Origin of the sequence: Streptomyces sp. NPDC051738, from assembly GCF_044453205.1 — a bacterium.
Classification (GTDB): Bacteria; Actinomycetota; Actinomycetes; order Streptomycetales; family Streptomycetaceae; genus Streptomyces.
Genome location: NZ_JBITCM010000023.1, coordinates 1 through 111,767 on the forward strand (window position 1 = coordinate 1; position 111,767 = coordinate 111,767).

105 protein-coding genes and 2 pseudogenes (1 of these 107 running past the window's edge) are annotated in these 111,767 nt (G+C 71.3%); 55 read left to right on the forward strand and 52 right to left on the reverse strand.

Annotated features, from left to right (window positions below; genetic code table 11):
* Positions 1-689: 689 nt before the first annotated feature.
* The 3 genes from ACIA8X_RS38435 (at position 690) to ACIA8X_RS38445 (ending at position 6,948) form a co-directional block, all read left to right on the forward strand.
* Positions 690-4,715 (forward strand): AAA family ATPase, encoded by a 4,026-nt coding sequence (locus ACIA8X_RS38435; RefSeq protein ID WP_399460250.1) that lies wholly within the window; start codon positions 690-692, stop codon positions 4,713-4,715.
* A 320-nt stretch (positions 4,716-5,035) separates the two neighbouring features.
* Entirely contained in the window at positions 5,036-5,224 is a 189-nt protein-coding gene (locus tag ACIA8X_RS38440) for a hypothetical protein (RefSeq protein WP_393459732.1), read from the forward strand.
* 134 nt (positions 5,225-5,358) lie between these two features.
* A complete protein-coding gene (locus ACIA8X_RS38445; RefSeq protein ID WP_399460251.1) occupies positions 5,359-6,948 on the forward strand; it encodes a hypothetical protein in 1,590 nt (529 codons plus the stop codon).
* Between the two features lie 574 nt (positions 6,949-7,522).
* Here ACIA8X_RS38445 and ACIA8X_RS38450 read toward each other — a convergent pair.
* On the reverse strand, positions 7,523-8,488 hold the full coding sequence (locus ACIA8X_RS38450; RefSeq protein WP_393459738.1) for a pirin family protein: 966 nt from the start codon (positions 8,486-8,488) through the stop codon (positions 7,523-7,525).
* 113 nt (positions 8,489-8,601) lie between these two features.
* Between ACIA8X_RS38450 and ACIA8X_RS38455 the strand changes: the two genes are divergently transcribed.
* From ACIA8X_RS38455 to ACIA8X_RS38465, 3 genes are all read left to right on the forward strand, one after another.
* A complete protein-coding gene (locus ACIA8X_RS38455; RefSeq protein WP_393459741.1) occupies positions 8,602-9,093 on the forward strand; it encodes a MarR family winged helix-turn-helix transcriptional regulator in 492 nt (163 codons plus the stop codon).
* Positions 9,090-9,554 carry a MarR family transcriptional regulator gene (locus tag ACIA8X_RS38460; protein ID WP_393459744.1) on the forward strand — a complete coding sequence of 155 codons (465 nt, stop codon included), beginning with the start codon at positions 9,090-9,092 and terminating at the stop codon, positions 9,552-9,554. Before ACIA8X_RS38455 ends, ACIA8X_RS38460 begins: the two co-directional genes overlap by 4 nt.
* A gap of 67 nt (positions 9,555-9,621) precedes the next feature.
* A complete protein-coding gene (locus ACIA8X_RS38465) occupies positions 9,622-9,969 on the forward strand; it encodes a tetratricopeptide repeat protein (protein WP_393459746.1) in 348 nt (115 codons plus the stop codon).
* Between the two features lie 92 nt (positions 9,970-10,061).
* Here the strand turns inward: ACIA8X_RS38465 and ACIA8X_RS38470 are convergent, their stop codons facing one another.
* Positions 10,062-11,489, reverse strand: coding sequence for a PepSY-associated TM helix domain-containing protein (locus tag ACIA8X_RS38470; RefSeq protein WP_393459749.1), 1,428 nt, complete (start codon positions 11,487-11,489; stop codon positions 10,062-10,064).
* Between the two features lie 163 nt (positions 11,490-11,652).
* Between ACIA8X_RS38470 and ACIA8X_RS38475 the strand changes: the two genes are divergently transcribed.
* The gene (locus tag ACIA8X_RS38475; RefSeq protein ID WP_393459752.1) at positions 11,653-12,300 is read left to right on the forward strand and encodes a peptide deformylase; all 648 of its coding nucleotides are present in this window, start codon (positions 11,653-11,655) and stop codon (positions 12,298-12,300) included.
* A gap of 45 nt (positions 12,301-12,345) precedes the next feature.
* Here the strand turns inward: ACIA8X_RS38475 and ACIA8X_RS38480 are convergent, their stop codons facing one another.
* Complete coding sequence (locus ACIA8X_RS38480; protein ID WP_393459755.1) at positions 12,346-13,779, reverse strand: dihydrolipoyl dehydrogenase family protein; 1,434 nt, start codon at positions 13,777-13,779, stop codon at positions 12,346-12,348.
* A gap of 131 nt (positions 13,780-13,910) precedes the next feature.
* On the opposite strand from ACIA8X_RS38480, the gene trxA reads away from it, so the two are divergent.
* On the forward strand, positions 13,911-14,297 hold the full coding sequence (trxA, locus tag ACIA8X_RS38485) for a thioredoxin (RefSeq protein WP_393459758.1): 387 nt from the start codon (positions 13,911-13,913) through the stop codon (positions 14,295-14,297).
* Positions 14,298-14,355: 58 nt separating this feature from the next.
* Here the strand turns inward: trxA and ACIA8X_RS38490 are convergent, their stop codons facing one another.
* Genes ACIA8X_RS38490 through ACIA8X_RS38505 form a run of 4 tightly spaced genes read right to left on the reverse strand, consistent with a single transcriptional unit; the run spans position 14,356 to position 18,824 of the window.
* Positions 14,356-15,792 carry an aldehyde dehydrogenase family protein gene (locus tag ACIA8X_RS38490; RefSeq protein ID WP_393459761.1) on the reverse strand — a complete coding sequence of 479 codons (1,437 nt, stop codon included), beginning with the start codon at positions 15,790-15,792 and terminating at the stop codon, positions 14,356-14,358.
* Positions 15,793-15,822: 30 nt separating this feature from the next.
* On the reverse strand, positions 15,823-17,001 hold the full coding sequence (locus ACIA8X_RS38495; RefSeq protein WP_393459764.1) for a 4-hydroxybenzoate 3-monooxygenase: 1,179 nt from the start codon (positions 16,999-17,001) through the stop codon (positions 15,823-15,825).
* A gap of 55 nt (positions 17,002-17,056) precedes the next feature.
* Entirely contained in the window at positions 17,057-18,103 is a 1,047-nt protein-coding gene (locus ACIA8X_RS38500) for a LacI family DNA-binding transcriptional regulator (protein ID WP_393459767.1), read from the reverse strand.
* Between the two features lie 46 nt (positions 18,104-18,149).
* The gene (locus ACIA8X_RS38505) at positions 18,150-18,824 is read right to left on the reverse strand and encodes a TetR/AcrR family transcriptional regulator (RefSeq protein ID WP_393459770.1); all 675 of its coding nucleotides are present in this window, start codon (positions 18,822-18,824) and stop codon (positions 18,150-18,152) included.
* Between the two features lie 100 nt (positions 18,825-18,924).
* Here ACIA8X_RS38505 and ACIA8X_RS38510 point away from each other — a divergent pair, with 100 nt between their 5' ends.
* Complete coding sequence (locus tag ACIA8X_RS38510; RefSeq protein ID WP_393459773.1) at positions 18,925-19,488, forward strand: NADPH-dependent FMN reductase; 564 nt, start codon at positions 18,925-18,927, stop codon at positions 19,486-19,488.
* Positions 19,489-19,582: 94 nt separating this feature from the next.
* Here ACIA8X_RS38510 and ACIA8X_RS38515 read toward each other — a convergent pair whose 3' ends face one another.
* On the reverse strand, positions 19,583-20,488 hold the full coding sequence (locus tag ACIA8X_RS38515) for a LysR family transcriptional regulator (protein ID WP_393460130.1): 906 nt from the start codon (positions 20,486-20,488) through the stop codon (positions 19,583-19,585).
* Positions 20,489-20,602: 114 nt separating this feature from the next.
* On the opposite strand from ACIA8X_RS38515, the gene ACIA8X_RS38520 reads away from it, so the two are divergent.
* Entirely contained in the window at positions 20,603-20,821 is a 219-nt protein-coding gene (locus ACIA8X_RS38520) for a hypothetical protein (protein ID WP_393459776.1), read from the forward strand.
* On the opposite strand, the gene ACIA8X_RS38525 is transcribed toward ACIA8X_RS38520, so the two are convergent.
* Both ACIA8X_RS38525 and ACIA8X_RS38530 read right to left on the reverse strand, forming a co-directional pair.
* Entirely contained in the window at positions 20,797-21,678 is an 882-nt protein-coding gene (locus ACIA8X_RS38525) for an LLM class F420-dependent oxidoreductase (RefSeq protein WP_393459779.1), read from the reverse strand. The two genes, ACIA8X_RS38520 and ACIA8X_RS38525, sit on opposite strands and share 25 nt — an antisense overlap.
* Positions 21,679-22,172: 494 nt before the next feature.
* Positions 22,173-23,183, reverse strand: coding sequence for a TerC family protein (locus ACIA8X_RS38530; RefSeq protein WP_393459782.1), 1,011 nt, complete (start codon positions 23,181-23,183; stop codon positions 22,173-22,175).
* A 284-nt stretch (positions 23,184-23,467) separates the two neighbouring features.
* Between ACIA8X_RS38530 and ACIA8X_RS38535 the strand changes: the two genes are divergently transcribed.
* Both ACIA8X_RS38535 and ACIA8X_RS38540 read left to right on the forward strand, forming a co-directional pair.
* A complete protein-coding gene (locus ACIA8X_RS38535) occupies positions 23,468-24,442 on the forward strand; it encodes an alpha/beta hydrolase (protein ID WP_393459783.1) in 975 nt (324 codons plus the stop codon).
* Positions 24,443-24,628: 186 nt separating this feature from the next.
* Positions 24,629-25,621, forward strand: a complete 993-nt coding sequence (locus tag ACIA8X_RS38540) for a helix-turn-helix domain-containing protein (protein WP_393459785.1) — start codon at positions 24,629-24,631, stop codon at positions 25,619-25,621.
* Between the two features lie 24 nt (positions 25,622-25,645).
* Here the strand turns inward: ACIA8X_RS38540 and ACIA8X_RS38545 are convergent.
* A pseudogene (locus ACIA8X_RS38545) lies at positions 25,646-25,853 on the reverse strand (hypothetical protein); the annotation flags it as partial.
* Positions 25,854-26,045: 192 nt separating this feature from the next.
* Here ACIA8X_RS38545 and ACIA8X_RS38550 point away from each other — a divergent pair.
* Complete coding sequence (locus ACIA8X_RS38550; RefSeq protein ID WP_393459788.1) at positions 26,046-26,504, forward strand: MarR family winged helix-turn-helix transcriptional regulator; 459 nt, start codon at positions 26,046-26,048, stop codon at positions 26,502-26,504.
* Between the two features lie 68 nt (positions 26,505-26,572).
* Entirely contained in the window at positions 26,573-27,766 is a 1,194-nt protein-coding gene (locus tag ACIA8X_RS38555; protein WP_399460252.1) for a CaiB/BaiF CoA transferase family protein, read from the forward strand.
* Between the two features lie 22 nt (positions 27,767-27,788).
* Here ACIA8X_RS38555 and ACIA8X_RS38560 read toward each other — a convergent pair whose 3' ends face one another.
* Positions 27,789-28,496, reverse strand: a complete 708-nt coding sequence (locus ACIA8X_RS38560) for an SDR family oxidoreductase (RefSeq protein WP_399460254.1) — start codon at positions 28,494-28,496, stop codon at positions 27,789-27,791.
* 102 nt (positions 28,497-28,598) lie between these two features.
* Between ACIA8X_RS38560 and ACIA8X_RS38565 the strand changes: the two genes are divergently transcribed.
* Together ACIA8X_RS38565 and ACIA8X_RS38570 are read left to right on the forward strand one after the other, a co-directional pair.
* Positions 28,599-29,435 carry a helix-turn-helix transcriptional regulator gene (locus ACIA8X_RS38565; RefSeq protein ID WP_399460255.1) on the forward strand — a complete coding sequence of 279 codons (837 nt, stop codon included), beginning with the start codon at positions 28,599-28,601 and terminating at the stop codon, positions 29,433-29,435.
* A gap of 93 nt (positions 29,436-29,528) precedes the next feature.
* Positions 29,529-30,407: a hypothetical protein gene (locus ACIA8X_RS38570; protein WP_399460256.1), complete on the forward strand. Its 879-nt coding sequence runs from the start codon at positions 29,529-29,531 to the stop codon at positions 30,405-30,407.
* 13 nt (positions 30,408-30,420) lie between these two features.
* On the opposite strand, the gene ACIA8X_RS38575 is transcribed toward ACIA8X_RS38570, so the two are convergent.
* The 9 genes from ACIA8X_RS38575 to ACIA8X_RS38615 form a co-directional block, all read right to left on the reverse strand.
* Entirely contained in the window at positions 30,421-32,478 is a 2,058-nt protein-coding gene (locus tag ACIA8X_RS38575; protein ID WP_399460258.1) for a beta-galactosidase, read from the reverse strand.
* Between the two features lie 53 nt (positions 32,479-32,531).
* Complete coding sequence (locus ACIA8X_RS38580) at positions 32,532-33,347, reverse strand: carbohydrate ABC transporter permease (protein WP_399460259.1); 816 nt, start codon at positions 33,345-33,347, stop codon at positions 32,532-32,534.
* Positions 33,347-34,234: a carbohydrate ABC transporter permease gene (locus ACIA8X_RS38585; RefSeq protein WP_393459809.1), complete on the reverse strand. Its 888-nt coding sequence runs from the start codon at positions 34,232-34,234 to the stop codon at positions 33,347-33,349. The genes ACIA8X_RS38580 and ACIA8X_RS38585 overlap by 1 nt, the downstream gene beginning before the upstream one ends.
* Positions 34,235-34,249: 15 nt before the next feature.
* Complete coding sequence (locus ACIA8X_RS38590) at positions 34,250-35,590, reverse strand: ABC transporter substrate-binding protein (protein ID WP_393459812.1); 1,341 nt, start codon at positions 35,588-35,590, stop codon at positions 34,250-34,252.
* Positions 35,591-35,692: 102 nt separating this feature from the next.
* Positions 35,693-36,691 carry a LacI family DNA-binding transcriptional regulator gene (locus ACIA8X_RS38595; protein ID WP_393459815.1) on the reverse strand — a complete coding sequence of 333 codons (999 nt, stop codon included), beginning with the start codon at positions 36,689-36,691 and terminating at the stop codon, positions 35,693-35,695.
* A 113-nt stretch (positions 36,692-36,804) separates the two neighbouring features.
* Positions 36,805-37,671 (reverse strand): fructosamine kinase family protein, encoded by an 867-nt coding sequence (locus tag ACIA8X_RS38600; protein ID WP_393459818.1) that lies wholly within the window; start codon positions 37,669-37,671, stop codon positions 36,805-36,807.
* A gap of 68 nt (positions 37,672-37,739) precedes the next feature.
* Positions 37,740-38,195, reverse strand: a complete 456-nt coding sequence (locus tag ACIA8X_RS38605; RefSeq protein WP_393459821.1) for a (2Fe-2S)-binding protein — start codon at positions 38,193-38,195, stop codon at positions 37,740-37,742.
* Positions 38,196-38,216: 21 nt separating this feature from the next.
* On the reverse strand, positions 38,217-40,313 hold the full coding sequence (locus ACIA8X_RS38610) for a molybdopterin cofactor-binding domain-containing protein (protein WP_393460133.1): 2,097 nt from the start codon (positions 40,311-40,313) through the stop codon (positions 38,217-38,219).
* Positions 40,314-40,433: 120 nt separating this feature from the next.
* Entirely contained in the window at positions 40,434-41,651 is a 1,218-nt protein-coding gene (locus ACIA8X_RS38615; RefSeq protein WP_393459824.1) for an FAD-dependent oxidoreductase, read from the reverse strand.
* Positions 41,652-41,796: 145 nt separating this feature from the next.
* Here ACIA8X_RS38615 and ACIA8X_RS38620 point away from each other — a divergent pair, with 145 nt between their 5' ends.
* The gene (locus ACIA8X_RS38620) at positions 41,797-42,381 is read left to right on the forward strand and encodes a hypothetical protein (RefSeq protein WP_393459827.1); all 585 of its coding nucleotides are present in this window, start codon (positions 41,797-41,799) and stop codon (positions 42,379-42,381) included.
* 49 nt (positions 42,382-42,430) lie between these two features.
* Here the strand turns inward: ACIA8X_RS38620 and ACIA8X_RS38625 are convergent, their stop codons facing one another.
* On the reverse strand, positions 42,431-43,078 hold the full coding sequence (locus ACIA8X_RS38625) for a GNAT family N-acetyltransferase (protein WP_393459830.1): 648 nt from the start codon (positions 43,076-43,078) through the stop codon (positions 42,431-42,433).
* Between the two features lie 66 nt (positions 43,079-43,144).
* Positions 43,145-44,863, reverse strand: a complete 1,719-nt coding sequence (locus tag ACIA8X_RS38630; protein ID WP_393459833.1) for a helix-turn-helix domain-containing protein — start codon at positions 44,861-44,863, stop codon at positions 43,145-43,147.
* 136 nt (positions 44,864-44,999) lie between these two features.
* Between ACIA8X_RS38630 and ACIA8X_RS38635 the strand changes: the two genes are divergently transcribed.
* The 5 genes from ACIA8X_RS38635 (at position 45,000) to ACIA8X_RS38655 (ending at position 50,195) form a co-directional block, all read left to right on the forward strand.
* Positions 45,000-46,748 carry an FAD-dependent oxidoreductase gene (locus ACIA8X_RS38635; protein ID WP_393459836.1) on the forward strand — a complete coding sequence of 583 codons (1,749 nt, stop codon included), beginning with the start codon at positions 45,000-45,002 and terminating at the stop codon, positions 46,746-46,748.
* Positions 46,749-46,799: 51 nt separating this feature from the next.
* Positions 46,800-47,657 carry an intradiol ring-cleavage dioxygenase gene (locus tag ACIA8X_RS38640; RefSeq protein ID WP_393459839.1) on the forward strand — a complete coding sequence of 286 codons (858 nt, stop codon included), beginning with the start codon at positions 46,800-46,802 and terminating at the stop codon, positions 47,655-47,657.
* Entirely contained in the window at positions 47,654-48,736 is a 1,083-nt protein-coding gene (locus ACIA8X_RS38645) for a maleylacetate reductase (RefSeq protein WP_393459841.1), read from the forward strand. The genes ACIA8X_RS38640 and ACIA8X_RS38645 overlap by 4 nt, the downstream gene beginning before the upstream one ends.
* Positions 48,737-48,791: 55 nt before the next feature.
* Entirely contained in the window at positions 48,792-49,694 is a 903-nt protein-coding gene (locus tag ACIA8X_RS38650) for a YceI family protein (RefSeq protein ID WP_393459844.1), read from the forward strand.
* A 102-nt stretch (positions 49,695-49,796) separates the two neighbouring features.
* Positions 49,797-50,195, forward strand: coding sequence for a luciferase family protein (locus tag ACIA8X_RS38655; RefSeq protein ID WP_393459847.1), 399 nt, complete (start codon positions 49,797-49,799; stop codon positions 50,193-50,195).
* 3 nt (positions 50,196-50,198) lie between these two features.
* On the opposite strand, the gene ppk2 is transcribed toward ACIA8X_RS38655, so the two are convergent.
* The 3 genes from ppk2 to ACIA8X_RS38670 all read right to left on the reverse strand — a co-directional run bounded on the left by ppk2 (position 50,199) and on the right by ACIA8X_RS38670 (position 52,759).
* A complete protein-coding gene (ppk2, locus tag ACIA8X_RS38660; RefSeq protein WP_393459850.1) occupies positions 50,199-51,092 on the reverse strand; it encodes a polyphosphate kinase 2 in 894 nt (297 codons plus the stop codon).
* 51 nt (positions 51,093-51,143) lie between these two features.
* Positions 51,144-52,166, reverse strand: a complete 1,023-nt coding sequence (locus tag ACIA8X_RS38665) for a pectate lyase (RefSeq protein ID WP_393459853.1) — start codon at positions 52,164-52,166, stop codon at positions 51,144-51,146.
* Positions 52,167-52,294: 128 nt separating this feature from the next.
* On the reverse strand, positions 52,295-52,759 hold the full coding sequence (locus ACIA8X_RS38670; RefSeq protein ID WP_393459856.1) for an SRPBCC domain-containing protein: 465 nt from the start codon (positions 52,757-52,759) through the stop codon (positions 52,295-52,297).
* Positions 52,760-52,859: 100 nt separating this feature from the next.
* Here ACIA8X_RS38670 and ACIA8X_RS38675 point away from each other — a divergent pair, with 100 nt between their 5' ends.
* Positions 52,860-53,672, forward strand: a complete 813-nt coding sequence (locus ACIA8X_RS38675) for an amidohydrolase family protein (RefSeq protein ID WP_393459859.1) — start codon at positions 52,860-52,862, stop codon at positions 53,670-53,672.
* Positions 53,673-53,692: 20 nt separating this feature from the next.
* Here the strand turns inward: ACIA8X_RS38675 and ACIA8X_RS38680 are convergent, their stop codons facing one another.
* The 3 genes from ACIA8X_RS38680 to ACIA8X_RS38690 form a co-directional block, all read right to left on the reverse strand.
* On the reverse strand, positions 53,693-55,021 hold the full coding sequence (locus tag ACIA8X_RS38680; protein WP_399460260.1) for an enolase C-terminal domain-like protein: 1,329 nt from the start codon (positions 55,019-55,021) through the stop codon (positions 53,693-53,695).
* A gap of 41 nt (positions 55,022-55,062) precedes the next feature.
* On the reverse strand, positions 55,063-56,460 hold the full coding sequence (locus ACIA8X_RS38685; protein WP_393459865.1) for a gluconate:H+ symporter: 1,398 nt from the start codon (positions 56,458-56,460) through the stop codon (positions 55,063-55,065).
* A gap of 77 nt (positions 56,461-56,537) precedes the next feature.
* Entirely contained in the window at positions 56,538-57,041 is a 504-nt protein-coding gene (locus ACIA8X_RS38690) for a TIGR03668 family PPOX class F420-dependent oxidoreductase (RefSeq protein ID WP_393459868.1), read from the reverse strand.
* 101 nt (positions 57,042-57,142) lie between these two features.
* Here ACIA8X_RS38690 and ACIA8X_RS38695 point away from each other — a divergent pair, with 101 nt between their 5' ends.
* Positions 57,143-57,598: an archease gene (locus tag ACIA8X_RS38695; RefSeq protein WP_393459871.1), complete on the forward strand. Its 456-nt coding sequence runs from the start codon at positions 57,143-57,145 to the stop codon at positions 57,596-57,598.
* A gap of 96 nt (positions 57,599-57,694) precedes the next feature.
* Here ACIA8X_RS38695 and ACIA8X_RS38700 read toward each other — a convergent pair whose 3' ends face one another.
* The gene (locus ACIA8X_RS38700) at positions 57,695-59,107 is read right to left on the reverse strand and encodes an RtcB family protein (protein ID WP_399460261.1); all 1,413 of its coding nucleotides are present in this window, start codon (positions 59,105-59,107) and stop codon (positions 57,695-57,697) included.
* A gap of 482 nt (positions 59,108-59,589) precedes the next feature.
* Here ACIA8X_RS38700 and ACIA8X_RS38705 point away from each other — a divergent pair, with 482 nt between their 5' ends.
* Complete coding sequence (locus ACIA8X_RS38705; RefSeq protein ID WP_393459877.1) at positions 59,590-60,714, forward strand: CapA family protein; 1,125 nt, start codon at positions 59,590-59,592, stop codon at positions 60,712-60,714.
* A 31-nt stretch (positions 60,715-60,745) separates the two neighbouring features.
* On the opposite strand, the gene ACIA8X_RS38710 is transcribed toward ACIA8X_RS38705, so the two are convergent.
* A complete protein-coding gene (locus ACIA8X_RS38710; RefSeq protein WP_393459880.1) occupies positions 60,746-61,387 on the reverse strand; it encodes a phosphoribosyltransferase in 642 nt (213 codons plus the stop codon).
* A gap of 326 nt (positions 61,388-61,713) precedes the next feature.
* Between ACIA8X_RS38710 and ACIA8X_RS38715 the strand changes: the two genes are divergently transcribed.
* Entirely contained in the window at positions 61,714-64,614 is a 2,901-nt protein-coding gene (locus tag ACIA8X_RS38715; protein WP_399460306.1) for a glycosyl hydrolase 115 family protein, read from the forward strand.
* 23 nt (positions 64,615-64,637) lie between these two features.
* Here the strand turns inward: ACIA8X_RS38715 and ACIA8X_RS38720 are convergent, their stop codons facing one another.
* From ACIA8X_RS38720 to ACIA8X_RS38730, 3 genes are all read right to left on the reverse strand, one after another.
* The gene (locus tag ACIA8X_RS38720) at positions 64,638-64,997 is read right to left on the reverse strand and encodes a hypothetical protein (RefSeq protein WP_393459883.1); all 360 of its coding nucleotides are present in this window, start codon (positions 64,995-64,997) and stop codon (positions 64,638-64,640) included.
* Positions 64,998-65,099: 102 nt separating this feature from the next.
* The gene (locus tag ACIA8X_RS38725; RefSeq protein WP_393459886.1) at positions 65,100-65,339 is read right to left on the reverse strand and encodes a hypothetical protein; all 240 of its coding nucleotides are present in this window, start codon (positions 65,337-65,339) and stop codon (positions 65,100-65,102) included.
* 91 nt (positions 65,340-65,430) lie between these two features.
* Entirely contained in the window at positions 65,431-65,883 is a 453-nt protein-coding gene (locus ACIA8X_RS38730; protein ID WP_399460262.1) for a YbhB/YbcL family Raf kinase inhibitor-like protein, read from the reverse strand.
* A gap of 173 nt (positions 65,884-66,056) precedes the next feature.
* On the opposite strand from ACIA8X_RS38730, the gene ACIA8X_RS38735 reads away from it, so the two are divergent.
* A complete protein-coding gene (locus ACIA8X_RS38735; protein WP_399460264.1) occupies positions 66,057-66,710 on the forward strand; it encodes a phosphoribosyltransferase in 654 nt (217 codons plus the stop codon).
* A 37-nt stretch (positions 66,711-66,747) separates the two neighbouring features.
* On the forward strand, positions 66,748-67,320 hold the full coding sequence (locus tag ACIA8X_RS38740; RefSeq protein ID WP_399460265.1) for a GNAT family N-acetyltransferase: 573 nt from the start codon (positions 66,748-66,750) through the stop codon (positions 67,318-67,320).
* Between the two features lie 40 nt (positions 67,321-67,360).
* On the opposite strand, the gene ACIA8X_RS38745 is transcribed toward ACIA8X_RS38740, so the two are convergent.
* Entirely contained in the window at positions 67,361-68,140 is a 780-nt protein-coding gene (locus tag ACIA8X_RS38745) for an SDR family NAD(P)-dependent oxidoreductase (RefSeq protein ID WP_399460266.1), read from the reverse strand.
* Positions 68,141-68,588: 448 nt separating this feature from the next.
* Here ACIA8X_RS38745 and ACIA8X_RS38750 point away from each other — a divergent pair, with 448 nt between their 5' ends.
* Together ACIA8X_RS38750 and ACIA8X_RS38755 are read left to right on the forward strand one after the other, a co-directional pair.
* Entirely contained in the window at positions 68,589-68,765 is a 177-nt protein-coding gene (locus ACIA8X_RS38750) for a hypothetical protein (protein ID WP_393460153.1), read from the forward strand.
* Between the two features lie 183 nt (positions 68,766-68,948).
* Positions 68,949-69,512 (forward strand): hemerythrin domain-containing protein, encoded by a 564-nt coding sequence (locus ACIA8X_RS38755; RefSeq protein ID WP_393459900.1) that lies wholly within the window; start codon positions 68,949-68,951, stop codon positions 69,510-69,512.
* An 84-nt stretch (positions 69,513-69,596) separates the two neighbouring features.
* Here ACIA8X_RS38755 and ACIA8X_RS38760 read toward each other — a convergent pair whose 3' ends face one another.
* The 7 genes from ACIA8X_RS38760 to ACIA8X_RS38790 form a co-directional block, all read right to left on the reverse strand.
* A complete protein-coding gene (locus ACIA8X_RS38760) occupies positions 69,597-70,112 on the reverse strand; it encodes a hypothetical protein (RefSeq protein ID WP_399460267.1) in 516 nt (171 codons plus the stop codon).
* A 180-nt stretch (positions 70,113-70,292) separates the two neighbouring features.
* Positions 70,293-71,060, reverse strand: a complete 768-nt coding sequence (locus tag ACIA8X_RS38765; protein ID WP_399460268.1) for a metallophosphoesterase — start codon at positions 71,058-71,060, stop codon at positions 70,293-70,295.
* A complete protein-coding gene (locus ACIA8X_RS38770) occupies positions 71,057-71,344 on the reverse strand; it encodes a hypothetical protein (protein WP_393459909.1) in 288 nt (95 codons plus the stop codon). The genes ACIA8X_RS38765 and ACIA8X_RS38770 overlap by 4 nt, the downstream gene beginning before the upstream one ends.
* Positions 71,341-71,964, reverse strand: a complete 624-nt coding sequence (locus ACIA8X_RS38775) for a hypothetical protein (RefSeq protein WP_393459912.1) — start codon at positions 71,962-71,964, stop codon at positions 71,341-71,343. The genes ACIA8X_RS38770 and ACIA8X_RS38775 overlap by 4 nt, the downstream gene beginning before the upstream one ends.
* A gap of 178 nt (positions 71,965-72,142) precedes the next feature.
* On the reverse strand, positions 72,143-73,249 hold the full coding sequence (locus tag ACIA8X_RS38780) for an NAD(P)/FAD-dependent oxidoreductase (protein ID WP_399460269.1): 1,107 nt from the start codon (positions 73,247-73,249) through the stop codon (positions 72,143-72,145).
* 230 nt (positions 73,250-73,479) lie between these two features.
* A complete protein-coding gene (gene katG / locus ACIA8X_RS38785; RefSeq protein WP_399460270.1) occupies positions 73,480-75,690 on the reverse strand; it encodes a catalase/peroxidase HPI in 2,211 nt (736 codons plus the stop codon).
* 24 nt (positions 75,691-75,714) lie between these two features.
* On the reverse strand, positions 75,715-76,164 hold the full coding sequence (locus ACIA8X_RS38790) for a Fur family transcriptional regulator (RefSeq protein ID WP_393459921.1): 450 nt from the start codon (positions 76,162-76,164) through the stop codon (positions 75,715-75,717).
* Positions 76,165-76,507: 343 nt separating this feature from the next.
* Between ACIA8X_RS38790 and ACIA8X_RS38795 the strand changes: the two genes are divergently transcribed.
* The gene (locus ACIA8X_RS38795; protein WP_399460272.1) at positions 76,508-77,875 is read left to right on the forward strand and encodes an alpha-lytic protease prodomain-containing protein; all 1,368 of its coding nucleotides are present in this window, start codon (positions 76,508-76,510) and stop codon (positions 77,873-77,875) included.
* 100 nt (positions 77,876-77,975) lie between these two features.
* Here ACIA8X_RS38795 and ACIA8X_RS38800 read toward each other — a convergent pair whose 3' ends face one another.
* Genes ACIA8X_RS38800 through ACIA8X_RS38820 form a run of 5 tightly spaced genes read right to left on the reverse strand, consistent with a single transcriptional unit; the run spans position 77,976 to position 81,906 of the window.
* Complete coding sequence (locus ACIA8X_RS38800; protein ID WP_399460307.1) at positions 77,976-79,055, reverse strand: serine hydrolase domain-containing protein; 1,080 nt, start codon at positions 79,053-79,055, stop codon at positions 77,976-77,978.
* Positions 79,056-79,081: 26 nt separating this feature from the next.
* Positions 79,082-80,002 (reverse strand): DUF6895 family protein, encoded by a 921-nt coding sequence (locus ACIA8X_RS38805; RefSeq protein ID WP_399460273.1) that lies wholly within the window; start codon positions 80,000-80,002, stop codon positions 79,082-79,084.
* On the reverse strand, positions 79,999-80,964 hold the full coding sequence (locus tag ACIA8X_RS38810; RefSeq protein ID WP_393459930.1) for a DUF6895 family protein: 966 nt from the start codon (positions 80,962-80,964) through the stop codon (positions 79,999-80,001). Before ACIA8X_RS38810 ends, ACIA8X_RS38805 begins: the two co-directional genes overlap by 4 nt.
* Positions 80,961-81,698 carry a hypothetical protein gene (locus ACIA8X_RS38815; protein ID WP_393459933.1) on the reverse strand — a complete coding sequence of 246 codons (738 nt, stop codon included), beginning with the start codon at positions 81,696-81,698 and terminating at the stop codon, positions 80,961-80,963. The genes ACIA8X_RS38810 and ACIA8X_RS38815 overlap by 4 nt, the downstream gene beginning before the upstream one ends.
* 22 nt (positions 81,699-81,720) lie before the next feature.
* Positions 81,721-81,906 (reverse strand): hypothetical protein, encoded by a 186-nt coding sequence (locus ACIA8X_RS38820; RefSeq protein ID WP_393459936.1) that lies wholly within the window; start codon positions 81,904-81,906, stop codon positions 81,721-81,723.
* A 331-nt stretch (positions 81,907-82,237) separates the two neighbouring features.
* Between ACIA8X_RS38820 and ACIA8X_RS38825 the strand changes: the two genes are divergently transcribed.
* The 5 genes from ACIA8X_RS38825 to ACIA8X_RS38845 all read left to right on the forward strand — a co-directional run bounded on the left by ACIA8X_RS38825 (position 82,238) and on the right by ACIA8X_RS38845 (position 86,456).
* Positions 82,238-82,711: a carboxymuconolactone decarboxylase family protein gene (locus tag ACIA8X_RS38825; RefSeq protein ID WP_393459939.1), complete on the forward strand. Its 474-nt coding sequence runs from the start codon at positions 82,238-82,240 to the stop codon at positions 82,709-82,711.
* Between the two features lie 135 nt (positions 82,712-82,846).
* Positions 82,847-83,812: a patatin-like phospholipase family protein gene (locus tag ACIA8X_RS38830; RefSeq protein WP_399460274.1), complete on the forward strand. Its 966-nt coding sequence runs from the start codon at positions 82,847-82,849 to the stop codon at positions 83,810-83,812.
* Entirely contained in the window at positions 83,809-85,032 is a 1,224-nt protein-coding gene (locus ACIA8X_RS38835; RefSeq protein WP_393459945.1) for a macrolide family glycosyltransferase, read from the forward strand. Before ACIA8X_RS38830 ends, ACIA8X_RS38835 begins: the two co-directional genes overlap by 4 nt.
* Positions 85,033-85,035: 3 nt before the next feature.
* Positions 85,036-85,518, forward strand: coding sequence for a hypothetical protein (locus tag ACIA8X_RS38840; protein WP_393459948.1), 483 nt, complete (start codon positions 85,036-85,038; stop codon positions 85,516-85,518).
* The gene (locus ACIA8X_RS38845; protein WP_393459951.1) at positions 85,515-86,456 is read left to right on the forward strand and encodes a hypothetical protein; all 942 of its coding nucleotides are present in this window, start codon (positions 85,515-85,517) and stop codon (positions 86,454-86,456) included. Before ACIA8X_RS38840 ends, ACIA8X_RS38845 begins: the two co-directional genes overlap by 4 nt.
* An 8-nt stretch (positions 86,457-86,464) precedes the next feature.
* Here ACIA8X_RS38845 and ACIA8X_RS38850 read toward each other — a convergent pair whose 3' ends face one another.
* Together ACIA8X_RS38850 and ACIA8X_RS38855 are read right to left on the reverse strand one after the other, a co-directional pair.
* On the reverse strand, positions 86,465-87,376 hold the full coding sequence (locus ACIA8X_RS38850; RefSeq protein ID WP_393459954.1) for a UTP--glucose-1-phosphate uridylyltransferase: 912 nt from the start codon (positions 87,374-87,376) through the stop codon (positions 86,465-86,467).
* Between the two features lie 77 nt (positions 87,377-87,453).
* The gene (locus ACIA8X_RS38855) at positions 87,454-87,894 is read right to left on the reverse strand and encodes a cupin domain-containing protein (protein ID WP_393459957.1); all 441 of its coding nucleotides are present in this window, start codon (positions 87,892-87,894) and stop codon (positions 87,454-87,456) included.
* A 145-nt stretch (positions 87,895-88,039) separates the two neighbouring features.
* Between ACIA8X_RS38855 and ACIA8X_RS38860 the strand changes: the two genes are divergently transcribed.
* The 7 genes from ACIA8X_RS38860 (at position 88,040) to ACIA8X_RS38890 (ending at position 95,585) form a co-directional block, all read left to right on the forward strand.
* Positions 88,040-88,798 carry a class I SAM-dependent methyltransferase gene (locus ACIA8X_RS38860; protein WP_393459960.1) on the forward strand — a complete coding sequence of 253 codons (759 nt, stop codon included), beginning with the start codon at positions 88,040-88,042 and terminating at the stop codon, positions 88,796-88,798.
* An 83-nt stretch (positions 88,799-88,881) separates the two neighbouring features.
* The gene (locus tag ACIA8X_RS38865; RefSeq protein WP_393459963.1) at positions 88,882-89,778 is read left to right on the forward strand and encodes an RNA polymerase sigma-70 factor; all 897 of its coding nucleotides are present in this window, start codon (positions 88,882-88,884) and stop codon (positions 89,776-89,778) included.
* 126 nt (positions 89,779-89,904) lie between these two features.
* Entirely contained in the window at positions 89,905-90,402 is a 498-nt protein-coding gene (locus tag ACIA8X_RS38870) for an Ohr family peroxiredoxin (protein ID WP_393459966.1), read from the forward strand.
* 142 nt (positions 90,403-90,544) lie between these two features.
* Positions 90,545-92,245 carry an FAD-binding protein gene (locus tag ACIA8X_RS38875; RefSeq protein ID WP_393460142.1) on the forward strand — a complete coding sequence of 567 codons (1,701 nt, stop codon included), beginning with the start codon at positions 90,545-90,547 and terminating at the stop codon, positions 92,243-92,245.
* Positions 92,246-92,337: 92 nt separating this feature from the next.
* Positions 92,338-93,084: an SDR family oxidoreductase gene (locus ACIA8X_RS38880; protein WP_393459969.1), complete on the forward strand. Its 747-nt coding sequence runs from the start codon at positions 92,338-92,340 to the stop codon at positions 93,082-93,084.
* A gap of 30 nt (positions 93,085-93,114) precedes the next feature.
* The gene (locus tag ACIA8X_RS38885) at positions 93,115-94,638 is read left to right on the forward strand and encodes a LuxR C-terminal-related transcriptional regulator (protein WP_399460275.1); all 1,524 of its coding nucleotides are present in this window, start codon (positions 93,115-93,117) and stop codon (positions 94,636-94,638) included.
* Between the two features lie 68 nt (positions 94,639-94,706).
* Entirely contained in the window at positions 94,707-95,585 is an 879-nt protein-coding gene (locus ACIA8X_RS38890; protein WP_399460276.1) for an RNA polymerase subunit sigma, read from the forward strand.
* Here the strand turns inward: ACIA8X_RS38890 and ACIA8X_RS38895 are convergent.
* Positions 95,545-96,462, reverse strand: a complete 918-nt coding sequence (locus ACIA8X_RS38895; RefSeq protein WP_393459978.1) for an RNA polymerase sigma-70 factor — start codon at positions 96,460-96,462, stop codon at positions 95,545-95,547. The two genes, ACIA8X_RS38890 and ACIA8X_RS38895, sit on opposite strands and share 41 nt — an antisense overlap.
* A 366-nt stretch (positions 96,463-96,828) precedes the next feature.
* Between ACIA8X_RS38895 and ACIA8X_RS38900 the strand changes: the two genes are divergently transcribed.
* The 5 genes from ACIA8X_RS38900 (at position 96,829) to ACIA8X_RS38920 (ending at position 101,690) form a co-directional block, all read left to right on the forward strand.
* Positions 96,829-97,704 carry an ABC transporter permease gene (locus ACIA8X_RS38900; protein WP_393459981.1) on the forward strand — a complete coding sequence of 292 codons (876 nt, stop codon included), beginning with the start codon at positions 96,829-96,831 and terminating at the stop codon, positions 97,702-97,704.
* A gap of 53 nt (positions 97,705-97,757) precedes the next feature.
* Positions 97,758-98,810 carry an ABC transporter substrate-binding protein gene (locus ACIA8X_RS38905; RefSeq protein WP_399460277.1) on the forward strand — a complete coding sequence of 351 codons (1,053 nt, stop codon included), beginning with the start codon at positions 97,758-97,760 and terminating at the stop codon, positions 98,808-98,810.
* The gene (locus ACIA8X_RS38910; RefSeq protein ID WP_399460278.1) at positions 98,797-99,615 is read left to right on the forward strand and encodes an ABC transporter ATP-binding protein; all 819 of its coding nucleotides are present in this window, start codon (positions 98,797-98,799) and stop codon (positions 99,613-99,615) included. Before ACIA8X_RS38905 ends, ACIA8X_RS38910 begins: the two co-directional genes overlap by 14 nt.
* Positions 99,616-99,645: 30 nt before the next feature.
* Positions 99,646-100,524, forward strand: a complete 879-nt coding sequence (locus ACIA8X_RS38915; protein WP_399460279.1) for a TauD/TfdA dioxygenase family protein — start codon at positions 99,646-99,648, stop codon at positions 100,522-100,524.
* Between the two features lie 245 nt (positions 100,525-100,769).
* Entirely contained in the window at positions 100,770-101,690 is a 921-nt protein-coding gene (locus tag ACIA8X_RS38920; protein ID WP_399460280.1) for a carbohydrate kinase family protein, read from the forward strand.
* A gap of 75 nt (positions 101,691-101,765) precedes the next feature.
* Here ACIA8X_RS38920 and ACIA8X_RS38925 read toward each other — a convergent pair.
* Positions 101,766-102,604: pseudogene (locus ACIA8X_RS38925) on the reverse strand (helix-turn-helix transcriptional regulator).
* Positions 102,605-102,690: 86 nt separating this feature from the next.
* Here ACIA8X_RS38925 and ACIA8X_RS38930 point away from each other — a divergent pair.
* Positions 102,691-103,473 (forward strand): SDR family NAD(P)-dependent oxidoreductase, encoded by a 783-nt coding sequence (locus tag ACIA8X_RS38930; protein WP_399460281.1) that lies wholly within the window; start codon positions 102,691-102,693, stop codon positions 103,471-103,473.
* A gap of 121 nt (positions 103,474-103,594) precedes the next feature.
* Here ACIA8X_RS38930 and ACIA8X_RS38935 read toward each other — a convergent pair whose 3' ends face one another.
* Complete coding sequence (locus ACIA8X_RS38935; protein WP_399460282.1) at positions 103,595-104,926, reverse strand: hypothetical protein; 1,332 nt, start codon at positions 104,924-104,926, stop codon at positions 103,595-103,597.
* A 182-nt stretch (positions 104,927-105,108) separates the two neighbouring features.
* Here ACIA8X_RS38935 and ACIA8X_RS38940 point away from each other — a divergent pair, with 182 nt between their 5' ends.
* The 6 genes from ACIA8X_RS38940 to ACIA8X_RS38965 all read left to right on the forward strand — a co-directional run.
* Entirely contained in the window at positions 105,109-106,011 is a 903-nt protein-coding gene (locus ACIA8X_RS38940) for a PfkB family carbohydrate kinase (protein ID WP_399460283.1), read from the forward strand.
* Between the two features lie 180 nt (positions 106,012-106,191).
* Positions 106,192-107,673: a chloride channel protein gene (locus tag ACIA8X_RS38945; protein WP_399460284.1), complete on the forward strand. Its 1,482-nt coding sequence runs from the start codon at positions 106,192-106,194 to the stop codon at positions 107,671-107,673.
* A 352-nt stretch (positions 107,674-108,025) separates the two neighbouring features.
* Entirely contained in the window at positions 108,026-108,940 is a 915-nt protein-coding gene (locus tag ACIA8X_RS38950) for a cyclase family protein (RefSeq protein WP_399460285.1), read from the forward strand.
* A gap of 136 nt (positions 108,941-109,076) precedes the next feature.
* Entirely contained in the window at positions 109,077-110,657 is a 1,581-nt protein-coding gene (locus ACIA8X_RS38955) for a GMC oxidoreductase (protein ID WP_399460286.1), read from the forward strand.
* 170 nt (positions 110,658-110,827) lie between these two features.
* A complete protein-coding gene (locus ACIA8X_RS38960) occupies positions 110,828-111,667 on the forward strand; it encodes an SDR family oxidoreductase (RefSeq protein WP_399460287.1) in 840 nt (279 codons plus the stop codon).
* Positions 111,668-111,701: 34 nt separating this feature from the next.
* Positions 111,702-111,767, forward strand: the 5' end (the start) of a protein-coding gene (locus tag ACIA8X_RS38965; RefSeq protein ID WP_399460288.1) for a cytochrome ubiquinol oxidase subunit I. 1,431 nt of this gene lie beyond the right edge of the window; the window shows 66 of its 1,497 coding nt (coding positions 1-66); it begins with the start codon at positions 111,702-111,704; its stop codon lies beyond the right edge, outside the window.

Genomic DNA, 111,767 nt, shown 5'->3' on the forward strand with positions numbered 1-111,767 from the left:
ACGGCTCGATCCACTTCGGATCATCCGCTGAGATCACCCCACCCATGCCCAGCCAACGCACCAACCGCCCCACCGGTTACGGGACAACCTCTAGCCAAGGCGCCTCCCGGCGACATGCATCCAGTAGCCCGCCCACGGTCACGGCCTTGGCGGACGACCGCCCGGTTGACGGCGTAGCCAACAGCTGCTGAAGGAGGTACCCGACCGACGCCCATCTGTGCCGGGTTCCGGGACTGGCGCCCGCTGCCGTGAGCAGGGCCTGCATGCTCGCCATGTCCATACCTGCGAGTCGTCGATCCAACCTTTGAGGAGGGGTCCGTCCCGGCGTCTTCCGTCCCTTGCCCACCTTGCCCCCCGTTCTCCGAGTACGCCAGGATAGAAAACGGGTGTCCGAAAACCCACTCCATATCGCCGTTGCAGGATCACTGGGCGTCGAGTCTTCATGCACGTACAGCGGCACGGGCCGACAACTGGCCGAGCAGTTCCGTCTCCAGGCCGTGGCCGGTCCTGCACCACCCACAAGTACGTTGCCCGCCGCTTCGTCGGCCACGGCAAGGTTGTTGCACACCGTTGATGTCTCGAGGCCCCCGCCGGGTTCACCCGTTCGCGGATCGTCAGGGCGCGCTGGGGACCTGATCGGGAGCCCTCGTCGCGGTGTGGCCACTTCTGCCCAAGCAGGGTGTTTGACGGTGGAGAATGCTGCCGACATGAGTGATCTAACTGCCGCGCACCGCGGGTACGAGTACCAGGACTTGATGGAGGCAGGCCGCGTCGTTGACCTGCTGCTCGGTGGGATCGCCAGAGTCCACGTCGACGAGAAGCTGGTGACGGACGACCGCTTCGACGACCTCACAGTGATCAACGCGGACGGATCCCGTGAGCGGACGCAGTTCAAGCACTCGGACGAGGAAGACCCCCTCGGCTACACCACGTTCACGACCGACGACCGCGGACTGAGGCTGGACCGCCTTGTGGCGGCTGCCGTCGCCGACCGGGATGGACCGGGTGCGGGCGCCACCGCCCACCGGCTGCGCATCGTGATGCGCAATGCACCTCCGGGCGACGACGCACTCAACACGGTGATGGTGCCCGCCCGCTCCTCCGAGGCGCCGTTCCTGCCGGGGATGAACACCACACTCCTGCGGTTCGACGCGGAGGCCCTCTGGCGAGGGTTCGACCTGCCCGCGCGGGGCCGACGCAAGGCGGGTAACGTCTTCGGGTTTCTGACCAGCGGTGACAAGGCCGTGTCCAAACAGGACCTGGAATGGCTGTGCGAGAACCTGGTGGTGGAAGTCGGCGCACCGGCCATGACGACGGACCTCCTGCAGCCGGGGCTGGCCGAACAGCTTCTTCTCCAACGGGTACGCGGCGAGCTCGGCGCGGGGATCTACCCCAACGAGGGACGCTCACCGGTGGACGTCGCCGAGGCGCTGATCCGCACGGTTCGCTCCGCCCGGCAGCGCGGTGTCGAGGTGACACCCCGCGAGCTACTGCGCCAGGCCCAGTTGCGCAGCGACCTCGGCGCCGTCGTGCGCGCAAACCCTGTCGACCGCGCCCTGGAAGTGGCCAGGCCCGCCACGGTCGGCGTCCTGGCAGAGGCGGCCGGGACAGCGGCAGCCAACGGAGGAGTTCTGCTAGTCACGGGCCCACCGGGACAGGGCAAGTCTTGGGCGTGCCAGCAGCTGGTCGACCAACTTACCGGCGATGGATGGCTGGTTGCCGAGCACTACTGCTACCTCGGCGATGCCGACGGCGATCAGCTGACCCGGGTGGTCACCGAAACGGTCTTCGGCAGCCTGCTGGGCCGGCTGGCCGAGGCGGAACCCGTCCTCGTCCAGGAGCAGCGCCCGCGTTTCGCCGCCGATGCGCAAGCGCTGACCACGGCGGTAGACACCGCTCTGCGCAAGGACCCCACCCGGCGCGTGGCGCTCGTCGTAGACGGACTGGATCACGTCACCCGCGTACAAGGAGGAAGGACCCGGAGAGCCGATCCGTCCATGGCCCTCGCCGCGGTCCTCGGCTCGCTGCCCCTTCCGCCCGGCAGCGTCCTCATCGTCCTCAGCCAGCCCGGAAACCACCTCGTCCCCCTCCAGGACGCCGAGGCGGCTTCCGTCGCCGTGCCTCCACTGACCGCGCACGAGTGCCGCGCCGTCGCGGAGCGGCTCGGACTCGTCCCTACGGCGGACGACGAGCGCGCCGAAGCCCTCCTGACCGACGACCGCGACGTGACCCACTTCCTGGACGCGCTGCAGGAACGCTCGGGCGGCAACGCCCTGTACGCGACGTACCTCTGCCGCGAGGTTGCCCTCCGGCCGGAGACGATCACGAAGGCCGCGGCGGTGGTGCGGGCGCTCCCGGCTTACCAGGGCTCGTTGGAGGGCTACTACGCCCACCTCTACGACACCCTCGGCGCAGAAGCCGATGTCGTCGCGGACATCATCGCCCTGCTCGGCATGTCCGTCACCCGCGAGGAACTCGGGCAGATCATCCCGGATCGGGCGCACAGGATCGATGGCGCGCTGAAGGTGCTGGCCCCGGTGCTGTCCGGAACGGCCGGGCCCAGCGAAATCCGCGTCTACCACGAGTCATTCGCCCGCTACCTGCGCTTGGGCTACGACAACGATCCCGCAGCCCTGGAATCGACGCTGGCGCTGATCTCCACCTGGCTGACCGGGAAGGGACTGTTCAACGACCCGCGGGCCTTCCGCCGCCTCCTGCAGATACTCGCCGAAGCGGGGCGCGACACAGAGGTGCTCGAACACATCGGGCGGGACTTCGTCACCCGAGCCGTCGCCACCGCCCACCCGGCCTCGGCGATCAGGGACAACCTGGCCACCGGCCTGCGATGCGCCGCCAGGACGGCGAACTGGCCGGTCGTCGCTCGCTGCGTCGAACTCGCCAGGGCCGCACAGACGTACGAGTTCGAGCGCTTCGACTCGGACCTGGTGGAATTCGCCGACGTGCCGATCGCCTTGATGGGGGCTCAGACGCTAGCGGACCGACTCCTGCACGACGGGCGGACTGTCATGCCTGCCCGGGCAGGTCTGCAGATGTGCGCCGTCCTCGACGCGGCAGGCGCCGTAGCACCCTGGCACGCGTATATGGCGGCACACGACCACGAGGCCGAATCGGATAACACCTCCTACGGGGCGGAGTCCGACCGAGCCGTCGAACTTGCGTACCTGCGTGGCCGACTGCGTCTGTCGGCGACCGATCAGGGGGCAGGTGAGGAGCCGCGCGAGGACGGGCCCGACCGGCCGGTGCCGCTGGACCGCATCGCCGAGTGGCTCAAGGAACGGGGTGATCAGGCAGCGGCCGACGCCGTCGTGAAGACGCTCCTCGACACCGTCGGAATCGAGGCCGTCACCGACCTGGTGCCGCGCCTTGCCGCGGGCGGGCCGGTATGCCTCGTACTCGCCGAGCAGATCGCCGCAGGCGCGGTGGTTGGGGAGGCGGGCAGCGCCGCAGACTGGGCGCAGAAGGCTGCCGAACTGGGATACCTGTCGGGAACGGCGCACCGGCTGCTCGCGCTGGGGGTCGCCGCCGCCGATCTCGCTGAAGGCCTTGCGACAGACGCGACTTCGAATGCCCGCGACGCCCTTTTCGCCCTCACCCGTGACGTACAAAACGAACAGGTCCGGTGGAGCCCCGCGACTGTGGCTAGGTGGCTTGACGCCCTGGCGATCACCGCACAGACCGACCCCATCGCTCTGGACGCGATGCCGGTTCTCGTCCAGGGGCCCGGCTGGTATCCCTGCTGGCTGCGGTTCGCGATCGCCCTCGCACGTGCCGAAGCCGCCGCAGCGCCCACCCGGTCAAGCCTTGTCATTGAAGCCCTCGAGCTTTTGACCGCAGACCTCAGCCGCTTCACCGGCAAACCGCGCGCCTGCGACCTCTACCCGATCCATCCGCTCATCGAAGAGTCGGTACGCCGGGCGGCCGCCCTCGTGTCTGACCAGGATTGGCCGCAGGCGTGGAAGACTCTCATCCACGTCAGCCGGGAAATCAGCGTCAGCCTGCGCGGCGAGATGGGCGGACCGCTGCCAGCCGACACGCTCCTGACGATCGCCGTCGAGCACACCACGCCCGCACGGCAGGCCGGCGTCGACCCAGCCGTCCGCAACGAGTTCCTCCAGCAGGCCGGCGGACGCTTCTACAGCGACCTCGCCCGCTACCTCCTCATCCACGCGCGCCTCTCCCTCACCGCCGATGACCTCGCCGAGGCCGAGGAACGCTGGCTGGCGGCCTGCCACTTCCTGGTGGCCTACGGCTGGCGCAAGGACATCACCGTGTACGAAGTCCTGGATCCGAGCCTGCCCTGGTCACCGCGGACCCGGCCCGAGGGCGGGCGCGGGTGGCGCGCATCCAGCCCCTATGCGAACGCCTTGTCCATCACACCGACGGCAAGGAGACCAACGCCGCCCGCCCGCGGTGGTGGAACGTTCTGGCCGAGGCAGACCCCTCGGCCCTCGCCGATCTCGCAGCCACCGGCCTGCTCAGCGACTGCAACGGCCCGAACACCATCCTCAACGGCGCCCGAGAAGACCTCTGGCGCGCGTGGAACGACACCGCCGACCCGGTCGTGGCAACCGCCCTGCGCATCACCCTGGACACCCCGCTCCTCCAAGCCGACGCCGCACTTCTGGACCGGCTCGCCCGGGCAGTCGGCCCCTCCGCGCCCGACGGCGTTCCACAACTGCTGCGCATCGCACTGAGCAGGGCTGACGAGCGGCAAGCGAACCGCGATTCCTCCAGCGACCAGACCAGGCCGGCCGACGCACAATTGGTCGCGGAACTCAATGCCGTCGCCGAACGCATCGGCGCCCCGCAGCTCACCCCCCTGCCCGAACCGCCGGCCACCGACGAGTTCCGGAGCCGCCACAGCGCACCCAGCCCCGCGCAGCCAGCCACGGCCCGGACCTCCCCTGCCGCCCCAGCGCCCGCGCCCTCAGAACCGGTCGGTCTGATCCGGGTACTGCGCGCATGGCACCTGAGCCCATACGAGGCCGACACACCACAACACACCCTCGAACAGGTGACAAACCTCGTCGGCGACGGCCTGCTCAACCTCGCCACCCGAGGACAGTCTGACGAGGCCGCACAAGTCCTGCGTGCCATCGCCGGCCCCTTCGACTTCCGGGACGGTCCCCTCCTGCTGCGCCGACTAGCGGACAAGCTCCGCCAGACGGCCATAACGCGCTCGCCGCCGAAGCCTACGCACTGACCTGGGTACGCACCCGCGGACAAGGCGGATGGCTGAACTTCGGAGGCGAGACAGCCCTCGACGCCCTTCGTGCGGCCGCGCAACTCGATCGCACCCTCACCCACCGTGTCATCACCGAAGAGGCCGAAGCAGTGGTGGCCGCCGGCCGGTACGGGACACACGGCATCACCCAGGCACTGATCTTCGCCTTCGCCCACCAAGCGCTCGCCCTGCCCCCGAACGACTCTCTCGACCTGGCCTTCGCCCTCTGGGACGAAGCCGCAACGGTCATCGAGATCAGAGCACCTCGAGTCCACGACAGCGACGACCCTCAACACCCCTACCGCGCCCCCGACAACGACAACGGCACCCCCGCACCCGGCGATCTCGACCAAGCACTCGCCACCGCGGCACTGGCGGGAGTCGCACACGCGGACCGAGAAGGCAAACGCCGAGCGATGGTCGCGACGCGGTCCCTGGTCACACTACGCCCCGAAGCCACGGCACCCGCCATGGCACTTGCGCTGGAGCATCTCTCCGATCCGACGACCCTGATGTGGTTGCTGTGTCTCCTCCAGGAAGAGGGGCCAGCGGCCCAACCCGTCGTGGACCACTGCCAGGACGCACTCGAGGCACTGGCCCGAGGGCCCCTGCTCACCGTTCGCGCCCTCGCCCGCCGACTGATCACGGATGTGGCTGGCGTGCCCATGGGACCCTCGGACCCGACCGCGCTGAAGCCGCCGAGCCGCCTGTGGACCTTCGCCGCACGGGGAGAAAGCCCGAGAGACCGCGTGCTGGCGGGGATGGTGGCAGAGGTGGCCGGCTCGCGGCTGAACGAAGCCGAGCAACTGCAGCCCGGACTGATCCGAGCGGTCCTCGCCGAGGTCCGCCGCGCAGTCGACACCGAGCGCACCATCGAGAGGAACAAGGCCCAACTCCGCGCCAACCGAAGTGTCGACGAGGGCGAGCTGCCAGACGCCTATCTCGCCATCGAAGAGACCATCGAAGAGGCGATCCAGACGGTGGCAGCGGGCAGCCGCGCGCAGAGGCTCTCGCAGGGCCTAGCGAGCGATCCGGTCGTCTGGGAGGACCAGCTGGCCCGCGCACTGACAGACGACCCCCGCATCCCGCTGGCCTTCGAGGAGGCACGCTGGCCGCGCCCCAACCTGCGGCTGCCACCCGGCCCAGACGACCCGTCCGACCAGGACACCCCGGCGGCCGAAACAACCGCCGAGACCATCTCCACACGGCCACTGACGCAAGCCGCTGCCGGCAGGGGACAGATCCTCCCGGGGTGGCGCATCCTCGCTTCCGTGGAGGAGCGCAAGTTCCTGTCACCGCGCACACGGACGACCGGCCTGACCGTCGTGAGCTTTTCGGGCCCGGAAGTGACGGAGAACGGGAACCGGGAACGCAGCACACTCCCCTTCTCACAGGGAGACCTCGAGGAGTGGACCCGGCCGCCGGGGCAACACTCCGCCGCTGACGTCCCACCAGGGAGCCCGCTCCTCGGCCTCGACCGCGCCATGACCGCCGCCGCAGACGCGGCCCAAGGCCTGGGACTTCCCGGCTTCGCACTGACCCCCACCCCGTGGCTCCGCACCGCACTCCGCTTGAGGCCCGGAGCCCCGCTGACACTGGAGGACGACCGAGGTCCGGCCCTGCGACTCATCTGCTGGCGCACCGAGTACGAGCGGAGCGCCTACCGCCTGCCTGGCCACGGACGAGCGGCTGCGCCGTCGTGATCCGCCCAGATCTGCTGGACATCCTGTCCGAGGGGACATCCGCGCCGATCGTCACCAGAGATGTCGTCATGCGACTGGAAGCGGACTGAAGAAGAGCAGACGGGACACCGATGGCGCCGACGTCGTCCCATGAGTCCGGAAGAGTCCAGCGTCCGGGCAGCCGACCATCTGCTCTGTCCAGTCCCGCTCGCCCCCAATCGCTCGCCCTGCAGCCGCAGCATGACCCGAACCGGCGCCGCCAGAGCAAGATCCGGACCATTTCCGGACCAGCCCCCGACCGAAGGCTGCGCCAACTACCGTTTTGCCAAGTCAGCGCGGATTCAGCTCCTGTACCGCCAGCAGACGAAGAACCTGCTGGTACCGCTCAGCCGCTTCTGCGGCTTTCTAGTCAGCATCAGGTCAGCAAACGTCCTGCCACAGCCGCCCACAGACAGCCACACCGTGGAATCGTCCGCCACCCGAAACCACTCCCCGACACCCGCTTTGCCGCGCTCCCGCCAGCGATCCAAGAGCGGGAAGCAGGGCTCGACCGGCTCCCGCTCGTCAACCGCGTGACTTCAGGCATTCCTACAGGTCAACGCACCCTCCCCCGCGGTTTCAACGGCACCGGCGGCAGTTCCGGTGCGGGCAGCGGATCCCCGTCGTACCCCTTCACCTCCCCGAATCGCGAGCCCTCCATCCAGTCCCGCCGCGCCTCCACGATCTCCTCCTGGGACCGTCCGATCCAGTTCCAGAACATGATCAGCTCCTCCTCGAACGGCTCACCCCCGAGCAGCATCAGGCCGGCGTCCGACTCGGCGCGCAGCGGGAGTTCGGTGCGGCCGCAGCCGAGGTAGAGCATCGAGCCGGGCAGCAGCGGTACGCCGTCCACATGGGCCTCGCCGGACATGGACAGGACGGCGTACTCGAAGTCCGGCTCCAGCGGGAGGCGTACGTCCGTGCCGCGGGCCAGGGTCAGGTCGGCGCCGACGATCGGGGTGTAGGTCGTGCCGGGTGAGCTCGCGCCGTCGAGGTCGCCGAGGATCAGCGTGGCGCGCAGGCCCGGTGCCGTGACGACGGGCAGGTCGGCGTGGTGTTCGAAGTGCGGGTCGGTGTGGCGGTGGCCGTCCGGGAGGGCCACCCAGAGCTGGGCGCCGTGCAGGAGACGGGCGTGCGACCTGGGGCTCTCCTCGGAGTGGCTGATCGCCCGGCCGGAGGTCATCAGGCCCAGCTCGCGCGGGTGGATCGTCTGGAGGCTGCCCGTCGAGTCCCGGTGCAGCACCTCCCCCTCGTGCAGCCAGCTCACCGTCTGCAGACCCATGTGCGGGTGCGGCGGCACCTGCATGCCGGGCTCGTCGGCGATGTCGTCGGGGCCGTAGTGATCGACGAAGCACCAGGCGCCGACCATGCGTCGACCCAGGTTGGGCAGCAGTCGACGGACCTCGGTGGACTCGCCGAGCTTGACGTGACGAGGGCTGAGAAGTTCGCGTACGGGCTCCGCCACGACGAAACCACGGCCGCCGCAGATGGCGGGCACCGCCTCGCGATCAAGATTGCTCATGTCGCCCAAAGTAGCCCTGCCGGGGCCGCCGCGTCAGTCCGTCACCCGGCGCTGTCTCGATGCGGTTCAGAAAGTAGTAGCCATGGCTATAGTAGCCATGTACGGTATCGAGCATGAGCAAGGGTTCCGAGAAGGCCTCGCCCGGTTTCCTGGTGTGGCGTCTGTCGACGAAGTGGCGGGTCGCGGTCGACCGGGCCGTGACCCCGCTTGGACTCACCCATGCGCAGTACGCGCTGGTGGCCTCGCTGTACGGCATGCAGCGCCGCGGGGAGCGCCCCAGCCAGCGGCGCCTGGCCGACCACACCGGACTCGAACCGCTCTACGTCTCCAAACTGGCGCGATCCCTGGAAGCCGCCGGCCTCCTCGAACGCACCCGGGACCCCCGCGACCCACGCGCCGTGCAGTTGGCGCTCACCGAGCAGGGCCGTGAGCGGACCCGGCAGGCGATCAAGGTCGTCCAAGGGCTCCTCCAGCAGTTGCTGGCGCCGCTGGGCGGTCTGGACAGCGCCCGCACGCGGGAGTTCACGCGTGATCTGGCGATCCTGCTCGACGCACCCCTTGACCCGTTCGCCCTCGACAGCGAGTCCGACAAGGAGCAGTCATGACCACCACCACTCCCCTGGTCGACCCCCGAGTCATAGCGCTGGCCCACTACGCGAGCCGCGCACTGCTGGAACGTGTACTGGCCCGCCACGGCGCGACGTTCCAGCAGTCCGTCACCCTGCGCCTTGTCGCCGTCGCCGACGGACCGGTCGAGCGGGACCGCCTCGTCGGCGGTGTCGTCGGCGCACTGAAGATCGACGCCTCGGAGGTCCACTCCGTGGTCGACGAGCTGATCGCCGCGGAACTGCTGGCCCCTCACGAGCCGTCCCAGGTGCGGATCACGGACGCCGGACGGGAGCTGTACGACAGGACGTCCGCCGAGACCGCCCCCATCACCGCCCGGATCTACGCCGATATCCCGACGGAGGATCTGACCGCCGCCGGTCGTGTGCTGACCCTCATCACCGAGCGGGCCGACGCCGAGCTCGCCGCCCTCGCCCTCCTCTCCCCTCTCGACGAGTAGCGGGATCGACGAGTAGTGGAATATCGAACCACCTTGCTCCGTTGACGGCCCCGAAGGAGGGCCACGAGTGGACACGACGTACTACGACCACGGAACACCGGCCGAGCGCTGGGAGCGCGCGCAGCTGTTCTTCGGCGCCAAGGACTACACCGCCGCCGCGCGCGTCCTCGGCAGGCTGGTCGAGGAGGTGCCGCAGCAGACCGGACCGCGGCTGCTGCTGGCGCGCGCCTACTACCACTCGGCCCAACTGCGGAGCGCCGAGGGCGAGTTGCGCGTCATCATCGAGCGCGACCCGGTCGAGCAGTACGCCCGGCTGATGCTGGGCCGCACCCTGCAGCGGCAGGGACGGGACACGGAGGCGGAGCCGCACCTGCGCCTCGCCTCGGCGCTGGCGGGCGACTTCGAGGAGCTCTGAGCAGGTGCTCTGGGCAGGGGCTCTGGGCAAGGAGCTCCGAGCAAGGCGAAGGGCCCGGTTCCCCCGGAACCGGGCCCAAAGTCACGCCTCCGCTACTTCACTTCCGCTGCTTCACTTCCGCTCTTCACTTCCGCGGGCGTCCGCTTCCCCCGCCGATGGGCGATCTCGCCCAGAACGACGTCCACGACGATGAACGCGGCCAGCGAGATGCCGAGGAGCGGCACGAAGTAGCCGACCACGACGACCACCGCCACCAGCGGGACCAGGATCTGCGGAGGCACCTGCTGCCAGGCGCCGCGCGGTATGGGCCTGCCGAAGGCGGAGCCGCGGCCGCGCTGCCACCACATGCGGTAGCCCCACACGATCAGCACGATCAGCGAGAGCGCGAGCAGCATCAGGACGATCTGGTTGGCCAGGCCGAAGAGGACTCCGGTGTGCAGGTCGATGCCCCAGCGGGTCAGCTTGGCGAGCACCGGGTAGTCGGCGAACCGCACCAGGTCGGTGACCTCGCCGGTCGCCGGGTCGATCGCGGCGGCGTCCTGTTTCGACGGCCAGCTGCGCTGCACCTGCTTCACCACGTACGCGGACGAGTCGTCGGCGGGCGGCACGATCTCCACCGGGTCGCCCAGGCCCTCGGCGCGCGCGGCGGCCAGGACCTTGTCGAGGCCGACGCCGTGTTCACCGCTCCCGCCGCTGCCGGCGGCGGCCCCGTGACCGCCGTGGTCGCCGCCCGCCGAGGCCGAGACGGACGGGGTGGCCTGCCCGAGGGAGGTGCGCAGCTCGTCGATGTTGGCGCCTGCGTACGTCGACCAGGTCAGGCCGGTCGCCGAGAGGAAGAAGAACCCGATCGCGGCCCAGACGCCGACGGTGCCGTGCAGGCCGAGCGTACGGCGGCGCCCGCTGGTGCCGCGCACCTTGCGCAGGGCGCGGCGGCGGGTGAACCACAAGGCCAGGCCGCCGGCCGCGATCACCCACAGCCAGCTCGCCGCCAACTCGCTGTAGAGGCGGCCGTTGTCGCCGAGGTGCAGGTCGCGGTGGAACTCGTCGATCCAGGTGCGCAGGGGCAGCGCACCGGTCGAGCCGTACTGATCGAGGGCGCCGCGCACCTCGGCGGTGTACGGGTCGACGAACACGGCGAGCGTGTGGGTGTCGTCGATGCCCTTGACGCCGGAGAGCATGACCCTGGTGGACGCGTCGTCCTCCGGGGAGGGCCGTATCGCCGAGACGGTGCCCTCGGGGTGGGCCTTGCGTGCTGCGGCGACCTGCTGGGATATGGGCAGCTTCTCGTCACCGACGGGGACGGTCATCTCGTGGGCGTACAGGAGCTTCTCGGCCTGGAACGCTCCGGCGTACAGGAAGCCGGTGGCCGCGGCGACGAGCAGGAACGGCGCGACGAGCACTCCGGCGTAGAAGTGCAGACGCAGGATCAGCGGGCGCAGCGGCGCCCATCTGCGGGACGGCGCCGCCGGGGCGTCGGACTGCGACGCCTCCTCCGTGGCGGTCGAGGGAGCGATGGACATCGGCGGCATCTCCGGGGCGTGAGACGGGGAGTGGGGACGTATCTCTGTCTGCTTGTAGCGGTCCAGTAGTCGGACGAAAGGTCCGTCGAGTTCCAGACCTGTTAAGTGGCGTACGTCACACAGGAGTCGGCGTGCCTCACGGGCGCCGTGGCATGCTGGCGCGATGGCACCTCCGAGCGATCGCGCACCCCTGGCCGAACTGGTCGAGCAACTCCTCGCCACCGAAGGCCCGTTGACCATCGTGGCGGCCGGCGACCCGGTGTTGCGGCGCCCCACCGAGCGCTTCGACGGCCAACTGCACCCCGCCCTGCTGGCCCGCTTCATCCAGGCCCTCCGGATCACCATGCACGCGGCGCCGGGCGTGGGCCTCGCGGCGCCGCAGGTCGGTGTGCCGCTGCGGATCGCGGTGATCGAGGACCCGGCGCCGGTGCCGGAGGAGGTGCGGCTGACGCGCGGGCGGGTGCCGCAGCCGTTCCGGGTGCTGGTGAACCCGTCGTACGAGCCCGTGGGCAGCGCCCGTGCCGCGTTCTTCGAGGGCTGTCTGAGCGTCCCGGGGTATCAGGCGGTGGTGGCGCGGCCCGCCGAGGTCCGGCTGACCTGCGAGGACGAGCAAGGGCACGCGGTCGACGAGGTGTTCGCGGGGTGGCCCGCCCGTATCGTGCAGCACGAGACGGACCACCTCGACGGCATGCTCTACCTGGACCGGGCCGAGCTGCGCTCGCTCTCCTCGAACCAGGCGATGGCCGAGTACTGGGCCCAGCCGTCCCCGGGCGAGGCGGCGAGCGCCCTCGGCTTCCAACTGCCGGACTGAGTACGCCAGTTGGGGCCGAAGTACGCCAGTTGGGGCCGTCGTACGTCAGTTGTCCCGGTACGACTCCAGCAGCCGCAGCCACACCTCACTGATCGTCGGATACGACGGGACCGCGTGCCAGAGCCGGCTGATCGGCACCTGGCCGGCGACCGCGATCGTCGCCGAGTGGATGAGTTCGCCGACGCCGGGGCCGACGAAGGTGACGCCGAGGAGGATCTCGCGCTCCAGGTCGACGACCATGCGGGCGCGGCCCCGGTAGTCGTCGCCGTACAGGGACGCACCCGCGACCGAGGCGAGGTCGTAGTCGACGGCGCGGACGCGGCGGCCGGCCTGTTCCGCCTCCGCCAGGGAGAGGCCCACGGCGGCGGCCTCGGGGTCGGTGAAGACGACCTGGGGGACGGCGGCGTGGTCGGCGGTGGCGGCGTGGGCGCTCCACGGGTCCGAGTCGAGCACGGAGACGCCGGAGGCACGGGCGGCGATGGCCGCGCCCGCGATACGGGCCTGGTACTTGCCCTGGTGGGTGAGGAGGGCTCGGTGGTTGACGTCGCCGACCGCGTACAGCCACTCGTTTCCGGTGACGCGCAGGCTGTCGTCGACCTGCAGCCAGGAGCCGGGCTCCAGGCCGACCGTGTCCAGGCCGATGTCGTCGGTGCGCGGGGCACGACCGGTCGCGAAGAGGATCTCGTCGGCCTCGATGCGGTCGCCGGTGTCGGTGACGGCCACGATGGTGCCGTTCTCCCTGGTCACGGAGGTGACCGAGGTGCCCGTGCGGACGTCGACGCCCGCCTCGGTGAGCGCCTCGGCGACCATTTCGCCGGCGAAGGGCTCCATACGGTTCAGCAGGCCCTTGCCGCGCACGAGGAGCGTGACCCGTGAGCCGAGGGCGTGCCATGCGGTGGCCATCTCGGTGGCGACCACTCCCCCGCCGATCACGATGAGTCGGCCCGGCACGGTCTGCGCGCTGGTGGCCTCGCGGCTGGTCCAGGGCTTGATCTCGGCGAGTCCGGGAAGGTCCGGGAGGACGGCCCGGCTGCCGGTGCAGACGGCCACGGCGTGCCGGGCGGTCAGGACGCGCCGTACGCCGTCCGAGTCGGCCACCTCCACCGTTCGGGGCCCGGCGAGGCGGCCGTGGCCGCGATAGAAGTCGGCGCCGATGCCGGACAGCCACTGGATCTGACCGTCGTCGTTCCAGTTCGAGGTGAATCCGTTGCGCCGGTCGAGGACAGCGGCCGCGTCCAGGGGTCCCTGCACGGCCTGGGCGAGGCCCGGCAGGCGGCGGGCGTCGGCCTGGGCGAGGCCGGGACGCAACAGGGCCTTGCTGGGCATGCACGCCCAGTACGAGCACTCGCCGCCGACCAGTTCGCTCTCCACGACCGCGGTGGACAGGCCGGCCGCACGGGTGCGGTCGGCCACGTTCTCCCCCACTGGCCCGGCCCCGAGGACCACGACGTCGTACTCGATGGAATCCGTTTCCGTCATGAGGTCAGTCTTACGGGTGGTGTGCGGCGTGGCCACACGGGTACGCGCGCGGAAATACGACGGAATACACAGCCGCACGGCCATGTTGTCGCCGACGGCTTCGCCCCGACACGAGGAAGAGGGATTACGCCATGAGCAGCACCGTGGAGCTCACCAAGGAGAACTTCGACCAGACGGTCACGGACAACGAGTTCGTACTGATCGACTTCTGGGCGTCCTGGTGCGGGCCGTGCCGTCAGTTCGCCCCGGTCTACGAGAAGGCCGCCGAGGACAACCCCGACCTCGTGTTCGGCAAGGTCGACACCGAGGCGCAGCCGGAGCTGGCCGCCGCCTTCGGTATCCAGTCGATCCCCACGCTGATGATCGTCCGTGACCGCGTCGCCGTGTTCGCGCAGCCCGGGGCCCTGCCCGAGGCCGCCCTGACGGACGTCATTGGGCAGGCCCGCAAGCTCGACATGGACGAGGTCCGCAAGTCCGTGGCCGCCCAGCAGGAGCAGGCCGAGCAGAACGGCCAGTAGGAAGCCGCGTCAGCGGAAGCCGTCTTGGAACGGGTACGCCGCTTAGCGGGTACGCCGCTTAGAACGGGTACGCCGCCACGTCCCCGCGTACCGTCGTCCAGCGCACGTCGGTGAACGCCTCCAGGTTGGCCTCGCCGCCGAACCGGGCGCCGGTGCCGGAGGCGGCGATACCGCCGAAGGGCGCGACCGCCTCGTCGTTCACGGTCTGGTCGTTGATGTGCACGATGCCGGTCGGGATGCGCTCGGCCAGGTCGAGGCCGCGGGCGGCGTCCCGGGTGACGATGCCCAGGGAGAGGCCGTAGGAGCTCGCGGCGGCGAGGGCGGCGGCCTCGTCGGCGGTGGCGAAGGGGCGTACGGGCGCGACCGGGCCGAAGACCTCCTCGGCGTACGCGGGCGTCTGCTCGTCGACCCCGGCGAGCACGGTCGGCCGGTAGAAGAGCTCCTCGTGGGTGCCGCCCGCCGCGAGCTTGGCGCCCCGGGACGTGCTGGCCTCCACCAGCCCGTGCACCTTGCCCAGCTGGCCGGCGTCGATGAGCGGGCCGAGGTGGACCTGGGCGCGGTGCGGGTCGCCGACCGCGAGGGAGTCGGCCTTGGCGGCGAGTCGCTCGACGTACTCCCCGTACAGGGACTGGTGGACGATGTGGCGGCCGGTCGTCATGCAGATCTGGCCCTGATGGAAGAAGGAACCCCAGGCGGCCGTGGAGATCACCGCGTCGAGGTCGGCGTCCTCCAGCACGATCAGGGCGGAGTTGCCGCCCAACTCCAGGTGCGCGCGCTTGAGATGCCGCCCGGCGGCCTCGCCGACGGCCCGGCCCGCGGCCGTGGATCCGGTGAAGGAGATCACGGGCACGCGCGGGTCGGCGACCAGTGCCTGGCCGACCTCGGGGCCGCCCGGCAGCACATGCAGCAGCCCCTCGGGGAGACCGGCCTCGGCGAAGATCGCCGCGAGGGACAGTCCACCGCAGACCGCCGTGCGCGGGTCCGGCTTCAGCACGACGGCGTTGCCGAGGGCGAGGGCCGGGGCGACCGAGCGGATGGAGAGGATCAGCGGGGCGTTGAACGGGGCGATCACGCCGACCACGCCGACGGGGACCCGGCGGGTGTACGACAGCCGGGGCGCCTCGCTGGGCAGGACCTGCCCGGCCGGACGGGAGGCGAGAGCCGCGGCCTCGTAGCACTCCTGGGCGGCGACGTGCAGCTCGAACTCGGCCTTGCCGGGGATCGAGCCCGACTCGCGGACGATCCACTCGCGCAGTTCCTCGGTGTGCGCGGCGAACAGGTCACCGGCCTTGCGCAGCACAGCGGCGCGCACGAAGTGCGGGACGCGCGCCCACTCGGACTGGGCGGCGCGGCCGGCCTCCGCGGCCGTGGCGACGTCCTCGGCGGAGGCCAGGGTGACGGTGCCGAGCGTGTCGCCGGTGGCGGGCTCGGTGACGGCGTACTCCTCTCCCGACAGGGAGCTGGACTGCCAGGCCTTGGGGTCGAGCAACGGCATTGCGACTCTCCGTTCCATCACCGGCGGGACTCACACGGGGAGCGGAAGTCCCGAGTAGTTCGCCGCCAGTTCGGCGGCCGCGTGACGGGATGCGGCGATCCGGCGCAGACGGGTGAGCTGCAGCCGGTCGTCGAACACATCCCCATTTGGTTGAGCGTGCAACATCCTAGTCATGTCGTCCGAGAAACGGGTGGCCTGCCACACACGTTGCAGACACAACTCCGAGTATCTGTCGAGAAGTCGTGTGTCACCTGTGCGGTAGAGCGCGGTGAGCGCACGGGCCAGGACCCGTACGTCCGACACCGCGAGGTTGAGGCCCTTGGCGCCGGTCGGCGGGACGATGTGGGCGGCGTCCCCGGCGAGCAGCAGCCTGCCGTGCCGCATCGGCTCGTGGACGTAACTGCGCATCGTCGTCACGGACTTGGCGGAGATGGGCCCGCGGTTCAGGGTCCAGTCGGCGTCGATGGCGAAGCGGGCGGCGAGTTCGTCCCAGATACGGTCGTCGGGCCAGCCGTCGGGGTCGGTGTCGTTGGGGACCTGGAGGTACAGCCGGGACACGGCCGCGGAGCGCATGCTGTGCAGGGCGAACCCGCGTTCACCGCGTGCGTAGATCAACTCGTCGCAGGACGGCGGCACTTCGGCCAGGACGCCGAGCCAGGAGTACGGATACTCGTGCGCGTACGACCGGCCGAGCCCGGCCGGGAAGGCGTCGCGGGAGATGCCGTGGAAGCCGTCGCAGCCGGCGACCCAGTCACAGGTCAGGGCCTGCTCGCGGCCCTCGTGCAGAAACCGTACGACGGGTGCCTCGCCCTCCGGTTTCTCGACGGCGAGCGCCTCGGCCTCGAACAACAGCGGTGGCCCGTCGGCGAGTTGGAGGGCCACGAGGTCCTTCACGATCTCGGTCTGGGCGTAGATCGTGACGGTACGGCCGCCGGTGAGGGCCGGGAAGTCGATGTGGTGGCGTTCCCGGTCGAAGCGCAGCTCGATGCCCTGGTGCACCAGCCCCTCGGCCTGCAGCCGCTCGGCGGCGCCGGCCTCCTGCAGCGCGTGGACCGTGCCCTGCTCCAGCATCCCGGCCCGCTGGCGCTGCTCGACGTACTCCCGCGTCCGGCTCTCCAGCACCACGCAGTCGATGCCCGCGCGGTGCAGCAGGCGCGCGAGGAGCAGCCCGGCGGGCCCGCCGCCGATGATGCCGACCCTCGTGCGCATCCCACGCCTCCCTGGCCTCGGCGGTCCGTCGTACGTCGGCCGGACTCGCGGTGCCTCAGCTGGACTCGCGGTGCACCACCGACGCTCCCAGCACCTTGTGCGTCTCGGGCGCGGCGCCGGGGTTGCGCACCGCGCGGTCGACCAGTTCCGCGAGGTCCGGGCCGGACGGCAGCTCTATGTGGACGGTGCTCAGCCTAGGCCGCAGCAGCCGTCCGAGCATCAGGTCGTCGGCGCCGATGACGGCGGTGTCGGCGGGGATGCGGACGCCCTCGTCCTGCAGGGCGCGCATCAGCAGCATCGCGTACTCGTCGTTGTAGGCGAACACCGCGTCGAGGCCGAGGTCGCGCCAGCGGGCGGCGAGCCGAGCGGCGGACTCCTCTGAGTAGGCGAGGGGCAGCTCGGTCAGAGTGGCGTCCGTGCCGTGCAGGGCGCGGCGCACGCCTTCGAGGCGGGGCGCCGAGAAGGACCGCAGGCCGTCCTCCTCGGGGACCACGACGCCGATACGGCGCCGACCGCGGTCGTACAGGTGGCTGCCCGCGCAGTGCCCCACGGCCTGGTAGTCCATCAGCACGGCGTGGGCACCCTCGACGGACTCGGGGCCGAGCGAGACGACGGCCCGGGCGCCCGAGCGCTTGAGCACCGTCACGCCCTTCGGACACAGGCCGGAGCCCGGCACCAGGACGGCGACCGGACGCAGCTCGGCCCAGGCCCGGGCGGCCTCGTCGCCGTGCAGGCCCACACTGCCGTGCTGCACGACGGTGTAGTCGAGCCGTCCTAGCGCCATCTGGAGATCGCTGAGGAACCGGCTGTAGAGCGAGCCGGCGGAGAAGCTCGGTGCGGGCATCAGGACCATACGGCTGTGCCCGGCACGCAGGCTGCGGGCGGCAGCGTGCGGGACGTACCCGAGTTCCTTCGCCGCCTCGTGGACACGGCGGCGGGTGGGCTCGCTGATCCGGACGGCACTGGTGTTGTTGAGGACGTAGGAGACGGTCGCGCGCGAGACGCCGGCCAGGCGGGCCACATCGGCGCTCGTGGGTACCGAGCGCGGTGCGGGGGAAGCGGGCGCGGGCGTTTTCGGTATCTGCACCATGACGTACGGCATCCTTGCAGAACCTGTGAGTGAGGCTCAGGTTAGGGTCCTCACCCGTTCACGCCCCGGTGCGCGTCACCCGCTCGACCAGGTCGGTCCAGCCCTTCTCCAGCCGCTCCAGGGGCATACCGCACTGCCTGGTCAGGTGGTGGATCAGCGCGGGGTCGAGATACGCCATGAGCGTCTGGCCGAGGAGATCACAGTCGGCGTCCGGAAGGGTCTGCCGCAGCAGGACCGTGACGTGGGTGTGCAGCGCGCGGTACGAGGGGTGGGCGAAGCGGCGGGTCGGCTCCGGCTGGGCGGCCAGTTGCAGGTCCAGCTGCTCGGCCGAGCGGTACAGCACCGCCACACCGAAGGCCCGCAGCCGCTCGGCCGGCGGCGCCCCGGGGCCCAGCGGCGGCGGCCCGCCGAGGAAGTCGGCCTGCAGCTTCTTCGCGGAGTGGTCCAGCAGCGCCGACAGCAGACCGGTGCGGTCGCCGAAGCGGCGGAAGACCGTGCCCTTGCCCACGCCGGCCGCCGCGGCCACCGCTTCCATCGTGACTCCGGCCGCGCCGTGCTCCGCGATCAGCCGGGCAGCGGCCTCCAGCAGCCGGGCCCGGTTGCGGGCCGCGTCGGCACGCAGGCAGGGCTCGTCGGGGGCGGAGCCGACCTCCAGCAACTGGGGCGCGTCGAGGGGCTCCTGGGACTCCGGGAAGGGTGGCAGGACGGCGGACATGAAGCCAGCGTAAAGCATCGGGAATGAAACTGGACCCCGGTCCGGTTAAGGTGCTAGAAACGTAAGCGGACCTCGGTCCGGATCGTAACGACAGTGTTTCAGCATCCTTGGAGTTCGCATGTCTGTTCGCATCCTCGCGCTCGTCGGCAGCCTTCGTGCCGGTTCGCACAACCGTCAGCTGGCCGAGGCGGCCGTCAAGCTCGCTCCCGAGGGCGCCGAGGTCGTGCTCTTCGAGGGCCTGGCCGAGATCCCGTTCTACAACGAGGACATCGACGTCGAGGGCAGCGTCCCGGCCACCGCCGCCAAGCTGCGTGAGGCCGCGCTGGCCTCCGACGCGTTCCTGTTCTTCTCGCCCGAGTACAACGGCACCATCCCGGCCGTGCTGAAGAACGCCATCGACTGGCTGTCCCGCCCGTATGGCGCCGGCGCCTTCGGTGGCAAGCCGGTCGCCGTGGTCGGCACCGCCTTCGGCCAGTACGGCGGCGTGTGGGCGCAGGACGAGACCCGCAAGGCCGTGGGCATCGCCGGCGGCAAGGTGCTGGAGGACGTCAAGCTGTCCATCCCCGGCTCGGTGACCCGCTTCGCCGAGACCCACCCGGTCGACGACGCCGAGGTCGCCGCGCAGCTGACCGAGGTCATCGCGCGCGTCCACGGCAACGCCGGTGAGCCGGTCGCGGCCTGATCTCACGGCCGGACCCCCGCAGAGGCTGGAGCCCAGGGCTCCAGCCTCTTGTCGTATCTCCAGCCTCTTGTCGCGTCTCCAGCCACTTGCCCTGTCAGGCCACCGCCGTGGGCGCCAACTCCCGCAGCTCCTCCAGCGCCGCCGCCACCGCCGGGCGTTCCCGGCAGCCCCGGCGCGTGCAGGTGAGCAGCTTGCGGTGCGGGTCGCCCGTGCAGCGGACGCGGGCGATCGGCAGGTGCGGGGTCAGCTGGGCCAGCCGCGGGATCAGGGCGACGCCGAGGCGGTGGGCGACCAGGTGGGCGGTGACGTTCCAGTCCAGGGCGTGGTGGATCACGCTCGGGGTGAACCCGGCCGCCCCGCACGCCGACATCACATGCGTCCGACAGGGACTGTCCGGCACCGGCGCGATCCAGTCCTCGTGCGCCGCCTCCGCGAGGCCCACACGCTCGCGCCCGGCGAGCGGATGGTCGGCGGGGACGACGAGGTCGTACGGGTCGTCCAGCAGCGGCTGCTGGTCGAAACGGGCGTCGCTCAGCGGCGGGTTGTGCGGGGTGACCTCCACCACGGCCAGGTCGACCTCCCCCTCGAAGAGCAGGTCGAAGCTCTCCGGGACGCCGCATTCCTGGATCCGTACGGTCAGCCGAGGATGCCGCTCCCGCAGCCGTACGGCCATCGGGGCCAGCAGCACCGACACGGCCATGGGGAAACCGCATACCCGCAGTTGCCCGGCGGGCGCGCTGTACTCGGCGCGCAGTTCGAGTTCGGCCTCCTCCCAGCGGGCCGTGATCGCGTCGGCGTGCGCCAGGAGGCTCTCGGCGGCGGCGGTGAGGCGCACCCCGCGGCCCTGCGGCTCCAGCAGGTCGACGTCCAGCTCGCGGGCCAGTTGGCGGATCTGCTGGGAGGCGGCGGACGGGGTGAAGTGCAGGGCGCGGGCGGCCGCGGTGACCGTCCCGTAGTGCGCCACGGCCCTCAGGACGTGCAGTCGGCGCAGATCAATCATGAAGTCCACGCTTCAAGGTGACGTCCATAAAGTCAACCTGGACGTGTAAGAAGAGGCGCCGCACCCTGGACTGTGTCGCGACGGTCAACCAGTCACGAGGTACGAGGAGTCGCCATGACCAGCACGACCGGCACCGCCTGCCCGCACTGCGGGTGGCCCGACGGCGCCGAGCCCTTCCAGGAGCTCTCCCGACACGGCACCGCGGCCGGACAGACGGTGTGGACGCGATGCGGGTGCGGCTCGCTGCAGATGCGGGTGGTCGACGGCCGCGGGGCGCGGGTCGTCTCCCGCAGCCGTCCCGCCGAGGCTCAGTCGAGTTCGGCCAGCCGCTGAACGGCCGGAGCGACGAAGCTCTCCATCCAGTCGGCGGTCTCGCCCAGGCGCGGGGAGAGGATCACGGTGTCGATCCCGAGCTTGGTGTAGCCCGTGATGTCCCGGACGAACGCGTCGAGGTCGCCCTCGGTGGCCGGGTCTCCGCCGTAGGCGACGGTCTTGCGGATCGAGTCGTAGTCGCGGCCCTCGGTGTCGCAGTGGCCGCGCAACACGTCCAGCTTGTGCCGGACCTCCTCCGGTGAGGTGGTGAACAGGTTGCAGGCGTCGCCGTACCGGGCCACGAGCCTGAGCGTCTTCTTCTCCCCGCCCCCGCCGATCATGATCTCGGGGTGCGGGGCGCTGAGGGGCGTCGGCACACAGAGAGTCTCGGCCAGCCGGTAGTGCTTGCCCTCGAACGGGCCGTCGGTCTGCGGGTCCCACATCTGGAGGCAGATCCGCAGGGTCTCCTCCAGCCGCTCGAAGCGCTCGGCGACCGGCGGGAACGGCACGCCGAGCCCCTCGTGCTCGCGGCCGTACCAGGCCGCGCCGATGCCGAGGGTGGCCCGGCCGGCGGACAGCACGTCGAGCGTGGTGGCGATCTTGGCGAGCAGACCGGGGTGGCGGTAGGTCACGCCGGTCACCAGGGCGCCGAGGCGGACCGTGGAGGTGTGGGCGGCGAGGAAGCCGAGGGTCGTGTAGGCCTCGAGCATGGGGTCCTCGGCCCGGTCGTTGAACTCCATCTGGAAGTAGTGGTCCATCACCGACAGCCAGCTCACCCCGGCCGCCTCGGCGGCGGCGCCCGCGGCGGCGAGTTCGGCACCGAGCGCGGGACCTCCCCCGGAATGGTCGAACCGGTTGATGTGCACACCGACCCGCATGGCCTGTCTCCGTTCACCCGGACCGTTCACCGACCCCGACGACGCTAGTTCTTCGAGCGCCCTCGAAGTCAAGCCCGCCCGGCCAGTCGGTCACCGAGCGCCGCGAGCGGCCTGATCGGCACGGCCACGGTCATCACCCCGCTCGCCGGTCCGCTGGCGGCGGGCCTGGTGCCGCCGAGCGCCGGGGAGTCGTCGGCGGCACCCTGCTCAGCGGCGCCCTCGGCGACTGGCTGGGCTGGCGTGCGCCGTACGTCCTCGCCGCCGCGCTCTCCCTCACGGGCGCCGCCCTTCTCCGAGCGCCGCGGGGCCGGACGGAGTCAACCTCGTGTGCTTCCTGGTGGTCGGCGTGTCGGCCAGGGTGCTGGCGTTCGGCGGGCTGCGCGGTGCGCCGGGGCTGACCGCGCTTATCGTCGGCAAGCTGTGCGCCCGCGCCTACGGCCGCTTCGGATCGACCGGCGTGTGCGCGTTGGTCGCCGCGCTCACGGCCGTGGCGCTCACTCGGCATCTGTTTCCACGCGCGAGGCCTCTGCCTGCTCATTCTCCCGTTCCTGCGCCTGCGCCTGCTCCTGCTTCTTCGAAGCGCGCAGGCTGGTCACCGTCGTCACCGCCAGAACGAGCACGATGAAGCCGAGCGAGAAGGGGATGCTGATCTCGGGGACGTGGACCCCGGACTCGTGCAGCGCGTGCAGGACGAGCTTGACGCCGATGAAGCCGAGGATGATCGACAGGCCGTAGCTGAGGTGGACCAGCTTCTTCAGCAGACCGCCGATGAGGAAGTACAGCTGCCTGAGGCCCATCAGCGCGAAGGCGTTGGCGGTGAAGACGATGTACGGGTCCTGGGTCAGGCCGTAGATGGCGGGGATGGAGTCGAGGGCGAACAGGACGTCGGTGGAGCCGATCGCCAGCATCACGACCAGCATCGGGGTCATGATCCGCTTGCCGTTCTCGGTGATGAACAGCTTGGTGCCGTGGTAGCGGTCGGCCACGCCGAAACGCTTCTCCGCCATCTTCAGCAGCTTGTTCTCCTGGTACTCCTCCTCGTGCTCCTCCTTGCGGGCGTCCTGGATCAGCTTCCAGGCGGTCCACATCAGGAAGGCGCCGAAGAGGTAGAACACCCAGGAGAACGTGGAGATGATCGCCGCGCCGGCCGCGATGAATCCGGCGCGCAGCACCAGGGCCATGATCACGCCGACCATCAGGACGCGCTGCTGGTACTGCGAGGGCACCGCGAACTTGCCCATGATGAGGACGAAGACGAAGAGGTTGTCGACGCTGAGCGACTTCTCGGTGATGTACCCGGCGAAGAACTCGCCCGTGGGCTGCCCACCGCCGTAGAAGAACAGGCCGAGGCCGAACAGACAGGCCAGCACTATCCAGACGATCGTCCAGGTTCCCGCTTCCCGGATGGAAACGTCGTGGGGTTTGCGCCCGATGAAGAAGTCCACGGCGACGAGCGCGCACAGGGCCACAATGGTCAGCAGCCAGACGGAGAGGGAGACGTTCACGGGGGTATTACTCCTGGTGCAGGTGGGGGACTTGACAGCGTTGTCGCAATTCAGCGATTCCTTCCACCTACGGCTGGTGAACAACGAGTCATGTCCTGGCAATCTCCCGGACCCGAGGGAGCCACCCGCCGGACGGCGGGCAGGTTCCGCCGAACGGCGGCCCTTCGGTCGGGGGCGGCTGCGCTGATCATGGCCGCAGCGCTGCAGCGCTGAAGAGCCGCTGCGCCGCAGAGCCGCTGGGCACGCGTGCCCCCGTATGACGTGCCCCCGTGTGAGGAGAAGCCATGACCCAGACCCCGCCCCCGTTCGATCCCGAGCTCGCCGCCGCCCTGGAGCTCATCAAGGACGTGATCTCGCCGAGCCTGACGATGGACGAGATCGCCGACGTCCGCCAGGGTGCGGGGATCCAGCTGCTGGCCGAGCTGGACCTGACCATGGACGGCTTCTTCGAGGTCGAGGACCGGGCGGTGCCGGGCCCCGGGGGCGCGCCCGAGATCTCCGTGCTGATCTGCCGGCCGGCCGCCCCTGCAGCGGCGGGACCACGGCCCGTGATCTACCACGTCCACGGCGGCGGCATGGTCATCGGCAACAACCGGGTCGGTGTGGACGTGGCGCTGTCCTGGGCGAAGGAGGTGGACGCGGTCGTGGTGTCGGTGGAGTACCGCCTGGCGCCCGAGGACCGTTACCCGGCCCAGATCGAGGACGTGTACGCCGGTCTGGAGTGGACCGCGAAGCACGCGGCCGAGCTCGGCGGCGACCCGAGGCGGATCGTCGTCGCCGGGGCCAGTGCGGGCGGCGGGCTGTCCGCGGCGCTGGCCCTGCTCACCCGGGACCGCGGGGGCCCCGAGCTGATCGGCCAGCTCCTGATGTGCCCGATGCTGGACGACCGCAACGACACCCCGTCCGCCCACCAGATGGCGGGATTCGGCATCTGGGACCGTACGGCCAACGAGACCGGCTGGACGGCGCTGCTCGGCGAGCGCCGCGGCGGCCCCGACGTCCCCGCGTACGCGGCACCGGCCCGCGCCGAGGACCTGTCCGGCCTGCCCCCGGCCTTCCTCGACGTCGGCTCCGCGGAGACCTTCCGCGACGAGGTCGTCGCATACGCCTCCCGGATCTGGCAGTCGGGCGGGGCGGCCGAGCTGCACGTATGGCCCGGAGGCTTCCACGGCTTCGACGGCTTCGCCCCGCAGGCGGCACTGTCGCAGGCTTGCCGGACGGAGCAACTGGCTTGGTTGAAGAGGCTGTTGGGGAGCTGAGGGGCAGCGGGGCCGGGCATGGAGGTGTGGTGAGGTGGGCGGGGGTCTTTGGGAGGTCCGGCACGCTCGCAGGTCCCGCCGCTCCCCCACCCCCCACCACCACACGTCCCGCCGAGCAACCCCTGACTCCCCCTCGCCTCAACCACGACCTCCCCATCCCCCACCCCCATACCGCACCATGACCCTATGAAAGAGCTGGCCGGACGACTGACCGCGCTGGATCCGGACGCCGGGGCGGCCGTCAGGGTCATCGCCTACTTCGATCGGCTTGCCGAGGCGCGGGCCGGGCTGGAGACGCTGGTGCGTGGGGCCGCCGTGCTGGCCGGGGTGCCGGCGCGGCTCGTGGACGCGGACCGGCGGGTGCATGTCCGGGTCGAGGCCGACGGGACGCGCCGGGAGAACACGCTGCCGGTGGACCCCGCCTGGCCGTCCGCCGCGCTGACGCCGGGCGGCGACCCGGCCCTGTGGCTGGAGCGGTCCGAGGCGGCGGAGCCGAGTGTGGTCGACGCGGTGATCCTGGAGCGGGCCGCCGGTGCCGTACGGCTCGTGCTCGACCGGACGCGCGGGCGGGCGCCGGCCGATGATCCCGCCCTGGTCGAGACCGTCCTCGACGCCACCGCTCCGGAGACGGCACGGCTGCACGCGGCCCGCGGGCTGGGGCTCGACCCCGCCGCACCGGCCCGTGTCCTCGCCCCGCTGGACGGCCGCCCCCGTATCGTCCCCGCGCGCCCGGAGGCCGAGTCGCCCGCCGGTCGAGTGGGCGTGGGCCCCGCCGTCCCGGTGCTCGACCTGCCGCGCTCCTGGGCGCAGGCCCGCGTCGCGCTCCGCTTCACGGCCGAGGGCACCGCACAGGACCCCGGTCCGGGCGTCGTCCACGCCGACGAGCTGGGCGGCATCGCGCTCCTGGCCGACCTCGTCGCACCGGGCGCCGAGCCGCCGCCCGACGTACAGGCCCTGGAGGCGGCCGCGGCTGCCGCGCCCTGGCTGCTCGCCACGCTGCACGCCGTCGCCTCGACGGTGAGCCTGCGGGCGGCGGCGACCGAGATCAACGTCCACCACTCCACGCTCCAGGAGCGACTGGCACACGCCGAGCACCTGCTGGGCTGGCCGCTGCGCACACCGCAGGGCCGGTTCAGGCTGGGCCTGGCGCTGGCGATGCGGCACCTGGCACGGCCGTGACGGCGCGGACGGCAGTGGCCGCGGTCAGCGGAACTCGTGCACGACCTCGATCGTGCCGACGATGTGGTCGTTGAACTCGTCGAGCTCCTCGGCCGGCACCCACAGCTCGAGAATCGTCTCGCCACCCGCCTGCTGGACGGGGTACCGGGTCAAGAACTCCGAGTCGACCTCGAACCGGGTGACGAAGCCGGCGCCCTCGCGCTTGACGTTCCAGCCGGGCGATCTTCACGGCGTGCTGATCATGGAAATCGACGGTACCGACTCCGTGGGCGCGGCGGCCACGGATTTCCGGCAGTGCTTGCAGACGCGCTCTACACGCATTCGCTGGAAATTTCACGGATGCCCTATCCTGGAGGACACTCCCAGGACACCTCACCGGATCACTCACCAGGACACCCGCATCGGGATGGAGGACACCGGCGCCATGACCGCGACGGACCCCGCGCTCACCGCCCTCGCCCAGGGCTGGTGCGCCCTCTCCCTGCTGCACGGCAGGATCGAGGCACACATCGAACGCGCCCTGCAGACCGGACACGACCTCAGCGTGCGCGAGTACTCCCTGCTCGACGTCCTCAGCCGCCAGCACGACGGCGAAGGCGGCCACCTCCAGATGAAGCAGGTCGCCGACGCGGTCGTCCTCAGCCAGAGCGCCACCACCCGCCTCGTCACCCGCCTCGAAGACCGCGGCCTGCTCTCCCGCTACCTCTGCCCCACCGACCGCCGCGGCATCTACACCAACGTCACCCCAGCAGGCCTCACCCTCCTCCAAGAAGCCCGCCCCACCAACGACACAGCCCTACGCCAAGCCCTCGACCAAGCCGCGCAGAATCCCGAACTGGCCCCGCTGGTCCGAGCCGTGGAGACCCTCCGCGTCCCCGCCTGAGGCGGCGCGACCCCCGCCGCCTCGGCCGGCATTGACGCGATCTCCGTCGTGCCCGTACACATGGCCCCATGAGCGCGCCCCACCTCCCCCTGTCCGGCATCACCGTGGTCAGCCTTGAGCAGGCCGTGGCCGCCCCGTACGCCACCCGGCAGCTCGCCGACCTCGGTGCGCGTGTGATCAAGGTCGAGCGGCCCGGCGACGGGGACTTCGCCCGCCGGTACGACACGACGGTGCACGGGCAGTCCAGCTATTTCGTCTGGCTCAACCGGTCCAAGGAATCCCTCACGCTGGATCTCAAGGCGCCGCAAGGCCGGGAGATCCTGCACCTACTCCTCGACGGCGCCGACGTGTTCGTGCAGAACCTGGCGCCGGGTGCCGTGGACCGGCTCGGCCTGGGTGTCGAGGTGCTCCGCGAGCGGTGGCCACGGCTGATCCCGTGCACGATCTCGGGGTACGGCACGTCGGGGCCGTGGGCCGACCGGAAGTCGTACGACCTGCTGGTGCAGTGCCAGACCGGACTGGTGTCGCTGACCGGCACCGCCGACGAGACCGCGCGCGTCGGCATCTCCGTCGCCGACATCGCCGCCGGGATGTACGCGTACAGCGGCATCCTCACCGCCCTGTACACCCGCGCCACCACCGGTACGGCCCACCCGGTGGAGGTGTCCCTGTTCGAGGCGCTGGCGGAGTGGATGGGCCAGCCCGCCTACTACACGCGCTACGGCGGCACCCAGCCCGCGCGTCTGGGCACCCAGCACCCCACCCTCGCTCCGTACGGCGCCTTCACGGCCGCCGATGGCAAGGAGGTGCTGTTCTCCATCCAGAACGAGCGCGAGTGGGCCGTCCTGTGCGCCGAGTTCCTGGGGCGGCCCGAGCTGACGGACGACCCACGCTTCGCCACGAGTTCCGCCCGCGTGGCCCACCGCGACGAGCTCAACGCGATCGTCGCCGAGCGCTGCGCCCGCTCCGACGCCGAGGAGATCCTCAAGGACCTGGAGTCCGTCGGCATCGCCTGCGCCGGGGTCAACGACGTCGCCGCGTTCCTGGACCACCCGGTCCTCGCCGCCCGCGGCCGCTGGGCCGAGGTGGCCGTGCCCGGCGGTGCGGCGGTGCAGGCCCTCCTGCCGCCGACCGACCTCGCGGGAGTGCCCGCGCGCATGGACCCGGTGCCGGAGGTGGGCCAGCACACCGAGGCGATCCTCGCCGAACTCGGCCGTACCACCGAGGAGATCGAGGCCTTGCGCGCCGACGCGGTCATCTGAGGGTCGCGACAGGGGCTCGGCGTCACCAGGGAATCGGCCCCTCGACGTCGACATAGCCGCCGGTCGGCCCGTCGGGACCGACCTGTGCCATGCGGACGATGATCTCCGCACCCTGCTCGACGGTCTGTGTACCGGTACGCCCGTTGAGGTCCGTGGAGGTGAAGCCGGGCTCGACGGCGTTGATCCGCATGTCCGGGAACGCCTTGGCGTACTGCACGGTGATCATGTTGACCGCCGTCTTCGAGGTCGGGTAGGCGATGGCCTGGTAGAAGTGGGCCGGTGCATCCGGGTCGGACAGCCGGGTCAGCGAACCGAGGCCGCTGCTCACGTTCACCACGACGGGGGCCGGGGACCGCTGGAGCAGGGGCAGGAAGGCGTGGGTGACACGGACGACGCCGAAGACGTTCGTCTCGAACACCGTGCGCATCTCGTCGGCGGTGGTGTCCGCGGCGGCGGGGATGCCGTTGTTCTCGCCCCGCACTTCGATGCCGGCGTTGTTGACCAGTACGTCGAGCCCGCCCTCGGCCTCGACGGTCTTCACTGCGGCCTGGACGGAGTCGTCGTCGGTGACGTCGAGAGGGACGAACCGCGCGCCCAGCCGCTCGGCGGCCCGGCGTCCGCGCTCGGGGTCGCGGCTGCCGACGTAGACGGTGTGGCCTGCGGCGACGAGTCGACGTGCGGTCTCGAAGCCGAGGCCCTTGTTCGCTCCGGTGATGAGTGTGGTCGTCATGCCGTCCACACTCCTGCGCGGCGCGGCCCGCAGCCAGTCGTCGCGTCTTCCTGGGACCGGGAGTACCAGGCACGTGCCTGCCCGACCGTGTTCACTGGAGGCATGACGGCGACGGAACTCGGCCAGGCCCTGCGCCGCTGGCGCGACCGGGTCCCGCCCGAGACGGCGGGGCTGCCGGCGGGTGGGCACCGGCGGGCGGCGGGGCTGCGCCGCGAGGAACTGGCGCTGCTGGCCGGGATCTCGGTCGACTACGTCACCCGGCTCGAACAGGGCCGGGCGAGCAATCCGTCCGGCCAGATCGTCGAGGCCCTCGCCCGGGCTCTGCGGCTGTCAGCCGACGAACGCGCGCACCTGTTCCGGCTGGCCGGACTGGTGCCGCCGGGCCCGGAGACGGTCCCCGCGCACATCACACCGAGCGTGCAGCGCCTGCTGGACCGGCTGAACGGTACGCCCGTCGGTGTCTACGACGCGGCATGGACGCTGCTCATGGCCAACCCCCTGTACGCCGCGCTGATGGGAGACCCGTCGGCCTGGCGCGGCTTCGAGCGCAACGGCGTGTGGCGTGCCTTCCTCGGTCCGGGCGGCCGGGTGCGGCAGACCCCGCGCGAGCGGCGCGCCTTCGAGGCCGGGATCGTCGCCGATCTGCGTGCGACCGCGAGCCGCTATCCGGCGGATCCTCAACTACGGCTCTTGATAACGGAGTTGCGCACCCACAGCGACCGGTTCGCCGAGCTGTGGGAGACGGGTGTCGTCGGCCGCCACGAGGCCGGCCGCAAGGTCGTCGAACACCCGCAGGTCGGCCCGTTGACCCTGGACTGCGACATCCTCACCGTGGCCGGCGGCGACCTGCGTCTGATGGTCTACACGGCCGAGCCCGGCACCGAGGACGCGGAACGCCTCGCGCTGCTCGCCGTGCTCGGCACGCAGTCGCTGGTCTGAAGCGAACGCCCCACGCCCGTCGTGCGTCACAGTGTCGGGGCGCCCGCGACACCGCCCCTCCCGCGTACCCGTCGCCGTCCGTTCGGGGGATCCATGCGTACGACCACTTCACGCACCGTTTCACGCACCGTCCAGTTGCTCATCGCGCTCGGCCTGCTCACCGCCGGATGCGGCGGCGCCGACACGTCGGGCTCGGGCAAGCCCGACCCGGCGCCGGACACCCGGCCCCGTGCCCTCAAGGTCGCGAAGGCCTGGGACGGTTCACCGGCCGCCGACACCTGGCGCGAGGGCTACTACCCGATGGGCGACCCGGTCCAACTGCCCGAGGACGCCTTCCACAACGACGCCGACAAGGAGGCGTACATCACCCAGAACTTCGTGCTGCGCGGCGACCTCCCCAAGAGCCCGCAGAAGGACGCCAAGGTGACATGGCGGGACGGCGACTCGCTCACCCTGCCGCTCATGGGGGCGCGGGCGGCGTACGAGAAGCTGGGCGGCGACAACGGCTCCGGGCCCCGTCTGACGGTGACCGGGGCGAAGCTGGGCGAGACGACGCTCGCCACCAGCCGCGGCCCGGCCACCGTCCCGGCCTGGCTGTTCACGATCGAGGGCTACGACACTCCACTCAAGCGCGTAGCCCTCAGCTCCTCGAAGCAGCCGAAGCCGCCCATCGGACCGGCCGACTCCGTCAGCAGCGAGCTGTGGGACCTCGACAAGCTGGTCGAGGTGTCCGCCGACGGCCGGTCCGTCACGGTGCTGGCGCACCACGGTGCATGCGACGACGGACCCGCCGTGGACGTACTGGAGACGGACGGCAGTGTGGTGCTGTCCGGCTACATGGTCGGAACGCGGGACGGTGTCTGCACGCTCCAACTCCTCTCCAAGAAGGTGAAGGTCGCACTGGACCGCCCGCTCGGCGACCGGGTCCTGCTGGACGCGTTCACGGGCGCCCCGGTGCACGGCGCCGAATGAGTCAGCCGTGGAGTCACCGGTCCTGAAGGACCTTCACATCCCATGGACCGAGCACTACTTCGCCGGCGTACTCGGCACCGGACAGGACATCCCGTACGCCTTCGGGCACGGGGACGGTCACCTCCTCCCACGACCAGTTGTGCAGGAAGCGCACCCGGCGGCCGTCGCGGGAGCGGGCCGAGGTCGAGGTCACGCTCGGGTGCGTCGGGCGCCAGGAGTCGTCGATCGGGGTCGCCCACCGGAGCAGGGCCTGGGCGAAGGCCGGGTCCGGGACGGTGCCGACGTAGGTGATGCGGCCGGCGCCGTGCCGGTGCGTCGTGGCGGCGGGCCAGCGTCCGAAGTGCGGGTGGTCGTAGGTCGCCACCTCCTCGGCGCCCTGCGGCTGGAGACCGTCGGCCCAGTGCAGGGCGCGGGCCTCGGGCGGCAGGGCGAGACCGCCGGTGCCGGTGACGGGCAGCGGGGCGTCCAGGTTGCTGAACTCGTCGTACGTCACCCCGGCCGCCTCGGCGAGGAGCGCGGGCTGCACGTCGATGCGGGCCCGTGCCTCCAGGTCGCCGTAGGCCGTTCGAGGGCCGAGCACCAGGTGGCCGCCCTGCTCGGCGTAGGCCTTCAGCCGGTCCAGGGTGGCGTCGTCGGCGGCGTAGTAGGCGGGGACGACTAGGACGGGCGGCAGTTCGGTGTCGGGGAGTTGGCCGGGGTGGAGGATGCGCGACTGGAGCCCGGCGTCGAAGGCACCCCGGTAGAAGGCGTCGAAGAGCGTCTCGTACGACCGCTTGTCCGGGTCTCCGTCGGGCGCGGCCAGCGGAGGCTGCGCCTGGAGTGCCCACTTGCTGGGGCCGTCGTAGAGGAAGGCGACGTCGGCGTCCGGGGTGAGGGCTGCCACCAGGTCGCCCGCCTTCTCCAACTCCTCGCCCAATACGGCGAGTTCGCGGTAGACGCGGCCGGGACGGCCGTTGTGCGGGAGGATGCCGCCCCAGTAGGTCTCGGTGCCGAAGTGCAGGGTGTGCCAGTGCCAGTACTCGATCAGCGAGGCGCCGCGTGCGATGAGCGCCCAGGCGGCCTGGCGGTACTGGCCGTCGTAGGCGGGGCGGTTGTTCCAGGGCCCGCCGATGGCCTGCGCGTTGGTCTCCGTGACCAGGAAGGGCTCCTGGCGGGAGGAGTACATGCGGTCGGCGCTGCGGTACAGCGCCCAGGTGCCGTTGGTCGTCCAGTCCTGGCCGGAGCGGTTCCGGTCGGGCAGGGCGAGGGCGTCCTGCATCGTGTAGTACGGGTTGCCGGCGGTGACGTCGAGCCGCTCGGTCAGCTTGTCGTCCTCGACGCCCTGGCGGTCGTAGGAGATGCAGGTGGTGACGAACTGGCCGGGGCGGGCGTACTCGCGCACGATCTCGGCCTGCCAGGCGATGAACTCGGTGGTGAGCTTGGCCTGGAAGCGTCGCCACGCCAGGTCGTACTGCGGCTGCGCGTTGCCGTCGGGGGTCCACAGGTCGGCCCAGGTCGACAGCCGGTGCGACCAGTAGACGAGGCCCCACTCGCGGTTGAGGGTCTCGACGTCGCCGTACCGCTCGCGCAGTTCGTCGGTGAAGCGCTGGAAGACGCCGTGGTTGTGGAAGAGGTGCAGGCCCGGTTCGTTGTCGACCTGGAAGCCGATCACGGCCGGGTGGTCGGCGTAGCGGCCGACGATCTTGCGGATGATCCGCTCGGCGTGGAAGCGGAACGCCGGGTGGGTGAAGTCGACCTCCTGGCGGGCGCCCCAGCCGTGGCGCTCGCCGGTGCGGTACTCCCCCGCGATCTCCGGGTACTGCCGGGCCAGCCACGGCGGCACCGCGTACGTCGGTGTCCCGAGGATCACCGAGATGCCCCGCTCGTGGGCGCCGTCCAGCACCGGCCGCAGCCAGTCGAGGTCGAAGCGGCCGCTCGTAGGCTCCCAGGTCGACCAGACGGACTCGCCGACCCGGATCACGGTGAAGCGGGCCTCGGCCATCAGGTCGAGGTCGTCCTTGAGGCGTTCGTTCGGCTGGTACTCGTGGTAGTAGGCGGCGCCGAACAGGACCCGGGGTGGAAGCTCGAACATCCTTCTCCAATACGGTGGTTGGGTGGGCCGGATGTGGATCCGGCGGTGGATCGTCAGCCCTTGACGGCGCCCGTGGACAGGCCTTCGAGGAGCTGTTTGCGCAGGACGACGAAGAGGGCGACAGCAGGAACGACGGCGAGGACCGCTCCGGCGAGGACGAGGTCGTACTGCCGTTGCTCCGAGACGAACAGGGTCTGCAGGCCGAGCGGCAGGGTGTACTGGGAGCTGTCGGAGACCAGCACCAGCGGCCACAGGAAGCTGTTGTAGCTCTGCAGGAACTGCCACACTGCGAGCGCGCCGAGCGCGGGGCGCAGCAGGGGCAGCACGATGGTCCGGAAGGTCCCGAACTCGCTCGCCCCGTCGATACGGGCGGCCTCCAGCACGGAGTCCGGTATGGACTGCACGATGTACTGCTGCATCATGAAGATCCCGAACGCCGGCGCCACCCAGGGCACGATCAGCGCGAACCAGGGGCTGCCCAGGCCCGTCTTGACGAGGATCACGAACAGCGGCACGAGGATCACCGCGAACGGGATGGACAGCGAGCTGAACATCACGCCGAAGAGCAGTTTCTTCCCTGCGAAGCGGAACTTGGCGAAGCCGTAGCCGGCCAGGGCGCAGACGAAGACGGACACGACGGTGGCGGTCAGGGCGACGACCGTGCTCATGAGGAACCAGCGCCAGAACGGCTGTCCGGAGAGCAGGCGCTGGTAGTTGTCGAGGGTGAACGGGTCGGGGACGAGTCGCGGCGGGTAGCCGAAGATGTCGCCGCGCGGTTTGAACGAGCCGCTCAGCGCCCACAGGAGTGGGGCGAGGAAGGCCAGCGACAGCAGGACCAGTACGCCGTACAGAGGCACGCGGGTGCGCATCAGTCGGACCTCCCGATGCCGAGGAGTCGGTTGACGAGCCGGCTGAGCCCGAAGACGAGGACGAAGAGCACGACGGCCGCGGCGGCGGCGTAGCCGAACTGCTGGCGCTGGAAGGCGGCCCGGTAGATGAACATCGTGACCGAGAGGGTCGATTCGGCCGGTCCGCCGCCGGTCAGCAGATACGGCTCCTCGAAGATCTGGGCCGCGCCGATGAAGGACGTCACGACGACGAAGGCGGTCACCGGCTTCAGCGCGGGCAGCGTGACGGTGGTGAAGGTGCGCAGGCGTCCGGCGCCGTCGAGTGCGGCGGCTTCGTACAACTCCCTTGGCACGTTCTGGAGTCCGGCGAGGAAGAAGACGGTCAGGTAGCCGGTCCAGCGCCACAGCATCACCAGCGCGATGCTCACCTTGGCCAGGCTCGGATCGCCCAGCCAGTCGACGCCGCCCGTGCCGAACAGGGCGCGCAGCACCGAGTTCGCGAGGCCGAACTGCCCGTCGAAGACCAGGCCGAAGATGAGCGCGACGAGGATCGGGGAGACGACGACGGGCACGAAGTACGCCGTGCGCCACAGGTCCCGCACGCGCAGGCCGCGGGTGTTGAGCGCCTGGGCGATCAGCAGGGCGGCGGGGACGACGACGCAGACCGCGACGAGCACGAAGACGGCCGTGTTGCCGAGGGCGCGATGGAAGCTGATGTCGGTGGCGAGGAGCCGGTAGTTGCGCGGGCCCACCCAGTGCGGGGTGCCGAGGCCGACCCACTCAGTGAGGCTCAGCCAGAGGGAGACCGCGACGGGGACCAGCATGAACAGGACGTAGAGGAGATAGAAGGGCGAGATGAAGAGGTACGGCGCCCAGGACTTCTTCCGGCCGACTGCGGCGGTGGTCATGGTGGGTGGACCCTCCTAGCGTCCGGCCTGGTCACGGAAGTCGGCGGCGGTCTGTTTCAGGGCCTGACGAGGGCTCAGATCGCCGTGGTAGGCGCGCAGGAGGTTGCCGGCGAGGACGTCGTAGAGGATCGACTGGTCGGGGCTCTGGTGGAACGGGGGGACCTGGGGCAGCAGGTCGCGGTAGAGCGGGAAGAGCCGCTGGCCGCCGCAGAAGTCGTCCCGGGCGGTGCTCAGGCGGGGGTCGTCGTAGACCGAGCGGCGGGTGGGGAGGTAGCCGGTCTCGGTGAAGCGGCGGACCTGGCCCTCATGGGTGAGCCAGGTGTGGAACAGGAACTCCTTGGCGGCCCGCGTGTGGGGCTTGTCCTTGATGACGCCGAAGCCGGTGCCGCCCACGGCGGCCGTGACCGCGCCGCCCCCGGCGAACCGGGGCAGGGCCTTGACCCGCCATCTCCCCTTCTGCTCGGGCACGTTGGGCGCCAGGCCGTAGTTCTTGTACCAGATCGCCATGGGCAGTCCGATGACCCGGCCCTGCTTCAGGGCGGTCTGCATGGCGGCGCCGTAGTAGTCGGAGATGTCGATGGCGAAGCCGCTGCGCAGGCCTTCGCAGAGGAAGCGCAGCACCTCCTCGGCCTCGGGCGAGTCGAGGACGAGGTTCTGGTCGGCGTCGAAGAAGGCGCCGCCGCGCTGGTAGAGCAGCATCTGGAAGGACTGCACGACCTGGCCCGCGTCGCTGCCCACGGTGGAGACGACGCACATCGAGGCGCCGTGGTCCTGGTGGACGCGGGCGCCGAGTTCGGCGAACTCCTCCCAAGTGGGCGTGTCCTTGGGGAGGTTGTACCGGTCGAAGAGGTCGTCCCGGTAGAAGTAGACGACCATCGGGGTGTCCGAGTCGAGGGCGTAGACCCGGCCGTCCTTGCTGAACGGGGCGGTGCGGGCGGGCAGCAGGTCGGCCTTCAGGCCGGGGACGGCGGCGATGTCGTCGGTGAGGTCGTACTGCAGCCGTTCGGCTATGTCGCCGCGGAGCATGCGCGGGAAGCTGCCGATCTCGAAGCCCACGAGGTCGGGGGTGCCGCGTCCGGCGACGGCCTGGGCCAGGAGTTTGGTGACGACGTCGGGGGCTCCGGCGCGGGTGACCTTGAGGTGGTAGCGGAAGTCGGTGAGCCGGTCGGCCTCGGGGATGCCCTTCTCGAAGAAGGCTTCGTAGCCCGGGTCGTGGGTCCACAGGGCGAGGGTGACATCGCCGGAGGTGACGGCGGTGGAGCTGCCGCCTCCGCAGGCGGAGAGGGCGGCGGCCGTGCTCAGTCCGAGGGCGCCGCGCAGGACAGCGCGGCGGGGCGGGCGGGGTGGTGGGTACACACGTGACTCCTCACGTGGTGCGGCTACGGGGGTGTGCGTGCGACGGCCGTCCCGGGCTGCGCACGCGGGGTGGGGCGGAGTGGTCGGGGTGAGGGGGTGTGGTCAGGGGGAGACGGGGCCGGTGGAGGCTCGTACGGTCAACTCGACGGCCGGTTCGGGGTGTTCGGCCGGGGCGGGGCGGCCCTCGATCAGGGCGATCAGGTGGTCGACTGCACGGTCGGCGATGGTGGCGAAGTTCTGCCTGACGGTGGTCAGGGGCGGGGAGAGGTAGGCGGCGGCGGGGATGTCGTCGTAGCCCACGACGCTGACGTCGCCGGGGACGCTGCGGCCCGCCTCGGCGAAGGCGTGCAGGGCGCCGATCGCCATGTCGTCGTTTGCGGCGAACACGGCGGTGACGTCGGCGAGTCGGGCCAGTTGTCGGCCGGCCGCGTATCCGGCGGCCGGGCTCCAGTCGCCCTCCCTGGCGAGCGGCGGCTCGGGGGCGCCGGCGGCGGCGAGGGCCTCGCGCCAGCCCCGGAGACGGTCGCGGGCGGCCCACCAGTTCTGCGGGCCGGGGAGGTGCCAGACGGTGCGGTGGCCGAGGGCGAGCAGGTGCTCGGTGGCGAGCCGGGCGGCCCGGACCCCGTCGGCGCCGACGACCGCGCCCACGCCGTCGGTGAGTTCGACGCCCTCTCCGAGGCTGATCACCGGGACGTCCGCGCTGAGTCGGAGCGGGGTGCCGTCGTCGATGGGCTCGGACAGCACGATCCCGTCGACGCCCTGCTCCAGCAGCGCCTCGACGGCGACCGAGACCCTCTGCCCCTCCAGGGTGCTGGCCAGGGCGAAGGAGTACCCCGCCCGCTGCATCGCCCGTTCCAGGGCGATCAGCAGCGTCGACGGGCCGTAGAGGGACGTGCCCAGCGAGACGACGCCGATGCGCCGGTAGCGGCCGAGGAGCAGGGCGCGCGCCGCGTTGTTCGGGCGGTAGTCCAGCTCCCGGATGGCCCGGAGCACGCGGTCGCGGACCTCCGGGCTGACGTGCGGTTCGCCGTTGACGACCCGTGACACCGTCTTCTGGGAGACACCGGCGGTGCGGGCGACCTCGGTCATCGTCGTCGCCATGCGGGCTCCCGGGTCGTCGTCTTGGCTGACTACGTAGTCAACTCATGCGACAAGCGGGCTGACGCCAGCATGACTACGTAGTCATGTCAGTCTGGAGAGCCTTGGCCACGGCGTCAATGGTTCGTCGCCGACTCGGCCGCCGCAAGGGCTTGTTCGGCGTAGCCGCGGCCGAAGAGCACGGTGTGCACGAGGAGCGGGAACAGTTGGTGGAGGGCGATGCGGTCGGTCCATCCGTCGGCGAGCGGCGCGGCTTCCCGGTAGGCGGCCAGGATCCGGTCCAGGTGGGGGCAGCCGAAGAGGTGGAGCATCGCCAGGTCGGTCTCACGGTGGCCGCCGTGTGCGGCCGGGTCGATGAGCCAGGCGTGTCCGTCGGCGCCCCACAGGACGTTGCCGTTCCAGAGGTCGCCGTGCAGCCGGGCGGGCGGCTCGGCGGGGCCCGCCAGTTCGGGGAGCCGCTCGCAGACCTGCTCGAAGACGGGCGCCTCGGTGCTGCGGAGGGTGCCGTCGTCGACCGCGCGGCGCAGATACGGCAGCACCCGGTGCTCGGCGTACCAGCGGGGCCAGTCGGGGCCGGTGACGTTGCGCATCGGGGCGAGGCCGATGTACGCGGCCTCGGGGCCGCCGGGCGGTGGGGCGCCGAACGCGGGTGCGCCGGTGGCGTGCAGGGCGGCCAGTTCACGGCCGAGGCGCTCCGCCGCGGCGACGCCGGGACGGCCGGTGGCCACGCGGTCGGTGACCAGCCACTGCCCGTCGTGGCCGTGCACGACCGGGATACGGACCGTGTCGGCGTCGGCCAGCCAGCGCAGTCCCGCCGCCTCGGCCTGTGCGGCCCGGTCGCCGTCGCCGCGCTTGACCATCACCACCCGGCCGTCGTCGAGGGTGACTTCGGCGAGCCCCCCGGAGTGCCGGCGTTCGCCGGTGGCCGGGAGTCCGGTGAACCGTGCCGCAACGGCACTCGGGCCCTCGAAGGAGTTGTGCACGGCCATCAGGGTACGGCGACCCTTGGCGGCGCTGAAGTCAGCCGGTCCCGCTCCGGGGAGTCATCGCGTCAGCTGTCTGCGGCGGCCTTCTTGATCGCCTCCCGGATCCGGGAGTAGGTGCCGCAGCGGCAGACGTTCTCGATCCGGTCGATGTCGGCGTCGGTCGGCCGGGGCGTCTTCTTCAGCAGGGCGGCCGTGGCCATGATCTGGCCCGGCTGGCAGAAGCCGCACTGGGCGACGTCGCAGTCGAGCCAGGCCTGTTGCACGGGGTGGAGGCGGTCGCCGTCGGCCAGGCCCTCGATGGTGGTGACCGCACGGCCGGCGCAGTCGCCGACCGGGACGACGCAGGGCTGTATCTCGTCGCCGTCGAGATGGCTGGTGCAGGCGCGACAGGCGCCCACGCCGCAGCCGTACTTGGGGCCGGTGACGTTCAGCAGGTCGCGCAGTACCCACAGCAGGGGCATGTCGGCGGGGGCCTCGACGGTGACGCGCTTCCCGTTGAGGGTGAAGGAGTAGGAGGGCATCGGTACCTTCTCGGACGTGGCTCAGAAGTCGAGGGGGAAGCGGCGCGGCTTGGTGCCGGTGGCCCGGGCGTAGGCGTTGGCGACGGCGCCGGCCACGGCCGGGACACCGAGTTCGCCGGCTCCGCCGGGGTCGCGCCGGGAGGGCATGATGTGCGCCTCGAATTGCTGCGGGGCATGGCGCTGGCGGGCGTAGTGGAAGTCGGCGAAGCTGCTCTCGCGGACGGCGCCCTTGTCGATGTGCAGGCCGGCGCTCAGGACGGTGGAGATGCCGTCGACGGCGGTGCCCATGAGCTGGGCCTCAAGTCCACGCGGGTTGACGGCCGTTCCGACGTCGGCGGCCATCACAACCTTGGTCACCCGGGGGTTCTTCGGATCGGCGGCGTCGATCTCGACCAGACAGGCCACGCAGGAGCCGTACTCCTCGTGCACGGCGACGCCCTGGGCGTGCCCCCGCGGCATGGTCCGGCCCCACTCCCCCGCCTTGGCGACCTTGTCCAGTACGGCTTTGACGGCCTTGCTCCGCAGGGTCGTACGGCGGAAGGCGACCGGGTCCTTGCCGAGGCTGCGGGCGGCCTCGTCGACGACGATCTCCTCGGCGGTGCGCACCGTGCCGGAGTCCACCGAGCGCCAGGCGCCGAGCGGGATCGCCAGGTCGACCGAGCCGGAGTTCCCGGAGAGGCGCCCGAAGTTGTAGAGGCCGCTGTCGCTGGGGAGCGGGGCGGCCACGGGGGCACGCACGGCGGCACGCACGCCGCCCTGCGTGGACATGCCCTGCTCGGAGGACTCGTTGACCGAGGCCGTCGCGTGGGAGAAGGCCACCACTCTGCCCTGGGCGTGGCTGGCCCGGATCCGGTGGTGGGAGGCCGGGCGCATACGGCCGTGCCGGATGTCGTCGGCCCGGCTCCACATCAGCTTCACCGGCCGGCGCGCCTTCTTGGAGATCTGCGCGGCCTCGATCGCGGCGTCGTAGTTCAGCCGGCGTCCGAACGACCCACCGCCGCGCAGGACATGGACCCGGACCTTCGACACCGGCAGGCCGACCGTCGCGGCGATTTCTTCGCGCGCCGACTGCGGCGTCTGGGAGGAGAACCAGATCTCGGCACTTTGGGCGCGCACGTCCGCCACAGCGGTGAGCACCTCCATGGGCGCGTGACTGACGAAGGCGAACTCGAACTCGGCCTCCGTCTGCGCCGATCCGCGCGGCGGGCTCTCCAGCTTCGGTACGGCGGCGCGCAGCCGGGCGCGGATCTCGGCGTCGGAGAGGTTCGCGAGGGGGCCCGGCGCCCACTTGATCTTGAGCGCGTCCCGGGCCTGGAAGGCGTGGTGGAAGGTCTCCGCGACCACGGCGACCCCGCCGTCGATCCGGACGACCGCGTGCACGCCCGGCATGGCGCGGGCCGCCTTGGAGTCGACCGAGACGACCTTCCCGCCGATCGTCGGCGGCCGGGCCACGACCGTCGGCTTCGCTCCGGCCACCGCGAGGTCTCCGGTGTACTTCGCCTTGCCGGTGACGATGTCACGGGCGTCGATACGGGTCGCCGGCCGGCCGATCACCCGGTGCTTGGAGGCGGGCTTGGGGTTGGTCGACACGGCCGGGCGCGTGATCTGGGCGGCGGCCCTGGTCAGCGATCCGAAGGTGGCCGACCGGCCGTCCGGTCCGAAGACCATCGTGTCCCTGGTGCGCAGGGTCCGCGCGGGGACGTGCCATCGGCGGGCCGCCGCGGTCACCAGCTTGGCGCGGGCGGTGGCGGCCAGGTGCCGGGCCGGCCCGTACAGCGAACTGACCGAGTTGGAACCGCCGGTGAACTGGTTTCCCTTGCTGCGGGCGTCCGCGAGTGGGATGTCGACGTCGGCGAGCCGGGCGTCCAGTTCCTCGGCGATCATCATCGCGACGGCGGTGGTGACGCCCTGGCCGACCTCGACGCGCGGCAGCCGTACGACGACCCTGTTGGCCGGGGTGACCTCCAGGACCAGCATCTCCTCGTCGGTGCCGGTGACCAGGACGTCGGAGGCTGCACGGCCGCCGGCCTCGGCTTCCTCGGCGCCCTGCGCGGTCGAGCCGTCGCAGCCGAGCGGTGCCGCGACGGTCAGGGTGGTCGCCGCCAGCGAATACACCACGAACTGTCGACGGGACAACTGACTGGCCAACAGACTCTCCTCTCCGAGAACCCGGTGTGGTTCGACCTGTATGAGGGTCGCGTGCACGCCGGGGTTGCGCCGGTTGGCCGGTGCATCGATCTACGGGCCGAGTCGTGAGAGGTCGGTGCCCCAATCGAGGTGTCGTACGAGCTCGTCGTCGCCCTGTCGGTTCCCGCCCGTGCTCCGACCGCCGGGACCTGACGGGGTGTGGGTGCCGCGGGAGATGTTGCCGCTGACCGTGATGTTGTTCTCCACGCGGGGGCGGCGGAGCGTCTCGTAGAGGGCGAGCGCGGCGTCGGTGTCCGGCGTGTCCCGCAGGGACTTGGCGAGGACCACGGCGTCCTCCAGGGCCATCGACGCGCCCTGGCCGGTGGCGGGGGACGCCGCGTGGGCCGCGTCGCCGATGACCAGGGTGCGGCCGGAGCGCCAGGGCGTCCCGGTGGGGAGTTCGGTGGCGTTGGTGACCATCAGCCGGTCGGCGGTGGCCGCCACGAGGTCCGCGGCCGGGGTGGCGTCCTTGCGCAGCAGCGGCAGCAGCAGGTCCCGCCACCGGGCCGGGGTGCCGTCCGCGAGGGCGTCGGCGGGCAGGGGTTCGTCGGTGACGCGGGCGAACCAGTACGTCTCCCCTGCGGGCGACACCGCGTACCCGAAGGCGACGGAGCTGCCGCGCACCATGGTGATGGTCTCGCCCTGGGCGGCCTCGGGGACGGCGTCGGTGTAGCCGTAGAAGACGTACTGTCCGGCGTACACCGGGCGGGCGTCGGGGGCGATGAGCCGGCGGACGGTGGAGCTCAGGCCGTCGGCCCCGATGAGCAGGTCACCGGTGGCCGTGCTGCCGTCGGCGAAGTGGGCGGTCACGGCGTCCGGGCCGTCCTCGACCGACACCAGGCGGGCGCCGTGCCGGATGCCGATGCCCCGGCGTGTGACCTCGGCCTGCAGGGCGGTGTTGAGGTCGCCGCGGCGCAGGCACCGGTACTGAAGGTGTGCGGTGCCGGCTTCGCCGAGCGGCACCTGGGCTACTTCGGCGCCCGTGTCGTCGAGGACCCGCATCGAGGTGAGGGGGAAGCCGATCGCGGTGACCGCGGCCGAGGCGTCGACCTCCGCGAGCGCCCGCATGCCGTTGCTCGCGAGCGTGAGGAACGCGCCGATGTCCTCGGCGGAGTCCGGGTGCGCCTCGTACACCTCGACATCTAATCCGGCCTTGTGCAGCGCGAGCGCCGCTCCCGCACCGGCGATCCCGCCCCCTACGACCATCAACCGCGTCACATCGCCCCCAAGCTCCCCGGACGGCCCCTGCCAGTCGCCGCCGTCCTTCATGGAACGCCCCAGGTCCGGCCCCAGTTCCCGGGCTCTCCGCACAATCGCCGTACCGGCCCTGAATACCGAACCGGAACGAGTGCAACCATTCCGCCAACCCGAATGTCTCCCCTAATATCAGACACATCACCTCCCGGGGGACGTAATGGGACGAAACAGAGCCGCATGGGCGACGGCGATCGCGATCATGGCCACCACCCTGGGCGTGGCGGCGATCCCGGCCGAAGCCACCACGACCACCACCTCCCAGGCCACGGCCTGCCCCACCGGCTGGGGCAGTCTGGCCAAGACCCGCTCCTCCGCCACGTCGGAGTCGGTGACGAACATCAGGACCGGCCGGCACGCCTGCTTCGACCGCATGGTCGTCGACGTTCCCGGCGCGGCCACCAGCGGCCTCGGCTACTCCGTCAGGTACGTCAGCCGCCTCCACCAGGACGGTTCGGGCCACCACATCCCCGTCGGCGGCGGAGCCGTCCTCGAGGTACGGGTGGCCGCCCCCGCCTACGACCCCGAGACCGGGAAGCCGACGTATCCCGTGCGGGCCGGTCAGCGGCTGGCGGGCGTGGACCTCAAGGGCTACCGCACCTTCCGGGACGCTCGGTTCGCCGGCAGTTTCGAAGGGGACACGCAGATCGGGCTCGGCCTGCGGGCGCGGCTGCCGTTCCGGGTGTGGGTCGCGACCGACCGGGTCGTGGTCGACGTCGCGCACAACTGGACCGGGGCGCGCTGAGGCACGTGCGGCTTCTCGGCAGGCAGCGGCTTCTCGGCAGCCTTGCCCTTTACCGCCTGGCGTCGGCGGACGTGAGGAAGACGCCGGTGAGTGGCGCGTGCGTGGTCCAGCCAAGCGACTTGTACAGGCCCTGCCCCTCAGCCGTCGCGGCGAGCACTCCAGTCCGCGCGCCTGCCGCGATCGCCGCGTCGGCCAAGGCGTGCATCACTGCCCGCCCAAGGCCCCGTCGACGGTGGGCAGGTGCGGTCTCTATCTGGTCGAACACGACAGAGCCGGCGCGGGCAGTGGCCGCGACCTGGCCGTGGGCGGCGAAGGCGCCGTCCATGTCGCGGACGAGGGCGCGGATGACATCACCCCGGCTCCACGTGCGCAGTCGGTAGCCGGGAGGGAGGTCCGTCAGGGACGTGTGCAGGGATGCCGACATCAGGAAACCGGGGTCGTCGAAGGTCCATGCGGGTGTGAGCCAGGGGGATATGACCTCCGGGGCCACGAGTACCTTGAGCCAGGTGGCAGGCGCTGTCGTCGTCTCCACGAGGCCGCGGATGACCGCCTCGTCGGCGTGCGGCAGGACATGTCGGGTCACCTGCCCGGGTAGCCCGACATCGACGGTGAACCCCCAGGGCGCTTCCATCGGAGGGGCGGCCCCACGCGAGGTGGCCCAGCCTTCGACCCAGGCTCGCACGATTTCGGTATCCATAGGCCCTCCGCATGTAATGGGTGCCAGCGATCAAGGCACATTACGCGCTAGGAGGTGCCGGCGGGATCAGGGCTTCGAGGCGGTCAACCCGTCCCGTCCCTGATATTCCCGCAGCTTCCGGTACAGGGTCGCCCGGGCGATCCCCAACGCCGCCGCGGCGCGGGCCTTGTTGCCGCCGTGGCGGCGCAGCGCCTCCAGGATCGCGGCCCGTTCGGCGAGCTCCATCGGGCTGAGGCTGCGGCCCGCGGGTCCCTCCCGGACGGGATCCGGCAGTTCGCTGCGCCGCACCGGTCCGAAGACCCGGCGCTGACTCGCGAGCGCCCGTACGAGGTGGGCGAGTTCGGTGACGTTGCCGGGCCAGGGATGCTGTTCCAGGGCCCGCAGCGCATCCAGTGTCCAGGTCAGCGGCGGGCTGCCGGGAGCAGGTCTGGGCGCCAGGGCGGGGAGCAGCTCCCTGATGTCCTCGGGGCGTTCCCGCAAGGCAGGCAACGTCACCGAGCGGGCCGCGAGCGTGTCGAGGAGGCGCTGGAGGCAGGGGCCCGGCGGGGTTCCGGGCGTGTACGTGGCGACCAGGCGGGCGTCCGGGCACTCGTCCAGGAGCGAGTTGAGGGCGGCGACGTCCGGCTGGGCCAGCCGTTCGGCGTGGCGCAGCAGCAGTGGGCGGTCGCCCGCCGACTCGTTCCCCTTGAGGTCGAGTTCGGGTGACTCGGCGGCGTCCACGACCAACGGGGCCGTGCCGTCGAGGAGTTCGAGAGCGAGCGTCGTCTTGCCCGTCCCCCGCTCGCCCACCACCAACAGAGGTCCCGCGGTACGCGCCAGCGCCGCCGCCCGCGCGACCACGTGCCGCCACGGCACCGAGCCTCCCACCAGCGCAGCGGCCGGGCACGGGGGCGACGGCACGGGCTCCACGGGACAGGGCTCCAGCACCGCGACAAGACCGAGGGGGCGGCCTTCATGCCGTACCGGAGTGATCTCGACCGTGCACCCGGCGTCCTCGGGGAGCTGGATCTCGTACGACTCGTCTGTCGCCCTGCGCTCCAACGCCTCCAGCACCTGCGGCGAGGCAAGGCGCACCGCCGCCTCGCTGACCAGGCGGTTGCGGCCGTCCAGCGCGACGACCGCACGCTCGCGCCCGCGCGCGGCACGCTCATAGGCGTCGAGCAGGACGCGTTCCGCGCTACGCGCGCGTGCCCGCAGTTCGGCCTCCACCGCCGTGGCCGCCGCCTCGGCGAGGGCGGCGCCGGGATGCGGCCGGCAGCCGGCGCACAGGCCAGAGGCGACCGTCACCGTGCCAAGTGCCTGGCCGGTCTCCGGGGAGAGCAGCGGCACGCTGACCGCGGAGACGTCCTGCCACACGTCGAGGAAGTGCTCGGGACCGTGCACCTCAGCCCGACGCAGGGTGCGCAGGGCGAGCGCGGCGCTGTTGTGGCCGACCTCCCGCTCGGAGAGGTCGCGGCAGGTGTCGTCGCCGGGCGCGCTGCCTGCCGACCACAGCACCCTGAGCCGCTCGTCGGTGAGCACGAACGCGGACCCTGCGGCGTCGAGGGCCGGGGCGAGGCGGGTCAGCACGGGACGCGCCGCCTCCAGCAGGAGGGAGTCGGCCGGGCCTGTGCTCAACTCCCGTACCGGACCGCCGAGATCGTGCCGTACGCCGAAGAAGCGGGCGCGCCGCCAGGCCGCGACGACGTCGTCCGGCACGCCGTCCGGGAGTGGGCGGCCCGTCAGGAACCGCTGGCGGGCCTGGCGGAGCGGGGCGAGGGCAGGGGGATGTTCCACGGTGGTCATGGCGTCCTCACCGTATAGGGGGCGTCACGCGCGGGGCGACGGTGGGTTGTCTCGTAATGAGACACCCACGATCGACGACATCGCTCCATGATCTTGAAAGATCGGAGTCTGTTCTCATCTCCTGGAGCGTTCTGTCGTGCACACCGTCGTCGAGACCGATGTACTGATCGTGGGCAGTGGCCCGGCGGGCGCGTCGGCCGCGCTCGCCCTGAGCACCTACGGCGTGCGCAACATGGTCGTCACCCGGTACGCGCGTCTCGCCGACACCCCTCGTGCGCACATCACCAACCAGCGCACCATGGAGGTGCTGCGCGATCTGGGCGTCGAGGAGGACGTGGTCGCCAAGGCGACGCCCCAGCACCTGATGGGCAACACGACCTTCTGCACCAGCCTGGCCGGCGAGGAGCTGGGCCGGGTCCGCTCCTGGGGCAACGACCCGCTCGTGCAGGCCGCGCACGAGCTGGCCAGCCCGACGCGGATGTGCGACATGCCGCAGCACCTGATGGAGCCGGTGCTGATGGACGCGGCGATCGCGCGCGGCACCGACCTCCGGTTCAGCACCGTCTACAAGTCCTTCGTCCAGGACGAGGGCGGGGTGACGGTCACGGTCGAGGATCGGCTGCGCGGCGACGAGTACCGGATCCGCGCCAAGTACCTGATCGGCGCGGACGGCGGCCGGTCGAAGGTCGCCGAGGACGCGGGGCTGCCGATGGGCGGGCAGATGGGCGTCGCGGGCAGCATCAACATCGTCTTCGACGCCGATCTGAGCAAGTACACCGCGCACCGCCCCTCCACCCTCTACTGGGTGCTCGCCCCCGGCGCCACGGTCGGCGGCATCGGCGCGGGTCTGGTGCGCAACGTCCGCCCCTGGAACGAGTGGCTGATCGTCTGGGGCTACGACGTCACCGCGGGCGCCCCCGACCTCACCGAGGAGTACGCCCTGTCCGTCGTACGGCAGCTCATCGGCGATGACGAGATCCCGGTGACCATCAAGTCGTCCTCGGCGTGGACCGTGAACGAGATGTACGCCGAGACGTACGCCAACGGCCGCGTCTTCTGCGCCGGTGACGCCGTGCACCGTCACCCGCCGTCCAACGGGCTCGGCTCCAACACCTCCATCCAGGACTCCTACAACCTGGCCTGGAAGCTGAAGCTCGTCCTCGACGGGGTCGCCTCGCCGAAGCTCCTCGACACCTACGACGCCGAGCGGGCTCCGATCGGGAAGCAGATCGTGACCCGCGCGAACAAGTCCATCGGCGAGACCGCCCCGATCTTCGAGGCGCTGGACGGGCTCTCGCCGCAGACGCCCGAGCAGCTGTGGGCCAACATCGCCGCCCGCAAGGACGCCACGGAAGCGGCCGAGAAGCAGCGGGCCGCGCTGCGCGAGGCGATCGCCTTCAAGGTGTACGAGTTCAACGCGCACGGCGTCGACCTCAACCAGCGCTATCCCGCCGAGAGCTCTGTCGCGGTCGTCCCGGACGGCACGCCCGACCCCGGCTTCACCCGCGATCCCGAGCTGCACCACCAGCCCACATCCCGCCCCGGCGCCAAGCTCCCGCACGCCTGGATCACCTCGGGGACCCGGACCCTGTCCACCCTCGACACCGTCGGCAAGGGCCGCTTCACGCTGCTCACCGGCATCGGCGGCGACGCGTGGGAGCGGGCCGCCGCGGCCCAGCCCCTCGACATCGCCACGGTGGTGATCGGACCGGGGCAGGAGTACGAGGACCCGTACGGCGACTGGGCGGGCCTGAGCGAGATCTCCGACGCGGGCGCGCTCCTCGTACGCCCCGACGGGTATGTGGCGTTCCGGCACGCCGGCGCGGCCGACGACGCCGAACAGTTGCTCACGGACGCGCTGCGGCGGATTCTCGGGCACGGTTGAGATGGGCGCCCAGGAGGCCGGAGAAGGACAGAGAGCCGGGAAGGAGCCGACATGACCGGCGAACCGACGGTCACCGACGAGGCCGTCGCCAGTCTGCGCGGGACCGCCGATCCACGCCTGCGGGAGCTGCTGTCCGGCCTGATCCGGCATCTGCACGCCTTCGCGCGGGAGTCGCGGCTGACGCAGGAGGAGTGGGAGCGGGCGATCGGGTTCCTGACCGCGACCGGGCAGGCGTGCACGGACACCCGGCAGGAGTTCATCCTGCTGTCGGACGTGCTCGGGCTGTCGATGCTCGTGGAGACGATCAACGAGCGGCAGGGCGCGGGCGCCACCGAGTCGACGGTGCTGGGCCCGTTCCACATGACCGAGTCGCCGGTCCGGGAACTCGGCGCGAGCATCGACCTGGTCGGTGACGGAGAGCCGTGCGTGGTCAGCGGCCGGGTGCTGTCCAGGGACGGCGGTCCGCTGCCCGGCGCGGTGATCGACGTCTGGCAGGCCGACGCGCACGGCTTCTACGACGTGCAGCGCCCGGACGTGCAGCCACCGGGCAACGGGCGGGGCCTGTTCACGGCGGACTCCGAGGGCCGCTTCTGGTTCCGTACGTGCGTGCCGAGCCCGTATCCGATCCCCACGGACGGCCCGGTCGGCGACCTGCTGCGGGCCACCGGTCGGCACCCCTACCGCCCGGCCCACATCCACTTCATCGCCTCGGCCGCCGGCCACACGCCGGTGACCACGCACATCTTCGTGGCAGGCAGCGAGTACCTGGACTCCGACGCGGTGTTCGCCGTCAAGCCGAGCCTGGTGCAGGACTTCGCGACGGCCGACGACCCTTCCCTGGCCCGGGAGTTCGGCGTCGACACCCCCTTCCGGCACGCCCGGTTCGACCTCGTGCTGGAGCCGGCGTGACAGGCTTCCTCGACTTCTCGTACGAGAGCCGGCCCGTACGGGTCGTCTTCCGGCCCGGTGCGGCCGTGGCGGCGACGCCCGGTGAGGCCGAACGCCTCGGTCTGCGGCGGCTGTTGGTGGTGTGCGGTGCACGCGGGGCGGACACGGCCCGGGCGGTCGCGGACGCGCTGGGCCCGGCCTGTGCGGGTCTGCACGCCGAGGCGCGGATGCATGTGCCCGTGGAGGTCGCCGACCGGGCGGTCGAGGTGGCCCGCGCGGCGGGCGCCGACGGGTGCGTGGCGGTCGGCGGCGGCTCGTCGATCGGGCTGGGCAAGGCGATCGCCCTGCGCACCGGACTGCCCCTCATCGCGGTGCCGTCCACCTACTCCGGCTCGGAGATGACCGACGTCTGGGGCCTGACCGAGCACGGCGCCAAGCGCACCGGCCGCGACCCGAAGGTGCTGCCCCGCAGCGTCGTCTACGACCCCGACCTCACCCTCTCCCTGCCCGTACCGCTCTCCGTGACCAGCGGCGTCAACGCGCTCGCGCACGCCGTCGAGGCGCTGTACGCGCCGGACACCTCGCCCCTGGTGGCGCTGATGGCCGAGGAGGGCGTACGGGCGATGGCGCGGGCGCTGCCGGAGGTGGCCGCGCGGCCGGCGTCCGTTCAGGCGCGCGGGCGTGCCCTGTACGGCGCCTGGCTGTGCGGGTCCTGCCTGGGCGCCACCACCATGGGCCTGCACCACAAGCTGTGCCATGTCCTGGGCGGCACCTTCGGCCTGCCGCACGCCGAGACGCACACCGTGGTCCTGCCGTACGCCCTGGCCCACAACGCGCCCGCCGCGCCGGACGCCGCCGCCACCATGGCCCGCGCCCTGGACGCCGACGACGCGCCGACGGCCCTGTGGGAACTGTCCGGACGTCTCGGCGCCCCCCGCTCCCTCGCCGAACTGGGCCTCGCCGAAGCCGACTTGGCCACGGCCGCCGCACAGACCGCGGGCCAGGCGTACGCCAACCCCCGCCCGGTCACGGCCGACGGCGTGCTCGCACTGCTGCGCGCGGCGTTCGAAGGCGCGCCGCCGACCACTGCCGTCCAGTAATCCCCCTGATTCGCCCCCCACTCCCCTTCCCCCCCCTCGAAGAAAGGTGATCGCCATGCCCCTCGGACTGCTCAGGAGTCGACGCTCCCGGGGGGTGCCCACCGCGGCGTTTCCCGTGCCGTCCGGTGCGGGCGGCGTGGCCCGTGAGGTCGTGGATCCGGTGGGCCTGCCGATGCGGGGCGCCGATGTGACGGTGACGGCGATGGACTCGCACGAGGTCGTGGTGCGGGGCACCACGGATCCGTACGGGCTGTTCTTCGCCGCGCTTCCGCCGGGCCACTACGGCCTGCGGATCACGGCCGAGGGGCTCACCCCGCACCAGGAGACCGTGGACGTCATCGGCGGCACGACGCCTCCCCCCGCGCAGGTCCAGCTGACGTCGGGACGCCAACTGGATCTCCCGGTGCCGGGTACCTGGCTCTTCGACCCGCCGCACACGGCGATCCGGTTCATCGCCAAGCACGTCGGCATGGCGCACGTCCACGGCCGTTTCGAGCGCTTCACCGGCGGCATACGCGTCGAGCCCGACATGGGCGCCTCCCGGGTGTCGGTGCGCATCGAGGCCGCGAGCATCACCACGGGCAACAACACCCGGGACAACCATCTGCGCTCCGGCGACTTCCTGGACGTCGAGCGTTACCCGTACATCGACTTCACCAGCACGCGTTTCGCGTACCGGGGCGGCACCAAGTGGACGCTCCACGGCTCCCTGACCATGCACGGGATCAGCCGCTCGGTCGAGCTGGACACCACCTATCTCGGCTCCGTCAACGGCGGCTACGGCGAGGAGCTGCGGTGCGCGGCCCTGGCCAAGGCGGAGCTGCACCGTGAGGACTACACGCTGAACTGGCGCAGCATGCTCGCGCGCGGTATCGCGGTGGTGGGTCCCACGGTCCAGCTGGAGCTGGACGTACAGGCGATGTACCGCACGCACGACACCCCGACGCCGCCCGAGTAGGCCCTCACAGCGGGTAATGGGCCGGTGTCGGGTTACCTCACGCGACGGTTACGGTTCGCTCAACCTCTGGTTGCGACGCGGTGATCGGGTGACTATGGGGACATGACACTGGCCCAGCGCGCCATGGAACAACTGGAAGTCTGGCCCGATCTGAGTGCGGGCCCGGCCAGTTGCGGCGCAGGGCGGGCTCTGAGCTCCGTCCACAGCGAGATCGTGCACTTCCACTCCGAGCGGGACGTGGACCTGCATCTCACGCTCGCGGCCATCCAGCGCATCCACGGCGACCTCAAGGAGTCCACCGCGGTCAGGCTGGTGCCGGGCTCCCGCTGGGTGACCGTGCACCTGGACTGCGACGCGGACGTGGACCTGCTGATGAGCCTGGTCAGCGTCGCCCTCAAGGCCCATCAGACGGGGCCGTCCCCCGTCGGCCACCAGGCCCGGTCCGCGTGCAACTTCCGGCGCGTCACGGTGCTGCCCCGCGCCGAGGCCGGGAGCTGCTGAGCCTCAGCTCTCGGACCCGGAGTCGTCCTCCCCCGCCTCCAGCAGACCCGCGGCCGCGCCGACGATCCGGGGATCGGCGGTGCCGACGACCTCCTCGTCCTTGTCGCCGTAGTCGAAGCGGGCCAGCACACTGCGCATGGCCTCGACGCGGGCCCGCTTCTTGTCGTTGCTCTTCACCACCGTCCAGGGCGCGTGGTCGGTGTCCGTCTCGCGGAACATGGCGACCTTGGCGGCGGTGTAGTCGCCCCAGCGGTCCAGTGACGCCAGGTCCATCGGGCTCAGCTTCCACTGGCGTACGGGGTCGACCTGGCGGATGGTGAACCGGGTGCGCTGCTCGCCCTGGGAGACCGAGAACCAGAACTTGATCAGGTCGACGCCGTCGTCCACGAGCATCCGCTCGAAGGCGGGCGCCTGCCGCATGAAGCGCCGGTACTCGTCGTCGGTGCAGAAGCCCATCACGCGCTCCACGCCGGCCCGGTTGTACCAGGACCGGTCGAACAGCACGATCTCGCCTGCGGTCGGCAGATGCTCCACATACCGCTGGAAGTACCACTGCCCGCGTTCACGCTCGGTCGGCTTCTCCAGGGCCACCACACGGGCTCCGCGCGGGTTGAGGTGCTCCGTGAACCGCTTGATCGTGCCGCCCTTGCCGGCCGCGTCCCGTCCCTCGAAGACGATGACGAGACGCCGCCCGCTCTCCTTGATCCAGCTCTGCAGCTTCAGCAGTTCGATCTGCTGGAGTCGCTTGTGCCACTCGTACTCCGGGCGCTCCATGCGCTGCTCGTACGGGTAGTTCTCGCGCCAGGTGTCCACCGGGCTGCCGTCCGGCCTGATCAGTACGGGGTCGTCCTGATCGGTGTAGTCGACGTGCAGCCCTGACAACAGTTCGGTTTCCATACACCGATGCAAGCGAGCGCTTTCGTACGCCCGGCTAACCCCAGGCAAAGATCAGCTATAGGAGACGTCCGATGTGCTGTACCGGCAGTGATTGCCGTCGGGTCCGCTGCCGGTCTCGCGGGGCTCGTCGCCGCTGTCGTTGCCCTGGAAGCGGTCACAGACGGTGATGTCCCGGCCGCTGTCGCCGGTGATCGTCACGCCCGACAGGGTGGCCGTGTCGCCGTAGTTGGCGTTGATCCCGGCGATGGCGTTGCCGGGGCCGGTCACCCTCACGCCGCTGATGACGACGTGGCGTCGGTACTGGGTGTCGCAGTTGCCACACGAGCGGTAGAGCTTGCCGAAGTCCGCGACCTGGAAGTTCGTGATGGTCACCGTCCCGGCGCCGTTGTGCTGGAAGACCTTGTCGTCCGCGTGCCGCGCACCGCCGCCGAGGACGCGGTACGTCGCCGCCGCGGACGCCCCCTTGAAGGTGGCCGCGTCCTCGCCGACGTCCTCCCACCACACGTTCTGCAGCGTGCAACTGCCCAGGCAGTGCACCCCGTCGGCCGCCGGGGCTCCCAGGACCACGTTCTTCAGGGTCGCCCCGTCGGCGAGTTCGAACAGCGGGTCCTGGTCCTCGTCCTGGCCGTCGCCGCCGAGGGCTCCCGAGCCGTGGAAGCGCTTGAGGCCGCCGTCGTAGCTGCCGGAGACCTCGATGGTGGCGGTCACCGGCCGGTCGGTGGTGGGGGTGGGCCAGGCGGCGAAGGTGGTGGAGGTGCGGGCGGCGGCGGTCGGCTTCGCGGAGGGGGTGGCGCTCTTGCGGGGCGTCGCCTTCGAAGGGGACGGGGACGCCGACGACTTGGATGGCGACGGCGAGGCGGAGGTGGGCGTCGAGGACGCGGTCGGGCGGGGGCCGCTCGCCTCCTGGAGCGTCGGGTTCCCGCCCTTCGCCGTGTCCGCCCCGGAGTCGGGCCTGGCCATCAGCAGTACGGCCGCCGCGATCACGGTGATCGTCAACGCACCGATCAGCAGGGGGCGGCGGTCGGGTCTCCTGCGGTGCTGACTGCGCCTGCGCGGGGTCGTTCCGGTACTCATGCGGTGGCTCTCGTTCGGTCTCGGAGAGGCGGCGGGAAGCCTCCTCGACCGACAGTCGCCGCCGAACGCTCAGAGGTTGCCGATCAGTCTCCCGGCGAGATCACCATGATCGGGTCACGGTGACCGAGTCACCGCGATGTGGACTCGACGAGCCGGGCAAGGTTGGCCAGCGCCATGCGCGTGCCCGTCTCGTTGTCCTCGGCGGGCACGGCGTCGGGGAGGCCCTCGTGCACGACGAGGACGTCCGTGCCGCCGTCGGCGTCGGTGAGGGTGGTGGTCATCGTCATCGTGCCGCCCAGGGCGGGATCGTCGGTCTCGAACTCGACCTCCTCGACCACCCGCTCGTCCGGCACCAGCCGCACGAAGTGACCGTGATAGGTGTCGGTGTGCGCGTCCGACTTCCCGGTCCCGGTCGGCAGGTCGTAGGTGAGCGAGACACGGAACGCCCCTCCCTCACGGGCGTCGAACGCGTGCACCCGGGCGGTCATACCCTCCGGCACCCGCCACCGCGCGACGGCGTCCGCGTCCAGCAGGGCCCGGTAGACGGCCGCACGCGAGGCGTTCACATGCCAGGAGACCCGGGTCGAGTACATGGCCTCACGATAGTGCTGCGCATGGTGCGCCGCTCCCCGGACGGGAAGGGTTGGATGTGTGTGACGTCCGCGTTCCGACCCCTCCCGAGAGGCGGCACCCATGCCCGTCATCGACGCCTGGATGCAGCATCCGACACCGCGTCACGCCAACCACGAGATGTTCGAGTCGCTGCGCCGGTGGACCGGCATGGAGACACTCGACAAGCCGCTGCCGGTCGAGGTCACCGTGGCGGCGCTGGAGGCCGCGGACGTGGAGATCGGCCTCGCCGCCGCCTGGTACGGGCCGCAGGGGGCGCTGATCGACAACGACGAGGTGGCCGCCTTCGTCGAGCAGTCCGGCGGGCGACTGCGTGGAGTGGCGGGCGCCGATCTCGCGCGGCCGATGGCCGCCGTACGGGAACTGCGGCGCGCCGTCGAGGAGTTGGGCTTCGTGGCGCTGCGCGTCATCCCGTGGCTGTGGGAGCTGCCACCCACGGACCGGCTGTACTACCCGCTGTACGCGGCGTGCGTGGACCTCGGCGTGCCGTTCTGCACCCAGGTCGGCCACACCGGACCGCTGCGGCCGTCGGAGACGGGGCGGCCGATCCCGTACATCGACCAGGTCGCGCTGGACTTCCCCGAGCTCACCATCGTGTGCGGGCACATCGGCTACCCGTGGACGACGGAGATGATCGCGGTCGCCGACAAGCACGCGAACGTCTTCATCGACACCAGCGCCTACACCGCCCGCCGCTATCCGCCGGAACTGGTGGAGTACCTGCGCGGCCGGGGCCGCCACAAGGTCCTGTTCGGCTCCAACTACCCGATGATCACGCCGAGTCGGGCCCTGGAGCACCTCGACGCCCTGAACCTGGACGAGGAGACGCGGGAGCTGTTCCTGCACGGCAACGCCCGCCGCGTCTTCGCCCTCTGACGACGGCCCCGAAGCCCGGCTCAGCGCACCAGACAGGGCCGCTTCGCGTCGAAGGTCCAGCCGTCGACCAGGTACTGCATCCCGATCGCGTCGTCCCGGCCCGACAGCGCCTTCTCCTTGTACAGCTCGTGAGCGGCGAGGAGCCGGTCCATGTCGACCCGGACTCCCAGCCCGGGCGTGTCCGGTACGGCGACCTCGCCGCCGCTGATCCTGGGCGGTTCCACGGTGAGCCGTTCCCGTCCCTCCTGCCAGATCCAGTGCGTGTCCAGGGCGTTGTACTCACCGGGGGCGGCCGCTCCGCACTGCACCATCATCGCCAGGGAGATGTCGAAGTGGTTGTTGGAGTGGCAGCCCCAGGTCAGCCCCATGGCGTTGCAGAGCTGGGCGACCCGCACAGACCCCTGCATGGTCCAGAAGTGCGGGTCGGCGAGCGGGATGGAGACCGACTGCAGGGCCAGGGCGTGGGTGAGTTGCCGCCAGTCCGTGGCGATCATGTTGGTCGCCGTGGGCAGTCCGGTGGCCCGGCGGAACTCCGCGAGGATCTCCCGGCCGGAGTAGCCGCCCTCCGCCCCGCAGGGGTCCTCGGCGTAGGCGAGCGTCCCGACGAGCGGGCGGCACAGCTCGACGGCCTCGCGCAGCGACCAGGCGCCGTTGGGGTCGAGGGTGATCCGCGCCTCGGGGAAGCGCTCCTTGAGCGCCCTTACGGCCTTGACCTCCTCAAGGCCCGGCAGGACACCGCCCTTGAGCTTGAAGTCACGGAAGCCGTAGTGGTCGTAGGTGGCCTCGGCCTGTCGGACGATCGCCTCGGGGGTCAGCGCCTCCTCGTGCCGGACGCGGTACCACTCGACGGTCGAGCCGGGGTCGCGGACGTAGTCCAGGTCGGTGCGGTCCGGGTCGCCGACGTAGAAGAGGTAGCCGAGCACCCGTACGGCGTCGCGCTGTTGGCCGTCCCCGAGCAGGGCGGCGACCGGGACCTCCAAGTGCCGGCCGAGCAGGTCGAGGAGGGCCGACTCGACGGCGGTCACCGCGTGCACCGTCGTCCGCAGGTCGAAGGTCTGCGCGCCGCGACCGCCCGAGTCGCGGTCGGCGAACGTCGCCTGGATCGTGCGCAGGACGCGCTTGTAGTGGCCGACGCGGGCGCCGACGACGAGCGGTTCGGCGTCGCGCAGGGTCTGGGTGATCTTCTCCCCGCCGGGCACCTCGCCCAGGCCGGTACGGCCCTCGGAGTCCTCCAGGACGACGACGTTGCGCGTGAAGTACGGGGCGTGCGCCCCGGAGAGGTTGAGGAGCATCGAGTCGCGGCCGGCGACCGGATAGACGGAGAAGCGGGTGACGACGGGCTGACTCATGACTGGGCGGGTGCCGATCTCGTGAGGGGGGTGATGGGTGGTCAGATGCTGAGGGCGTCCAGGACCTGTTCCAGGACGAGTACACCGCCCAGGCCCAGGATCGCGAGCACCGTCGTGTAGGTCGTACGGGCCTTGATGGCGTCCAGCACGGACAGGTTGAAGTACTCCTTGAACATCCAGAAGCCCGGGTCGTTGACGTGGGAGAAGGCGATCGAGCCGCAGGAGACGGCGAGCACCATGACCTCGGGGTGTACCCCGCTGCCCGCGAGCAGGGGCAGGGCGACACCGGAGGCGGTGACGACGGCGACGGTCGCGGAGCCGAGGGCCACGCGGAGGATGGCGGCGATCAGCCAGGCCAGGATGATCGGGGAGATGGACCAGCCGTCGGTCGCGTCCTTGATGTAGTCGGATATCCCGCCCTCGACAAGGATGTTCTTGAAGGCGCCGCCCGCGCCGATGACCAGCAGGATCATCGCCATCGCCTGGGCGGCCTCCTTGCACGAGGCGCTGACCTCGGCCAGGCTGCGGCCGATGCGCGGGCCGAACGCCCAGATCGCCACGAGGAGGGTGAGCAGCAGGGCGATCGGCGCGGAGCCGATGAAGGCGATGAGGTGCAGCAGGCCGTTGTCGCCGGAGGCCGCCAGGTCGGTCACCGCGGCGCCGGCGATCAGCACCACGGGCAGCAGGGCGACGGACAGCGACCAGCCCAGGCCGGGCATGTCGTCGTCCTCGAAGACCCGCTCGCTCACCAGGCCCTTGGGGATGGACGGGTTCATCGCCCGCACGAAGGGCAGCCGCGGCCACAGCAGGGCGATGAAGGCGCCGACCGGGACGGCGATGAACAGGCCGTAGAACAGGGTCAGTCCGACGGACGCGTGGAAGGTGGCGGCCACCGCGGTGGGGCCGGGGTGCGGCGGCAGGAAGCTGTGCATGGTGGACAGGGCGATCGACATGGGCAGCCCCACCCACAGCAGGTTCGCCCGGGTGACGCGGACGAGGGTGAAGGCGATCGGGACGATGATGACGAAGGCGACCTCGTAGAACATCGTCACGCCGATGAGCATGGCCGTGAGCACCATGGCCACCTGGACCCAGCGGGGCCCGCACACCTGAAGGAGCTTGCCGGCTATGCGCTGGGCGGCGCCGGAGTCCCCCATCACCCGGCCGACCATGGCACCGAGGCCGATGGTGAGCATCGTGTCGCCTATCTGGCCGCCGATGCCCTCGGCGAGCACGTCCGGGATCTTCTCCACCCCGATGCCCTGCACCAGGCCGACGCCCACGGCCACCAGGAGCAGGGCGGCGAAGCCGTTCAGCCTGAGTTTGGTCATCAGGAAGAGCAGGACCAGGACACTGATCCCGACCACCACGAGCGGCATATGTCGGTTCTCCTTTGAACGTCGGCCGCTTCTGTTCAACCCATTGAATGGGGTCCTCACATGAAGACGCCGTCTACATATGAAGACGGAGATTATGGTCGTGGATGGTCAAGGTCAATGGGTCTGCGCCGGTGGATTCACTCGGCGGCCGACGCGAAGGCCTGCCAACCGCTCCAGTGCTGGACGGTGATCACGATCACCGGTCCGTCCGGCGGCTGCCGCCGGTACTGGGGGTATTTCTGCCGCAGCAGCTCGATGGCGGCGGCGTACTCGCCGGGTGCGTCCGGTGGTTCGGGTGCGTCCGGTGGTTCTGGTGCGTCGGATGATTCAGGTGAGTCGGGTACGTCGGGCGGCAGGATCCGCGCGCCGCCGTCCGCCCTGACCCACCACAGGCGGTCCCAGTCGTCGTCGTACGCGTCCACCAGCAGGCAGACGGCCGGGCGGACGGCGATGTTGTGCAGCCGCCTGAGATGCCGCGACCGCTTCGGCTTGCCGTCCACGGCGGTGACGATCTCGTCGCCGCGCACCGCGAAGACGACCGGCACCAGATGTGGACGGCCCTCGGGGTCGACCGTCGCCAGCCGCGCCACGGGCGCCGCGGCGAACCGCCCGCGTGCCTCGCCCCACTCCAAGTCCGGCATGTCGGCTCCCTCGGTCCCGGCGGTACGCCCTGCCCCGTCTCGGGTACCCCTATCCGTGTAACGCCCTCCTCAGGGACGACTCGGCGGATCAGGTGGTACCGATGGTCGGTGACCCGGACGACGACATCGAGACACGCCGGAGCGGTGGCAGCGGCCATCGAGCGGTGCCGCACACGGCCGACGTGCGGATCGAGGCGTGGGGCGCGAGCCGGGAGCGCTGCCTGGTGGAGGCGGCGCTCGGGATGGTGGAGTGCTTCGCGGACCTCACGGCGGTACGGCCCACCTCGGTGGAGCGGGTGCGCCTGGACGAGGACAGCGACGAGGAACTGCTCACCGCACTCCTCGACGAGGTCGTCTTCCGCCTCGACGTGGACGGCCGGGTGCCTGTCGACCTGGAGGCCGACACCACGGACGGCGACCTCGACGTACGGCTGGCACTCGCCGACCTGGCGGACGTGGAGGTAACCGGCGCCACGCCGAAGGGAGTCTCCTGGCACGGGTTGCACATCGGGCCGGGTCCGTACGGGTGGTCGTGTGCGGTGACCGTGGACGTGTGAGACGCGTGAGGGATACGGCCGTACAGCCGCCGCCCTGAGGGCCGTACGACCGCCCGCGACACCAGGCCTCCCCTCCCCTCCCTCCCCCAAGGGACCTCAGCCCTTCACCACCCCCAGCGGCACCAGCCGGGCCACCGTCCGGCACAGCCCTGCGCCCTCGCTCGCGGCCACGACCTCGGCGACGTCCTTGTACGCCTCGGGCGTCTCCTCCGCGAGGCCCCGCAGCGACCGTGGGCGCACCGCGATACCCGCCGACTCCAGTCGGGCGCGCAGTTCCCGGCCGCTCACCGCGCGGGCGGCCCGGTGGCGGCTGAGGACCCGGCCCGCGCCGTGGCAGGTGGAGGAGAACGCGTCTCCGCCGGCCACACCGACCAGGACGTACGAGGCGGTACCCATGGTGCCGGGGATCAGCACCGGCTGGCCGACCTCGCGCAGGTCGTCGGACAGCTCCGGATGACCGGGCGGGAAGGCGCGGGTCGCGCCCTTGCGGTGGACGCACAGGGTGCGGCGGGCTCCGTCCACCGGGTGGGTCTCGATCTTGGCGAGGTTGTGGGAGACGTCGTACACCAGCGACAGTCGGGTGCCCGCGGTGTGGCGGAAGACGCGGCGGGTCGCGTCGGACAGCAGCTGGCGGTTGGCGCGGCCGTAGTTGGCGGCGGCCGCCATCGCACCGAGGTAGTGCTGCCCCTCCGGCGACTCGACCGGCGTGCAGGCCAGTTGGCGGTCGGGGACGTCGATGCCGTGGCGGGACATGGCGCGGTCCATCAGCCGGACGTGATCGGTGCAGATCTGGTGGCCGAGGCCGCGGGAACCGCAGTGGATCATCACGCAGACCTGGCCGACGGCGAGCCCGAACGCGGCGGCGGCCGTCGCGTCGTACACCTCGTCGACGCGCTGCACCTCCAGGAAGTGGTTGGCGGACCCGAGGCTGCCGACCTGGCCGAGGCCGCGCTCCCGTGCCCGTGCGCTCACCTGGTCCACGTCGGCGTCCGCGACCGCGCCGCCGTCCTCGCAGCGGGTCAGGTCGCGCTCCTCGCCGTGGCCCTCCCGCACCGCGTACCGGGAGCCACCGCGCAGGATCCGCTCCAGCCGGCCGGGGCCGCTCAGGTGCCACACCCCGCCGGGCCCGGCGCCGCGCGGGATCGCCCGGTCCAGGCCGTCCATCACGGCGGGCAGCGCCGACGCCAGCGCCTCGCCGTCGGTGTCGGCTGCGAGCAGGCGCACGCCGCAGGAGATGTCGAAGCCGACCCCGCCGGGCGAGACGACCCCGCCGTCGGCCACGTCGGTCGCGGCGACGCCGCCGATGGGGAAGCCGTACCCCCAGTGGATGTCCGGCATGGCGTACGACGCGGTGACGATGCCGGGCAGCGTGGCCACGTTGGCCACCTGCTCCAGCGACTTCTCGGCGTCCCTCAGCAACGCCCGGGACGCGAAGACCACGCCCGGCACCCGCATCCGACCGTGCGGGTCCATACGGAAACGGTAGGGAGCCTCCTCGACCAGTTCCATGACAGCCTCCCGCACCTCGCCCGACGCCCCCTCCCCCCTTGCGCCCGGCACGCAGGTGCGGGGTACCCGCGCGGGGGCGTCCGTATCGCGCTGGGCGGGGCGGTTCACCGGCGGCCGTCCCTCGGTGATGCACCGGGGGCGTTCCGCAGGGATTCCGGGGGCCTCGGCGGTGCACCGGGACCCGCCCAACGGCAGCTCAAGGGCGGCCCGTCCCGCGCCTCGCCCGACGACCCCCTTGCGCCCAGCACGCGGGGTACCCGGGATACCCGGGCAGGGGCGTCCGTATAGCGCCCGGCACGGCGGTTCACCGGAGGCGGCCGTCCCACAGGGGTTCACCAGGGGCCCCCGGCGATACACCGGGACCCGCCCGCCACAGCTCAAAAGCCCGCCCCACCGCAGCCCCCCGCAGGCCATCCCGCAGGGAGCCACCGACGGGCCGCCCGGACAGAGCCACCCGCCCCACAACCTCGTACCGTTGAGTCATGAGCGGCGGCACGGTGACGCTCTTCCTCTGCGGTGACGTGATGCTCGGACGCGGCGTCGATCAGATTCTGGCCCGGCCCGGCGATCCCGGGCTGCGGGAGGGGTACGTCACGGACGCCCGGGACTATGTGAGCATGGCGGAGGCCGTGAGCGGGCCGATCCCGGCGCCGGTGGATCCGTCCTGGCCGTGGGGCGAGGCGCTGGGGCTGTTGGAGGCGAGCGCGCCGGACGTCCGGGTCGTCAATCTGGAGACGTCGGTCACGCGCAGCAACGCGTTCGAGCCCGGGAAGGCCGTCCACTACCGCATGCATCCGGCCAACCTCCCCGCCCTCACCGTGGCCCGGCCCGACGTCTGCGTGCTGGCCAACAACCATGTGGGGGACTTCGGCCGACCGGGCCTTGAGGAGACCCTCACCGTGCTGCACGGCGCAGGTCTGCGGACGGCGGGCGCGGGGCGCAGTGCCGAGGAGGCGTACGCGCCCGTCGCGCTCCCGCTCCCCCACGGCGGCCGCGTGCTCGTCTTCGCCCTCGGCGCCGCCAACAGCGGCATCCCGCCCGGCTGGGCCGCCACGGCCGACCAGCCCGGCGTCGCCCATGTGCCCGAACTCTCGCCGACCCCGGCCGCCGCCGCGGTACGGCACATCCGGCAGGTGAAGCGGGCCGGCGACATCGTGGTCGTGTCCGTGCACTGGGGATCCAACTGGGGCTACCTCGTCCCCCGCGACCAACGCCGCTTCGCGCACGCCCTGGTGGACGGCGGCGCCGACATAGTCCACGGCCACTCCTCGCACCATCCCCGCCCCGTCGAGCTCTACCGCAACCGGCTCATCCTGCACGGCTGCGGCGACTTCATCGACGACTACGAGGGCATCCCCGGCTACGAGGAGTACCGCGACGACCTGCGCATCGCCTACTTCGTGACGGTCGCGGCGGACACCGGCGCCCTCACCGACCTGCGCATGTCACCCCTGCGCGCCCGCCGGATGCGCCTGGAACACGCGCCGCCCGAGGACCGCGCCTGGCTGCGGAGCACCCTCGACCGCATCAGCTACGGCGCCCACCTCACCCTGGGCGCGGACGGCGCGCTCACCCTGACGAAGGGCGCCGCCCGAGCCGCTCAGTGAGCCTCCCCAGCCGCCCGAGCCACCGTGCCCCTCACTCGCCGCGCAGCGCCTCCAGCACATCGGCGTCGGTCAGCTGACCGAAGTCCTGGTACCACTCGCCCACCGAGCTGAACAGCCTCGGCTCGTGCAGGCAGACGAACTCGTCGACCTCCCGGCGCAGTTCCTCGGCCGCCTCCGGCGCACAGACCGGTACGGCCAGCACCAGGCGCTCGGGCTCCCGGTTGCGTACGGCGCGCACGGCGACCCGCGCGGTCGAGCCGGTCGCGACCCCGTCGTCGACCACGACGGCGGTACGGCCGTGCAGCTCCGGAGCCGGCCGGCCCTGCCGATACCGCTCCTCGCGCCGCCGCAGCTCCTTGCGCTCCCGCTCCACCACCGACGCCAGATCGGCCTCGCTCAGCCCCAGCCGGTACAGCGTCGTTTCGTCGAAGAGCGGAGGGTCGTCGCCCGCGAGCGCGCCGACCCCGAACTCCTCATGGAACGGGGCGCCGATCTTGCGTACGACGAGCACGTCCAGCGGGGCCTCCAACACCTGGGCGATCTCCCGGGCGACCGCGACGCCGCCTCTGGGCAGCGCGAGGACGACGGGGTGCGCGAGGGTGCCCTTGTCCTGTCGGATGCGCAGCTGCTCCGCCAGCTCCCGCCCGGCCTCCTGGCGGTCACGGAACTGCATGGGCTTCCCCTTCCGTCCGTTTCCGTCCGTCGCCGCGTACCCCACCCACAGGAACCGGACACACCACGGCGCTCGCCGGACACACCGCAGCAGTCCCGCCTTCCCCCTCCGCACGGGTCTGGACCCCCTGACGGACCTCGCCTAGGGTTCCCAACAGCAAGCGCTTTCTAGCCTGACCATGCCAAGTCGGACCTCCCCCTTCAGTCGGACCTCCCCTTCAGTCATGTGTGGAAAGGAAGCGTCTCGTGCCGCACCACGACTCGCCCCGCTCGCCCCGCTCATCCCGCTCGTCCCACCTGTGGACCCGCAAGTCCTTCCTGCGAGGAATGGCCGCCGCGGGAGCGGCCCCACTGCTGCCGGGCCTCCTCCCCGCGGCCGCGACCGCCGCGCCGGACCGTCCCGACTTCCCGCTGGTGCGCGGCGGCACCGCCGTCGATGTGTACGTCGACGGTGCCGACGACCCCGCGGTGATCCGCGCGGCCGGCGATCTCGTGGCGGACGTCGAACGGGTCGGCGGAGTACGGCCGGAGCTGCGCCACACCCTTCCGGAGACGACTGCCGCAGGCCTCGTCCTGATCGGCACCCTCGGCGCCAGCCCTGTCGTCGATCGGCTCGTCGCGCAGGGACGCCTGGACGTCACGCGGGTGAAAGGGCGCTGGGAGGCGTCGGTGACGCAGGTGGTGGAGCGTCCGCTGCCCGGGGTGGAGCGGGCCCTGGTGATCGCGGGCAGTGACCGGCGCGGCACCGTCTACGGCATCTACGACACGTCGGAGCGCATCGGGGTCTCCCCGTGGTACTGGTGGGCCGATGTCCCCGTGCCCCGACGCGACACGGTGACCGTGCCCGCGGGACCGCTCAAGCGGTACGAGCCGTCGGTGCGTTACCGGGGCATCTTCATCAACGACGAGCAGAACCTCACCACTTGGTCGCACCGCACCCAGGAGCCGGACAAGAACATCGGCCCGGAGACGTACAAGCGCGTCTTCGAGCTGCTGCTCCGCCTCAAGGCCAACTACCTGTGGCCGGCGATGCATCCGTACTCCGACTTCTTCAACAAGCACCGCGAGAACCCCGAACTGGCCGACCGCTACGGCATCGTCGTCGGCTCCAGCCACCCCGAGGCCCTGCTGCGCAACGGCGTCCACGAGTGGGAGCCGTGGGCGCGGGAGCATCCCGGCCCGGACGGCACCCTGCCGGTGTACGACTACACGGTGAACCCGGCCGTCATCTCCGACTACTGGAGAGCCCGGGCGAGGCAGAACGCCGGGTACGAGAGCAGCTGGACGATCGGGATGCGCGGGCTGCACGACAGCGCCCTGGAGACCAAGTACGCGACGACGATCCGCGAGAAGGTCGCGGTGATGAACGACATCATCGCCGACCAGCGCCGCATCCTGGCCGAGGAGGTCGGGGCGGCCGTCGAGCCGCAGATCTTCATCCCGTACAAGGAGGTCCTGGAGCTGTACAACGCGGGCGTCCAGGTCCCCGACGACGTCACGCTGATCTGGCCGGACGACAACCACGGCAACATGCGCCAGCTCCCGAACGACGCCGAGCGCAGCCGTACGGGTGGCAACGGGATCTACTACCACCTCTCCTACTGGGGCCGCCCGAAGAGCTATCTGTGGCTCGACACCACCCAACTCGCCAAGGTCTGGCAGGAGTTGCGGCGGGTGTACGAGCACGGCGTCGACCGGATGTGGATCTTCAACGTCGGTGACATCAAGTCGATCGAGACCGGGCTGTCCTTCTCGATGGACATGGCCTGGGACGTGGACCGGTGGGGTGCCGACGACGTCGAGGACTTCCTCGCGGAGTGGGCCGGGCGGCAGTTCGGGCACCGCCACGGTCGGGAGATCGCCGCCATCCGCACCGAGTACTACCGGCTCGCGGCCGAACTGCGCCCTGAGTTCATCGCCGGCGGACTGATCTCCACGGTCCATCACGGCGACGAGGCGGGCCGCCGCATGGCCGCGTACGAGCGGTTGCTGGAGCGGATCCGGGCCCTGGAGGCCAAGCTGCCCGAGGCCTACCGGGACGCCTTCTACGAACTGGTCGAGTACCCGGCGCACGGTGCGTACTTGATGAACCTGAAGTACTACTGGGCGGACCGCAACGCGCTCGCGGTCCGGCAGGGACGCGGGGCCGGGACCAACCGTTTCGCCGACCTGGCCGAGGCGGCCCATGCCGAGGAGGCGGCGCTCACCAAGCGGTACAACACCGAGGTGGCGGGCGGGAAATGGGACGGGATCGTCAACCCGTACCCGTCGCAGATCCCGAAGGCCCCGGGCCGCCCGGCGGTCACCAGGATCGCCCGGCAGGAGACCTCGGGGCTGGGTGTGGCCGCCGAGGGCAACCAGACGGGGGCGGACCGGCCGTTGTCCTTCTCGTCCTACACCCGGGACCGGCGTTTCCTCGACGTCTTCAACACCGGTTTCCTGCCGCTGGACTGGTCGGCCGAGGCGAGCCGTCCCTGGGTGCTGCTGAGCACGGCGGGCGGTTCGGTGGCCGAGCAGACCCGGGTGTGGGTGGAGATCGACTGGGCTCGGATTCCCGAGGGCACGTACGACGCGACGATCGCCGTCAGCGGGGCCGGGCAGCGGGTCGAGGTGCCGTTGCGGGTGGTCAACGACGGTGAGCGGGGGCGGCGACGGGCGCGTGGGTTCGTGGAGGCCCACGGGTACGTCTCGATCGACGCCGTGCACGCCGACCACCGGGTGGCGCGCGGTGGGGCCCGCTGGCGTGTGGTGCGCGGGCTGGGTCGCCGTACCGGCGCCATGGAGGCGGTGCCGTCGACGGCGGCCCCGGTGACCGACGAACTCGCCGCCAGGGCACCGGAGTTGAGATACCGGGTGCGCTTCGGCGGCACCGGTCGCTTCCCGGTCACCGTCTTCCGGCTGCCCTCCCTCGACGAACGCGGCCACCGCCGGCTGGCCCTCGCGCTCGACGACCAGCCGGCCACCGTCCTCACCGGCCAGGCCGTCGCCACCGGCAACCGGGGCGACGCCTGGGCCCGCAATGTGGAGGACGGTGTGGAGAAGCTGACCGCGACGGTGACGGTGAGCGAGCCCGGCGAGCATGTGCTGCGGCTCTTCATGGTCGATCCGGGTATCGCCGTCGACCAGATCGTCGTCGACACCGGTGGGCTGCCGGTCAGCTATCTGGCCCCGCCGGAGAGCTTCCACCCGGTGTTCAACCCCGACCCGGACGGTACGCCGGGCCGGTAGCCCTCCCGCTCCTTCTACTCGATCTACTCGATGGTCCAGCCGACGCCGCCGACGCCCGTGCTGTAGATGGGGCAGACGGCCGACGACTCGTTGTACTGGCCGGGAGCCAGCGTCACCCACTGGCCGGAGACGTCGAAGGCCCTGCCGCAGACGACCTCGGCGCGGAAGGTGACGGTGCGGTCGGTGTTGTTCTTGCAGCCCGCGATGCCATGGTCCGGGTTGTTGTTGTGCACCCAGCCGTCGCAGTCGACGGTGCCCGCCATGGTCGCGGCCTCGCCGGACGCCGCGGCCTGGGCGGGGGCGGCCATACCGCCGACGGTGAGGGCCAGGGCCGAGACCGTGGTGGCCAGGCCGGCTGCGAAGATGCTCTTCCTGCGATTCATGCGTGTCCCCGTGATGTCGTGGTTCCGTTCGGAGTTGCCACCCTCAGTGAAGGTCAGTGGCGCTCCGGCGGGAACCTCGGACATCCGAGGGTGGCTCCCGGGTCACCCGCCCGCCGTACCGGGCGTGTCGGCCTCGTTCCAGTCGTACGGCCCGCCGCCGCGCCACTCGATCAGCTCGGCGTCGTCGACGGCCCGGTCCTCGGTGGGCAGGTCCGCGCGATGCACCAGGTCCAGCACGTCGAACAGGCTGTACGCGGTGCCCGCAGGCTTGCCGTGGATGGTCACCTGCCGCCCGCCGTCCGACGCGGGCGGCAGGACCACCACGGGGGGACGCGTGTTCATGCCACCACCATGCGCTCTGGAGGGCCCGTACGCAGCCCGGCGTGCCGGACGAACTCGCTCGTCCGTCCGTTGCGCCGGTTCGGGCCAGCTCTCAGCGTTGGTACAGCCCGACAAGTGTTCCGCTGGCCAACTGCTGCTGGTCGAGCACCCGGTGTGCCTCGTCCGCCGTGGCCGCTTCCGGGATGGAGACGTGGCCCGGGAGGGCGTAGAGGCGGAAGAAGTACCGGTGCGCCCGGTCGCCGGCCGGGGGTTGCGGACCGCCCCAGCCCCACTGCCCGTAGCCGTTGGTGTGCGGGTGGCCGCCCGGGGCCGCCCAGCCCGTCGGAAGCCCCTCCGTGCGCGGATCGATGCCGGTGACCAGCCAGTGGACGAAGGTCCCGGACGGCGCGTCCGGGTCCTCGCACAGCAGGGCCAGCTCCACGGCCTCGTCGGGCACTCCGGACCAGGTCAGGGGCGGGGAGACGTTGTCCCCCTCCATGGCGTGGCGACGCGGGATCGTCTCGTGGTCGTCGAACGCGGAGCTCTTGAGGTCGATGCCTGTCATGCGCGCCGCAGTACCCCTTGGGGCGCGGACCACACGTGATGCCGGGGAGTCGGCCCGACTAAGGCGCCCACCAGGGAGAACACCGCCGCGCCCACGATTTACGGTTGCGCGTCGTTTCGCCGTGGGCCACGCCGGGAACCCGGCCGCTGCGCCGACCTGGAGGGAGCAGCGCCGTGTCATTCCGCGACCGTACCCACGCCGGACAGGAACTCGCCCTGCGGCTGATCGAGTGGGCCGGCTCCGGCGACCTCGTCGATCCGCTCGTGCTGGCCCTGCCGAACGGCGGCGTGCCCGTCGCCGCGGAGGTGGCCCGTGGGCTGCACGCCCCCCTGGACGTGCTGGTCGCCCACGAGATCAGCACCCCGATCCGGCCCGAGACGGTCATCGGCGCGATCGTCGGCGACGATCCGCCGCTGTACGACCGGCAGAGCCTCGCCATGATGCATCTGTCCGAGGACCGGCTCGGCGATGTCATCGCCCGCGAGCGCACCGATCTGCAACGCCGCGAGTACGCCTACCGTGGCCGCCGCCCGGCCCCCTCCGTCGACGGGCGCACGGTCGTCCTCGTCGACGACGGCCTGACCACCGGCCTGACCGCCCTGGTGGCGCTGCGTTTCCTCCGCCGCCACGGTCCGGCCCGGCTGCTCCTGGCGGTCCCCGTCGGCAGCCCACGGACGACGGCCGCCCTCCGCACCGAGTGCGACGACCTGGTGTGCCTGGAGCAGCCGCCGTCGCTCCACGCGGTCGGTGAGTGGTACGAGGACTTCGGTCAGGTCTCCGACGGGCAGGTCGCGGACACTCTGCAGGCGTTCCACGCCACGGCGTGACGCGGGCCGGTCACCGCGGCCGTGACATGGTGGAGCCATGACCATCGACGTTCGCCCGGCCTCGGTCTTCGAGGACGTCCGCAAGGTGCTGGGCCCGAAGTCGCCCGGAGCGAACGTCTGTTGGTGCCTGAGCTACCGCATCCCGTCCAAGCTCAACAACGAGCTCCGTGGACCGGCCCGCGGTGAGTACGTGGCCGAGTTGTGCGGCGCCGATCCCCCTCCGGGAGTGCTCGCCTACGACGGTGACGAGCCCGTCGGCTGGGCCGCGGTGGCGCCCCGCTCGGACACCACCTTCGCGCGCAACCGCAAGATCCCGCACGTCGACGATCTGCCCGTCTGGTCGCTGTGGTGCATCCGCGTACGCGCCGGCCACCGCAAGCAGGGGATCACCCACCCCCTCATCGCCGGCGCGGTCGAGTTCGCCCGCGAACGGGGCGCCCCGGTGATCGAGGCTTACCCCCTGGACAACGGCGACGCCAAGGTGGACCTGACCATGGCGTACGCCGGGCTCCGCAAGAACTTCGAACGCGCCGGGTTCGTCCACGCCGCCGACACCACCTCGGTGCTGGCCGGTCATCCCCGGATCCTGATGCGGCTCGACCTGCGCTGACCGGCGAACCGCGCGCACTTCCCCTCCCCCGCTCCCGGGCTCAGTGCACCGAGAACCCGCCGTCGACGAAGATCGCCTGCCCGGTGACGTAGGCGGAGGCGCGGCTCGCGAGGAACACCGCCGCACCGGCGAAGTCCTCGGCCACGCCATTGCGCCCGGCCATCGTGCGCGCGGCGAGCGCGGCCACCTTCTCGGCGTCGGACGACAGGCGTGCGTTGAGAGGCGTCATGACGAAACCCGGCACGAGTGTGTTGCAGGTGACGCCGTACGGCGACCAGGCCTCCGCCTGGGAACGGGCCAGCGACTCCAGCGCGCCCTTGGAGACGCCGTAGGCACCGCTCTGGACGAAGGCCCGGTGCGCCTGCTGGGAGGTGACGTGGATGATCCGCCCGAACTCCCGCTCGGCCATGCCCGGCCCGAACCGCTGCCCCAGCAGATAGGGCGCCTCCAGGTTCACGGCCATGGTCGTGTCCCACACGTCCTCGCCGAGCTCGCCCATCGGGGGCCGCAGATTGATACCGGCGCAGTTGACGAGGATGTCGGGCTCCCCGAACATCTCGGCCGCCCCCTCGGCCGCCGTACGCACGCCGTCCCGCGTGCCCAGGTCCGCGCTCACCCAGGCGACCCGGCAGCCGTACGCCGCCAGCTCACCAACCGTCGCCACCAGCTCCGCCTCCCTACGCGCCACGACCACGACACTCGCCCCCGCACGTGCGAGGGCCTCGGCGATGGCCCGACCGATGCCGGAACTGCCCCCGGTCACCACGGCGACACGGCCGTCCAGCGAGAACAGTTCGGAGAGGTACGTCTGCGCGATCATGCCCGCACCTTAGGCCGGGGGGTCAGCGCGCTTGCGCTTGGGGCGTGCGGTGAGACTGGGGCTCGGGGGGGGGAGGCGCTGGTGGGCGCCGCTCCGGTTCGGCGGCCAGCACGAGGGGGTAGGCGTGGCGCCCGCACAGCCACTACGCCTGCTCGCGCGGCCCGGCACCGGGTCACCGGTGGGCGATGCCTGCGCTCGGGGGGGGGCGCTGCGGCTGGGGTGCGGGCTGCCGGGGGTTCGGGGCGCTGATGGGCGCCGCTCCGGCTCGGCGGCGAATACGAGGGTGAGTAGAGGCGGCACCCGCACAGCCATTACGCCCGCTCGCGCGACCCCCGGCACCGTGTCACCGGTGTGCGACCGGGGTACCCGGTCCTGTGCTCGACGGTGCCGGGCCCTCTTGTGCTGCGCGGAGGGCCGACCGACAGTCCCGTGCGCAGGAGGGACGATCATGATGAGCGTCAGCCATCACACCCCGTCGCAGGCCGAGGGCGAGCGTGACGACGCGGACACCCCCAGGGCCGATCATCCGACTCCGGAGTACACGACGCCCTCGCAGGCCGAGGGCGAGCGTGACGACATCCCCGAAACGGCCGAGGCCGTCCCCGCCGCCGACAGCGGCTCCTGACGGAGCGCCACACGCGGGAGCCGCCCGGGAGCGACGCGCTCGGGCGGCGAATCGCCATCTCCTCCGGCTTCCGGCAACGTCTCGGTTCGGCGGCCCTGTCTGTGTGAGTCCGTCGGCCAGGGGCACTCGGAGCGCTCGGCGGGTCGGTCCGGACCGCCGTTTCCGACGCTGGAGGTGAAGGACATGGGTCATGGTGGGGACGTCATCGAGGAACTGGTGACCGATCACCGCGAGGTCGAGGAGCTCTTCGGCCGGATCGAGGGTCTGCCGCACGGTGACAAGGACCGCAAGGTGTACGCCGACCAGGCCACGATGGAGCTGGTCCGGCACTCGGTGGCCGAGGAGGCCTACCTGTACCCGGCCGTGCGGCAGCATGTGCCCGGCGGGGACGCCCTGGCCGACCAGGAGATCGACGATCACTCCAGGGCCGAGCGGATCATGAAGGACCTGGAGGGGTGCGACGCCGACGATCCCGAGTTCGACCGTCTCATCGGGATGCTGATGACGGAGATCCGCTCGCACCTGACCGACGAGGAGGAGAACCTCTTCCCGAGGCTCCGCGCGGCCTGCCCCGCTGGCACACTCGATGACCTGGGCGACAAGGTGCGTCAGGCGAAGAAGGTGGCACCGACCCGTCCGCATCCGTCCGCCCCGGACAAGCCGCCGGCCAACAAGCTGCTGGCCCCGGGAGTCGGCCTGGTCGACCGCCTGCGGGACGCGCTGACGGGACGCGGCAAGAAGGACTGATCCGGAAACCGGGGGCACGGCTGCCCGACGGCCCGGAGCGACGGGCGCGGCGTGTGCGCCTGTCGTAAGCGTCGAGGCCGAGGCTCAGGCGATGAGCGCTCGCCCCGGGCCGAGGCGCTCGTGAAGCGCGGTGCGGTGCAAGGCCGCCACGGGGGCGAGGAGGTCCGGGTGGCGCAGCAGTGGCGCCGCCTCGCGGTCGCGCTCGCCGGGCGCGACCAGGCGCCGGAACTCGATCGGCGTGCCGGCCGTATGGCCGCCGTCGGCGATGGCGGCGACCGCCGTATGGGCCAGCTCGGCGTCGGTGAGCAGGCAGGCCGCCCAACTCGCCACAACCTCGTCGACCCAGGTGCGCCAGGCGCAGTCGTGCATGGTCGCGTCCGCGCCGGTGATCCAGTCCAGGCCGGCCGAGCCGCCGGGACCCGCCATCCCGACGAGTGCGGCGTCTGTCGGCGTCGGGTACCGCAGCCACGCCGCCACCGTCACGGCCTGCCGGGCCTGCATCTCGCCCAGGGCGGCGGCCAGCGCGCCGCCGCACGCGGGGTAGGCACGGGTGAGCCACTGAGTGGTCGCCGCGATGAGCGGGGAGAGATCTGCAAGCACTGACGGGCCGTCCGGGGTACGGGCGATTACGGGCGATGGAGCGGAGTCCAACAGGTCAACGGGGTCCCTCAACGGTAGCCCGGTGTCCCCGGCAGCGGACATGCCTCCTCGCCGGTGAGTGAGGTGTCCTCGCCCACACAGGCCTCCTCCCTCACCGCTCCGACCACCACGGCGGCGCGCTCAGCCCGTCACCCGCCCACCCGAGGCGTCCGCCGGCATCCGTTCAGGCTTCGCCAGGTGGTAGACGTGGAACGCCCGGCCGATGACGGGCTGGGCGACGTTGCGTACCTTCACGCCTCCGCTGGTCATGCCGTGCTCCGTGCCGAGGTGTGCGTGTCCGTGCACCGCGAGGTCGGCGCCCGCGGCGTCGATCGCCTCGGCCAGAAGGTAGCTGCCGAGGAACGGGTAGATCTCGGGGTGTTCGCCGGCCAGCGTGTCGGGGACCGGGGAGAAGTGGGTGAGGGCGATGCGTACGTCGCAGTCCTGCCCCGCCAGTTCCAGCAGGGAGGCCCGCAGGGTGTCGGCGTGCCGGCGCGCGTACCTGACGAACTCCTTCATGACCGGCTCCCCGAACTCACCGGCGCAGCGCCCCACGAATCCCCCGCCGAACCCCTTCGTACCGGCCACGCCGATCCGCGCGTCGCCGTTGCCCACCACGGTCGCCTGCCCTTCCAGGACCCGTACGCCCGCGTCCTGGAGCACGGCGGTGACCTCCTCGGGGCAGTCGGCATGGTGATCGTGGTTGCCCAGCACCGCGACCACGGGGACCGCCAGGCCCTCGACCTCGCGCGCGACCACCAGGGCCTCCTCCGGGGTGCCGTGCCGGGTGAGGTCGCCGGCGAGCAGCAGGACGTCGGCGCAGTCGGGCAGGGTCTCGAAGGAGGGACGGAGCAGGCCCTTGTTCTCGGGCCCCAGGTGGATGTCCCCGACGGCCGCTATCCGGATCATTCGACCTCCTCGGCATGGTCGGGCGCGGAGGAGTCCGCGACCACGATGTCGCAGTGGACGGGGGTCCCCGGCAGCTCCTCGCGGGCCGTGCGGAACACGTCGTCCCGGCTCTGGACGGACGGCACGGTGCCGGTCAGCAGAACCGCCTCGCCACGGATCTCGATCTGCACGCCCAGCTCGCCGAGGTCCCCGGCGGCCAGGTCGTCGGCGAGGTGCGCCACGCGGTAGTCCAGGTTCTGCGCTCCGCCGGTGGCGGGTGCGGGTCGGGCGCCGTATCGGTTCATCGGGGATCCTCCCGTGGGGCGATGACGTTCAGGCGTTCGAGGAGGAAGAAGAACGCTGCGGGCATCGGTTCGTCCCCGCACGAGTTCCGTACGTCCTCCCAGTCGACCTTCTCGCGCAGGGCGCGGGCGACGGCGAGCACCGGCCCGAAGTCGCAGTAGTGCTCCGAGAAGGCCTCGATGAGACCCCGCATGAGATCGGTCGGCGCCAGGACCGGCATGTGCACCGAGTCGACCGGCACGTCCTGCGCCCGGGCCAGCACGTCCGCGGTGACCGGGCGGTGCGCCAGCTCGAAGAGGAAGTCGACGTCCTGACCGAAGCACGTGGTCTTCATGAGCCAGTCCTCCGGGGGCGTCCGGACCGTCAGGCCCGCTTCGGCCAGCGTGTCCGCCACCGCTTCGGCGTCGGAGCGGCGTACGCAGAAGTCGGCGTCGTGCTGCAGATGCCCGCTCCCGCCGTGGGCGTAGACGGCGACGCTGCCGGCCAGGGCGAAACTGTGCCCCTTGCCCTTCAGGAGCGCGCCGACCTGCTTCGCCGCCTCGAGAATGGCCTGGCTGCGATCGTGGGGCAGTTCCCGGTTGTTCCGCGGCTGCGGCTCCCCCGACGCCAGGTTCCGCGTCATGCCGACTCCGTTCGCCGTCCCGCCGCCCGGCGCAGGCCCTGTGGCGGGCCCGGCGTGGGCTGGAAAGCGTCCGAGTACCCGGCACACCCTCAGTCGATACGGCAGGACTTCGCCGCGGCACGTCCTCGACACGGCGCGCCTTGGACGGATCAGCTCGGCGCGTCGCTCCTACGTCCGCTCACGCCGCCGTGTAGCCGAGCTGGCGTCTCATGAACGGCGTCATGAGCGTCTTCGCCTTGGCCAGGGTCGTGGTGCGGCCGCCGAGGACCGCCGTCTCGCCGCCCGGCACGGGCAGCAGGGTCACTCCGTCGGCCGGGCCGAACGGGACGATGATCGGGGTGCGGTGGATCGGCCGGTAGAAGCGGGGTTCCTTGCGGTGCTTGCCGGCGCTGTTCAGATAGGTGCGGATGTTGTGGGCGGCCAGATCCGCCTGGGCGAGCGCGGCCGGGGTGATCTTGAGCTCGGTGGCGTCGTTCACGTCGCCGACCGCGAACACGTCCAGCCATCCCTGGACGCGCAGCGCCTCGTCGACCTTCACGTGGCCCGACGGGTTGAGCCAGTCACCGTACCCGGCCAGCCGCAGCCAGAGCGTGTTGGGCGTGGTGCCGGTGGCCCAGAAGGAGTGGTCGGCCTCGATGATGTTGCCCTGGGCGTCGCGATAGGTGCCGAACTCGAACCCGGGGGACATGAAGGCGTCCAGCCGCACGTCCACGTCGTGGGACTCCAGCCAGGTTCGCGCCTTGCGCCCGGCCCGTGTGCTGCCCGTGGCGTGCAGCAGTTCCGGACCGGAGTGGGCGAGTGTGATCCGGGCGTCCGGCCGGGCGAGCCGGATCTCGGCGCTGAGCTCGACGCCGGAGGGCCCGCCGCCGACGACCAGGACGTGCTCGGCGCCGGCGATCTGCTGCTGGTGCCCGGCGAAGGACTTCGCCGCCTCCTCGGCGGTGGTGCCGGTGAAGCGGGCCGGTTCGGGGTAGTCGGCGCCGGTGGCGATGACCAGCACGTCGTACGGGAGGCGCTCCCCCGTCGCCAGTACGACCTGGCGCTCGGTGGTGTCGATGCGGACCGCCTTGCCGACGGCCACGCGGCCGTTGGTCAGCAGCCGGTCGTACGGGATGAACGGGGTGAACGACCAGTCCGGGCGGACTCCGGCGCGCAGGGAGGCGATGCGGTGGAAGAAGACCTCCTTGCGGTCCACCAGCGTGACCCGCGCCATCGCGTCCAGTCGCTTGGCCAGTCGGACGCCGGCGTAGCCGCCGCCGATCACCACTACGTCGCCGTCGAGCACGCCGAGTCTCCTGTGCTGGTGGGAAGGAGGGGCGCATGACGCGACGGGGGGCCGTCGTCGGCCACTCCCCTGTTTCAGCGAGCCTATCGCTTGAAACATAAAGAATTGATGGGGCTCAGTGTGCGTTCTGTGAAAGGTGCGGCGTGTGAGGCGAGGCGCGTGAAAGGGGGCAAACGAAGACGTCCGGGCCGACCCCTGCGGGCCGGCCCGGACGTCTTGCTCGGGACGGATCAGACGAGGTCGAACCGGTCCAGGTTCATGACCTTGACCCACGCCTGGACGAAGTCCTTCACGAACTTCTCCTTGGCGTCGTCGCTCGCGTAGACCTCGGCGAGGGCACGCAGCTCGGAGTTCGAGCCGAAGACGAGGTCGGCACGGGTGCCGGTCCACTTGACCTCGCCCGAGGCGTCACGGCCCTCGAACGTGGTCTGGTCCTCCGAGGTGGACTTCCAGGTCGTGCCCAGGTCGAGCAGGTTGACGAAGAAGTCGTTGGTCAGCTTGCCCGGGGTCTCGGTGAAGACACCGTGCTTGGAGCCGCCCGCGTTCGCGTCCAGCACACGCAGGCCGCCGACCAGGACGGTCGCCTCGGGGGCGCTCAGCGCGAGCAGGTTGGCGCGGTCCAGCAGCAGGTACTCGGCCGGCAGGCGGTTGCCCTTGCCGAGGTAGTTGCGGAACCCGTCGTACGCCGGCTCCAGGGCCGCGAACGACTCGGGGTCGGTGTGCTCCTCGGTCGCGTCGACACGGCCCGCGGCGAACGGGACCTCGACGTCGACCCCGGCGTCCTTGGCGGCCTTCTCCAAGGCGGCGGAGCCACCGAGGACGATCAGGTCGGCCAGGGAGACCTTCTTGGCGCCGGAGTTGAACTCGCCCTGGATGTTCTCCAGAGCACGCAGGACCTGCGCGAGCTCGTCCGGGTCGTTGACCTGCCAGCCGCGCTGCGGCTCCAGGCGGATACGGGCGCCGTTGGCACCGCCGCGCTTGTCGCTGGCGCGGTGCGTGGCGGCCGACGCCCACGCGGCCTTGACCAGCTGCGGGACGGTCAGGCCGGAGGCGAGGATCTTGGCCTTGAGCGCCGTCACGTCGGCGGCGTCGATGGCCTCGCCCTCGGCCTCGGGCAGCGGGTCCTGCCACAGCAGGGTCTCCGCCGGGACCTCCGGGCCGAGGTACAGGGACTTCGGGCCCAGGTCACGGTGGGTCAGCTTGTACCAGGCGCGGGCGAAGGCGTCCGCGAACTCGGCCGGGTTCTCGTGGAAGCGCTTCGAGATCGGACCGTAGATCGGGTCGAAGCGCAGCGAGAGGTCGGTGGTGAGCATCGTGGGCAGCTTCTTCGAGTCGCTGTGGGCGTCGGGGATGATCGCCTCGGCGTCCTTGGCCACCCACTGGTTGGCGCCGGCGGGGCTCTGGGTGAGCTCCCACTCGTAGCCGAAGAGGATGTCGAAGAAGTCGTTGCTCCACTGGGTGGGCTTGGTGGTCCAGGTGACCTCCAGGCCGGAGGTGATGGCGTCGCCACCCTTGCCGGAGCCGTAGGTGGACTTCCAGCCCAGGCCCTGCTCCTCCATGGTGGCGGCCTCGGGGTCGTTGCCGACCGCGTCGGCCGGGCCGGCGCCGTGGGTCTTGCCGAAGGTGTGACCACCGGCGATGAGGGCGACGGTCTCCTCGTCGTTCATCGCCATGCGGCGGAACGTCTCACGGATGTCGCGGGCCGCGGCGATCGGGTCCGGGTTGCCGTTCGGGCCCTCGGGGTTGACGTAGATCAGGCCCATCTGGACGGCGCCGAGCGGGTTCTCCAGCTCGCGGTCGCCGGAGTAGCGCTGGTCGTCCAGCCAGGTGGTCTCGGGACCCCAGTAGACGTCCTCGTCGGCCTCCCAGACGTCGGCACGGCCACCGCCGAAGCCGAAGGTCTCGAAGCCCATCGACTCCAGCGCGACGTTGCCCGTGAGGATCATGAGGTCGGCCCAGGAGATGGCCTGGCCGTACTTCTTCTTGACCGGCCACAGCAGACGGCGGGCCTTGTCGAGGTTGCCGTTGTCCGGCCAGCTGTTCAGCGGCGCGAAGCGCTGCTGACCGCGGCCGCCACCGCCGCGGCCGTCGCTGATGCGGTAGGTGCCGGCGCTGTGCCAGGCCATACGGATCATCAGCGGGCCGTAGTTGCCGAAGTCGGCGGGCCACCAGTCCTGGGAACTGGTCAGAACCTCGGCGATGTCGCGTTTCACGGCCGCGAGGTCGAGGGCCTGGAACGCCTCGGCGTAGTCGAACTCCTCACCGAGCGGGTTCGCCACGACGGGATCCTTGGCGAGGATCTTCAGGTTGAGGCGCTCCGGCCACCACTGACGGTTGCCACCGCCCTGCGTGGGGTGCGCGGCGCGACCGTGCGCGACGGGGCAGCCACCGGTGCCCTCAGCCTTTGCGTCAGTGACGATCGCATCGGGGTTCTCAGCCATGGGAAACCTTCCGAACTAGGTGAATCACAGTGCTCGGGGTGCACTGTTGGCGGTGGAACAGTCGGGGCACAGGCCCCAGTAGATGACCTCGGCCTCGTCGATGGTGAAGCCGTGGTCGTCGGACGCGGTCAGGCAGGGCGCCTCGCCGACCTCGCAGTCGACGTCGGCCACGACACCGCACGACCGGCACACGACGTGGTGGTGGTTGTCGCCGACGCGCCCCTCGAACCGGGCCGGGCTGCCGGCCGGCTCGATGCGGCGTATGAGTCCCGCCGCGGTGAGTGCGTGGAGGCCCTCGTACACGGCCGGCAGGGAGACATGGCCTACGCGATCACGCACCCCGGAGGCGATGGCCTCGACGCCGAGGTGGTCACCGGCCCGGACGGCCTCCAGCAGCGCGACACGCGCGGCGGTCACCCGCAGGCCGGCACCGCGCAGCTCCTCGGCCGGGGTCGGTGTCTGGGATGCGGTCATGGCCACAACCTACCTCCCTAAACACGAATGATTCAAGAAAACGAATGATGAAACTTTGGCGCACCCCGACCATGGGCCACCCCACCACCGGACCGGAAGCCGGGCAACCGTCGCAAGGGTAACCAGAAGCCGCATATCAGACACGCGCACTGGAGCGGGAGCGGGAGTACGTCACCTTGCCCGCCGAGCCGCCCCTTCCTCCGTCTCCGTCCGCTAGCGCACATGGCACCCCCGGCGTCCCCCAAAGCGCGAAAAAACGTCTCTGCCCGCATCGCGACATGCCTTTCCGTCAAGGCCTTGACGTGGCCGACATCCCACTCGTACTCGATGGAGGTACATCGCCATGCTCGGCAGACATACCGCGGCCGGCCGCCGCGTCGCCCTTACCGCTCTCGGCACCCTCGTCCTCACCGGGGCCGCCTCGACCGCCACTGCCGCGCCGCCGCCCGCGCCCGCGTCCACGGCCGCGCAGACCCTCGGCGCCGACCGGCCGCCGGCGGCGGTGCTGCGCGCCATGGAGCGTGATCTGAAGCTGAAGCCTGGTCAGGCGGAGGAGCGGCTGGTCAACGAGGCGGAGGCGGGCGCCCGTGCGGGTCGCCTCCGCAACGCCCTCGGCAAGCACTTCGCGGGCGCCTGGGTGCGCGGGGCGACGTCCGCCGAGCTCACCGTGGCGACCACCGATGCCGCCGACGTGTCCGCCATCAAGGCCCAGGGCGCCAAGGCCGTGGTCGTCAAGCGGACGTTGGCCGAACTCCAGACCGTGAAGAACACGCTGGACTCGACCGCCCGCACCGCCAAGACGCACGACACACCGGTCTGGTACGTGGACGTGCCGGCCAACCGCGTTGTCGTACAGGCGACCAAGCGGTCGGCTGCCACCGCCTTCATCAAGGCCGCCGGCGTCGAGGGCAAGGACGTGGGTGTCCGGGTGTCGGCCATGCGGCCGCGGCTGCTGGAGGACGTGGTGGGTGGCGACGCCTACTACATCGAGAGCTCCGCCCGCTGCTCCGTCGGGTTCTCCGTCACCAAGGACGAGCAGCAGGGCTTCGCCTCGGCGGGCCACTGCGGCGACCAGGGCGACAAGACCACCGGCCACAACATGGCCGCCCAGGGCACGTTCCAGGCATCCACGTTCCCCGGCAAGGACATGTCCTGGATCGCCGTCAACAGCGACTGGACCGCGACCGCCGAGGTGAAGGGGGAGGGCGGCCAGCGGACGCAGGTCACCGGCTCGGTCCAGGCGCTCGTCGGGGCGTCGATCTGCCGCTCCGGCTCCACCACCGGCTGGCACTGCGGCACCATCCGGCAGCACGACACCAGTGTCAGTTACGCCCAGGGCACCGTCGACGGCGTCACCCAGACCACGGTGTGCGCGGAACCGGGTGACTCCGGCGGCCCCTACGTCTCCGGCTCCCAGGCACAGGGTGTGACCTCCGGTGGCTCGGGCAACTGCACGAACGGCGGGACCACCTTCTACCAGCCGATCAACCCGATCCTCAGCGACTTCGGGCTCGTCCTGAAGACCGCGCCCTCCCAGTCCGGCAACCCCGCTCCGCCGGAGAACGCCGCGGAGACCTGGGCAGCGGGCCGGGTCTACGAGGCCGGCGCCACCGTGACCCACGCGGGTGTGCGGTACCAGTGCCTGCAGTCCCACCAGGCGCAGGGCGGCTGGTCGCCGGTCGCCACTCCGGCCCTGTGGCAGCGGATGTAGGGGACGCAGGAGTCGTACGGCTCGGGCGGTGCGGGTCCGGCTCCCGCACCGCCCGCTCTCGTTTCCGCACCAGGCCCCCGGCTGCCCCGCTGCTCCCCCGCTACTCCTGCGCGAGGAGCGCGTACGCGGTGGCGACGAACGCGTCGCGGGAGCGGAAGCGGCGGGTGCACAGCGCGACCAGGGCCGTGCCCGTGTCGGGTCTGAAGCCCAGGAAGGCCTGTTGGCCGAGGGTCGCCCCGCTGTGGAAGTACATCGGCCCGCCGTCGGTGGGATGCCGGAACCACGCAACCGTGTGGATGTGCCGGCGATCCAGTCCGCGCCGGAGCACCGGCGTGCGCACCGCCCGCAGCGACTCGGCGAGCGGTGAGCCGGCCGGGTCGAGGTGGGCTTCGAGGAACGTCAACAGGTCGTGCGGGGTGGCCCGGACGGCACCCGCCGCGTCGAAGCCGCCGGCGTCGAAGGCGCGGGTGGGTGTGCGCCCGTCCTTGCCGTGTCCGACGGCGTCGGTCTTCGGGTCGTCCGCCGCCAGGGCGGTGCCGCTCAGGCCGAGCGGGCGCAGCACATGGGCGCCGAGCAGGTCCGCCCACGCCGTGCCGGTCGCCGCGGCGACGGCGTGGCCGAGCACGGCGACGCCGAAGTTGGAGTAGTGCCAGCGGGTGCCGGGCCGGTGCCGGGGGCGATGGCGCAGGAAGGCGTCGGTGACCCGCTCGGCCGGATAGCGGCCGTAGGGGTTGGTACGCCAGGCCGGCAGCGCCCGCGGATAGAAGTCGGCCGGCAGGGCGGGCAGTCCGGCGGTGTGCGTGATGAGGTGAGCGAGCGTCACCGGGGCCTGGTCCGGGCGCCGGTCCGGGTCCAGGCAGACGGCGGCGGGCTCGCCCCCGGTCAGCAGGCCGCGCTGGATGAGCCGGGCCAGCAGGAGTCCGGTGAACGCCTTGGACGCCGATCCGATCTCGTAGCGCAGGTCCTGCCGCGGGACCGGCGGGGGCGGGGCGCTGCCACCGCAGTGCAGCATGCGGCGACCGGACCGGGAGACGGCGAAGACGACGTCGGGCGCGTCCACGGCGTCGACGGCGCTCTCCAGCCGCTCGCGCCACGCGTCGTCGTCGGCGGGGTCGCCGCCCGTGCGGGCCTCGTCCAGGTCGTCGGTGACGCCCGGCCAGGAGGTGCGCCGGCCGGTCATCAGATGGCCGGTCATGGGGTGGCCGGTCACGGGCTGGTGTGCGTCAGCTCGGCGAGGGCCCGGGAGGTCGCCAGCACGGAGGCGAAGGCGGCGACCAGCGTCGGGTGGTAGATCATGTCGAACACCTCGTCCGGTTCGCCCTCGGGCATCGTCCGTACGGCGGGCATGGCGCCGTCGGGCTGCTGTGCGGCGGCGAAGCCCTGCCAGGCCCGTTCGTCCAGGGTGGGGCGGGGCAGGCAGGCGTCGACGACGAGGAGTTCGCCGAGCAGGTCCCAGCGCTCCAGGTCCAGCCAGTCGTCGATCCAGACCGGCAGCCAGGTGGCGAGGTAGTCGGCGATGTCCGGCGGCAGGCCTTCGGGGTGCTCGCCCCAGTCGGTGAGGTGGAACACCGTGTGGGTGAGGTCGTAGGCGATGTGCCCGCTGACCGTCCAGGGTTCGGGTGTCCGGCCCAGCCAGGTGGAGCCGACGACATCCGCCTCAAGGACGCGGGGCGTGAGGCCGAAGCGGCGCTGGAACGCGGACAGTCCGAGGCGGCGGGTCGGGTCCAGTTCGAGGGCCGCCCAGCTGTCGAGCCGGTGGTAGAGGACGGTGGCGCGCTCCACCTCGGGCTCGCTGTAGCCGAGTTCCTTGTACGGGAGGTACACCTCGAACGGGATGGGCGAGAGCGGTTCGATGCGCTGGCCGCGCACCAGCATGCGACCGCCGTCCAGGGTGTGCCGCCAGGTGTGGTCGAGCAGCCGGCGCGCGAGGTCGGCCTGCCGCGATCCGGCGACGCCTTCGCGGAACAGCACCCGGCAGATCAGGGCCAGTTCACCGACCGGTTTGAAGCGCTCCAGGAAGCCCACTTCGGGGTCGACGTCGGGCTCCAGGCGGAATCCGTCGCGACGGGCCCACAGCCACTCGAGGGCGCGGACGCCGACGTTGTGCATGAGTCGGGTGTCGGTCATCCGGGCACTCCTTGTCCTTCATCGCCCTCGCCGCTCAGGCACTTGACGGTCTGTGCCGCCGCGAAGGCGGCCATCAGGGTGGAGTGGTAGCAGCGCAGGAACTCCGGCTCCCCATCCGCCCCGGGGACATCCCCGAAGTCCTGCTCCGGGAGCGCGCCGCAGGCGTGCTGCGCCCGCGCGATCCGGGTCCAGGCGTGCTGAAGTGTCGCGGGGTCGGGCGGGCGGGGCAGGCTCCCGGCCACGACCAGCAGCTCACAACTGAGGTCCCACATACCGGCGTCCAGGCAGCTGTCGAGCCAGGACGGCAGCCAGTGGTCCAGGTAGGCGGCGAGATCGGCGGGGACGCCCTCGGGGGTGCGTCCCCAGTCGGTGAGATGGAAGACGACGTGGGTGAGCGCGTACCCGGAGGAGCGCTCGAAGGTCCACGGTTCCGGCAGTCCGCCCAGCCAGGTGCGCCGCAGCGCCTGCGTCGCCCGCTCCGGGCGGTGGATGCCGCTGCGCCGCTCGGCTCTGAGGACGCCGAGCCGGCGGGTCGGGTCCTGCTCGGTGAGCTGCCAGCTCCGGGTACGGGCCGTCGTGGCGGCCGCGGCCTCGTACCCGGTGTGCCGCAACCCGGCCGCGGCGAAGACGGAGTAGATCTCCAACGGGTACGTCGCGAAGGGCTCCAGCCGTTGGAGCCGGAGGAACAGCTCGCCCCGGCCGGTCTGTTGCCAGGCGAACCGCAACAGGTCGGCCGCGCGGGCGTGCAGCGGGTCGGTCGGCCGCGTGTGCGAGCGGACGCTCGCACACGTCTGGGCCAGTTCCCCGAGCGGTTTCCAGGTGGCGTCCACATGGCCGTCGAGGGTGAGCGCGTCCTCGCCGAGTGCGAAGTCGTCGCGGTGGGCGGACAGCCAGGCGAACGCGGCTGCCCCCACCTCTTGGATCTCGCCGACGCCCGGGGCGGTCACACCCACGGCGGTCATACGAGGGCTCCGGCCGTCCGCATGACGCGGGCCGCCTGTACCTGAAGGGCCACCCGGGGGTCGTTGCCGCCCATGAGTTCCACGAAGTCCAGCCCGGCTTCGAGGCCGAGTGTGCCCGGTACCCCGTCGAGCAGGGTCAGCCAGCGCCCGGCGCCGGCCGCCTGCTGGTAGTCCCTGCGCCGCACGGCCCGTACGAAGCCGCGGGCCACGTCGACCGGGCGGCGCGCTGCCGCACGGGCCACGGCACAGTCGTCGCCGGGTACCGCGAGCGGTGCCAGGACGGCGAGTTGATGCGTGAGCACCTGCCAGGTCGCCTCGTCGAGCCAGTCGGCGTCGGGTTCGGCGCCCTCGTCCTCGAAGGGCGCACCGGGTGGTGCTCCTGGTGGGTCGGTCAGGGGCGAGTCGAGCCGCCGCAGGGTGCGACTCATCGCCCAGTGGCTCCACTTGACGGTGGGAGCCGCGTCGGCTCGGGGTGGGAAGGCCTCCACCGTCTTCCGGAACACGGCGAGTGCCTCCGGGTCGGGCGGGGAGGGGAAGAGTACGTGCGGCAGCAGCAGATCTGCTCCCAACACGCGTACGGCCGCGAGGTCGAGGCTTCCCTCGATCTCCCCCACGGTCCCGGTACCGGTGCCGGACATGCGCACGTGGTCTCCGCCCCGAAGGGCGGAGACCACGTCGGTCGCAAGGTCCTGCACCGCGCCCTGCAAGAGGGCCGAAGTGCCTGACTGCTCCATTCAGCCTGCTCCCGTCGTCCGCTCAGCCCTTCTTGGGCCGGGGGGTCGGCGGGGACAGCAGCAGCTTGGTGTCTGCGGAGAGCAGCGCCAGAGCGGCGCACTCCCGGCTGTCGCGGTAGACACCGTCGGGTTCGGCGGGGTCGAGTGCCGCTTCGAGGTCGGTCCGGACGTCGGTGATCTCCTCGATCGCCTTGTCAATGGACGGCATATCACCATCTCCTCTGGGGTCAGCCATAGCCTCCAACACCTAGGTGACCATACGGTCACAAAGCGCGCATCTTTTCCCAGGAGGCACATAGGCCACTTCTTCAACATGCCGCCCTGTCCCGCGCATGGAGCCGCGCACGGCGAGCGCCGTCGCCTGACCGTGCGGATGAGGCGTGCCCGCACGGCGCGAACTCCCTTGGCCTGGCGACCAGTTGAGACTCGACGACGCCCCGCCCCGTCGGTGAGACGCAGTTCACACGCAGCGCCCTGTCACAGATGGCGGGTTGCCCCGGTCAGTAGGGCGTATCCCACTACTCGGCAAGGAGAACACCGTGGAACCGCGTCTCGACTACTTCGGCAACCCCCTCGCGGGAAAGGTGCTGCGGCACATCAACTCGGCCAGCAAACTGATTTCGGACTCGACCCTGCCGGCCACGGTCCAGGAGCTGGTGAAGATCCGCGCCAGCCAGATCAACGGCTGCGGCTTCTGCACGGACATGCACACCAAGGACGCCGCCGAGGCCGGTGAGACCCCGCAGCGTCTCCACCTGGTCGCGGCCTGGCGGGAGGCCAAGGTCTTCACGGACGCCGAGCGCGCCGCCCTGGAACTGGCGGAGCAGGGCACCCGCATCGCCGACGCCGCCGGTGGTGTCACCGACGAGGCCTGGACCAACGCCACCAAGTACTTCGACGAGGACCAGCTCGTGGCCCTGATGTCCCTCCTCGCCGTCATCAACGCCTACAACCGGATCAACGTCATCAACCAGCAGCCTGCCGGGGACTACCAGCCCGGTCAGTTCGGCTGACCGCACCCCGCACCGGCACCCGCACGGGCCTGCCGTTCACCCGTTCGCCCGCCAGCCCGGCCGCGGGTGTCACACAGCGGGTCGCCATTCGGTCCTAGTTGTCACCAGCCCGATTCGTGACGAGAGAGGTGGATCATGACGGGAGCCAAGCGGACACGGCACCTGTCGCCGGTCCCGCCGGCCGCGGACCCGACGGCGGGACTGCACGCGCTCCCCCGTCCCGTCGCCGTCGTGGTGGGCGCCGGTGGTGTGCTCGGAGCGGCACATGTCGGGGTCGGATACGCGCTGGAGCAGCGCGGGTTCGTGCCGGACATGATCATCGGAACCTCGGTGGGTGCCCTCAACGGGGCCATCGCGGCCGCCCACCCCGACCGGGCCGCGCCGTGGCTGGACCATGTGTGGACCCAGCTGCGTCGCCGCGAGGTGTATCCGCTCGGCTACCTGTCCTCACGGGCGAGTGTCTTCACCGATCGCGGCCTGCGCCGACTGATCGCCCGGGCCGGGCTGCCGTCCCGGATCGAGCAGTTGGCGGTCCCGTTCACGGCGGTGGCCATGGACCTGGAAACCGGCGCTCCGGCACTGCTCGGCAGCGGGGACCTGGAGTCCGCGCTGCTGGCCAGCGCTGCCATCCCCGGCATGCTGCCCCCGGTGGACCGGGAGGGCCGGACGCTCGTCGACGGCGGTGTGATCGCGTATGTGCCGGTCCTGGCGGCTCTGCAGGCCGGCGCGGCCAGCGTGGTCGTGGTGTCGACCGGGCCGGAGAGCTCGCCGCCGGGCCCCGTCAGTCCGCGCCTTCGTGCCGGTGCGATCGCCGCCCGGGCCGGAATGCTGCTGTTGCGCCATCAGATCGAGCGTGACCTGCACGAGGTGTCCCGGCACATCCCGACCGTCGTGCTCCCCACCGGTATCGAGGCCTGGCCCGCCCCGTGGGACTTCGGCCATTCCCAGCGACTGATCAGCACGGCGTCGGGGACGGCGGGGCGCTTCCTCGACGAGCTGCGCATCAACGGGCCGGGCCTGTACCGGGTCGACGCCCCTTCGGCGCCATCCGCCGGTCCCGGCGGGACATCGATTTCTTCCGTAGCGGAGGCCGGCCTGTGAGTACGATCGCGTTCCTCAACATCGGCATGCACGGGCACGTCAACCCGACGCTGCCGGTGGTGGCCGAGCTGGTCCGGCGCGGCCACACCGTCACGTATCACACCTCGCCCGCGTTCCGTGCGGAGATCGAGGCCACCGGCGCGACGGTGTACCTCTACCCCGGGGGCGAGCAGCCGCTCCCCGATCCGCCGACGCCGGTCACGATGGTGGAGTCGCTCGCGCACACCACCCTCGGTCTGCTGCCCGCCGTGCTCGACGACCTGCGCCGCGACCGGCCCGACCTGATCGTCCACGACAGCTCCTGCCTGTGGGGCGCGGTGGCCGCCCGCGAGCTCGGTGTGCCGGCGGCCTCGTCGTTCACCACGTTCGCCTTCAACCGGCATGTCCCCAGCCCCACCAGTGCCTCTTGGGACCTGTTGGCCATGGCGCGCAAACAGCCCCGCAGCGTCGGGGGCTACCTGCGCGCGCGGGGGGAGTTGCACCGCCGCTTCGACGCGCGCGGGATACCCCTGCTCGACCTGCTGAACATCCGCCAGCCCCTCAACCTGGTCTACACCTCGCGGACGTTCCAGCCCGCCGCCGAGCACTTCGACGACTCCTACCGCTTCGTCGGCCCGAGCATCGGCGCCCGCCCCGCCGACCCGTCCTTCGAGTCCGACCGGCTCCAGGACCCGGTCCTGTACGCCTCGCTCGGCACGGTGTTCAACGCCGACCCGCAGCTGCTGCGGACGTTCGCGACCGCGCTCGCCCCGCTGGGCGGCACCGTGGTCGTCTCCACCGGGCAGACCGATCCCGACGCGCTGGGTCCGCTGCCGGCCAACGTGCTCCCGCTGCGTTTCGTGCCTCAGCCGGAGGTGCTGGCCCGCGCCGCGCTGTTCATCACCCATGGCGGCATGAACAGCGTCAACGAGGCCCTGTACGCCGGGGTCCCGATGCTGGTGGTCCCCCAGGGCGCCGACCAGCCGATGATCGCCCGTCGCGTCGTCGAGCTCGGCGCGGGCCTGTCGATCCGCACCGAGGACGTCGAAAAGGGCTCCGTGCGATCCCTCGCCCGCCGCCTGCTGCACGAGCCCGGGTTCCGGACCGCCGCGGCCGGCCTCAGGGCCGCCCAGCACGACGCCGGTGGATACCTGCGGGCCGCCGACGAACTCGAACGGTACGTGCGCGCGGCCGGCTGGGTGCGCCCTGCGGTCCCCGCCGATCCGGCACAGCGGGGCTGAGCGATGTCCGTCGTCGTCCTGCTGCTGTTCGCCGGGCTGTCCGAGGCCGCCGGCCGGATCCTGCCGCTGCTGGCCCGCCGGCCCGGCATGCCGCGCACTGTGGTGGCCGGGTCTTTGCTGGCCGCCGGTCTCGTCGAGGCCGCGGTGTTCGCGCTGTGGCCGCTGTCCGCATGGACCCTGGCCGAGCTCGTGGTGTCCTCCCCGCCGCCGGGTGACGGGCTGGAGTGGACAGCGGGCCTGCTCGCTCCGCTGCTGCTCTCCGCCGTCCTCGCGTTCCCGCTGCTCGGCCCTCTGCTCCACCTGCTGCTCTTCGTGGGGGTCGGGGCCGGTCTGGCCGAACCGCTCGCCGAGGCGTCCGGGCTCGGCTGGTGGAGCGCCGCGGGCTGCGTGGCCGTCGCCGGGGCCGGACTCGGTGTCGCTGTAGAGGCCGTTCGGCGTCTGGTCGTCAGGATCAGCGCGCCCCGGACGACGGAGCCGATCACATGAACGACTTCCTGCTCTGGGCCTGCGTGCTCGGGCCGGTGCTGCTCGCCGAAGGTCTGCTGGCCCGCTACGAGGTGCTGGCCTACAGCGCCGGTTTCCGGGCCCCCACCACCGATCTTCCCGAGGGAGTGCCCTACGCCCGGGGTGCGGCCGCGGACACGCCCCCGGACGCCTACCTGGTCTACCTGGACGGCATCGGCAAACGCCGCTTCCGCGACACCCGGGACGGCGGCCAGCTGGTCAAGGCCGTGCTCGCCGGGGCGCCGGAACTGCGGGTGCTGGGGCAGGTGCAGCCCTACTCGCCGCTGGCCGACCCGCTGGCCGACCGGCCGGTGTGGGCGTGGCTGCGCCACCACATCGGGCTGCTGCTGTTCCTGCACAACGTCATGCAGATCTTCGTCGCCGCCGACCACCGGTACCGCCCCCTGTACAACCGGGCCGTCGGCTCCCAGATCGCCACGCAGCTGCAGCTCGCCGGCTACCGGCCCGACAGCGGCGTCCCCGTGGTGCTGCTCAGCTACAGCGGCGGTGCGCAGGTCGCGACCGGCGCGGTCGACCAACTGCACACCCGGCTTCGCTGCCCACTCATGGTGATCACGCTGGGCGGTTTCCACAACGGCGCCAACGACCTCACTCATGCCGAGCACGTGCATCAGCTCACCAGCGCGTACGACCGTATCGAGCGGGTCGGCACCTGGATCTTCCCGCAGCGCTGGCGCCTGCTGCGCCGGAGCGGATGGAACCGCGCCCGGCGCGCCGGGAAGGTCACCGTGCACCGGCTCGACCCGGCCACCCACCTCGGTCCGCGCAGCTACATCAGCCCGGCGCAACAGCTGCCGGACGGCCGCAGTTACCTCGATCGCACGACCGACACGGTGATCACCCTGATTCGGGCCGGGCACGGAGCGACGGCGGCCACGACCGACAATCCGACGCTATGAGGCCGACGCTATGAGGCCGCGGCCCCGTCGTCGTCCAGCCCGGCGACCAGGCCGCGCAAGAGGGGGCCGTACTCCGGGTGGGCCAGGGCGGACGCCATCTGGGCGACCAGGTAGTCGGCCGGGTTGCCGGTGTCGTACCAGCGGCCCTTGATGACCTGGCCGTACACCGCGCGGGTGGACGCGTAGGCGTTGATGGCGTCGGTCAGGTAGACCTCGCCGGTGCGGTGCTCGTACCAGCGGCGGGTCTGCTCGCGCAGTTCGTCGATGATGCCGGGGGTGATGACATAGCCGCCGATGGCCGCGTACGACGACGGGGCGGCCTCGGGCTCGGGCTTCTCGACCAGACCGGTGATGCGCAGCTGGCCGTCTCCGAGGTCCTCCTTGACGATGGGCACGCCGTAGCGCTGGGACTCGGTGGGGTCCATCGGCAGGAGGGCCAGCACCGGGCAGCCGGTCTGCTCGTAGGCCCGGATCAGCTGCTGGGCGCGGGGGACCTCGGCGACGAAGACGTCGTCGGGCCAGAGCACCAGCACGGGCTCGTTGCCGAAGGAGCGGGCGGCGTTCAGCACCGGGGTGCCGTTGCCGTACGGCCCGTACTGGTCGAGGTAGGTGATGTGGCCCTGGCGGGCCAGCTCCGCGACCTCCTCCACGGCGTCGGCGTACGCCGTCTTGCCGTCCGCACGGAGCTGCTCGACGAGGGCGGGGTTGGGGCGGAAGTGGTCCTGGATGAGGCTCTTGCCGCCGGAGACCACGATGGTGATGTCGGTGATGCCGGAGTCCACCAGCTCGCGCACGGTGTGCTCGATGACCGGCTTGTCGCCGACCGGGAGCATCTCCTTCGGTGTCGCCTTCGTCAGGGGCAGCAGACGGGAGCCGAGTCCGGCGGCGGGGATCACAGCCCTGCGAATCGTCGGGGACATCGCATCTCTCTCGGTCGATCGGCGCACCGTACCGGGGGGCACGGCACAGGGTCGACGCTACCAACGTGGTCCACAGGTCAGTTCGCGGGGCGTGGAGCGCGCAGATGGGCCCGTCGGCCCAGTTCCTCCTCGTCGACCAGCGTGAGCATCGGCTGCCCCGGCGCACACAGCATCGTGACGAGGAACCGGCACGGCGCGTCGGTACGGGCGTTGGCGTCCTGGTAGTGGATCGCGTCTCCGCCAGGCTCCCAGAACGTCTCGCCGGCCTTGACGACACGTTCCGGCTCGCCCTCCAGCTCGAACCGCAGCTCGCCCTCGATGACGTATCCGAAGGCCGGCCCCGAGTGCCGGTGCGGAGGGTTGCCGGGGTCCCCGGGCGGCCACTCGACCAGGATGGTCATGCTCGACGCACCTTCGGGGATCTGGGGCGGTACGACGTCCTGCAGCATCGTCACCGCGTCCATCCCGATGGAACGCCGCTCGTCGTGGCCCAGGTCCGCCGAGTCCTTGGTGGACATGATGTGCACCTCCGTGGTGGTCGCGATGGGTCGCGGTAGTGGTCGCGCTCTCACTGAAAGACAAGACTGGGCACGGGCGGTGTGTGTGACAGCGGTCTGTCACAGATAGCCCATCTGACCGGTATTGCTCTATATGCTCACTTTCATGGCAGATGTGTCCGTTGATCCTCCCGGTCGGGAGTCGCCGGACGCCTACGCGGTCAGTGCCGAGTTCTACGACATCCTGCAGGCGGACCGGGACAGGGCACGCGTACGCCGGTTCTACGGCCGCGATGTCCGCATCGCCCGCCTGGGTGTACTGGACGTCGGCGCAGGCACCGGGCGGGTCACGCTCATGAGTCTCGCGGACTCGCGGGTTCCGGTGCATGCCGTCGAGCCCACGCGCGCCATGCGGTCCCTGCTGATGACGCGCCTGGCGGCCCTGCCCGAGGACGTGCGGACGCGGGTGACCGTGCACCCCGGCGGACTCGCCGAGGCCGCCCTGCGCGAGGTGGCCGACGTGGGGATATGCCACAACACGATCGCCTGTCTGCGCCCTGCCGCACGCCAGGCCCTGTGGCCGGCCGTCGCCGACGCGCTCGTGCCCGGAGGGGTGTTCCTCGTCCAGCTCCCGCCCGACCGTCTTCCCGCGCACGAGGCCACGCATGTCCTCCCGGCCCAGAAGGTCGGCCGGCACGAGTACGGGGGCCGCATGGTGATGTCGGCCGACACGGACCGGATCCGGACGCGGTTCGACTACTGGGTGCGGGGCGAGTGCGGTGTGCTGCGCGAGTACACCGAGACGTTCTGGATGTGGCCGGCCTCCCGTGCGGAGGTGATCGGGGAACTGGAGGGATCCGGGTTCGTCCCGCTCCCCGAACGGGACGAACCCGCCGTGCTGGCCGTAGGGCTCAGGCAGTGCTGACGGGCGCCCGGCGCACGCCGGTCCCGGCCGCGCGCCCTGCCCTGCCCGCTTGTAGCCTGGTCGTCCGGGACTGGAGGACACGCATGCGCGCCGAGGACGACGCCGACTCCCTGGACGAGGCGACCAGGCAGTTCATGGCGGCGCGCCCCCAGCTCTTCGGCATCGCCTACCGCGTGCTCGGCAGCGCCGTGGAGGCCGAGGACACCGTCCAGGAGGCGTGGGTGCGGTGGCAGGGGACCGACCGCACCGGGATCAGGGAGCCGACGGCGTTCCTGGCGACCATCACGACCCGGCTGGCGATCAACGTCGCCCAGTCGGCCAGGATGCGGCGTGAGTCGTACGTCGGGCCGTGGCTTCCGGAGCCGGTCGACACCCGTGCGGATCCACAGCTGGGCGCGGAACGCGCCGAGGCACTGGACATGGCGGTGCTGCTCCTCCTGGAGAAGCTCAACCCCGTGGAACGGGCCGCGTATGTGCTGCGGGAGGCATTCGACTACCCGTACAAGCGGATCGCGGACATGCTGGAGACGAGCGAGGCCAATACGCGCCAGCTGGTGACCCGCGCCAGGAAACACCTGGCGGCGGATCGCGCGGCGCCGGTCAGCTCCACCGACCACCGGCGCCTGCTGGAGGTGTTCCTCGACGCGGCCCGCACCGGCAGCCTGTCGGAGCTGGAGAAGGTCCTCACCGCGGACGTCGTCAGCTACTCCGACGGCGGAGGGGTGCGCGGGGCCTCCAAGATCCCGGTCGTCGGGCGTCTTCGCGTGTCCAAGTACCTGGCCGCCTTCGCCCCGCGGTTCTGGCCCCCGACGGACGTCCGCTGGGTCGAGGCCAACGGCCGGCCGGCCGTGCTCGTCTCCGTCGACGGAAACCCGGTGGCTCTGCTCTGCGCCGATGTGTCGGAACGGGGCATCGAACGGATCATGTGGGTCATGAACCCGGCCAAGCTGGCTCCCTACGTGGCCTCGCTGACCGGTTGAGGCGGGCCTCGGTGCCGGGGCGGCGTCCGAGCGCCCGGCCGTAACCGGCGGCTGTCACAAGGTGGGTGACTTGTCGGTCAACCAGCTGTCCCGGACCTGGGAATCCCTCTACGCGGGAGGCACCCGATGAGCGAGCCGTTCCAGTTGCCCGACCTGTCCGTCGAGAAGGACTACGTCGGAGAGTCCTTCTCCCCCATCTACACCACCACGGTGACGGTGAGCGGTGGACCGGCGAGTCACGGGCGGGCCTCGGGCAGGGCGCGCTCGTCCGACGGCGTCCTCGACATCGACCTGCGCATGCCTGCCGAACTGGGCGGCGACGGCCAGGGGACGAATCCGGAGCAGCTGTTCGCGGCCGGCTTCGCCGCCTGCTTCCACGGCGCCCTGAGTCTGGTGGCCCGCCAGGAGGAGCTCGACCCCGCCCCGATCCGCGTGGTGGCGACCGTGGCCTTCGGCCGGGACCCGGAGGACGGCGGCTACCTGCTGCACATCGACCTGGTCGTCAGGTGGCCGGACATCGACCCCGAGCTCGCCGCGCCCCTGCTGGAGAAGGCCGATGCGCTGTGCCCCTACGCGCGGATGGCCTGGCAGGGCACACCGACGACCATCACGCTGGCGTCCTGACCAGCGGCGATATCCGTGGTCCGTTCGGGGGGGTACCTGGGCCACGGAACGCTGTCACAGATCCGCTGACAGTCCGGTCGTAATGAATGACACCCCCTGATCGGAGAAGACCGTGGCTATCACCGAACAACGTCTTTCCACCATGGTGCTGGTGATCGGCACCGGAGGCGCCGGTCTGCGGGCCGCGATCGAGCTGGCCGAGGCCGGTGTCGACGTCCTCGCGGTCGGCAAGCGCCCCAAGGACGACGCCCATACGGCCCTCGCCGCCGGAGGCATCAACGCGGCGCTGGCCACCATGGACGCGGAGGACAGCTGGCAGCAGCACGCGGCGGACACGATCAAGGAGAGCTATCTGCTCGCCGACCCGCGCACCGTCGAGATCGTCACCCAGGGCGCCGGCCGGGGCATCGACGACCTGGAGCGCTACGGCATGGCCTTCGCCCGGGAGGAGGACGGCCGTATCTCCCAGCGGTTCTTCGGGGCGCACAAGTTCCGGCGGACCGCCTTCGCCGGCGACTACACCGGTCTGGAGATCCAGCGCACGCTCGTCAGGCGCGCCGAACAGCTCGACATCCCGGTGCTCGAAGGCGTCTACATCACCCGGCTCCTGGTGCACGACGGAGCCGTGTTCGGCGCCTACGGCTTCGACCTCGCGAGCGGAAGGCGCTATCTGATCCACGCGGACGCGGTCATTCTCGCCGCGGGCGGCCACACGCGTATCTGGCGGCGCACCTCCTCACGACGCGACGAGAACACGGGCGACTCCTTCCGGCTGGCCGTGGAGGCCGGCGCCCGGCTGCGGGACGCCGAGCTGGTCCAGTTCCACCCCTCCGGGATCATCGAGCCGGAGAACGCGGCCGGCACCCTGGTCAGCGAGGCCGCTCGGGGCGAGGGCGGGATCCTGCGCAACGCCCTCGGGGAACGGTTCATGGCCCGCTACGACCCCGACCGGATGGAGCTGTCCACCCGCGACCGGGTGGCCCTGGCCTCCTACACGGAGATCAAGGAGGGGCGGGGCACCGCCAAGGGCGGCGTATGGCTCGACGTCTCCCATCTGCCCCGGCAGACGATCATGACGCGACTCCCCCGCGTCTACCAGACGATGCTCGACCTCCAGATGCTGGACATCACCCGCGAGCCGATCGAGATCGCGCCCACCGCGCACTACTCGATGGGCGGCGTGTGGGTGCGTCCCGAGGACCACAGCACCGATGTCCGGGGGCTGTACGCCATCGGTGAGGCGTCGAGCGGGCTGCACGGAGCCAATCGCCTCGGCGGGAACAGCCTCATCGAGCTGCTGGTCTTCGGCCGCATCACGGGACAGGCGGCCGCCGCCTACTCGCAGTCCCTGACCGTGCAGCGCCGCTCGGCGTCGGCCATCGCCGAGGCCCGCGCGGAGATCGACGATCTTCTCGCGGCGGACGGGACGGAGAACGTGCGGGCCCTGCAGCGCGCGATCCGCAACACCATGACCGAGCACGCGGGGGTCGTACGCGACGAGGAGGGCCTGCGTGCGGGTCTTGCGGAGCTCGCCGTGATCGAGAAGCGGATGGCGGACGTCGGCGTGCACCCGGACATCGCCGGCTATCAGGACCTCGCGCACGCCTTCGATCTCAAGTCCGCCGCGCTGGCGGCCCGGGCCACCCTCGAAGCGGCGCTGGAGCGGCGCGAGACCCGTGGCTGCCACAACCGCAGCGACTACCCGGACCTTGATCCCGCTCTGCGCGTCAATCTGGTGTGGTCCCCGACGACGGGCGTCACCCACGAGAGCATCCCTGAGATTCCGGACGAGATTTCCGCTCTGATCGAAGAGGTGTCGACCGAAGGAAAACTCGCGGAATGACCTGAGGCGGAATGGCCTGAGGCATTGCAGACGGAGCACAGACAGAGTGCAGACGTAGTACAGACCGAATTCTTCTCCGAAAGGAATCCGCAATGAAGGTCGTCGTGATCGGTGGCACCGGTCTCATCGGTTCGAAGCTGGTCGTCAAGCTCAACGAGCAGGGGCACGAGGCGGTGGCCGCCGCGCCCAACACCGGCGTCAACACCCTGACGGGCGAGGGTCTCGCCGAGGTCCTCAAGGACGCCTCGGTCGTGGTCGACGTGTCCAACTCCCCCGCGTGGGAGGACGACGCCGTCATGAACTTCTTCCGCACCTCGACGGCCAACCTCCTCAAGGCGGAGGCCGAGGCGGGCGTGACGCACCATGTGGCGCTGTCCGTGGTCGGCACCGACCGCCTCCAGGAGAGCGGGTACTTCCGGGCCAAGCAGGCCCAGGAGGACCTGATCAAGGAGTCCGGCATGCCCTACTCCATCGTCCACGCCACCCAGTTCTTCGAGTTCATCAAGGGGATCGCGGACATCTCGACCGACGGCGACACCGTGCGGCTGTCCCCCGCCAAGTTCCAGCCCATCTACTCCGACGACGTGGCCGCGGCCGTCGGCCGCACCGCGGTCGGCACTCCCGTCAACGGCCTGGTCGAGGTCGCGGGCCCCGACGTGTTCCAGCTCGACGAGCTGATCCGCAAGGCCCTCGCCGACCAGAACGACCCGCGCACCGTCGTCACCGACCCGCACGCCCCGTACTCCGGTGCCGAGCTGCAGGAGACCACGCTCCTGCCGGGGCCGGACGCCCACATCGCCGAGACGAAGCTGTCCGACTGGTTCGCGCGGCAGAAGTAATCCCGGCGAATCATTCCCTGATTTCCGGCTATGAGCGGCTACTCGCTCGCTCGAGCGGCCGAGCTGACCCCCGACCCGGTGCGCCGTGCCGCCAGGGCGCTGGCGGCGGCCCAGGCCAAGTATCAGGCGGGCGCGTTCGACGCCGCGCGGGAGTTGACGGACGCGGCGGAGCTCGGCCATCTCGACGAGTTCGGCGCCGCCCAGTCGAAACTGCTGCGCGGCCGGATCCTGTCCGCGTCCAGGAGCGCCGGCTCAGGCCTGCCGCTGATGCTCGAAGCGGCCAAGCGACTCTGGCCGCTCGATGCCGCGCTCGCCCGGGAGACCTATCGGGACGCGATGTACGCGGCTCTCACGGCGGGCCGACTGCCCAGGGACGGCATCCTCGACGTCGCCCAGGCCGTGTTGAGCGCGCCGACGCCGTCCGAACCGACCCGCGACGATCTCCTTCTGGACGGCGTGGCGCGAGTGATCACGGAGGGCTACTCCGTCGGGGCGCCAGCCGTGCTTGAGGCGCTGGGCGTTTTCCGCGCCGCGGAGGTCTCACGAGCGGAGGGGCTCGGCTGGCTTCCGCTCGCCTACCGCATGGCGCACAGCACCTGGGACTTCGAGACCTGGTCGGTGCTCTCGGCGCGGCTGGCCGACCTGGCCCGCGAGACGGGAGCGCTGTCCGTGCTGCCGTCGGCTCTGCTGCTGCGCCTGTCGAACCGGGTCTTCGCCGGTGATCTCGACGGCGCCGACTCCCTTGTCGTGGAGGCCGGCGCCATAGGCGAGGCGACCGGCAGCAGCTTCTTCGCGCACTACGCGGCGCTGGTCGTCGAACCGTGGAAGGGCCGGGAGGCCACGACCCAGCAGGCGATCGAGGCGATCACCCAGGACCTCCTCCTGCGCGGGGAAGGCAAGGTGGTGACCGCCACGCAGTGGGCGGCGGCGGTGCTCTACAACGGCCTCGGCCGGTACGAGGAGGCCTACGTGGCCGCCAAGCGCGGCTGCGAGAACCCGCAGGCCGCCGCGGTCCAGAGGATCAGCGACATGGCGCAGGCCAGCGGCACCGACTGGGCTCTCGGCACCTCGGCCGGTGTGCGTGCTCTGGTGAGCGACGGACAGGCCGCCGACGCGTTGTACCGCGAGGCGATCGAGCGGCTCGACACCACGGAGGTGCGGATGGATGTCGCCCGCGCCCGCCTCCTCTACGGCGAGTGGCTGCGCCGCGAGAACCGCCGGGCCGACGCCCGTGCTCAGCTGGGCTCCGCCCATGACACGCTCAGCCACATCGGCGCCGAGGCATTCGCGGAACGCGCGCGGCGGGAGCTCCAGGCCACCGGAGCCACGATCCGCAGACGCGCCGTCACGACACAGTCGGCCCTCACCCCGCAGGAAGCGCAGATCGCCCGTCTCGCCGGCGACGGGCTCACGAACCCCGAGATCGGCGCCCAGTTGTTCATCAGCCCGCACACGCTGGAATGGCACCTCCGCAAGGTGTTCTCGAAGCTCGGCATCGCCTCCCGCAGGGAGATCCGCACCCTGCGCCTCGACGGCACTGCGACGTCCGCCTAGGCCCCGGTCGGGCCCATGTCACAAGATCCGTGCCTGTCCGGTCTCACTGGGTAAGGGAGTGATGCCGTATGGCGGGTACGGATGGCGCGGTACCGATCGCGGAGCTGCTCGACGAACGCCGGCATCTGCTGGACATCGCCTACTGGATGCTGGGCAGCAGCCGCGAGGCCGAGCGTGTCATCGACGAGACCTACCGGCGGTGGTTCGAGCTGCCGGAACCGGCACGGGCAGGAATGACCGCGCCTCGGTCGTGGCTGGCCCAGGTCGCCGGGAGTATCTGTCTGTCCCGGCTGGCCCTGCCCCGCCGCGACCGGGACCGGGAGCGTGCGGTCGAGGAGGAGGCCGGCAGCAGTGCGGGTGCGGTGTCGCAGGGGATGCTCGCGGAGGAGATCAGCGGGGTCCTGCTGGACGCGTTGGACTCCCTGTCCCCGGCCGAGCGTGCGGCGTTCGTGCTGAACGATGTCTTCGGGATGGCGCCGGATGCGGTCGCCGACATCGTCCACCAGACCGAGCCGGAGTGTGCCGAGCTGGCCGACCGGGCCCGGCGCAGTCTGCGGGTGCGACGTGCGCGGCCCACGTCGGCCCGGGAACACGATGCGGTGGCCCGGGCGGTGTGCGAGGCGTGTGTGGCGCAGGACGAGGCGGTCCTGGCGCCGCTCCTCGCGGCCGATGCCACGGCGTTCTTCGACGGCGGCGGCAAGGTGCGGGCGTCGGTCAAGCCGGTGCACGGCAACACCCGGGTGGCGCGCAGCCTCCTGACCTTGCTGGCCCGGCATCCGCGGACCGACGTGCACACGCATCCCGTCAACGGACGGACCGGTCTCGTCGTGCGGTACGACCGTCGGGTGGCCGCGGTCATCAGTCTCGACATCGCCGGCCCGTACGTCGTCCAGGTCTGGGTCACCCTCAATCCCGACAAGCTCCGCACCTGGAACCGGAGTCGATGAACGCCGCGATCTTGCTCGGGTTGAACACCCACATCAACTGGTGAATGCCCTGGGGCGAGGCCGCCATCGTCATGAACGTCGTAGGCGTGCCGTCCCGGTGGAGCAGCACTCCGCCGCGTCCGTTGGCCTCGACGTGGCGGACATCGACCCCGTTCCAGAACTTCCGCGTGGCTGTCGCCAGATTCGCCACCCGTGCGCGGCCCAGTACGGGGACGCGCGCCGCGCCCCGGATGCCGTTGCCGTCGGACAGGCTCACGGCATCCGGGGTGAGGAGAGCCTCCAGCGAGGCGACATCACCGTTTTGCGCCGCCGAGACGAAGGCGTCGAGGAGCTGTCGATGCTGCGCCGTGTCCACGGTCTCCCGCCGGCCGGCCGCGAGATGCTTGCGGGCCCTGCTCACGATCTGGCGGACGTTGACACTGCTGAGCCGCAGAATTTCCGCGATCTCGGAGTAGGCGTAGTCGAACGCCTCCCTCAGGACGTACGCGGCCCGCTCCGTGGGATTCAGCTTCTGCAGGAGGAGGAGCAGGGCCAGTTCCAGAGCCTCCGCCCGCTCTGCGCCGACTTGGGGATCGTTGCTCGTGTCGACGGGCTCGGGCAGCCACGGGCCGATGTAGGTCTCGCGGCGCACACGAGCGGACTGAGCGACGTTGATGGCCAGCCGGGCGGTGGTGCTCGACAGAAAGGCCGCGGGGCTGAGCACTACGGAGCGGTCGGTCCGCTGCCAGCGCATCCAGACTTCCTGAACCACGTCTTCGGCCTCAACCGCGCTGCCCAGCACGCGGTATGCGATACCGAACAGCCGCGGACGGAGCTCCACGAAGACAGAGACGGCGTCGTCCAGGGTGCCTTCCGTGAGGGACGTCTTGAGATCCATGCCTCATAGACCGGACAGCCCGCCGTTCTGTGACAGTGACATTGGCTACGACTGCGACTGTCACTGTGACTGTGACTGTGAGCAGGGAGGGAGCCGTCCCGAGGCCGTGTTCCAGAGAATGGACGCCTCTTGGTGAAGCGCTGCGGCTGCTGTACAAATGTGCGTCATGAGTCCCGAGCCCTTGGTGCGACGCCTGGTCATCGACCTGTGCCGACGCCCGGGCTCGTGTTGTCGCTGACCCAGCCTCTTGTGACGCGCCCTGCCGTGCGGTGATGGCACCCGCACACCCGCACCGGGGCGGTTTCCGCGCCCTGTCCCAGGGTCCGCTCCCTCTTCGTTCGGCATCACTCTCGCCCGGGGCCAGCCATGTCCGCAATTCCCTCTTTGTCCAAGCCTGATGACGCCACGTCGGTTGTCGGCGCGCCGCCCGCATCCCGCGCGCCGGCACGAGGCGTCTGGGCACGCGTGCGCCATGTGGCGCTCCCGTTCGGCTCGCTCCTGCTCTTCCTCGTCCTGTGGCAGCTGCTGGCGGCGAGCGGAAGGTGGAGCGAGACGCTGGTTCCGCCGCCTGCCAAGGTGTGGGACGCCTTCATCGACGTCTCCACCACCCACGACGGCGTACGGGGCTACAACGGCACCACTCTCATCGAGCATCTCGGCATCAGCCTGCGGCGCATCGCACTCGGCGCCGGTATCGGCATCGCCGCCGGCGTGGTCTTCGGGCTGCTCATGGGCACCGTCGGCTGGCTGCGCTCGCTGTTCGAGCCCTGGATCACCTTCCTGCGGACGCTGCCGCCGCTGGCGTACTTCTCGCTGCTCATCATCTGGCTGGGCATCAACGAGGAGCCGAAGGTCACGCTGCTGGCCGTGGCCGCCTTCCCGCCCGTGGCGGTGTCCACCACCACGGCCGTCTCCGCCGTGTCGAAGAGCCTGATCGAGGCGGCGCGTGCGCTCGGCGCGTCGCGGTGGGACGTCGTCCGGGACGTAGTCGTCCCGTCGGCCCTGCCGGAGACGCTCACCGGGGTCCGACTCGCCGTGGGGGTCGCCTACTCCTCCCTGGTCGCCGCCGAGTTGGTCAACGGTCTGCCGGGCATCGGCGGCATGGTGAAGGACGCCGCCAACTACAACAACACCCCTGTCGTGCTCGTCGGCATCATCGCCATCGGTGTCTCCGGCCTGATCATCGACAGCCTGCTGCTGCGGCTGGAACGCGCGGTCGTTCCGTGGCGCGGTCGCGGTTAGCACCTTCCTCCCCCCTGTGCCCTGCCCTCCCTCTTCAAAGAAACGGCTCCGCCATGTCCCGTGCCCCCCAGGGTCCGTCCCGCCGTCTCCTCCTCGCCGGCGCGCTGGCCGCCGTATCCGCGGCCGTCACCGGCTGCTCCTCGGACAGTGAGGCGTCGACGTCCGGCGGCTCCAAGCGGCTGCGCATCGGCTACTTCGCCTTCCCCAGCGGCGACTTGCTCGTGAAGAACGGAAAGCTGCTGGAGAAGGCGCTGCCGGGCTACGAGATCACCTGGATCAAGTTCGACTCCGGCGCCGGCGTCAACCAGGCCTTCCTCGGCAAGTCCCTCGACATCGCGGCGCTGGGCTCCAGCCCGTTCGCCCGCGGGGTGTCGGGCAGTTCGCCCATCCCGTACAAGGTCGCGTGGATCCTCGACGTCGCGGGGGAGAACGAGGCCCTGGTGGCGCGCAAGGCCACCGGCATCACCGATGTCGCCGGGCTCAAGGGCAAGAAGATAGCCACCCCCTTCGCCTCGACTTCCCACTACAGCCTGCTCGCGGCGCTGGCGACGGCCGGCCTCAAGCCGTCCGACGTCGAGCTCATCGACCTTCAGCCACAGCCGATCCTCGCCGCCTGGCAGCGGGGTGACATCGACGCCGCCTACGTCTGGCTGCCGACCCTCGACGAGCTGCGCAAGACCGGCACCCAGCTCACCAGCAGCAAGGAGATCGGCGCGGCGGGCAAGCCGACCCTCGACCTGGCCGTCGTGTCGGACGACCTGATCGCCCGGGATCCCAAGGCGATCGATGCCTGGCGCAAGGCGCAGGCCGAGGCACTGCGCCAGCTCAAGTCCGACCCGGACGGCTCGGTCAAGGCGGTGGCGGCAGAGCTCGGCATCAGCGCGGCGGACGCCAAGGCGCAGCTCTCGCAGGGGGTGTTCCTCACCCCGGAGCAGGTGGTCTCCGCCGACTGGCTAGGCACCGACGGCGGCCCGGGCAAGCTGCTGTCCTACGTCACCGACACGGGTCGGTTCCTGGCCGACCAGAAGCAGATCGACGGCGCACCGTCCGAGGACGTCGTCCGCAAGGCCTTCTACCTCAAGGGGCTGTCCGATGTCCTCAAGTGAGCTCACCGACGCCACGGAAGCGGGGGACATCGCGCGCGCCGGGTCCGTCCGCCTCGACCAGGTCACCCACCGGTACGGCCGGGGAGGCGAGGCCTTCACGGCCGTCGGGCCGGTCGACCTGACCGTTCCGGCCGGGGAGTTCCTGGTCCTGGTGGGCGCCTCCGGCTGCGGCAAGAGCACGTTGCTGCGGCTGATCGCCGGCTTCGAGAAGCCCACGCACGGCTCGGTGCAGGTCTCCGGCACCGAGCCGAGGCCCGGCGAGGCGGCCGGCGTGGTGTTCCAGACGCCGCGGCTGTTCCCGTGGCGGACCGTGCGGGGCAATGTCGACCTGGCGCTGCGGTACGCGGGGGTGCCCCGCGCCCAATGGCCCCAGCGGCGCGCGGAGTTGCTGGCCCGGGTCGGCCTGGAGGGCACCGAGAAGCGGCGCACCTGGGAGATCTCCGGCGGCCAGCAGCAACGTGTCGCCATCGCCCGGGCGCTGGCCGCCGAGAACCCGCTCTTCCTCCTCGACGAGCCGTTCGCTGCGCTCGACGCGCTGACCCGGGAGCGGTTGCAGGAGGACGTCCGCCGGGTCACCGAACGGACCGGGCGGACCACGGTGTTCGTGACGCACTCGGCGGACGAGGCGGTGTTCCTCGGCTCCCGCATCGTGGTGCTGACGAAGAGCCCCGGGACCGTGGCCCTGGACCTGCCGATCCCCCTGCCGCGCGGCGACATCGATGCCGAAGAGCTGCGCGACTCCCGCGAGTTCGCCGAGCTGCGCGCGCAGGTCGCCCACGCCGTCAAGGCCGCCGCGGCGGCCTGATCCCCGTACCCATTCAGAAAGGACACGCAGGTGAGCATCCTCAGCGAGCGGCCCACCGTGGCGCAGCTGCCGGTCACCGCACTCGGCCCCCACTTCGGAGCCGAGATTCACGGCATCGACCTCGGCCGCCTCGACGACGGCCAGGTCCTCGCCCTCCGCGAGGCACTCGTCGCGTACAAGGTGCTCTTCGTGCGCGGCCAGCACGGCCTCGACGACGCCGCCCAGATCGAGTTCGGCAGACGCCTGGGCGAGGTCACCGTCGGCCATCCGGTCCACGACTCCGGTGACGTGGCCCCCGAGGTGTACTCCCTGGACAGCCAGGACAACGGGTTCGCCGACGTGTGGCACACGGACGTGACCTTCGTACGGCGGCCACCGGCGCTCTCGATCCTGCGGGCCGTGGTGCTGCCGCCCAACGGCGGCGACACCAACTGGGCCGACAGCCAGCTCGCCTACGAGTCGCTGTCGCCGGGACTGCGGGCATACGTCGACACCCTCACCGCCGTCCACGACGGCAGCCGCGAGTTCGGCTACTACCTCGCCCAGCAACGGCAGGGTCGCGGCAACCTGTGGGAGGGCGAGGTGTTCACCGAACTGACGCCGACGGAGCACCCGGTGGTGCGGGTGCACCCCGAGAGCGGCCGCAAGGGCCTGTTCGTGAACCCCGGCTTCACCTCACACATCGTGGGCGTCTCGGAGCACGAGAGCCGGGGCATCCTCGACATCCTGTACGCCCACCTCACCAAGCCCGAGCACGTCGTACGCAATCGCTGGCAGCCGGGCGACGTCGCCCTGTGGGACAACCGCAGCACCGCGCACTACGCCAACCGCGACTACGGCGACCAGCATCGCGTCATGCACCGCATCACGCTGCGCGGGGACACTCCGGTGGGCCCGGCGATGCCGTGAACTCTGACGCGGCCGGACCTCTCGGTGCGCCGGGACCGTGAAGGATCCTGATCTCTCGTTGTACGACGCCGACTTGACCACGTCGTCGGCACCTGCGGACTGCACGGGCCACGTGGTCAACTACGGGAGCGTGGAGCACAGCGTTCTCTTCCCGGGCGCCCGGATCGGCGCGGGGCGAGGGTGCGCCGCAGCGTCGTGCTGCACGACGACGTGTCCGATCCCGAGCCGGCGAAGGAAGCACACTCATGACCGAGACCACGTACGACATCCTGGTGGCGGGCGGCGCCGGAGTGGACACGATCGTCCGCGTGCCGGAGCTGCGCGTGCCGCCCGGCGACTCCGTGTTCGTGCCCCCGGTGCACGACTACGTCGCCCACACCGGCAACGGCGTGGCACGCGGCTGCCGCGCCCTGGGCCTCGCCACCAAGTTCATCGACTTCCTCGGGGACGACATCCAGGGCCGGGAGATCCTGTCCGCGTACGCCGCCGACGGCCTCGACTTCAGCCACGTCGTCTCCCCGCACGGCACCCCGCGCGGCATCAACCTCGTCGACGCGCAGGGGCGCCGCTTCTCCTTCTACGACGGCCGCCACCCCGCCGACCTGCGGCTGCCGCGCGACTTCTATCTGCCCTACCTGGAACGCGCCCGGTTCGTGCACCTGTCCATCACCGAGGTCACCAAGGACATGTACGCCGACATCCACCGCCTGGGCGTGCCCAGTTCGACCGACCTGCACGACTGGGACGGCGTCAATCCGCACCATCGCGCGTACGCCCTCGCCTCCGACTACGTGTTCCTCAGCGCCGCCGCCATCCACGACCGGCTCGACGAGGTGCTGCGCTCCGTCCGGGACGAGGGCCGGGCCCGGCTCGTCGTCGCCACCGACGGCGCCGCGGGCTGCCACGTCCTGCAGCGCGGGGACGCGAAGGTGCGGCACTTCCCGGCCGTAGCCCCGGAGCGGCCCGTCGTCGACAGCAACGGTGCCGGTGACGCCTTCGTCAGCGCCTTCCTGCACGCCCTGTCGGAGGGGCGGCCGGTGGAGGAGTGCGTGCTCGCCGGGTCGGTGTCGGGTGCGTTCGCGTGCACCAGCGCCGGCACGCACACCGAGTTCATCGACCTGCCCGGGCTGCGCGCGGGGTGCGTGCGCGCCGCAGCCACCGGTTGACCGAGGAGGACGACGGCCGCACTCCTCAGCGCCGTCGAGCCACTGCCCTCGATCCTTCATCTCGGCGGCCCGAGTTCACGACGGAGCCGTGCAGCATACGTTCAGCAGAGCCAGGGCCTCGGCGCCAGGGGACCCCGGCGGCGCGCTGTAGAGCACGAGGTGTTGGTCGCGGTCGGTGAGGGTGAGGGTGTCGCAGTCGACGGTGATCTCCCCGACGGCCGGGTGACGGAAGGTCTTCGTGAGCATCGGCGCGGCCTGCACGTCGTGCCGCTCCCAGAGCCGGGCGAAGTCGGGGCTGGCGTCGCGGAGTTCGTCGACGAGGCCGGTCACCGCGGGATCCGTCGGGTAGCGGGCGAGGGTGGATCGGAGTTGCATGACGACGTGGTGCCGGAACTCGGCGGCGTCGGAGATCCCGTACAGCGTCGTGCCAGGTCGCGTCGGCCCGAGGAATGCCCGGCGCGCGAGATTGCGGTCTTCGGGGGCGAGCTGGGCGAAGTCCTCCATGAGTGAGGCCGCGAGGTCGTTCCACGCGAGCACCTCGAACGCGGCGGACGTCACGAAAGCGGCTGTCTGCGGCAGCCGTTCGAGGAGCGCGAGGATGCTCGGACGGACGTCGCGCCGGTGCAGCCGGGTACGGGTCGGCGCGGTACCCGCGAGGACGTGGAGGTGGTCGGACTCGGCGTCGGTGAGCCGCAGCGCGCCCGCGATCCCGGCGAGGACCTCGGCCGACGGCCGTGGCGCCCTGCCCTGTTCGAGGCGGACGTAGTACTCCGTGGAGATGTGCGCGAGGACCGCGGTCTCCTCACGGCGCAGACCCGGTGTCCGGCGTCGCGGTCCGGTGGGAGGCCGACGTCCTCCGGCCGGAGCCGCTCGCGACGGCTGCGGAGGAACGCTCCGAGCTCCTGCTTGTCCATACCCCAAGTCTGCACGCCGCGCGGCGGCGGATCCTGGTACCACCTGTGCCTGCATCCGGCCCGGCGGCCGGCCCGACACTGCCGTCATGACGAACAGCAACGACATCGCACCCATCGGCCTGTTCACCGGCAAGGTTGTGCTCATCACCGGCGCCAGCCGCGGCATCGGGGCGGCCGCGGCCCGGCTCTTCGCCTCCGAGGGCGCCGCCGTCGTGCTCGCCGCCCGCAGCACCGGCGCCCTCGACCGCGTCGTCACCGAGGTCCGCGCCGACGGCGGCGTCGCCGACGCCGTCACGCTGGATCTCGCCGACCGCGCGAGTGTCCGCGCCGCGGTCGACCGCGTCGAGGAACTGCACGGACGGCTCGACGGCGCCTTCAACAACGGCGCGACGATCCAGCAGCCCGGCCCGCTCGACACCACCAGCGACGAGGACATCGACGAGCAGTTCGCCGTGAACTTCCGCTCGCACTGGACCGCCATGACCGCCGAGGCCGCGCTCATGCGACGGGGCGGTGGCGGGGCGATCGTCAACACGTCGAGCATCGGCAGCCGCCGCGCGAACCCCGCCCTGCCCGCATACGGCGCCATGAAGCGCGCGCTCAACAGCATCACCGAGACCGCGGCCGTGACCTGGGGCCGTCAGGGCATCCGAGTGAACGGCATCACCCCCGGCGGCACCGCCACGGAGATGATCGACGCGTGGGAGGCGGTATCCCCGGGCATCATCGAGCGCAATGTCGCGGCAACCCCACTGGGCCGCATGGCCGAGCCCCGTGAGGTGGCCGAAGTGGCCGCATGGCTGCTCAGCGACCGTGCCTCGATGGTGACCGGCGCCATCGTGCCGGTCGACGGCGGCGCCGGCGCCTGAACGGGAAAGCCCCGGGAAGCCCCAGACAGCCCGGGGAAGCCGTGGCAGCGGCTCGACCCTCGACATCGCAGGAGGCCGCTCTCCGCTGTGGAAGCGCCGGTGCGCTGGACGGGAGGACCCGTCAGGGAGTGGCCGTATCGGCCCGGGAGTCGGAGGGCTGAGCGGAGGTGTCGTCCAGGAATTCGCGGATCGCGAAGCCCACCAGCGTGATCACCGCGGTCCACACCACCACTGCCGTGGTCGGGTAGGTCCAGGTGAACAGGACGATCGCCGCGATCAGCAGGATGGCGACGCCGATCCCGCGCTTGAAACGATGGACGAACCGCCCGACCGCACCCGTGCGGAACCCCGCCGACGTCGCCACGTCGCGCACGGCTCCGATGCTCCTTCGGCAGCCGGTGCGCGTGAGAACGGCGATCCGGGACGGTCCGGCGAGGAAGGCACCGATGGCGGTGAACAGGGCGACCGCGGCGAGTGCCCGCACGCCGGCCCGCAGGAACTTGATCAGCGCGTCGTACACGGCTCCCGCTGCCGCCTGGGAGGTACCGGGCGGCAGTCGGTCGAGATAGACGTCACGGGCGACGGTGAGGGAGATACCCAGGACCAGCATGGCGACGAACACGGCCAGGGCCGCCCCGATCACCGCGTGCCGGCGGTTGAACGCCACGTAGACTCCGGCAGCCGCGACCAGGAGCGCGATGAGGGGCAGCCAGCCGCCGAGAATCTGCAGCACTCTCACATAGGTCTTGATCTCGCCGATGTCCTTGGACGCGAACACCACGAAGTCCGTGTGGACTTCAGGGATCTTCGCGGCGGGCGTGAGGCCGGCGGCGACCAGCCGGTCCTTGACCTGGGCGACGATCGGCCCCACGTCGATGACGACCTGGTTGTCCACCAGCTTGACCGCGCCCTCGCCCTCGCCGGTCAGCGCCTCGTCCAACGCCGCGTGCGCCCTGCGGTTGCCCTCCACCCAGGCCGTCTGGAACGCGCTGCTGGTGACCACCCGCTCCACCGTGCTGCCGACCAGTTGCTTGAGGCCGCTCTCGATCGGGCCGTCCAGGTTCTTCAGCAGCTCGGCGGCCCTCGGGGGCACTCCCCGCTGCGATGCCGCGTCCGTCAGCTGCTGGACCAGCGCGTCCACGTCGACGCGCTCCAGCACGGCGGAGGTGACGCGGTTGGTGACCGCCGTCTGCACATCGGGATTGCTCGCCAGCGGCCCGACGGTCTCGACGTAGCGGTCCGTGTCCTGCACGATGCTGTTCGCCCACACCGCGACGACGGACAGCAGCGACAGCAGCGCGGCGACGAGGATCAGCAGGGCAGCGCCGAGCGACCGAAAGGGGTGGTGGCGCCGCGGCGGCCCGGCGACCTCCAGGGCACCCACACGGCGCCGCAGTTCCTCCAACTCGCCGCGCTCCCGGGCGGAGAGCCCGCCGTCACCGGTGTCAGTCATGGTCCCCAGCAGATGTCCGTGGCCCACAACGCGCCACCTGGGTGGGCCAGGCCAGTGAACGGTGTGCGGCGGTGCGAGGACCAGGCCAGTTCGGACCGACGACGGTGACGCATGTCCCGGGCGGATACCGTGGCAAGCCCTGCAGCAGCGCTGCACGCCCGGCCGAGAGAGGGTGCTCGTGGATGGAGCCGCGAACGAGGGGCCGTCCTGCGGGGATGTTCGTCGGCCTGTGCACGCTGGATGTCATCCAGCTCGTGGATCATGTGCCGGCTTCCGACGAGAAGCTGACGGCACGTGAGCAGGTCGTGGCGGCAGGCGGCCCGGCGGCGAACGCGGCCGTGACCTTCGCCCACTTGGGCGGCTCGGCCGCGTTGCTCACCGCGATCGGTTCCCATCCGATGGGACATGCGGTCACGGCGGACCTGGACCGGGCGGGAGTGGCCGTGTCGGACCTGGCGGCGGACTCGGTCGAACCGCCTGCCGTGTCCTGCGTCCTGGTCACCGCGTCCAGCGGAGAACGCGCCGTCGCCTCGACCAACGCCACCGGGTACCGGCTCGCTCCGCCCGACGATCTCGACACGTGGGTGGCAGCCTGCGACATCGTCGAGTTCGACGGCCACCACATGGAGCTGGCTCAGGCCACCGCCCACGCCGCGCGTGCCGCCGGTCTCCGGACCGTGCTCGACGGGGGTAGCTGGAAGCCGGGTACGGAGAGCCTGCTGCCGTCGATCGACGTGGCCGTCTGCTCGGCCGACTTCCGCCCACCCGGCACGGACACGGACGCGCCGACGGACACCTTGCGGTTTCTGCGGGACCACGGGGTCATGTGGTCAGCCGTGAGCTACGGAGGGCGGCCGATCGTGTGGGCGGGCCCCGACTGCGGCGGGACCGTGGAGGTGCCTCCTGTCCGGGTGGCGGACACACTGGGCGCGGGCGACGTCCTGCACGGCGCGCTCACCCACCACCTCGCGGGGCAGCAGCAGCTGACCGCACAAGGCTTCGTCGAGGCCCTGCGCGCGGCGGCCGTGGTGGCCTCGCGGGCGTGTGCCTCGTTCGGCACCCGGGCCTGGATGCGGGACGGGTGACGCCGTCCCGCACAGGCCGGGAGGCTCCACTTGGCCACGCCGGGCAGCAGAGCAGTGGAAATGCAGCGGGCCGGGCCGAGTGCTGCAATGGCCACAAGGGCTGTTCCTCCGAGTGCTCACCGACGAGGAACTCCAGCCCCAGAAGCGCTGGATCCTCGGCTGACACGGAGGAAACGGGTGGTGCACGAGCCGAGGCCTCCGGCTGACCCGACTGCCCCCGCTGCCGTCACGCAGCCGGCGGAAGCCGACCGGCTGCGTGAGCTGTTGCGGAGCCCGGCCTACCAGAAGACGCTCGTCTTCTGCGCGCTCATCGGTATCCCGGTCTCCCTCGCCGCGTTCTGGTTCCTCGCCGGTCTGCACGAACTGGAGCACCTGCTGTGGGCCGAACTGCCCGCGGAGCTGGGTTGGGACACCCCTCCGTGGTGGTGGCCGCTGCCGCTGCTGACGCTCGCCGGCATCGCCGTCGGTCTCGTGGTCCGGCACCTGCCAGGAGCCGGCGGCCACGTTCCCGCCGCCGGTCTGCACGCCCCGGGTTTGCCCCTGGCCGCTCTGCCGGGAGTCGTCCTCGCGGCCTTGGCCAGCCTGCCGCTGGGTGCCACCCTCGGCCCCGAAGCCCCGTTGATCGCGTTCGGCGGCGGTCTGGCCATGCTCTTCGCGCATCTGGCCCGTGCCCCGGTGACACCGCAGAACGCCGCTCTCCTCGGAGCTGCCGGTGCCGCCGCGGCTCTTCCGGCGATCTTCGGCAACCCGCTGATCGGCGCGGTGATCCTCATCGAGGTGGCCGGAGTGGGCGGCCCGCGACTGTTCGCCGTGATGCTGCCGGCGCTCCTGTCCAGCGGGATCGGCTCGCTCGTCTTCACGGGGTTCGGCCGCTGGACCGGCCTCTCCACCGGCGGCCTTTCGCTCCCTTCGAAGGGGCCGTCGCCGCGCCTCGACGCCGGAGACGTGATCTGGTCGGTGCCCATGGCCGTCGCGATCGGACTCGCCCTGCACCTCATCTTCAACACTGGGCGCCTGACCGCGTTGTTCGTCTCGCGACGGCCGGTCGCCCACACGGCGGCCTGCGCCCTGGCCGCCGGGATGTGCGCCGCGGTGTACGCGCTGGCCACCGATCGGTCGCCGGCGGACGTGGCGTCGTCCGGTCAGGCCACGCTGGCCCGGCTGGCCGAGGACCCGCATGCCTGGGGTGTCGGTGCCCTGGTCGCCGTCCTGCTGTGCAAGGCGGCGGCGTACGCACTGTGTCTGGGCAGTCTGCGCGGTGGCCCCATCTTCCCCGCGCTGTTCCTGGGGGCCGCCGTGGGCGTTCTGCTGGCGCCGCTTCCCGGGTTGGGAGTCGTGCCCGGCCTGGCCGCGGGCATGGCAGCGGCGGCCGCTGCCGCGCTGCGCCTACCGGTGAGCAGCGCGGTGCTGGTCGTCCTGGTCATGGGCAGCGCCGAGATGACTCCCGTGGTGTTGCTCGCGGCGGTTGTGGGGTTCGCGACGGTCCAGCTGCTGCCGCCCGGCCGTACCGTGCCGCCTCCGGACGAACACGCCGGGCCACCGGCTGACGGGGCCTCCGACACACCGGACGAGGCGCCGACCGACCGTGCGTCCGACACACCGGACGGGCCACCGCCCGGCCGGAAGCCCGACCCGCCGAGCGGGCGTCCCGAGCACACCTGACCCGAACCGGCCGCGACCGTTTCCCCCCAGGTCCACCGCCACGCGGAGCCCGCGGAGGCGGACGCCCCGCTCGCCCCTGGAGCGACCCCAAGGCCCAACGACCCAACGGGGCCCTACGGCCCGCGAACGCCCGGATGCGCGCCCCGACCGGGCGGCCGACAGTAGAACCGCGAGCCTGCGACCAAGGAGCCCTCATGACGGACCGCCGACACCGCGCCGCCCCGACACCCCGACACAACGCCGCCGCGCCGACAGCACCCGCCCCGCAGTGGATCCCCGCCCGACCGGGCCACCGCCCGCGATGAGCGCGCACCCGCGTCCCCCGTCTCCCCCCTCCCCACCCCCGCCCCGCATGTCCGAGGCAGCCTTCCGCGCCCTGTACCGCCGACTGCGTGAGCAGGTGCCCACCGGCACGACCCGCCGCCACGGAGCGCTGGGCCTGCTCACGCCCGAGCATGTCGTGGCCGCCGCCGGCGAGGTCCGCAGCGGACGCACCGTCTCGCTCGCCGCAGACATCGAGGTCGCGCCCGGCCCCGGCAATCCGGAGCCCGCCACCCACCGGATGATCGCGCCGACGCGCCACGAGTCCACCTCCCACGGGCTGCACTTCGCCCGCGACCGGTTCGCCATGAACGTGCACGGCGATGTCGACAGCCACCTCGACGCGCTCTGCCACGTGATGTTCGACGGCGAGCTCTACGGCGGTGTCCCGGCGAGCAAGGTGACCCCGGACCACGCCGGTGCGCTGACCCTGGATCTCGTGCGGGACGGCATCGTCGGACGCGGTGTGCTGCTGGACGTCCCCCGGCTGCGGGGCGTGCCCTGGTTGGAGCCCGGCGACCCGGTGACCGCCGAGGACCTGGTGGCCGCCGAGACCGCCCAGGGGGTCACGGTCGGGCCGGGCGACCTGCTGTTCGTGCGCGTGGGGCACCGCCGTCGGCGCCGCAGCCTCAGTGCCTGGGACCCGGCTCGGGCCCGGGCGGGCCTGCACCCGGAGGCGATGCGCTTCCCGGCCGAGCGGGGCGTGGCCGTCCTCGGATCGGACGGCAACAACGACGCGGCACCGAGCCCGGTCCCCGGCATCGACTACCCCGTGCACGTCCTGGCCGTGAACGCCATGGGCGTGCATCTGCTGGACTACCTGGACCTCGATGAGCTGGCGGACGTCTGCTCGGAGTCGGCCCGCTGGCACTTCCTGTGCGTGGTCGCCCCGCTGCGGCTTCCGTCGGCGACGGGCTCCCCGGTGAATCCGATCGCCGTCCTGTGAACTGTCCTGTGAACTGCCGGGGGCTCTGTTGCGGATGCCGCATCTGTGGCGTCCGTATACGTTCGAAGTGGGGGCTTCCTCGTCTCCAGGTCACCGCAAGGACGGGAGACCAGCCCCGACAAGGACGGTGGGCGTCATGGGCGACTTCCCCCAGTACGACGTCATCATCATCGGCACCGGTGCCGGCGGCGGAACCCTCGCCCACCGGCTCGCCCCCTCGGGCAAGCGGGTCCTGATCCTGGAACGCGGTGACTACCTGCCACGTGAGCGCGACAACTGGGACTCCACGGCCGTGTTCGTCAAGGCCAAGTACCGGGCCCCGGAGTTCTGGCTCGACAAGCACGGCAACGAGTTCCCGCCCGAGGTCAACTACTACGTCGGCGGCAACACCAAGTTCTACGGTGCGGCCCTGTTCCGGCTGCGGCCGGAGGACTTCGGGGAGATACGCCACCACGGCGGTCTGTCCCCCGCCTGGCCGATCCGCTACGAGGACCTGGAGCCGTACTACACCCAGGCGGAGCACCTCTACCGGGTGCACGGCCGGCACGGCGAGGACCCCTGGGAAGGCCCGTGCAGCGCCCAGTACGCCCATCCACCGGTCGAACACGAGCCGCGCATCCAGCAGTTGAGCGACGACATGGAGAAGCAGGGGCTGCACCCCTTCCACCTGCCCATCGGAGTCGACCTCACCCAGGACGAGAACGGCAAGGCCACCCACCTGAGCGCCTGCATCCGCTGCAACCGGGTCGACGGGTTCCCGTGCCTGGTCCGGGGCAAGTCCGACGCCCAAGTGGTCTGCGTCGAACCGGCCTTGGCGCATCCGAACGTGGAGATGATCACCAACGCCCACGTGACGCGCCTCGACACCGATCCGACGGGGCGCAGTGTCACAGCGGTCGTGGCCCGACTCGCGGACGGGGAGCCGGCCCGCTTCTCGGCGGACATCGTGGTCGTGGCCTGCGGAGCGGTCAACTCCGCCGCGCTGCTGCTCGCTTCGGCGGGCGACCGGCACCCGGGCGGGCTGGCGAACAGCTCGGGCGTGGTCGGGCGCCACTACATGCGGCACAACAACCTCGCCCTGATGGCCGTGTCGAAGGAGCCCAACGACACGCAGTTCCAGAAGACGCTGGCGCTGCACGACTGGTACCTGGGCGCGGACGACTGGGACTATCCGCTCGGCGGCATCCAGATGCTCGGCAAGTCGGACGCCGAACAGATCCACGGCGAGGCCCCGCGCTGGGCCGGTGCGATGGCTCCCGACATGCCCTTCGAGGTGCTGGCCCACCATGCAGTCGACTTCTGGCTGTGCGGGGAGGACCTGCCGCAGCCCGACAACCGGGTCACGCTGGACGGCAACGGCCGTATCCGCCTCACGCTCGACGAGAGCAACAACATCGCCGGACTCGGGCGTCTGCGGCACAAGCTCCAGCACCTGCTGGGCCACCTCGGCATGCACGAGGACCACCTGCTGTCGCACAGCATCTACCTGCACAAGGGCATGCCCATCGGGGCGACCGCGCACCAGGCGGGCACGGTGCGGTTCGGCACCGACCCGGCATCCTCCGCCCTGGACGTCCACTGCAAGGCGCACGACGTCGACAACCTGTACGTGGTCGACACGAGCTTCTTCCCGAGCATCGGGGCGGTCAACCCGTCCCTGACGGCCATGGCGAACGCCCTGCGGGTCGGCGATCACCTCGTGGAGCGGCTGAGTTGACCGAGGCCGGGCGGCGGTCGGGTGACCCGCCTTCGAGCGGGCGAAGGTCCTGCGCCGGTCGGCGCAACGCCCGCTTGTGCCGCGCGCCGTCTCCCGCCCCCGGTGATTGGGTGGCGCCCTGACCTCCGGGCCACGGCCCGGGCGACCCCGCCACGCAGGAGGCAGTGACCGTGAGTTCCCCCGAGGGCGCGCCCCGCAACGTGCTCCCCGCCCATCTGCTCAAGGGACAGAAGGCCCTGGTCACCGGGGCGAACTCCGGCATCGGCAGAGCGACGGCCGTGGCCATGGGCCGGGCCGGGGCCGACGTCGTCGTGAACTACGTGGCCGGTGCCGAGGAAGCCGAGAAGGTGGTCGAGGAGATCAAGTCCTTCGGGGTGCTGGCGGCCGCCTACGAGGCGGACGTCTCGGACGAGGATCAGGTCGTCGCGATGACGAACCGGATGGTCGAGGAGTTCGGCACGATCGACATCCTGGTCGCCAACGCCGGGCTGCAGCGCGACGCCGCGTTCACCGAGATGACGCTCGCCCAGTGGCGCAAGGTCCTCGACGTCAACCTCACGGGGCAGTTCCTGTGCGCCCGGGAGGCCACCAAGGAGTTCCTGCGGCGGGGCGTCGTCCCCGAGGTGTCCCGTGCGGCGGGCAAGATCATCTGTATGAGTTCCGTGCACCAGGTCATCCCGTGGGCCGGGCACGTCAACTACGCGTCCTCCAAGGGCGGCGTGCAGATGATGATGGAGACGCTCGCCCAGGAACTCGCGCCGAAGAAGATCCGCGTGAACGCGATCGCCCCGGGCGCCATCAAGACCCCCATCAACCGCAGCGCCTGGGACACGCCCGAGGCCCGCGACGACCTCCTCAAGCTCATCCCCTACGACCGTGTCGGCGACCCGGAGGACATCGCGCACGCGGCCGTCGGCCTCGCCTCCGACCTCATGGACTACGTGGTGGGCACCACGCTCTTCGTGGACGGAGGGATGACCCTCTTCCCCGGTTTCGCCACCGGCGGCTGACACCACCCGCACGACGGCCCCGGACGGAACTCGGATGCACACCACCCTCCACCTGCTGGCGGACGCGCCGGCGCAGCTGTTGCCGGCCAGGTCCCTGATG

Excerpts from the sequence above, each read along its gene's own strand:
- ACIA8X_RS38450 (WP_393459738.1), bottom strand. The coding sequence starts at position 8,488 with ATGAGCAATCTTGATCGCGAGGCGGTGCCCGCCATCTGCGGCGGCCGT.
- ACIA8X_RS38455 (WP_393459741.1), top strand. The coding sequence starts at position 8,602 with ATGAGCAAGGGTTCCGAGAAGGCCTCGCCCGGTTTCCTGGTGTGGCGT.
- ACIA8X_RS38460 (WP_393459744.1), top strand. The coding sequence starts at position 9,090 with ATGACCACCACCACTCCCCTGGTCGACCCCCGAGTCATAGCGCTGGCC.
- ACIA8X_RS38470 (WP_393459749.1), bottom strand. The coding sequence starts at position 11,489 with ATGTCCATCGCTCCCTCGACCGCCACGGAGGAGGCGTCGCAGTCCGAC.
- ACIA8X_RS38475 (WP_393459752.1), top strand. The coding sequence starts at position 11,653 with ATGGCACCTCCGAGCGATCGCGCACCCCTGGCCGAACTGGTCGAGCAA.
- ACIA8X_RS38480 (WP_393459755.1), bottom strand. The coding sequence starts at position 13,779 with ATGACGGAAACGGATTCCATCGAGTACGACGTCGTGGTCCTCGGGGCC.
- trxA (WP_393459758.1), top strand. The coding sequence starts at position 13,911 with ATGAGCAGCACCGTGGAGCTCACCAAGGAGAACTTCGACCAGACGGTC.
- ACIA8X_RS38490 (WP_393459761.1), bottom strand. The coding sequence starts at position 15,792 with ATGCCGTTGCTCGACCCCAAGGCCTGGCAGTCCAGCTCCCTGTCGGGA.
- ACIA8X_RS38495 (WP_393459764.1), bottom strand. The coding sequence starts at position 17,001 with ATGCGCACGAGGGTCGGCATCATCGGCGGCGGGCCCGCCGGGCTGCTC.
- ACIA8X_RS38500 (WP_393459767.1), bottom strand. The coding sequence starts at position 18,103 with ATGCCGTACGTCATGGTGCAGATACCGAAAACGCCCGCGCCCGCTTCC.
- ACIA8X_RS38505 (WP_393459770.1), bottom strand. The coding sequence starts at position 18,824 with ATGCTTTACGCTGGCTTCATGTCCGCCGTCCTGCCACCCTTCCCGGAG.
- ACIA8X_RS38510 (WP_393459773.1), top strand. The coding sequence starts at position 18,925 with ATGTCTGTTCGCATCCTCGCGCTCGTCGGCAGCCTTCGTGCCGGTTCG.
- ACIA8X_RS38515 (WP_393460130.1), bottom strand. The coding sequence starts at position 20,488 with ATGATTGATCTGCGCCGACTGCACGTCCTGAGGGCCGTGGCGCACTAC.
- ACIA8X_RS38520 (WP_393459776.1), top strand. The coding sequence starts at position 20,603 with ATGACCAGCACGACCGGCACCGCCTGCCCGCACTGCGGGTGGCCCGAC.
- ACIA8X_RS38525 (WP_393459779.1), bottom strand. The coding sequence starts at position 21,678 with ATGCGGGTCGGTGTGCACATCAACCGGTTCGACCATTCCGGGGGAGGT.
- ACIA8X_RS38535 (WP_393459783.1), top strand. The coding sequence starts at position 23,468 with ATGACCCAGACCCCGCCCCCGTTCGATCCCGAGCTCGCCGCCGCCCTG.
- ACIA8X_RS38540 (WP_393459785.1), top strand. The coding sequence starts at position 24,629 with ATGAAAGAGCTGGCCGGACGACTGACCGCGCTGGATCCGGACGCCGGG.
- ACIA8X_RS38550 (WP_393459788.1), top strand. The coding sequence starts at position 26,046 with ATGACCGCGACGGACCCCGCGCTCACCGCCCTCGCCCAGGGCTGGTGC.
- ACIA8X_RS38555 (WP_399460252.1), top strand. The coding sequence starts at position 26,573 with ATGAGCGCGCCCCACCTCCCCCTGTCCGGCATCACCGTGGTCAGCCTT.
- ACIA8X_RS38560 (WP_399460254.1), bottom strand. The coding sequence starts at position 28,496 with ATGACGACCACACTCATCACCGGAGCGAACAAGGGCCTCGGCTTCGAG.
- ACIA8X_RS38565 (WP_399460255.1), top strand. The coding sequence starts at position 28,599 with ATGACGGCGACGGAACTCGGCCAGGCCCTGCGCCGCTGGCGCGACCGG.
- ACIA8X_RS38570 (WP_399460256.1), top strand. The coding sequence starts at position 29,529 with ATGCGTACGACCACTTCACGCACCGTTTCACGCACCGTCCAGTTGCTC.
- ACIA8X_RS38575 (WP_399460258.1), bottom strand. The coding sequence starts at position 32,478 with ATGTTCGAGCTTCCACCCCGGGTCCTGTTCGGCGCCGCCTACTACCAC.
- ACIA8X_RS38580 (WP_399460259.1), bottom strand. The coding sequence starts at position 33,347 with ATGCGCACCCGCGTGCCTCTGTACGGCGTACTGGTCCTGCTGTCGCTG.
- ACIA8X_RS38585 (WP_393459809.1), bottom strand. The coding sequence starts at position 34,234 with ATGACCACCGCCGCAGTCGGCCGGAAGAAGTCCTGGGCGCCGTACCTC.
- ACIA8X_RS38595 (WP_393459815.1), bottom strand. The coding sequence starts at position 36,691 with ATGGCGACGACGATGACCGAGGTCGCCCGCACCGCCGGTGTCTCCCAG.
- ACIA8X_RS38605 (WP_393459821.1), bottom strand. The coding sequence starts at position 38,195 with ATGCCCTCCTACTCCTTCACCCTCAACGGGAAGCGCGTCACCGTCGAG.
- ACIA8X_RS38615 (WP_393459824.1), bottom strand. The coding sequence starts at position 41,651 with ATGAAGGACGGCGGCGACTGGCAGGGGCCGTCCGGGGAGCTTGGGGGC.
- ACIA8X_RS38620 (WP_393459827.1), top strand. The coding sequence starts at position 41,797 with ATGGGACGAAACAGAGCCGCATGGGCGACGGCGATCGCGATCATGGCC.
- ACIA8X_RS38625 (WP_393459830.1), bottom strand. The coding sequence starts at position 43,078 with ATGGATACCGAAATCGTGCGAGCCTGGGTCGAAGGCTGGGCCACCTCG.
- ACIA8X_RS38630 (WP_393459833.1), bottom strand. The coding sequence starts at position 44,863 with ATGACCACCGTGGAACATCCCCCTGCCCTCGCCCCGCTCCGCCAGGCC.
- ACIA8X_RS38640 (WP_393459839.1), top strand. The coding sequence starts at position 46,800 with ATGACCGGCGAACCGACGGTCACCGACGAGGCCGTCGCCAGTCTGCGC.
- ACIA8X_RS38650 (WP_393459844.1), top strand. The coding sequence starts at position 48,792 with ATGCCCCTCGGACTGCTCAGGAGTCGACGCTCCCGGGGGGTGCCCACC.
- ACIA8X_RS38655 (WP_393459847.1), top strand. The coding sequence starts at position 49,797 with ATGACACTGGCCCAGCGCGCCATGGAACAACTGGAAGTCTGGCCCGAT.
- ppk2 (WP_393459850.1), bottom strand. The coding sequence starts at position 51,092 with ATGGAAACCGAACTGTTGTCAGGGCTGCACGTCGACTACACCGATCAG.
- ACIA8X_RS38665 (WP_393459853.1), bottom strand. The coding sequence starts at position 52,166 with ATGAGTACCGGAACGACCCCGCGCAGGCGCAGTCAGCACCGCAGGAGA.
- ACIA8X_RS38670 (WP_393459856.1), bottom strand. The coding sequence starts at position 52,759 with ATGTACTCGACCCGGGTCTCCTGGCATGTGAACGCCTCGCGTGCGGCC.
- ACIA8X_RS38675 (WP_393459859.1), top strand. The coding sequence starts at position 52,860 with ATGCCCGTCATCGACGCCTGGATGCAGCATCCGACACCGCGTCACGCC.
- ACIA8X_RS38680 (WP_399460260.1), bottom strand. The coding sequence starts at position 55,021 with ATGAGTCAGCCCGTCGTCACCCGCTTCTCCGTCTATCCGGTCGCCGGC.
- ACIA8X_RS38690 (WP_393459868.1), bottom strand. The coding sequence starts at position 57,041 with ATGCCGGACTTGGAGTGGGGCGAGGCACGCGGGCGGTTCGCCGCGGCG.
- ACIA8X_RS38695 (WP_393459871.1), top strand. The coding sequence starts at position 57,143 with ATGGTCGGTGACCCGGACGACGACATCGAGACACGCCGGAGCGGTGGC.
- ACIA8X_RS38700 (WP_399460261.1), bottom strand. The coding sequence starts at position 59,107 with ATGGAACTGGTCGAGGAGGCTCCCTACCGTTTCCGTATGGACCCGCAC.
- ACIA8X_RS38705 (WP_393459877.1), top strand. The coding sequence starts at position 59,590 with ATGAGCGGCGGCACGGTGACGCTCTTCCTCTGCGGTGACGTGATGCTC.
- ACIA8X_RS38710 (WP_393459880.1), bottom strand. The coding sequence starts at position 61,387 with ATGCAGTTCCGTGACCGCCAGGAGGCCGGGCGGGAGCTGGCGGAGCAG.
- ACIA8X_RS38715 (WP_399460306.1), top strand. The coding sequence starts at position 61,714 with ATGGCCGCCGCGGGAGCGGCCCCACTGCTGCCGGGCCTCCTCCCCGCG.
- ACIA8X_RS38720 (WP_393459883.1), bottom strand. The coding sequence starts at position 64,997 with ATGAATCGCAGGAAGAGCATCTTCGCAGCCGGCCTGGCCACCACGGTC.
- ACIA8X_RS38725 (WP_393459886.1), bottom strand. The coding sequence starts at position 65,339 with ATGAACACGCGTCCCCCCGTGGTGGTCCTGCCGCCCGCGTCGGACGGC.
- ACIA8X_RS38730 (WP_399460262.1), bottom strand. The coding sequence starts at position 65,883 with ATGACAGGCATCGACCTCAAGAGCTCCGCGTTCGACGACCACGAGACG.
- ACIA8X_RS38740 (WP_399460265.1), top strand. The coding sequence starts at position 66,748 with ATGACCATCGACGTTCGCCCGGCCTCGGTCTTCGAGGACGTCCGCAAG.
- ACIA8X_RS38745 (WP_399460266.1), bottom strand. The coding sequence starts at position 68,140 with ATGATCGCGCAGACGTACCTCTCCGAACTGTTCTCGCTGGACGGCCGT.
- ACIA8X_RS38750 (WP_393460153.1), top strand. The coding sequence starts at position 68,589 with ATGATGAGCGTCAGCCATCACACCCCGTCGCAGGCCGAGGGCGAGCGT.
- ACIA8X_RS38755 (WP_393459900.1), top strand. The coding sequence starts at position 68,949 with ATGGGTCATGGTGGGGACGTCATCGAGGAACTGGTGACCGATCACCGC.
- ACIA8X_RS38765 (WP_399460268.1), bottom strand. The coding sequence starts at position 71,060 with ATGATCCGGATAGCGGCCGTCGGGGACATCCACCTGGGGCCCGAGAAC.
- ACIA8X_RS38770 (WP_393459909.1), bottom strand. The coding sequence starts at position 71,344 with ATGAACCGATACGGCGCCCGACCCGCACCCGCCACCGGCGGAGCGCAG.
- ACIA8X_RS38775 (WP_393459912.1), bottom strand. The coding sequence starts at position 71,964 with ATGACGCGGAACCTGGCGTCGGGGGAGCCGCAGCCGCGGAACAACCGG.
- katG (WP_399460270.1), bottom strand. The coding sequence starts at position 75,690 with ATGGCTGAGAACCCCGATGCGATCGTCACTGACGCAAAGGCTGAGGGC.
- ACIA8X_RS38790 (WP_393459921.1), bottom strand. The coding sequence starts at position 76,164 with ATGACCGCATCCCAGACACCGACCCCGGCCGAGGAGCTGCGCGGTGCC.
- ACIA8X_RS38795 (WP_399460272.1), top strand. The coding sequence starts at position 76,508 with ATGCTCGGCAGACATACCGCGGCCGGCCGCCGCGTCGCCCTTACCGCT.
- ACIA8X_RS38800 (WP_399460307.1), bottom strand. The coding sequence starts at position 79,055 with ATGACCGGCCGGCGCACCTCCTGGCCGGGCGTCACCGACGACCTGGAC.
- ACIA8X_RS38805 (WP_399460273.1), bottom strand. The coding sequence starts at position 80,002 with ATGACCGACACCCGACTCATGCACAACGTCGGCGTCCGCGCCCTCGAG.
- ACIA8X_RS38810 (WP_393459930.1), bottom strand. The coding sequence starts at position 80,964 with ATGACCGCCGTGGGTGTGACCGCCCCGGGCGTCGGCGAGATCCAAGAG.
- ACIA8X_RS38815 (WP_393459933.1), bottom strand. The coding sequence starts at position 81,698 with ATGGAGCAGTCAGGCACTTCGGCCCTCTTGCAGGGCGCGGTGCAGGAC.
- ACIA8X_RS38820 (WP_393459936.1), bottom strand. The coding sequence starts at position 81,906 with ATGCCGTCCATTGACAAGGCGATCGAGGAGATCACCGACGTCCGGACC.
- ACIA8X_RS38830 (WP_399460274.1), top strand. The coding sequence starts at position 82,847 with ATGACGGGAGCCAAGCGGACACGGCACCTGTCGCCGGTCCCGCCGGCC.
- ACIA8X_RS38840 (WP_393459948.1), top strand. The coding sequence starts at position 85,036 with ATGTCCGTCGTCGTCCTGCTGCTGTTCGCCGGGCTGTCCGAGGCCGCC.
- ACIA8X_RS38845 (WP_393459951.1), top strand. The coding sequence starts at position 85,515 with ATGAACGACTTCCTGCTCTGGGCCTGCGTGCTCGGGCCGGTGCTGCTC.
- ACIA8X_RS38850 (WP_393459954.1), bottom strand. The coding sequence starts at position 87,376 with ATGTCCCCGACGATTCGCAGGGCTGTGATCCCCGCCGCCGGACTCGGC.
- ACIA8X_RS38855 (WP_393459957.1), bottom strand. The coding sequence starts at position 87,894 with ATGTCCACCAAGGACTCGGCGGACCTGGGCCACGACGAGCGGCGTTCC.
- ACIA8X_RS38860 (WP_393459960.1), top strand. The coding sequence starts at position 88,040 with ATGGCAGATGTGTCCGTTGATCCTCCCGGTCGGGAGTCGCCGGACGCC.
- ACIA8X_RS38865 (WP_393459963.1), top strand. The coding sequence starts at position 88,882 with ATGCGCGCCGAGGACGACGCCGACTCCCTGGACGAGGCGACCAGGCAG.
- ACIA8X_RS38870 (WP_393459966.1), top strand. The coding sequence starts at position 89,905 with ATGAGCGAGCCGTTCCAGTTGCCCGACCTGTCCGTCGAGAAGGACTAC.
- ACIA8X_RS38875 (WP_393460142.1), top strand. The coding sequence starts at position 90,545 with ATGGTGCTGGTGATCGGCACCGGAGGCGCCGGTCTGCGGGCCGCGATC.
- ACIA8X_RS38880 (WP_393459969.1), top strand. The coding sequence starts at position 92,338 with ATGAAGGTCGTCGTGATCGGTGGCACCGGTCTCATCGGTTCGAAGCTG.
- ACIA8X_RS38885 (WP_399460275.1), top strand. The coding sequence starts at position 93,115 with ATGAGCGGCTACTCGCTCGCTCGAGCGGCCGAGCTGACCCCCGACCCG.
- ACIA8X_RS38890 (WP_399460276.1), top strand. The coding sequence starts at position 94,707 with ATGGCGGGTACGGATGGCGCGGTACCGATCGCGGAGCTGCTCGACGAA.
- ACIA8X_RS38895 (WP_393459978.1), bottom strand. The coding sequence starts at position 96,462 with ATGGATCTCAAGACGTCCCTCACGGAAGGCACCCTGGACGACGCCGTC.
- ACIA8X_RS38900 (WP_393459981.1), top strand. The coding sequence starts at position 96,829 with ATGTCCGCAATTCCCTCTTTGTCCAAGCCTGATGACGCCACGTCGGTT.
- ACIA8X_RS38905 (WP_399460277.1), top strand. The coding sequence starts at position 97,758 with ATGTCCCGTGCCCCCCAGGGTCCGTCCCGCCGTCTCCTCCTCGCCGGC.
- ACIA8X_RS38910 (WP_399460278.1), top strand. The coding sequence starts at position 98,797 with ATGTCCTCAAGTGAGCTCACCGACGCCACGGAAGCGGGGGACATCGCG.
- ACIA8X_RS38920 (WP_399460280.1), top strand. The coding sequence starts at position 100,770 with ATGACCGAGACCACGTACGACATCCTGGTGGCGGGCGGCGCCGGAGTG.
- ACIA8X_RS38930 (WP_399460281.1), top strand. The coding sequence starts at position 102,691 with ATGACGAACAGCAACGACATCGCACCCATCGGCCTGTTCACCGGCAAG.
- ACIA8X_RS38935 (WP_399460282.1), bottom strand. The coding sequence starts at position 104,926 with ATGACTGACACCGGTGACGGCGGGCTCTCCGCCCGGGAGCGCGGCGAG.
- ACIA8X_RS38940 (WP_399460283.1), top strand. The coding sequence starts at position 105,109 with ATGGAGCCGCGAACGAGGGGCCGTCCTGCGGGGATGTTCGTCGGCCTG.
- ACIA8X_RS38950 (WP_399460285.1), top strand. The coding sequence starts at position 108,026 with ATGTCCGAGGCAGCCTTCCGCGCCCTGTACCGCCGACTGCGTGAGCAG.
- ACIA8X_RS38955 (WP_399460286.1), top strand. The coding sequence starts at position 109,077 with ATGGGCGACTTCCCCCAGTACGACGTCATCATCATCGGCACCGGTGCC.